100 protein-coding genes, 3 tRNA genes and 3 pseudogenes (2 of these 106 only partly in view) are annotated in these 115343 nt (G+C 70.7%); 34 read left to right on the top strand and 72 right to left on the bottom strand.

Annotated features, from left to right (window positions below):
- The 22 genes from OH807_RS30690 to OH807_RS30585 form a co-directional block, all read right to left on the bottom strand.
- Positions 1 to 787, bottom strand: the beginning of a protein-coding gene (locus tag OH807_RS30690) for a hypothetical protein (RefSeq protein ID WP_406205314.1). It extends 3497 nt beyond the left edge of the window; 787 of the gene's 4284 nt are visible here — the first part of the coding sequence; it begins with the start codon at positions 785 to 787; its stop codon lies beyond the left edge, outside the window.
- A complete protein-coding gene (locus OH807_RS30685; protein ID WP_406205311.1) occupies positions 777 to 1037 on the bottom strand; it encodes a hypothetical protein in 261 nt (86 codons plus the stop codon). The genes OH807_RS30690 and OH807_RS30685 overlap by 11 nt, the downstream gene beginning before the upstream one ends.
- Positions 1038 to 1042: 5 nt before the next feature.
- Positions 1043 to 1636: a hypothetical protein gene (locus OH807_RS30680; RefSeq protein ID WP_406205308.1), complete on the bottom strand. Its 594-nt coding sequence runs from the start codon at positions 1634 to 1636 to the stop codon at positions 1043 to 1045.
- Between the two features lie 804 nt (positions 1637 to 2440).
- Entirely contained in the window at positions 2441 to 3007 is a 567-nt protein-coding gene (locus OH807_RS30675; protein WP_406205305.1) for a hypothetical protein, read from the bottom strand.
- Between the two features lie 134 nt (positions 3008 to 3141).
- Positions 3142 to 3567 carry a hypothetical protein gene (locus tag OH807_RS30670; RefSeq protein WP_406205303.1) on the bottom strand — a complete coding sequence of 142 codons (426 nt, stop codon included), beginning with the start codon at positions 3565 to 3567 and terminating at the stop codon, positions 3142 to 3144.
- Positions 3560 to 3805 (bottom strand): hypothetical protein, encoded by a 246-nt coding sequence (locus tag OH807_RS30665; RefSeq protein ID WP_406205300.1) that lies wholly within the window; start codon positions 3803 to 3805, stop codon positions 3560 to 3562. Before OH807_RS30665 ends, OH807_RS30670 begins: the two co-directional genes overlap by 8 nt.
- A gap of 109 nt (positions 3806 to 3914) precedes the next feature.
- Positions 3915 to 4385 carry a hypothetical protein gene (locus tag OH807_RS30660; protein ID WP_406205297.1) on the bottom strand — a complete coding sequence of 157 codons (471 nt, stop codon included), beginning with the start codon at positions 4383 to 4385 and terminating at the stop codon, positions 3915 to 3917.
- Positions 4385 to 4726 (bottom strand): hypothetical protein, encoded by a 342-nt coding sequence (locus OH807_RS30655; RefSeq protein WP_406205295.1) that lies wholly within the window; start codon positions 4724 to 4726, stop codon positions 4385 to 4387. The genes OH807_RS30660 and OH807_RS30655 overlap by 1 nt, the downstream gene beginning before the upstream one ends.
- Positions 4726 to 5325 carry a hypothetical protein gene (locus OH807_RS30650; RefSeq protein ID WP_406205293.1) on the bottom strand — a complete coding sequence of 200 codons (600 nt, stop codon included), beginning with the start codon at positions 5323 to 5325 and terminating at the stop codon, positions 4726 to 4728. The genes OH807_RS30655 and OH807_RS30650 overlap by 1 nt, the downstream gene beginning before the upstream one ends.
- Before the next feature lie 625 nt (positions 5326 to 5950).
- Positions 5951 to 6024 (bottom strand) — tRNA-Met (locus OH807_RS30645).
- Between the two features lie 91 nt (positions 6025 to 6115).
- Positions 6116 to 7657 (bottom strand): serine/threonine-protein kinase, encoded by a 1542-nt coding sequence (locus OH807_RS30640; RefSeq protein WP_406205290.1) that lies wholly within the window; start codon positions 7655 to 7657, stop codon positions 6116 to 6118.
- A 383-nt stretch (positions 7658 to 8040) separates the two neighbouring features.
- Positions 8041 to 8976, bottom strand: a complete 936-nt coding sequence (locus OH807_RS30635; RefSeq protein ID WP_406205287.1) for a hypothetical protein — start codon at positions 8974 to 8976, stop codon at positions 8041 to 8043.
- Between the two features lie 50 nt (positions 8977 to 9026).
- A complete protein-coding gene (locus OH807_RS30630) occupies positions 9027 to 10469 on the bottom strand; it encodes a hypothetical protein (protein ID WP_406205284.1) in 1443 nt (480 codons plus the stop codon).
- Between the two features lie 176 nt (positions 10470 to 10645).
- The gene (locus OH807_RS30625) at positions 10646 to 11656 is read right to left on the bottom strand and encodes a thiopeptide-type bacteriocin biosynthesis protein (RefSeq protein ID WP_406205282.1); all 1011 of its coding nucleotides are present in this window, start codon (positions 11654 to 11656) and stop codon (positions 10646 to 10648) included.
- 16 nt (positions 11657 to 11672) lie between these two features.
- Positions 11673 to 12893, bottom strand: a complete 1221-nt coding sequence (locus OH807_RS30620) for a lanthionine synthetase C family protein (RefSeq protein WP_406205280.1) — start codon at positions 12891 to 12893, stop codon at positions 11673 to 11675.
- The gene (locus OH807_RS30615; RefSeq protein ID WP_406205277.1) at positions 12890 to 15976 is read right to left on the bottom strand and encodes a lantibiotic dehydratase; all 3087 of its coding nucleotides are present in this window, start codon (positions 15974 to 15976) and stop codon (positions 12890 to 12892) included. Before OH807_RS30615 ends, OH807_RS30620 begins: the two co-directional genes overlap by 4 nt.
- Before the next feature lie 78 nt (positions 15977 to 16054).
- Positions 16055 to 16201 (bottom strand): FxLD family lanthipeptide, encoded by a 147-nt coding sequence (locus tag OH807_RS30610; RefSeq protein WP_406205274.1) that lies wholly within the window; start codon positions 16199 to 16201, stop codon positions 16055 to 16057.
- Between the two features lie 67 nt (positions 16202 to 16268).
- Positions 16269 to 17510 carry a methyltransferase, FxLD system gene (gene fxlM / locus OH807_RS30605; protein WP_406205271.1) on the bottom strand — a complete coding sequence of 414 codons (1242 nt, stop codon included), beginning with the start codon at positions 17508 to 17510 and terminating at the stop codon, positions 16269 to 16271.
- Between the two features lie 466 nt (positions 17511 to 17976).
- Positions 17977 to 18750, bottom strand: a complete 774-nt coding sequence (locus OH807_RS30600) for a glycosyltransferase (RefSeq protein ID WP_406205268.1) — start codon at positions 18748 to 18750, stop codon at positions 17977 to 17979.
- 219 nt (positions 18751 to 18969) lie between these two features.
- Entirely contained in the window at positions 18970 to 19479 is a 510-nt protein-coding gene (locus tag OH807_RS30595) for a hypothetical protein (protein WP_406205266.1), read from the bottom strand.
- Between the two features lie 19 nt (positions 19480 to 19498).
- Positions 19499 to 19813: a hypothetical protein gene (locus tag OH807_RS30590; protein ID WP_406205263.1), complete on the bottom strand. Its 315-nt coding sequence runs from the start codon at positions 19811 to 19813 to the stop codon at positions 19499 to 19501.
- A gap of 164 nt (positions 19814 to 19977) precedes the next feature.
- Positions 19978 to 20418, bottom strand: a complete 441-nt coding sequence (locus tag OH807_RS30585; protein ID WP_406205260.1) for an ATP-binding protein — start codon at positions 20416 to 20418, stop codon at positions 19978 to 19980.
- Positions 20419 to 20674: 256 nt separating this feature from the next.
- Here OH807_RS30585 and OH807_RS30580 point away from each other — a divergent pair, with 256 nt between their 5' ends.
- Entirely contained in the window at positions 20675 to 22018 is a 1344-nt protein-coding gene (locus OH807_RS30580; protein WP_406205257.1) for a hypothetical protein, read from the top strand.
- 27 nt (positions 22019 to 22045) lie between these two features.
- On the opposite strand, the gene OH807_RS30575 is transcribed toward OH807_RS30580, so the two are convergent.
- On the bottom strand, positions 22046 to 24247 hold the full coding sequence (locus OH807_RS30575) for a HEAT repeat domain-containing protein (protein WP_406205255.1): 2202 nt from the start codon (positions 24245 to 24247) through the stop codon (positions 22046 to 22048).
- Positions 24248 to 24483: 236 nt separating this feature from the next.
- On the opposite strand from OH807_RS30575, the gene OH807_RS30570 reads away from it, so the two are divergent.
- Positions 24484 to 24693, top strand: coding sequence for a hypothetical protein (locus OH807_RS30570; RefSeq protein ID WP_406205252.1), 210 nt, complete (start codon positions 24484 to 24486; stop codon positions 24691 to 24693).
- 249 nt (positions 24694 to 24942) lie between these two features.
- Here the strand turns inward: OH807_RS30570 and OH807_RS30565 are convergent, their stop codons facing one another.
- The 4 genes from OH807_RS30565 to OH807_RS30550 all read right to left on the bottom strand — a co-directional run bounded on the left by OH807_RS30565 (position 24943) and on the right by OH807_RS30550 (position 28487).
- Complete coding sequence (locus OH807_RS30565) at positions 24943 to 25971, bottom strand: NAD-dependent epimerase/dehydratase family protein (RefSeq protein ID WP_406205249.1); 1029 nt, start codon at positions 25969 to 25971, stop codon at positions 24943 to 24945.
- Positions 25972 to 26030: 59 nt separating this feature from the next.
- A complete protein-coding gene (locus OH807_RS30560) occupies positions 26031 to 26594 on the bottom strand; it encodes a hypothetical protein (protein WP_406205246.1) in 564 nt (187 codons plus the stop codon).
- Positions 26595 to 26715: 121 nt separating this feature from the next.
- Entirely contained in the window at positions 26716 to 27171 is a 456-nt protein-coding gene (locus OH807_RS30555) for a hypothetical protein (protein WP_406205243.1), read from the bottom strand.
- Entirely contained in the window at positions 27171 to 28487 is a 1317-nt protein-coding gene (locus OH807_RS30550) for a phage major capsid protein (protein WP_406205240.1), read from the bottom strand. The genes OH807_RS30555 and OH807_RS30550 overlap by 1 nt, the downstream gene beginning before the upstream one ends.
- A gap of 348 nt (positions 28488 to 28835) precedes the next feature.
- Between OH807_RS30550 and OH807_RS30545 the strand changes: the two genes are divergently transcribed.
- Positions 28836 to 29510 (top strand): hypothetical protein, encoded by a 675-nt coding sequence (locus tag OH807_RS30545; protein ID WP_406205237.1) that lies wholly within the window; start codon positions 28836 to 28838, stop codon positions 29508 to 29510.
- A 194-nt stretch (positions 29511 to 29704) separates the two neighbouring features.
- Here OH807_RS30545 and OH807_RS30540 read toward each other — a convergent pair whose 3' ends face one another.
- The 3 genes from OH807_RS30540 to OH807_RS30530 form a co-directional block, all read right to left on the bottom strand.
- Entirely contained in the window at positions 29705 to 30865 is a 1161-nt protein-coding gene (locus OH807_RS30540) for an HK97 family phage prohead protease (protein WP_406205234.1), read from the bottom strand.
- Between the two features lie 70 nt (positions 30866 to 30935).
- Positions 30936 to 31958 (bottom strand): hypothetical protein, encoded by a 1023-nt coding sequence (locus OH807_RS30535; protein ID WP_406205232.1) that lies wholly within the window; start codon positions 31956 to 31958, stop codon positions 30936 to 30938.
- A gap of 92 nt (positions 31959 to 32050) precedes the next feature.
- Positions 32051 to 33052, bottom strand: a complete 1002-nt coding sequence (locus tag OH807_RS30530) for a hypothetical protein (RefSeq protein ID WP_406205230.1) — start codon at positions 33050 to 33052, stop codon at positions 32051 to 32053.
- Between the two features lie 142 nt (positions 33053 to 33194).
- Here OH807_RS30530 and OH807_RS30525 point away from each other — a divergent pair, with 142 nt between their 5' ends.
- Complete coding sequence (locus tag OH807_RS30525) at positions 33195 to 34388, top strand: DUF6615 family protein (protein ID WP_406211289.1); 1194 nt, start codon at positions 33195 to 33197, stop codon at positions 34386 to 34388.
- Here OH807_RS30525 and OH807_RS30520 read toward each other — a convergent pair whose 3' ends face one another.
- The 5 genes from OH807_RS30520 to OH807_RS30500 form a co-directional block, all read right to left on the bottom strand.
- Complete coding sequence (locus tag OH807_RS30520) at positions 34389 to 34634, bottom strand: hypothetical protein (protein WP_406205227.1); 246 nt, start codon at positions 34632 to 34634, stop codon at positions 34389 to 34391.
- Between the two features lie 63 nt (positions 34635 to 34697).
- Positions 34698 to 36761 carry a phage portal protein gene (locus tag OH807_RS30515; RefSeq protein ID WP_406205224.1) on the bottom strand — a complete coding sequence of 688 codons (2064 nt, stop codon included), beginning with the start codon at positions 36759 to 36761 and terminating at the stop codon, positions 34698 to 34700.
- A 12-nt stretch (positions 36762 to 36773) separates the two neighbouring features.
- A complete protein-coding gene (locus OH807_RS30510; RefSeq protein ID WP_406205221.1) occupies positions 36774 to 36995 on the bottom strand; it encodes a hypothetical protein in 222 nt (73 codons plus the stop codon).
- A gap of 10 nt (positions 36996 to 37005) precedes the next feature.
- Positions 37006 to 37380, bottom strand: a complete 375-nt coding sequence (locus OH807_RS30505) for a hypothetical protein (protein WP_406205218.1) — start codon at positions 37378 to 37380, stop codon at positions 37006 to 37008.
- A gap of 394 nt (positions 37381 to 37774) precedes the next feature.
- A complete protein-coding gene (locus tag OH807_RS30500) occupies positions 37775 to 39481 on the bottom strand; it encodes a hypothetical protein (RefSeq protein WP_406205215.1) in 1707 nt (568 codons plus the stop codon).
- Between the two features lie 188 nt (positions 39482 to 39669).
- Between OH807_RS30500 and OH807_RS30495 the strand changes: the two genes are divergently transcribed.
- Entirely contained in the window at positions 39670 to 40170 is a 501-nt protein-coding gene (locus tag OH807_RS30495) for a hypothetical protein (RefSeq protein WP_406205212.1), read from the top strand.
- A gap of 45 nt (positions 40171 to 40215) precedes the next feature.
- Here the strand turns inward: OH807_RS30495 and OH807_RS30490 are convergent, their stop codons facing one another.
- The 3 genes from OH807_RS30490 to OH807_RS30480 form a co-directional block, all read right to left on the bottom strand.
- On the bottom strand, positions 40216 to 41400 hold the full coding sequence (locus OH807_RS30490) for a hypothetical protein (protein WP_406205209.1): 1185 nt from the start codon (positions 41398 to 41400) through the stop codon (positions 40216 to 40218).
- Between the two features lie 438 nt (positions 41401 to 41838).
- On the bottom strand, positions 41839 to 42999 hold the full coding sequence (locus OH807_RS30485) for a hypothetical protein (RefSeq protein WP_406205206.1): 1161 nt from the start codon (positions 42997 to 42999) through the stop codon (positions 41839 to 41841).
- 71 nt (positions 43000 to 43070) lie between these two features.
- Positions 43071 to 43337 carry a hypothetical protein gene (locus OH807_RS30480; protein ID WP_406205203.1) on the bottom strand — a complete coding sequence of 89 codons (267 nt, stop codon included), beginning with the start codon at positions 43335 to 43337 and terminating at the stop codon, positions 43071 to 43073.
- Between the two features lie 498 nt (positions 43338 to 43835).
- Between OH807_RS30480 and OH807_RS30475 the strand changes: the two genes are divergently transcribed.
- Entirely contained in the window at positions 43836 to 45815 is a 1980-nt protein-coding gene (locus tag OH807_RS30475; RefSeq protein WP_406205200.1) for a tyrosine-type recombinase/integrase, read from the top strand.
- A 487-nt stretch (positions 45816 to 46302) separates the two neighbouring features.
- Positions 46303 to 47448 carry a hypothetical protein gene (locus tag OH807_RS30470; protein WP_406205197.1) on the top strand — a complete coding sequence of 382 codons (1146 nt, stop codon included), beginning with the start codon at positions 46303 to 46305 and terminating at the stop codon, positions 47446 to 47448.
- 157 nt (positions 47449 to 47605) lie between these two features.
- On the opposite strand, the gene OH807_RS30465 is transcribed toward OH807_RS30470, so the two are convergent.
- On the bottom strand, positions 47606 to 47785 hold the full coding sequence (locus OH807_RS30465; RefSeq protein WP_406205194.1) for a hypothetical protein: 180 nt from the start codon (positions 47783 to 47785) through the stop codon (positions 47606 to 47608).
- A gap of 124 nt (positions 47786 to 47909) precedes the next feature.
- A complete protein-coding gene (locus OH807_RS30460) occupies positions 47910 to 48812 on the bottom strand; it encodes a restriction endonuclease (RefSeq protein WP_406205191.1) in 903 nt (300 codons plus the stop codon).
- 241 nt (positions 48813 to 49053) lie between these two features.
- Here OH807_RS30460 and OH807_RS30455 point away from each other — a divergent pair, with 241 nt between their 5' ends.
- Entirely contained in the window at positions 49054 to 49737 is a 684-nt protein-coding gene (locus tag OH807_RS30455; protein ID WP_406205188.1) for a hypothetical protein, read from the top strand.
- Positions 49738 to 50093: 356 nt separating this feature from the next.
- Here the strand turns inward: OH807_RS30455 and OH807_RS30450 are convergent.
- A tRNA-Lys gene (locus OH807_RS30450) sits at positions 50094 to 50189 on the bottom strand.
- Between the two features lie 395 nt (positions 50190 to 50584).
- Here OH807_RS30450 and OH807_RS30445 point away from each other — a divergent pair.
- Positions 50585 to 50893 carry a helix-turn-helix domain-containing protein gene (locus OH807_RS30445; protein ID WP_406205186.1) on the top strand — a complete coding sequence of 103 codons (309 nt, stop codon included), beginning with the start codon at positions 50585 to 50587 and terminating at the stop codon, positions 50891 to 50893.
- Complete coding sequence (locus OH807_RS30440; RefSeq protein ID WP_406205183.1) at positions 50894 to 52168, top strand: tyrosine-type recombinase/integrase; 1275 nt, start codon at positions 50894 to 50896, stop codon at positions 52166 to 52168.
- Between the two features lie 165 nt (positions 52169 to 52333).
- Here the strand turns inward: OH807_RS30440 and OH807_RS30435 are convergent, their stop codons facing one another.
- The 4 genes from OH807_RS30435 to OH807_RS30420 all read right to left on the bottom strand — a co-directional run bounded on the left by OH807_RS30435 (position 52334) and on the right by OH807_RS30420 (position 57655).
- Positions 52334 to 54409, bottom strand: a complete 2076-nt coding sequence (locus OH807_RS30435) for a hypothetical protein (RefSeq protein WP_406205180.1) — start codon at positions 54407 to 54409, stop codon at positions 52334 to 52336.
- Between the two features lie 37 nt (positions 54410 to 54446).
- Positions 54447 to 56219, bottom strand: a complete 1773-nt coding sequence (locus OH807_RS30430) for a hypothetical protein (protein ID WP_406205177.1) — start codon at positions 56217 to 56219, stop codon at positions 54447 to 54449.
- A 200-nt stretch (positions 56220 to 56419) separates the two neighbouring features.
- On the bottom strand, positions 56420 to 57127 hold the full coding sequence (locus OH807_RS30425) for a hypothetical protein (protein WP_406205174.1): 708 nt from the start codon (positions 57125 to 57127) through the stop codon (positions 56420 to 56422).
- Between the two features lie 418 nt (positions 57128 to 57545).
- Positions 57546 to 57655, bottom strand: a tRNA-Pro gene (locus OH807_RS30420).
- A 552-nt stretch (positions 57656 to 58207) separates the two neighbouring features.
- On the opposite strand from OH807_RS30420, the gene OH807_RS30415 reads away from it, so the two are divergent.
- Positions 58208 to 59368 carry a tyrosine-type recombinase/integrase gene (locus OH807_RS30415; RefSeq protein ID WP_406205171.1) on the top strand — a complete coding sequence of 387 codons (1161 nt, stop codon included), beginning with the start codon at positions 58208 to 58210 and terminating at the stop codon, positions 59366 to 59368.
- Between the two features lie 596 nt (positions 59369 to 59964).
- Entirely contained in the window at positions 59965 to 60807 is an 843-nt protein-coding gene (locus OH807_RS30410; protein ID WP_266313580.1) for a helix-turn-helix domain-containing protein, read from the top strand.
- Between the two features lie 27 nt (positions 60808 to 60834).
- On the opposite strand, the gene OH807_RS30405 is transcribed toward OH807_RS30410, so the two are convergent.
- Together OH807_RS30405 and OH807_RS30400 are read right to left on the bottom strand one after the other, a co-directional pair.
- Positions 60835 to 61932: a Fic family protein gene (locus OH807_RS30405; RefSeq protein ID WP_406205168.1), complete on the bottom strand. Its 1098-nt coding sequence runs from the start codon at positions 61930 to 61932 to the stop codon at positions 60835 to 60837.
- 694 nt (positions 61933 to 62626) lie between these two features.
- A complete protein-coding gene (locus tag OH807_RS30400; RefSeq protein WP_266313578.1) occupies positions 62627 to 63880 on the bottom strand; it encodes a hypothetical protein in 1254 nt (417 codons plus the stop codon).
- A gap of 511 nt (positions 63881 to 64391) precedes the next feature.
- Between OH807_RS30400 and OH807_RS30395 the strand changes: the two genes are divergently transcribed.
- On the top strand, positions 64392 to 65138 hold the full coding sequence (locus OH807_RS30395) for a DUF5131 family protein (protein WP_266313577.1): 747 nt from the start codon (positions 64392 to 64394) through the stop codon (positions 65136 to 65138).
- Here the strand turns inward: OH807_RS30395 and tcmP are convergent.
- The gene (tcmP, locus tag OH807_RS30390) at positions 65128 to 66279 is read right to left on the bottom strand and encodes a three-Cys-motif partner protein TcmP (protein ID WP_406205164.1); all 1152 of its coding nucleotides are present in this window, start codon (positions 66277 to 66279) and stop codon (positions 65128 to 65130) included. The two genes, OH807_RS30395 and tcmP, sit on opposite strands and share 11 nt — an antisense overlap.
- A 187-nt stretch (positions 66280 to 66466) precedes the next feature.
- Between tcmP and OH807_RS30385 the strand changes: the two genes are divergently transcribed.
- On the top strand, positions 66467 to 68416 hold the full coding sequence (locus OH807_RS30385) for a hypothetical protein (RefSeq protein ID WP_266313575.1): 1950 nt from the start codon (positions 66467 to 66469) through the stop codon (positions 68414 to 68416).
- Positions 68417 to 68574: 158 nt separating this feature from the next.
- Here OH807_RS30385 and OH807_RS30380 read toward each other — a convergent pair whose 3' ends face one another.
- Positions 68575 to 68766, bottom strand: a complete 192-nt coding sequence (locus tag OH807_RS30380; protein WP_266315786.1) for a restriction endonuclease — start codon at positions 68764 to 68766, stop codon at positions 68575 to 68577.
- A gap of 73 nt (positions 68767 to 68839) precedes the next feature.
- On the opposite strand from OH807_RS30380, the gene OH807_RS30375 reads away from it, so the two are divergent.
- From OH807_RS30375 to OH807_RS30365, 3 genes are all read left to right on the top strand, one after another.
- Positions 68840 to 69910, top strand: a complete 1071-nt coding sequence (locus tag OH807_RS30375; protein ID WP_266313574.1) for an integrase core domain-containing protein — start codon at positions 68840 to 68842, stop codon at positions 69908 to 69910.
- Between the two features lie 1099 nt (positions 69911 to 71009).
- Positions 71010 to 71420 carry a hypothetical protein gene (locus tag OH807_RS30370; RefSeq protein WP_266313573.1) on the top strand — a complete coding sequence of 137 codons (411 nt, stop codon included), beginning with the start codon at positions 71010 to 71012 and terminating at the stop codon, positions 71418 to 71420.
- A gap of 277 nt (positions 71421 to 71697) precedes the next feature.
- The gene (locus tag OH807_RS30365; protein WP_266313572.1) at positions 71698 to 72024 is read left to right on the top strand and encodes a carboxymuconolactone decarboxylase family protein; all 327 of its coding nucleotides are present in this window, start codon (positions 71698 to 71700) and stop codon (positions 72022 to 72024) included.
- Between the two features lie 633 nt (positions 72025 to 72657).
- Here OH807_RS30365 and OH807_RS30360 read toward each other — a convergent pair.
- A complete protein-coding gene (locus OH807_RS30360; protein WP_406205161.1) occupies positions 72658 to 74115 on the bottom strand; it encodes a hypothetical protein in 1458 nt (485 codons plus the stop codon).
- Positions 74116 to 74614: 499 nt separating this feature from the next.
- Entirely contained in the window at positions 74615 to 75124 is a 510-nt protein-coding gene (locus tag OH807_RS30355; RefSeq protein WP_406205158.1) for a DUF1269 domain-containing protein, read from the bottom strand.
- Between the two features lie 316 nt (positions 75125 to 75440).
- On the opposite strand from OH807_RS30355, the gene OH807_RS30350 reads away from it, so the two are divergent.
- From OH807_RS30350 to OH807_RS30340, 3 genes and pseudogenes are all read left to right on the top strand, one after another.
- Positions 75441 to 76124, top strand: coding sequence for a TMEM175 family protein (locus OH807_RS30350; RefSeq protein WP_266313569.1), 684 nt, complete (start codon positions 75441 to 75443; stop codon positions 76122 to 76124).
- 378 nt (positions 76125 to 76502) lie between these two features.
- Complete coding sequence (locus tag OH807_RS30345) at positions 76503 to 77795, top strand: cation:proton antiporter (protein WP_406205155.1); 1293 nt, start codon at positions 76503 to 76505, stop codon at positions 77793 to 77795.
- A 571-nt stretch (positions 77796 to 78366) separates the two neighbouring features.
- A pseudogene (locus OH807_RS30340) lies at positions 78367 to 78585 on the top strand (IS256 family transposase); the annotation flags it as partial.
- On the opposite strand, the pseudogene OH807_RS30335 reads toward OH807_RS30340, so the two are convergent.
- From OH807_RS30335 to OH807_RS30320, 4 genes and pseudogenes are all read right to left on the bottom strand, one after another.
- A pseudogene (locus tag OH807_RS30335) lies at positions 78586 to 78816 on the bottom strand (aminotransferase class I/II-fold pyridoxal phosphate-dependent enzyme); the annotation flags it as partial.
- A gap of 5 nt (positions 78817 to 78821) precedes the next feature.
- Complete coding sequence (locus OH807_RS30330) at positions 78822 to 79094, bottom strand: hypothetical protein (protein ID WP_266313567.1); 273 nt, start codon at positions 79092 to 79094, stop codon at positions 78822 to 78824.
- A 550-nt stretch (positions 79095 to 79644) separates the two neighbouring features.
- Entirely contained in the window at positions 79645 to 80754 is a 1110-nt protein-coding gene (locus tag OH807_RS30325; RefSeq protein ID WP_406205152.1) for an FUSC family protein, read from the bottom strand.
- A gap of 225 nt (positions 80755 to 80979) precedes the next feature.
- The gene (locus OH807_RS30320; RefSeq protein ID WP_266313565.1) at positions 80980 to 81306 is read right to left on the bottom strand and encodes a carboxymuconolactone decarboxylase; all 327 of its coding nucleotides are present in this window, start codon (positions 81304 to 81306) and stop codon (positions 80980 to 80982) included.
- Positions 81307 to 81539: 233 nt separating this feature from the next.
- On the opposite strand from OH807_RS30320, the gene OH807_RS30315 reads away from it, so the two are divergent.
- The 5 genes from OH807_RS30315 (at position 81540) to xerC (ending at position 87910) form a co-directional block, all read left to right on the top strand.
- Positions 81540 to 81827 carry a hypothetical protein gene (locus tag OH807_RS30315; RefSeq protein WP_266313564.1) on the top strand — a complete coding sequence of 96 codons (288 nt, stop codon included), beginning with the start codon at positions 81540 to 81542 and terminating at the stop codon, positions 81825 to 81827.
- A gap of 827 nt (positions 81828 to 82654) precedes the next feature.
- Positions 82655 to 82855, top strand: coding sequence for a hypothetical protein (locus OH807_RS30310; RefSeq protein ID WP_266313563.1), 201 nt, complete (start codon positions 82655 to 82657; stop codon positions 82853 to 82855).
- A gap of 435 nt (positions 82856 to 83290) precedes the next feature.
- A complete protein-coding gene (locus OH807_RS30305) occupies positions 83291 to 84646 on the top strand; it encodes a PP2C family protein-serine/threonine phosphatase (protein ID WP_266313562.1) in 1356 nt (451 codons plus the stop codon).
- 84 nt (positions 84647 to 84730) lie between these two features.
- Positions 84731 to 86086, top strand: coding sequence for a tyrosine-type recombinase/integrase (locus OH807_RS30300; protein ID WP_406205147.1), 1356 nt, complete (start codon positions 84731 to 84733; stop codon positions 86084 to 86086).
- A gap of 786 nt (positions 86087 to 86872) precedes the next feature.
- On the top strand, positions 86873 to 87910 hold the full coding sequence (gene xerC, locus OH807_RS30295) for a tyrosine recombinase XerC (RefSeq protein ID WP_406205145.1): 1038 nt from the start codon (positions 86873 to 86875) through the stop codon (positions 87908 to 87910).
- Positions 87911 to 87968: 58 nt separating this feature from the next.
- On the opposite strand, the gene trxA is transcribed toward xerC, so the two are convergent.
- The 4 genes from trxA to OH807_RS30275 form a co-directional block, all read right to left on the bottom strand.
- On the bottom strand, positions 87969 to 88295 hold the full coding sequence (gene trxA / locus OH807_RS30290) for a thioredoxin (protein ID WP_406205142.1): 327 nt from the start codon (positions 88293 to 88295) through the stop codon (positions 87969 to 87971).
- 74 nt (positions 88296 to 88369) lie between these two features.
- On the bottom strand, positions 88370 to 89383 hold the full coding sequence (trxB, locus tag OH807_RS30285; protein ID WP_406205139.1) for a thioredoxin-disulfide reductase: 1014 nt from the start codon (positions 89381 to 89383) through the stop codon (positions 88370 to 88372).
- A gap of 7 nt (positions 89384 to 89390) precedes the next feature.
- Entirely contained in the window at positions 89391 to 89822 is a 432-nt protein-coding gene (locus tag OH807_RS30280) for an arsenate reductase ArsC (protein ID WP_406205136.1), read from the bottom strand.
- A 49-nt stretch (positions 89823 to 89871) separates the two neighbouring features.
- Positions 89872 to 90513 carry a low molecular weight phosphatase family protein gene (locus OH807_RS30275; protein ID WP_406205133.1) on the bottom strand — a complete coding sequence of 214 codons (642 nt, stop codon included), beginning with the start codon at positions 90511 to 90513 and terminating at the stop codon, positions 89872 to 89874.
- A 147-nt stretch (positions 90514 to 90660) separates the two neighbouring features.
- On the opposite strand from OH807_RS30275, the gene OH807_RS30270 reads away from it, so the two are divergent.
- Genes OH807_RS30270 through OH807_RS30260 form a run of 3 tightly spaced genes read left to right on the top strand, consistent with a single transcriptional unit; the run spans position 90661 to position 92860 of the window.
- Entirely contained in the window at positions 90661 to 90972 is a 312-nt protein-coding gene (locus tag OH807_RS30270; protein ID WP_360209868.1) for a metalloregulator ArsR/SmtB family transcription factor, read from the top strand.
- Positions 90973 to 91025: 53 nt separating this feature from the next.
- Positions 91026 to 91811: an aquaporin gene (locus OH807_RS30265; RefSeq protein WP_406205129.1), complete on the top strand. Its 786-nt coding sequence runs from the start codon at positions 91026 to 91028 to the stop codon at positions 91809 to 91811.
- Positions 91808 to 92860 (top strand): ArsO family NAD(P)H-dependent flavin-containing monooxygenase, encoded by a 1053-nt coding sequence (locus OH807_RS30260; RefSeq protein WP_406205126.1) that lies wholly within the window; start codon positions 91808 to 91810, stop codon positions 92858 to 92860. Before OH807_RS30265 ends, OH807_RS30260 begins: the two co-directional genes overlap by 4 nt.
- 161 nt (positions 92861 to 93021) lie before the next feature.
- Here OH807_RS30260 and arsA read toward each other — a convergent pair whose 3' ends face one another.
- The 4 genes from arsA to OH807_RS30240 all read right to left on the bottom strand — a co-directional run bounded on the left by arsA (position 93022) and on the right by OH807_RS30240 (position 96215).
- Complete coding sequence (arsA, locus tag OH807_RS30255; RefSeq protein WP_406205123.1) at positions 93022 to 94842, bottom strand: arsenical pump-driving ATPase; 1821 nt, start codon at positions 94840 to 94842, stop codon at positions 93022 to 93024.
- A 117-nt stretch (positions 94843 to 94959) separates the two neighbouring features.
- Positions 94960 to 95433, bottom strand: a complete 474-nt coding sequence (locus tag OH807_RS30250; RefSeq protein ID WP_406211286.1) for a GNAT family N-acetyltransferase — start codon at positions 95431 to 95433, stop codon at positions 94960 to 94962.
- A 16-nt stretch (positions 95434 to 95449) separates the two neighbouring features.
- A complete protein-coding gene (locus tag OH807_RS30245; RefSeq protein WP_406205120.1) occupies positions 95450 to 95791 on the bottom strand; it encodes an ArsR/SmtB family transcription factor in 342 nt (113 codons plus the stop codon).
- Between the two features lie 61 nt (positions 95792 to 95852).
- The gene (locus OH807_RS30240; RefSeq protein ID WP_266273900.1) at positions 95853 to 96215 is read right to left on the bottom strand and encodes a metalloregulator ArsR/SmtB family transcription factor; all 363 of its coding nucleotides are present in this window, start codon (positions 96213 to 96215) and stop codon (positions 95853 to 95855) included.
- 126 nt (positions 96216 to 96341) lie between these two features.
- Here OH807_RS30240 and OH807_RS30235 point away from each other — a divergent pair, with 126 nt between their 5' ends.
- From OH807_RS30235 to OH807_RS30225, 3 genes and pseudogenes are all read left to right on the top strand, one after another.
- Complete coding sequence (locus tag OH807_RS30235) at positions 96342 to 96542, top strand: hypothetical protein (protein WP_406205116.1); 201 nt, start codon at positions 96342 to 96344, stop codon at positions 96540 to 96542.
- 53 nt (positions 96543 to 96595) lie between these two features.
- Positions 96596 to 98002 (top strand): NAD(P)-binding protein, encoded by a 1407-nt coding sequence (locus OH807_RS30230; protein WP_406205114.1) that lies wholly within the window; start codon positions 96596 to 96598, stop codon positions 98000 to 98002.
- 7 nt (positions 98003 to 98009) lie between these two features.
- Positions 98010 to 99197, top strand: a pseudogene (locus OH807_RS30225) (MFS transporter); the annotation flags it as partial.
- 472 nt (positions 99198 to 99669) lie between these two features.
- Here the strand turns inward: OH807_RS30225 and OH807_RS30220 are convergent.
- Positions 99670 to 101169, bottom strand: coding sequence for a SulP family inorganic anion transporter (locus OH807_RS30220; RefSeq protein WP_406205111.1), 1500 nt, complete (start codon positions 101167 to 101169; stop codon positions 99670 to 99672).
- 422 nt (positions 101170 to 101591) lie between these two features.
- Between OH807_RS30220 and OH807_RS30215 the strand changes: the two genes are divergently transcribed.
- Positions 101592 to 102002, top strand: a complete 411-nt coding sequence (locus OH807_RS30215; protein WP_406205108.1) for a MerR family transcriptional regulator — start codon at positions 101592 to 101594, stop codon at positions 102000 to 102002.
- Positions 102003 to 102086: 84 nt separating this feature from the next.
- Here the strand turns inward: OH807_RS30215 and OH807_RS30210 are convergent, their stop codons facing one another.
- The 4 genes from OH807_RS30210 to OH807_RS30195 all read right to left on the bottom strand — a co-directional run bounded on the left by OH807_RS30210 (position 102087) and on the right by OH807_RS30195 (position 109726).
- A complete protein-coding gene (locus OH807_RS30210; protein ID WP_406205105.1) occupies positions 102087 to 104717 on the bottom strand; it encodes a S8 family peptidase in 2631 nt (876 codons plus the stop codon).
- Positions 104710 to 105687 (bottom strand): AAA family ATPase, encoded by a 978-nt coding sequence (locus OH807_RS30205; protein ID WP_360209888.1) that lies wholly within the window; start codon positions 105685 to 105687, stop codon positions 104710 to 104712. The genes OH807_RS30210 and OH807_RS30205 overlap by 8 nt, the downstream gene beginning before the upstream one ends.
- 593 nt (positions 105688 to 106280) lie before the next feature.
- Positions 106281 to 107162, bottom strand: a complete 882-nt coding sequence (locus OH807_RS30200) for a universal stress protein (protein ID WP_406205103.1) — start codon at positions 107160 to 107162, stop codon at positions 106281 to 106283.
- A 305-nt stretch (positions 107163 to 107467) separates the two neighbouring features.
- Complete coding sequence (locus OH807_RS30195) at positions 107468 to 109726, bottom strand: heavy metal translocating P-type ATPase (protein WP_406211284.1); 2259 nt, start codon at positions 109724 to 109726, stop codon at positions 107468 to 107470.
- 376 nt (positions 109727 to 110102) lie between these two features.
- On the opposite strand from OH807_RS30195, the gene OH807_RS30190 reads away from it, so the two are divergent.
- Together OH807_RS30190 and OH807_RS30185 are read left to right on the top strand one after the other, a co-directional pair.
- Entirely contained in the window at positions 110103 to 111065 is a 963-nt protein-coding gene (locus OH807_RS30190; protein ID WP_406205100.1) for an ATP-binding cassette domain-containing protein, read from the top strand.
- Positions 111062 to 112711, top strand: coding sequence for an ABC transporter permease (locus OH807_RS30185; protein WP_406205098.1), 1650 nt, complete (start codon positions 111062 to 111064; stop codon positions 112709 to 112711). The genes OH807_RS30190 and OH807_RS30185 overlap by 4 nt, the downstream gene beginning before the upstream one ends.
- 95 nt (positions 112712 to 112806) lie before the next feature.
- Here the strand turns inward: OH807_RS30185 and OH807_RS30180 are convergent, their stop codons facing one another.
- The 4 genes from OH807_RS30180 to OH807_RS30165 form a co-directional block, all read right to left on the bottom strand.
- Positions 112807 to 113520, bottom strand: a complete 714-nt coding sequence (locus OH807_RS30180; protein ID WP_360209898.1) for a VIT family protein — start codon at positions 113518 to 113520, stop codon at positions 112807 to 112809.
- Positions 113521 to 113630: 110 nt separating this feature from the next.
- Complete coding sequence (locus OH807_RS30175; protein WP_406205095.1) at positions 113631 to 113852, bottom strand: ferredoxin; 222 nt, start codon at positions 113850 to 113852, stop codon at positions 113631 to 113633.
- Positions 113843 to 115135 (bottom strand): NADH-ubiquinone oxidoreductase-F iron-sulfur binding region domain-containing protein, encoded by a 1293-nt coding sequence (locus OH807_RS30170; protein ID WP_406205092.1) that lies wholly within the window; start codon positions 115133 to 115135, stop codon positions 113843 to 113845. Before OH807_RS30170 ends, OH807_RS30175 begins: the two co-directional genes overlap by 10 nt.
- Positions 115132 to 115343: the end of a ferric reductase-like transmembrane domain-containing protein gene (locus OH807_RS30165; protein ID WP_406205089.1), read on the bottom strand. 481 nt of this gene lie beyond the right edge of the window; the window shows 212 of its 693 coding nt (coding positions 482-693); its start codon lies beyond the right edge, outside the window; the stop codon is at positions 115132 to 115134. Before OH807_RS30165 ends, OH807_RS30170 begins: the two co-directional genes overlap by 4 nt.

Below are 115343 nucleotides of genomic sequence, written 5' to 3'. Positions count from 1 at the left end.
CGTCGACCGCAACTCGGATACGGGTGCGTGCCGCTTGGGCGGCGGCTTGCACCCGCTGGCGCAGCCCCGTGCTGTCGGGATCCAGGGGCACCCGCGCCCGAAGGTTGCGTGTCGCCGCCTCGACGGCGGGGCGGGCTCGGCGCCGGAGGTCGTCGGCGTCCGGCCTCAAGCCGATGAGGATGGTGGTGGCAGCGGCCTTGGCTGCCTGCTCCACCTGCGCGCGCAGGTCACCCGCCTCGGCTTCCAACGGCAGTCGGATGCTGGTGCGGGCTTCGCTCGCGGCTGCCTCGACGCGCTGGCGCAGCCCGGCAGCCTCAACCTCCAGCCGTACCGGCGCGGCGCCGGCAGCGGATATCGTGCTCGGGACCGCGGTTTCGGCTGCAGGGGTGACGGACGCGCCCCCACCGGCCGCCTGGCCTACCGCGACCAGCGGAACCTCGACCGGCTGCGCGACACGCTCGCGCCACTGCGCTGCGGCGGCCGACGCGGCGGCGGTGTTGAGCGCGAGGCTCGCGTCCACCCGTGTGGCGGCTGCTCGGGCGGCGGCCTGTGCGCGCCTGCGCAGGTCGCCGCCATCCAGCGTGATGCCGACGATCACCCGAGCGGCGGCCGCGCGGGAGGCAGCCTCGACCCGTTGCCGCAGGCCGCGCGTGTCCGGCTCCAGCCGCACCTGCGCCCGTAGGTTCCGCGTCGCCGCCTCGACCTTGGCGCGGGTCTCCTGCGCGAACCCGGCCAGATCGGTGGCGACCTTGAACACCAGGCGGCCGGAGTCGACCTCATCCGCCACCGCGGGCCGCCCTCCTGGTAGTGCCTCGCAGGACGGCGACCGCGCGGGCCATACCGTCCTCGTTGCTGTGGCCGGCCCGCATATGGGCCGGACGGGGCAGCTCGATCGGCTGCCGCAGGCGGCGCTCCGCCGCCATCACCGAGATCAGCTCAACGGCCTGCGCGAGGAGTTCCTGGGTCAGGCCCCACCGGTCGGAGCCGGCTTCCCCTCCGTCACGGCGCAGCAGCGCCTCCGCAGGCAGCCCCCGCATCAGGGTCAGGAGGCGGCGGGTGCCGAGGAATCCAGGGTCACCGGGCCGTCGCCAGACGCCTCGGGCGTCGAGGTGGTAATACCGCTGGAGGTCGGCCTCGAGGTCGTCCCACCGCTCGTAGGCGTCTCGGACGGCCCGATGAGTTCCCCCAGGCCCGCACCTCCGCCCATGTACTTCGACCAGGCGTAGCGCACCAGCTCCAGCACGTCGGAGTGGCTGGGCCGTTCGGCCATCAGCCGGGTGTAGCCGTCCTCACCCAGCAGCCGGCGGCCCATCTCGCCGGCGGCGGCGATCAGGTCGGAGGGAAGGCCCGGCTCGGAGCCGAGGACGTCCACGATCAGGCCGGCGGCTTCCGCCTGCTGCTCCCCCTGCGACTGCGCGGCCTCCACCAGCTTGCGCAGCAGCAGCGGCAGGTAGGGGATGCCCACGAGCGGCTGCCATACCTCCAGCGGCAGTTCGGCGGGCAGGCTCGCCACCGTACTGCCGCCGAGGGTGACCGGCTCCTCCCCGACGGTGTACTCGGCCTTCGCGACGCGCGCCTTGTCGGCGGCGGCGGCCAGACGGCGCTTGCGCGCGGCGTCCAGATCGATCCCGGGCATTCGGGGCTCCTCGGTCTGTCGGGCGAGTGATCGCCCAGACGCTAGGAGCGGCCCGGGGTTAGCGTCGCGCCGAGGAGAGAGTCTGGGTGGCGCGAAGTCAGTCGCTTTCCGGACGTGGGGGTGCCAGTCGTTGTAGGTTCTCCCTGTCGCCTCACGCGATGCTCTCCCCCGCTCCCGTTGTTCCGGCCTGGGTCACCCGGCCTGGGTCAGTCGAGAGGGAGGAAGCTCGATGGGTGACACTCGACCGAACCGGCAGGTGCGGCTTGCGCGGTGGCTTCGGCGCAACGCCGGGATCATCGCGGCCTTGGCTGCGGTAGCCGGCGTGGTCGTTGCGGCAGTGAAGTAGCTGCCGGGGCTGGGCCTCGCAAGAGGACACCCCACCGTGGAGGAAGTCCTGCGGCGGGGGGATTCCCCAACCAGCCCATCACGGAAACCCCCGACCACTCGTAATGGCCGGGGGCTTTTCCGTCTCCGATGCGCACCTTCAGCGGGGTGCGCACCCGACATCTGCACGGTACCGCTATGGGAAATAATTTACAGCGCGGTGACCGAAGATCACGGGTGCATGGCCGGCCGCCATGAGACTGGCGAACCCATCCGTCAACAGCAGCGACCACCGCGGTACCGGCCCGGCGGTGAGCACAGCGAAGCCCCGGCCAGGGGGCTGAACCGGGGCTTCGCGGGATGCGGCCCGGCCCTCCCCGGGGGGGTAGGGACGGCCGGGCCGACGCGAACCACAGTAGGCGCCGGGGGCCCGTATGGGCACAGCGGCAAGAACGCCAACTTCTGTGCTGGGACAGCAGGTCAGGCCGCCGGGGCGAAGCCCGGGTCGTCCGTGAGGTCGTACCAAGGGTCGCCGACCGCGCCGCCGATGACCTTGAGCTCCAACGGCAGCGTGGACTCCGCGTCGTTGGGGAACTTCTGGTTCACCGAGGCGACCTGCTCGCACAGCGGGATCAGCCGGCGGTAGTGCTTGGCTCCGTCGATCAGCTCGACCAGAGCCGCGAACGTCGTGCGGCCGCCGACCTTCGGCGGCGAGTAGCGGTAGAAGGTCTTCCCGCCCACCGTGTTGCTGGTGACCTCGCCACCGCCGTACACCGCGACGATGTTGGTGGCGTTCCACTCCTGCAGCTCCACCTTGGCCGTCGCCGCGTCCTCGGTCTGGATGGTGCGCGCCGTGTATCGCAGTTGGTGGGACTTGATGTCCTCGAACTTCGGGTCGGTGTTCCACTCCAGCGACCCGGGCTTGAACAGGCCCACGTCCTTCCAGGCGGCCGCCAGGGGTACGACCGGGTCGGCGGGCGCGACGGTACCCGGCACCGCCAGGTACAGCCGCGCCATCTGGGCGACGAACATGCTCTCCGTGGCCACGGTGATCTCTCCTTGGGCGGGCCGGTAGTGGTGCCCGGACCGTAGGCCGGGCCCGGCCGTAGCGTCGCGCCGTCCCGGCCAGGTGAGTCCTCGCGCGCGTGGGGCTGTCGCGGAACTCGCGAAATCCCTGCGGCTCAGCCGGCCGCAGGGTGGGCTGTCAGCGCCACCACTCCGACATACCGCCCCTGCCCGGTCGGCTCGGGAAGCCAGCCGCCTGTGGGCGCCTGCACGGCGGTCACGACGGGCTGCCCCGGCAGCGCCGGCCGGGCGGGCAACTCGTGCAGGGCCTTCACCGCGGTGGCGAACGCCAGGCGCAGCGTCGGCCGGGCAACGGAGCGGTCGAGATCGCCGAGGGCCTCCACCTGGATGTGGAAGGTGCCGAGCCAGCGCCAGCCGGGCGCGGACCCGCCAGGTACCTGGGTGATGCGGATCCGCGGGTAGGGCGGGGCGTTGCGCGCCCCGACCCGACCGGGGCCGCCCAACACGCCCGTCAGCTCGGTGTGATTGGACAGCCAGTCCACCGCGAGCAGTTCGGCGTCGAGGGAGGCGAGATCAGGCACCCGTCTTGCCCTCGGCCTTGTCCGCCGGGGGCTTCGCCGCGAGCTGCTTGCGGGCGGGCTCGGGCGTGAGGGCCTTTGCGACGGCCTCCTGGTCGGACGGGTCGACGCCGGCCGCGTACCCCGAGGCGATGAGCTGCCTGGCCTCCTGGTGCGCGACCTCGATCTCGTCGCCGGGCGCCAGCTCCACGCCGTCGCGGTTCAGGTGGTGGGCCAGGGTGATCCGGACGTTCTCAGCCATGTCGGCTCCTTCGGACGGGGTTGGGTGACCGGGCGAAGGAAAGCAAGTCGACCCGGCTACCGTCCCGCCGTGCCGGATGCGGCAGCGGGCCCCAGCCGCATCCGGGCTGTCAGCGGTGGCGTGTGGCGACCAGCGCGGCGGCCCTGCTCATGAAGTGCGTTCCCTCGCCCTGCGCGAACTCGGCCTCTGCGGCGTGCGGGAAGTCGCAGACGACGTCCACCTCGACGCGCGAGCCGCGAATGGCGGCCTTGCCAGCGGTGATGGATGCGGCGACGGCCGCGGGGTCCTCAGTGACGGTGCACCGGCACCCTGCGGTCTCCTCGATCGGCCCGTTCGGGTCGCGCGGACCGGCGAGCAGCGCGCCACCGACCTGGAACGGCACTGGAGCGGGCCGGGTCTGGCCGTCGGCGTCCCGGTGGCTGGGCCGCGCGTCCCCGTCTTCGCGGGTGCGCCACGTCTTCGCGGCCGGCGCCAGCCGCCGTGCCTCGGCGGCGACCTCTTCGGCCACGCGTTCGGCATGTCGGGCCACGAGCGGGGCCAGCCGGTCCGCGAGGTCGGCGGAAAGTTCGAGCCGTGCCATCAGGGGTGTCCCTCGGGTCGGGTGCCGGCTGCGGCCCGGGGCCGGGCCGTCACGCGCACGTAGCTGACGCCCGGGTCCTGCGCGTTCTGCAGCTGGTCGGCCACCAGCACAGTCCACTCGGCGCCGGTGGCCGGCTCCACCACGATGTCTCCGACGAGCAGCGCGCCGGCTCGGGGGTCTACGGCCAGAAGCCAGGTGCCGTCACTGTGGGGCTGTGCGCGGCCGGGCCAGGGGCCGCGCAGGTCCCCGGGCGGTCCGGTCATCTCGTCCCCGTAGGCGTCGAGGACGGGGACGCCGCGGGTGCGAACGCCGAGCTGCCGATCGGCAAGTAGGACGGCCATCACAGGCCACCCGTGCCGGGGATCCCTCGGATCGTGAGCCCGGACGGGGTGGGCCGTACCGGGGCCTGGTAGACGCGGCGGCCGCGGATCCGCCAGCGATCCGTCGAAGCGATGTCTGGGGGTGCGAGCAGCACGGGCGGCTCGGCGGCCGTGTCGTAGGTGACGGACTGGCCCTCGACGGAGGCGGAGGAGATACGGCGCTGCCGGACGGGTGCGTCCGCCAGCAACGGGTGGTGGCAGGCGGTGGCCCGCAGCCACAGGCGCAGCGGGGCGGTCTCCGGCGCCGAGCGCGCGTCGATGCCAGCCAGGTACTTCACCGTGTAGGTGGGCGTGCCGAACGGGCTGGGGGGAGAGTTGGGGTCCGAGGTCGCGGACAGTACCGTGATGACGGGGGCGTGATGCAGCACCCAGCCCTCGGGTCCTGCATGCACACCGGTCTCGGTGAACTCGGTGGGAAGCAGTGGCCGGCCGAGGTGGGCGACGAGAGCGTCTTGGGCATCCTCGATCGCGGTCTGGATGCGTTGGCGCACATCCTCCGCCGCCGGCAGTGGATATCCCAGGCGCTGGGCCACGTCCTCCGCCGTAACGATCAGCTCCATCGTTGCTGTCCTCCGCTGGGCTGCTCAGGGTTCAGCCGACGGTAGGCAGGAAAGCCGCTTACGTCGCACCCGCAAGGACGCAGAGCGGATCGTTGGGGCTCAGCGGCGGCCCGCTCTGGAAGTCGGCGTCGGCGCAATGGGGCGGGGCGATGACGCCCAGTCACGCCCCCCGCTCTTCTCGGGCCGCGTTTGAGATCTGCGTGTCCCTGGGCTGGTGGGGTCGCTGGGGCTTGTGTGAGCGGCTCTGGGGGCGGATACCCGTCGGACTTGACTGGTAATCAGTGGGATTTGGTGGAGCCGTTGCTGCCGCCGGCGCGGGTAGGGCCGAAGGGTGAGCGGCGGGAGAAGCACCCGCGTTGGCCGCACAGATGTGGTGCTCTGAGCCGGAAGGTCGAGCTGTCGTCGGGAACCGCTCTCGCCCGGGACCCGAGCGGACATGTTCGCCGGGCCATGGCGCATCACCTGACCGGACCAGATCTGCATGCTCCGCTACGCCTGGACCTACGCCACGACCCGCGCCGCTCGGTGCGCCGGCAGCAGGTGCCAGGTGAGGAACGGCCAGTTTGCCGACCGTAAGCGACAAGGCCGACCCGGCGCACACTATGCGCCGGGCCGGCCTTCGTCGTAGCGGGGACAGGATTTGAACCTGCGACCTCTGGGTTATGAGCCCAGCGAGCTACCGAGCTGCTCCACCCCGCGTCGGTGAACACGACAGTACGCCACCGGCCAGTGATCGGGAAATTCGTTTCCGGAGCACGCGCCCGTCCGGGGCCAGCCGAGACCGTCAGCCCTACCGCCAGCTACCGTCCGCGCCCGGCTCGGGCAACTGGCCCGGGAACGTGAGCGTTCCGTCGAACGCCGCAGCGAGCCACGTCGCCCACCGGTCGACGAACGTACCGAGGTCGGTGGCGTCGAGCGGTGTGAACGGGACGGCGACCTGATCGGGGCCCGTGGTGTCCCCAAAGGCAAGGCGGGCCCTGGCGTCCGGAATGAGCGCGTACGGCTCCGTCAACGGATGCTGGAGAATCATTGAGGACGTCATGAAGGCGGTCTCGTACCACCGGTATCGCTCGCCGCGGACGTTGCAGAACCACAGCGAGTGGGCGCGGCCCTTGTATCCGTACATGCCGACACCGCTCGGGTTGGCGAACGCCGGGTGGGGCCCGGGGTGGTAGTCCGGCACCCGCAGCTGGACGGCTGCGTAGGCGACGACGTCGAACGGTGGGGACGAGCCCGCAGCCCAGTCATGGAAGGCTGGACGGGCGAACGTGAAGATGAGCTTGACCAGGCCGAGGGTGAAGATCCACCCACCGCCGTCGGGCCGCTCGACGGTTCCTGCCGGTGCCAGGCTCGTGATCTCCTGCAGGAAGGTCTCCGAGATCCGGGCCAGCGCCGCCTCGCTGGCCGTGAAGAGCTGCTCCCGACGCTGCTGCTCCGTACGGAATGCGGAGGCGCGCTGGCCGGCATCGGCCCGCCGCAGCACCTCGGCCAGGTTCGCCTGTTCGAGCGCAGCCCGACCGCCCGTCGGAGCCGGGCCGCCCGCCCGGGTGAGCCGGTCCAAGACCTCGGCAGGCGTCAGCCGGACCTCGGGCGACTTCTGGAGGCACTCCTCGACGAGTGCGGCCAGAATCGGCGGCACGCCCTGAAGTGCGGGCGGGGCCTCGTAAAGGTGCTGGCGGCGCAGGTCCTCCCAGGTCGGCCCCGGGAACGGAAGGCGCCCGCTGAGCAGTTCGAACGCGATGACGCCGAAGGAGTAGACATCGGTTGCAACCGTCGCGTGGTCCAGCGTCCAGACCTCGGGAGCCTGGTAGAGGGGAGTACCGGCGCCCTTCCACGTGATCGTCGCGGTCGCGGCGGCGGCGTAGCGCGCGAGGCCGAAGTCTGCCAGGCACCAACGGCCTTCCAGACAAAGGACGTTGGCTGGCTTGAGGTCGCGGTGCACCACCTCGCTGCCGAGGTCGGACAGCGCCAGCGCGATGTCCAGCAGGATGGTGACGGCCTCGGCGAGCGGGAGCACGCCCCCGGAGCTCTTGAGGTGAGCCGCGAGCGACTTCTCGGCCAGCGGCATGGCGATCACCCACGCGTCGTCGGTCTGACCCTTGGCGAACGGCCATGCGGCGGTCTCACCCTTGTCGATCACCGGTACGACGTTGCGTGCGTTCACGTTGGTGAACAGCAGCTCACGCTGGGCCGCCCCGTTGCCCTTCGGGATGAACTTCACGGCGGCCGACGTACCGTCCTCGGCGGTGGCCCTGAAGACCTCGGCGAAGCCGCTGTCGTCGCCGATCCGCTCGCCGATCAGCCATTCCCTGTTGTCCAGCTTCAGCCGCACCACTCGCGCGCCTCGCCATCATCACCCGGATGTCCGAAGCGCCCTCACGCCCCGGCACCATGATGCCTGACGCCAACGCCAGAACCACCATGCAGATATGCTCAGCTGACGGCCATTCACCTGCCGCTCTGCCCGGGCCTGATCAACCGACCGGGGTCCTGAGTGGGCGTTTAGAGAGTTCTATTACTGTAAGAGGCTTTCATCCCTGTCCGCGTTCGTGGAGATATGCGCGATAAGAGAACAGTGTCCTTACCTTGACCGTGGACTGGCCATCCGTCTCATCCCCTTCTGGGCTCTGAGCGGGTGCGGGCGCCCACGCTCGGGGCTTGGGCATGCGCTTCCGAATGGCTTGACCGGTGGGCCCTTGAGATGATCCCGGCCACCTAGTGGTGAACCAGCTCGACAGGGAGGTTTGTGATCGCCACAAGGTCCGGGTAGCCGTAGCGCGTGTAGCGCGGCTTGTGGTCAGCGAGTGCGTCCACGTCCGGATCCGTGATGACGTTGGCGTCGATGACCGCGGGGATCAGTTCGGCGGTCGTGTAGGTGCGGTCGATCGCTGACAGTCCTCGTTCCGGCTGGTCTTCTTCGGGGATCAGTTGCCGTTCCTTGTCCGGTCCGTGGTCGGTCGTCGGCGCATCGGCGCCTTCGATTCCGAGGTATTCGGCGGCGTGCCCGTGTACGTAGACGAAGCCGCCGGCGGTCATGAGCCGGTCCGCGATGTCGTCGGCGACCAGGGCTGTGCCGCACAACACGGACCGGTTCTGCGCGAACGCCCTGTCGGCGACGTTGGCCAGCGTCAGCGGGGCGCGGCCGACCGTCCAGGCGTTGAAGTCCCCGTCGACGTGTACAAGACGGCCATCCTTGCCGAGCACGGTGTAGAACCGGGCGGTGGTCTCCCGGTAGCCGGGGTGCCAGTAGCAGGCGTGTTCGCAGGCCAGGTAGAGCTGCCGGGAGCTGAGTGTGCCGTCCGGGTTGCGCAGGTTGACCGGCAGGGTCGCGGGCGGCATCCATGGCCCGGTCCAGTTGGCCACCCACTCCGGGTCCGGTACGAGCGGGCCGTCCGGGTCGATGAAGATCGCGTTCAGGTTCCGGCGCCGGCTGTCGGCCGGGTCGAGGCCATCGTCGACGGGGGCTGGGTAGTGCAGGAGCCCGAGTTCGCCGCCGACGTGTTCACCCTGGCCGGGCTGGAGTTCGTTGAGCATGAGCGCGGCCGGCATCCGGCCAGCGGCCTTGGCGCGCTTGCGCAGCCAGGCGATGGCCGCGTCCAGCTTCCGGCCGTGCTGGGTGTTCCAGTGCAGTATCTCGACGTACTGGTCCATGAACCCGCCTCCATCTTTCGGAAGTTGATGTGCAGCTGGGACAGGGCCGGTCATCTACGGGCCGGTGCGACCGGCGCGGGGATGATGCCGGCGACGATGGCGACGGCGACGGCGTGGGCCCGACGGCGGTGGCTGGGTGAGAGCTTCTTGATCGCTCTGAGCAGCGTGTTGCGTGCCTCGCGCAGGGTGGTGATGCCGACCAGACGAGCGCTGGCCGCGTCCAGCACGCTCGCTGAGACCAGAGCGAGTACCGCCTTCTCCGTCTCCTCCAGCTTCGGCAGTTCGGCGGGCAGAGTGGCCCGAAGCTCGGTGGTGTCGATCAAGCCGGCCCCGATGACGCGGGCGACCACGTGTCCCCGGTCGTGGACCTCGAACCTGCGTCGCAGGACGGCCATGTCGTTGCAGACGATGAACACGCTGACCTTGAGCTCGTCGGCAATCCGCTCATCGGTGAGGCCCAGCGCGCACAGCTCGGCAACGCGCCGTTGCCGCGAGCTCAGCTGGGGGTCGGCCGTTCGCTCCAGGGCCGCGCGGGCCGTGATGGTCAGCACCTTCTGCGGCCCGGCCAGCAGGGCGGTGGGAGCCTCGTCGGCGGGGCACACCACCACGCAGGTCTCGGGCAGTAGTCCGAGCACGGTGGCGGCCCCGCTGTAGGCCGCGCTGCCGTCCGGTCGGTCCTGACGGACGGCCGCCGACCAGGCCGCACAAAGGCCGACGGCCTCGATCGTCTTGGCCGGATCGGTGGCGCCGGGCGGGATGATCAGCGCGCAGGGTATGCCGCGGGCCAGCGCCTGGTGAACCAGCCGCGCCACGACGTGGGCGGGCCCAGGGGCGGTGGCTGCGCCGTTCAGCAGCTGCGCCAGCGTCACCGCTTCGGGCACGCCAGCCAGGGCGTCGAGGTGGATGAGCAGTGCGTTCGCCGTGCGGAGTTGGTTGGCGAGGTGGCCTGTCGGCGCTTCTTCAGCGATGCCGCCGCGCCTCGGTTCGGACCGCGGTGTGCCCGGTTCGCCTTCTTCGCCCTGTGGGCGGGCATGGTTGCGGTCCGCACCGGCTGTGGCGAGAGTCGCGGCGGCTTCGCGAAGGGAGTCGAGGTGTTCGTCTCCGGGGATCAGGCCGTGTTCCAGGGCCCCGCGCACGGCCACGATCCGGCGGTCCGCATGGAAGGCGTGCAGGGCCGAGAGGCCCAGTGCGTAGGCCGCGTCCGGGGAGATTCGCAGCAGGCGCTGGACGTCCACCCGGGTGCCGCCAGCCGCCCAGATCCGCAGCACGAACTGCTGCTGCTCCGTCAGGTGGGGCGCCTCCCCAACCGGCACTGTTCGCGGGAATCCCTCGAACTGCCAGGCCAGCGCGTAAGCCTGGATTCGGTTCTTGGCACCGCCGAGGGCGAACAGGACGCTTCGGAGGTGTCTCCGCACGGTGTGGACCGGCAGCTTGAGGGCCTTGGCGATCTGCTCAGTAGTCCCTCCGTGGCCAGCCTGCTGGAGGACGCCCACTTGCCAGTCGGCGAGCGGCCCGACGTCCGGGACGCTGGGCGCTGCGGCCGTTGTGTCGACGGTGGGCCTGTGCGGGTGAGGTGCGACGTTCATCAGCTCGCTGTGGGTTGAGGGGTGGACGCGTATCCGGCGGGATACCCGGCTCTGGATCTGAGGTGAGATAGCAGTGGCAGCCGTCAGTTGGCGGTGCTCGTTGGAGGGCCGAGGACGTGGTTGCGGGCCGCACGGGCGAGGAATGCCTGGGCCGGTCCGGGGATTCCGGCGCGGTTCCAGTGGAAGATCACCATGTGCGCGAGGACGGCGCGTAGCCCGCGCGTCAGGTCACCGGCCCGGGCGGCGGTCGCGAGGGCGCGCCCGGCGTCGTGGAAGGCGCCTACCCGCGCAACTTCGTGTTCGAGGTTGCCGCCGGGCCGGGTCATCGCGGCCGTGTCGGCGGCCAGGAGCACGCCGACGGTGCCGCTCAGTTGCAGCAGGTCGGCGGCCGGCGCCTCTTCGGGCAGGGGCCGCATCTGCGCCACGCGGTCCCAGACGTCGCCCTGCTCGGTCCATTCCTGGCCGGCGGCGCGCAGCAGGTGGCTGCAGAGCAGGATCGACAGTTCGGTTCCGCCGATGGGTGGTCGGCGGGTGAGGGTGTTGCGCCAGTGGGTGTTGACGAGGACGGCGCGGCTGTCGGCGTGGAAGAGGCGGTGGGCGGCGGCGATGCCGTGGGGGCCGCCGAGGGCGGGGGTCTCGGGCTCGTAGATGCCGGGCCACCAGGCCGTGATGACGCCTTGGTCGCGTAGGGCGTCGAGGAGGCTGCCGGTCGCCTGCTGGAGGTCGTCGGCTGTGGTGGCGGGGCCGCGCTGGAGTCGGATGCGCCAGCAGGGGTGTTTGCGGACGTACCACCAGGCGTGCACGGCGCCGCTGTTCTCGGCTTGGCGCAAGTGGGGGCCGAGGTGGGCGGCGAGGTCCTGTTCGGCCCGGTGCCAGTCGGCCGGCTGTACGTGGACCTGGGTCCAGGTGTCGGTGGCCGCTGCGGCGGCATGGTCGGTGAGGGCGTCCAGTCCGGCGGCCCGGTACAGGTCGAGTGCGTCGGCCAGAGCGTCGGGGCCAAGGCCCGCGAGGGCGGCGGCTTCGGGCAGGGGCATGCCGCCGAGGGCGGCCAGGACGGCCTTCTCGGTCTGCTGCGGGGTGGGTGAGTCGGGCATGGGGTTCCGGTCCGGGTCAGGAGAGCAGGAGGCAGGCGTCCCAGCCGGTGGCGGGTGTGCCGCCCCGGTTGGTGGCGTGCAAGGCGAGTGCGGTCCCTGCAGTGCCGTTGAGGAACCCGGGCTGACGGGCCGGGGCCTGTGCGTGGAGCAGGGAGCGAAGGGCCGGCAGGTGGGCGGTGAACTGCTCGGGCCGGTCGGCGTCCTGGGCGACGCGGTGGACGGTGTGGAGCAGGCCGGCGGCGCCGTGGCACAGGCCGGGCTCACCGATCTGGGCGAGCTGGGCGGGGTCGGTGATGCAGCGCAGCAGGGCAGTCTCGGCGGCGCGCTTGCGACGGTCGTCGCCGAGGGCGATGGCGGCGAGTTGCTGGGCGCGGGCGAGGCCGGGGGTGCCGTAGCACCAGCTCGGGCGCCGGGGGCCTTCGTGAAGCGTGCTGGCGAGGTGGTGTTCGTCGGTGGTGACCCATTGGGGCCACCACGGTCCGGCCGGGGTGGCCTGTCGGAGGCCGTCCAGCCAGGTGAGGATGCGCAGCATGGCGCCGGTGTGGCCGTCGGCGAGGGCTCCGGCGCTCTTGGCGAGGGCGAGGAGGGCGAGGGGGCCGGTGATGCCGTGGGCGATGCCGACGTTGCCGTGGCCGCCGGGGAACGCGGCGGAGGTGCGGCCGGAGGGGTCGTGGCGCACCCACCAGCCGGGCAGGTCGCTGCCGGGCAGGGGTTGGGTGAGGCGTACGAGGTAGGCGAGAACAGCGTGCAGGGCGTCACCGTGCGGGTCGCGCTGCAGGAGGTAGGCGCCGAGTCCGGTCAGCCCGTACAGCAGGTCGTACTCGGAGGCGATGGTCTGCTCGCCGCGGTCGATGCGGGCATGGGCCTGGTCGAGACGGCGCAGCGTCAGCTTGGCGACGGCCGCGTCGAGGATGCGCAGGGTGTCGCGGTGGTGGCCGGTGGTGCCGGCCGCGGTGTGCAGGACGAAGGCGAGGGCGGGGGCGCCGACGAACAGGCCTGCGTCGTCGGAGGCGACGAGCGGGCTGGCCGCGATGCTGGTGAGCCACTCGCGGACGCCGGCCCAGCTGCCGACGCCGGTCTCGGCGCGTTCGATGTGGAGGAGGGTGATGCCGACGGCGCCCGTGGCGAGGGCCTGCGAGTGCTGGATGTCGTCGGGGCCGCACGGCACCACCGGCCGGGGTGAGCGGGTGGCCGAGGAAGCAGGGGTCGGTTGCGGGTGGGCGGTGCGGGCGGTCATCGGGCGGCTCCACGGGTACGGGCGGCTTCGGGGGTGCGGCTGGTCCACGAGAGGGCGGCGGCTCGGGCCAAGCGGCGACAGGCGCGTTCGGCGTCCGGGTCGATGCCGGCGGCGCGGATGTGGTGCATGTGCAGCAGGGATGTCAGAACGGTTTCCGGGGGCGGGCCGTCGAGCACGATGAGACGGCGCCGGTAGGCGGTCAGGGCGGCGCGGCGCCGGGCCCAGGCCTCGGTGATCGCCGTCCCGGTGGCGGCGCGCAAGGCGGCCCAGGTGTCGGTCGGGTCGGCGAGGGCGACGGCCCGGGTGAGCAGCGTCCGGTCCAGGGCGGGTTCGGCGGTGCGGGTGAGGTTGTCGATGAGCCAGCGCATGCCGGCCTCGGTGCCGCCGAGGAAGCCGGCGGCGATGTCGGCCATGCTCGCGGCGGTGAGCGCGGCGGCCGGGAGGCTGCCGGGCCCGGTGTGCTGGAGCTGGGCAAGGACGGCGGCGGAGTCCGCGACGAACACCCACTCCGCGAGGCCGAGGAGCTGGCCGTCGCCGTAGCGGCCGGTCTCGGGCCAGTAGGTGTCCCACTGCACCCGGCCGGTGGCCAGGCCGGCGTCGGCCAAGCTCTGGGCCCAGGCGCCTACGTGGCGGGCGGTCTCGGCGAAGCCCCCGTCCGCGTGGCGGATGCGCAGCCGCAGGTGCGGGTCCGGGTCCCGGTAGCGGATGAACCACCACGGCGCGTCGCCGAAGGCCGCGGTCAGGTCGGGCAGGCGGGCTAGCAGGTCGGCGTGCCGGGCCGGGTGGGCGTACACCTTCGCGTAGGCCCAGCCCGGGCCGGGGGCGCCGGGAGAGCGGCCGGGGGCGGGCGCTGCGGGACGGCGGGGCGTGGGGAGGCGGACGGGGTGCTGGGTGGAGATGAGCGGGATGGTGAGTTCGTGTGCGCGGCCGTCGATCCAGCCGAGAGCGCCGGGCCCGGGTGCCTGGCGCAGGACTGCCCGGCCGTGCTGGTCGAGGTGGGCGCGCAGGAGCTGGCGGTGGTGGCGTTCGGCGAGGTCGAGGCGCAGGCGCTGGTCACCGTCGCCGAGGTCGAGGGTGTCGGCCATCAGCCGGCGTTCGCGCAGGCAGGCCAGTGCGTTGTCCCAGTCCCGCCACGGGGCGGCCGCCAGCGGGAGATCAGCGCCGTTCAGGCGCCACCGGGCCGGGGCGAGGATGCTGCGCCCGTACCGGATGGCGGGCAGGTAGGGCAGTTTCCCGGCGGCCGGTCCCCAGGAGAACGGCGCCATGACGGCGGCCCGGGCCCGGGGCAGCTCGGTCAGGAAGCGGGCCAGCGGGTGGGTGAAGTTGCTGAGCTGGACCGCGTTGAGGACGGCGGGCTCGACCGGGCGGCCGGTGCGGCGGGAGACCAGCCACAGGTGCAGGGCGTCGGCGGTGACCGCGAGGTCCGCCAGCGTGATCGTGCCGTGCTCGTGCTCGGCGACCGTGATCGTCTCGGCGAGGACGGGCAAGGTGCGGGCGACGTTCTCGGTGCGCACCCGCAGCGGTGGGCTGGACAGCTGGGCGCGGACGGCCCCGGCGGTGAGCGCCGGTGCGCGGCGCAGCGCGCCGGCCATGCGGTGGTGGTCGGCGTCGTCAAGCAGGTGCAGGAACCGGCCCGTCGTGGTGCCCGCGCCCTGGGCGAGGCCGGTGACGACGAGCGTGAACTGTCCGTCGTCCAGTTGGGCCCGGGAGTGGCTGTGGAGTTGGGCGCACAGCTCCAGGTGCGCGGGCGTCTGCTCGACCGCGGCGGGAGCCAGGTGCGGGAGCAGGCTCGTCACGTCGACCTGCGCCAGGCCGTCGAGCGCGGCCAGCTGCGCGACCTCCAGCAGGGCGGCGTCGCGCTCCTGCACGCCCGGCGATTCGGAGGTCAGCAGGGATCCTCGGTACCCGGCGGGGTAGCCGAGCCCGGTGTCCGGGTTGACCAGCTCCAGCACGGGGACATGCGCGCCGGGCCCGTACCGCTCCAGGAAGCGGGCGTGGTAGGCCCGCCAGGCGGGCGGGCCCTGCGGGTGGGGGCCGGACAGTGCCAGCGCGGCGGCCGCGCGCTCTGCTTCCCGCGCCACGGCCTCGGGCAGGACCAGGTCGCAGTCCAGCCGAAGGTCCACCGCCAGTAGCGGCGCACTGCCCCCCGGGAGGGCTGCCATCACCTCCAGCGCCTCTGCGCGGGTCCTGCGCTGGTCTTCCGGGCCTTCGCCGCTGTGCCGCTCCAGGCAGGCATGCAGGGTCCTGAGCAGGCGCACCACCGGCGCCGTGGAGCCACCGGCTGTGGCGGCATCGGTGGGGTCGGCTCGTTCGAGCTGGGCCAGGAGGTGGCCGAGCGGGTCGGGCGCGATCATCGTCGGTCGCAAGGACGTGACGAGCACGCGCTGCTGGACGAGCTGCGCGACCATGCGGTCGACGGCCCCGGGCGGAGCCTCCGGGAACTCGGCACACACCTTCTGGATCAGGTCCTCGACCGGCACAGCCTCCCGGGCGGCGGCCAGGATGGCCGCCACGGGCGGGGACCGGCGCACCGACACTTCCGCAGGCCCGTTGCCGCCCGCAGACGGCTGGCGGCAGGGAAGGACCACCTGGTCGCCCCGTACCTGGCAGGTCGCGTCCGCTACGACCAGCAAGCGCCGTAACCGGCTGCCTTCGGCCTCCAGGCGGTCCACGACGCCGGCCAGCCAGGCCGCGTCCGGCCGCGCCACCGCCCGGTGCCCACCGCCCCAGGAGACCGCCGGGCTGCCCCCCAGCCGGGCCGGGGCAACGCCGGCGAAGAGCCCGAAGGGCGTCGCCCGGTGCTGCATCCGCAGCAGGTACCGCACCAGGGACTCCCCGATCCGGCGCACTCGGCGGCCCGACGTGACCTGGCCGGTGCTGGCCGCTCGGACCCGGGCGGCCAGGACCGGGCTCGCCACCTCCACGGCGTCGGCCACACCGGTGCCGGCCCAGGCCTCGGTCAGCCACCGCTGCCACGCCTCACGATTCTGGGCGTCGTCGCCGTCCATGTCCGGCCACGGTCCGGTGACCGTCTGGCTGTTGGCGGCGGCGCGCAGCATCACCGCGTCTACGGCCCGGAACATCCCTACCCCTGTCTTGTCGTCGGATGGTCGAATCACCCGGCGTGCCGGGGCCCGGCTGGGCCCCGGCACGCCGTTCGGTCAGGCGACGCAGGTGCTGTTGGAGCAGGCGCTCGCGCAGGACTCTCCGCAGCCGTCGTCGGTGCTGCTCATCAGCTCCGGGATGACCGGGGCCTGCTCGACGAGCGTGACGTCCAGCTCGAAGTCGATGTTCTGCGTGTTCCTCATGTGCACTTCCTCCTCATGGAGTTGCCGAACTGACAGGTGGTGCCACCTGGCCCTTGGCCTTGCCGGTCTACGGCTGCTGGCCGGGCCAGGAGATCGAGATGCGGGTGTGGGTCTTGTCGACCACACGGCCTGCGGGGAGACGGTCGTCGGGCGTGCCGGCGGGGTAGACCTCGATGCGGGCGCCGGGGCCGCCCCGGTGGTCCTGGTCCCAGGTGCGGATCTCCTTCACCAGTCCGGCGGCGGCTGCGGCGGCGGCCGGGCCGTGACCGAACGCCCCGAGCTCGAAGCGGGTCCGGCTCTCGTCCACGGCCCGAACGGTGCGGTAGGCGAAGGTGCTACCAGCCACGAGCGTGGCGAGACCGAGGGGCGAAGCGGACGCGACAAGGCCCTTGTCGCGCGCGCCGACCGTGGCCGTCAGCCGGGCGTGACCGTCCAGGACGGTGGCCAGCCACAGGTCAAGGTCGTGGATTGACTCCTCACCGCCGACGGTCACCCCCGACCACACCTCCTGCCGGGGCGAGGCGAGCGCCGCGCTCAGGGCCTCGACGTCCACCTGGTCGCCGTCGTCCAGGCGCAGCCCGACCTCCTCCTGCGGCTCCTCGTGCAGCAGCACCAGCCGCTCGCGCCGCTCCCCTGCGCCCTGCATCGGCACGAAGCCGCACAGCTCGTAGCCGCGGCTGACCAGATGGTCGCCCTCCCGGACGAAGGCGAAGGAGCGCATGAGGCCGCGCACGCGCAGCGGGACGACGATCCGACCGCCGGCCGCGAGCTGCTCCAGCCAGGCCGGGGGGATGTCCGGCGCGCCGACGGTGACCTCGATCAGGTCGAAGGGGGCACGGTCCGGGACGCCGAGCTCCCCGTCGGTGGTCGCGACGTCCACCCGCTCGTAGCCGGCCTCGGCCAGGAGCCGCCGGGCCCGGTCGGTCACCTCCGGGTCGATGTCGATGCTGGTCACCGTGCCGTCGGGGCCGACGAGTTCGGCGAGGTAGGCGGCGTTCATGCCGCCCGAGCCGATCTCCAGGACGTTCTCGCCCGGCTGCGGGCTCGCCTGCTCCAGCATGAACGCCTGGACGTTGGCGGCGGAGACGGAACTGATCGCCAGCCCGTCCTTGTCCCGCTTGGTGACCACGGCCCGCTGCGGGTCATAGGCGTCGGCGAGCTGCGCTTCGGGGGCGAACACCTCGCGGGGCACGAGGCCGATGGCGTCGGCGACCCGGTCGGTGCGGATCGCGCCCTGGTCGCGAAGCTGCTTGACGAGGCCGGCGCGCAGGGCCTGCGGGGAGTCCGAGTCGGGCGGGGTGGTATTCAAGAGGGTTCTCCTTCGAGTCGGGTATGCGCCGGGCTGGCAGGCGGGGGCCGCGCCGCCGGACAGGCGGGCGTGGTCGTTGATCCTCGCTCTGCGCCGCTGCCGGGCCGGACTGCTGGGCACGTCGAGGGCGGGAACGTGAGTGGTCATATGGCCAGAAGGACCGGGCCCATCGCGACGCTGAGATGCGCGAGTTCGAGGTCTCTCAGACCCACCGCCATGGAGGCGTGCAGCGGCACCGCCGGCAGTTGGGCGGCCAGCGCTTCGCGCGCCTGCGGCGGCGCGGGCTGCGTTCGGCACGGTGGCCGAACGGGGGCGTGATCTGCAGGCGCCGCCGGTGATTGCGGTTCGGGTTCCGGTACCACTCGCACAGCTCCTTCGCAGTCGCTCCCCGGTAGTAGGAGGGCGACGACCGCCAGAGCGCTCGCGCGCCAGCCCTCTGTGTCCTGCCCCGGTCCCGCATCAGCCCTCACGCGGCGTCCATGGGGAACTGCCGCAGCCAACCGGCCTCCGACGGCTGCTGGTCCTGCGTCCCCGGGTCGGAAGCATCCCTGAGCAGCATCTGATCGGTCTCGGGGCGCCGGGCCAGGTTGCGGACGTGCTCGGCGGCGGCCGTGCCGCGCCGCAGTCGCTCCGGCCGGTACAGGCAGGCCTGGACGATCGCGTTGGCCAGGGCGTCGGCGTCGCCGGGGTCCGCGAGCCACCCGTTCGCGTCGTAGCCTCCGCTGCTGATCTCCTTCCCGAGGCTGCCACCGGTCGTGCCGATGACCGGCAGTGCGGTCGCCATCGCCTGGTAGACCGCTTCGGTGGCCTCGGGCGAGGCGGCGAGAAACAGATCGGCGGCCGCGAGCAGGAAGGGCCGTTCGTCAGGGTCGCGCTCCGGCGCGAACACCACGTCACCACGGGCGTGCCAGTCGGGCTGCGTTCCGCCGCCGGCCGCCCACAGCAGCAGGACGGGGGCGAGGGGCTCGGGAAGGCGCGGCTTGACCTGTGAGAAGGCGTCGAGGAGGTCGGGAAGGATCTGCTGCTCGTCCTCCGTGATGACGGCGACGATGATCGGCCTCAACTGGGCCTCCTTCGTCCACAGCGTCCGCAGTCCGCTGCTGGGTGCGACGTCGTCTCCGCGCCACGCACCGCCCCCGGCCCGCTGGGAAGGGCTCGCCACCGCCCGCGCGATGATGCGGCCCCGCTCGTCGGCGCGCAGCGCTCTCGGCCGGAATGACGCGGTGTCAACGGGGATCATGGTCGTTGTCCTTCGGGCTGTCGGTGAAGTTGAAGGGTTGGGCCGGCACGTCCCCGGGGGGCGCTGCGTGTTCTCCGACGCGCGCCCGCGCCCGGGGACGGCCGACAGCGGGTCGGCCGACGGGGGCTGGCCGAACCGCCCCCGGTCCCCCTGGCTCAGCGGGAGCCGGTGGGACCCCGTCCCGACCGGTGGAGCCGCCAACCGGTCGGGACGGGGAGTTCAGGGCCGGGACGCGGGGGCCCGGCGTAGCTGGATTCGGGCTCGTCTGAGCCCGTTGGCCAGGATGTGGGGGTGGGTGAGGAACTGGCGGCCGTCCGGTGGGATGAGCCAGGTCCTGCCCTCGGTGCGGGGCAGCCCCGGGGCGGGCATCGGCACGGTGATCGCCGGAGACCCGTCCGTGGGCCGTGCGAGCAGCTCGGTGTCTCGGATCTGCCAGTCCTCGCCGTGGCGCATGGTGATCAGGAACTCGACGGCCTGCTGGGGGCGGTTGAGCAGGACGGGCCCGACCACGACGCCGGCCGCCTGCATGTCTTGCAGAGCCGCGATGCCCAGGCGTTGGTCGGTGACGCGCACGACGTTGAATCGGCGGCCGGTCTCGATCGTCGCGAGCTGGCCGGATCGCCACTGCGCGAACACCTGGTCCGACTGCCGGTTGGCGGAGGCGAGCCACCGCGCGCCGAGAATGTGGACGGGTGCTGGGTCGGAACGCTTCGGGTTCGTCGTGATCATCGTGCTGGCCCTTCTCAGGTCAGGCGGGGCAGGGGATTCCGCGCCCGGGAAGGCGCGGTTCGGTCCCGTCGCTGGTGGTTGCCGCGAGCACGTAGGTCACGTCGCGATGGGTGAAGGTGACGGCGTGGCTGCGGCCGGCGGCCAGGTCGTCCACCGTCCGTGCATAGCCGTCGCTGCTGTTGAGCCAGGCGACCGGCTGGCTGGTGTGGGCGAGTTCGAGTTGCGCGGCCAGCCGTTCGACCTGCCGCTGCAGCTCTCGTGCGGCCAGGCGAACGTCGAGGGCTCCGCCGCTCCACATCAGGAGGGGCTGGCCCGAGCTGTAGTAGATGGTCACGGTGCACCAGAACGGCTCTCTGGGGGCCCAGGGGCGTTGGCGAGCGAAGACGTTCGGGCCCGGTCCTGCCGCGTGCGGGGCCCTCGGGCGGGCATGCGGGCGGCTCGTCGGGGCCGTCCGGCGCTGTTGGCCGACGAGCCTGATGACCCGGCTGATCGCGGTCTTCAAGGGGCGCTCCTCGGCGTAGCTTCGTCGGCGAGATGGACTCTCGCCCACACCTTCTTGGTCGTGCCGATCACCGCCACGTCCATGTCGTCCGCGAGTTCTCGGACGAGGAGGAGCCCTCGGCCGCTCTCACCGCAGGGGACACAGGTCCTGGGAAGCGACAGGTCCGGGCGCGAGTCCAGAACTTCGATCCGGCAGTCACCGTCGATCTCCTGGAGCCGCAGGACGACCGTGTCGCCCGGCCGGCTCGCGTGCCGGATCGCGTTTGTCACCAGCTCCGAGCAGATGGTGACAAGGTCATCTGCTCGCTCGCCTTCCCATCCCCACTCGGTGAGTACCGAGCGCACGTCCCGGCGCGCAACGGCAACCATCGTCTGCGTCGCCGCGAAGGTGGTCCCCCAGTGGTGGAGGCCCGATCTTGGCTGCTTGACGGCCACCATGTGCATCGCTCCCGTCATCAGGAGCGTCTGGACGCCCCGTCCTTGGTTCGCTTGCGGGGATCAACAGTGGACTGCCTATCGGGACATAACCACCGCCTAAGCACCGACACTTGGTCCTCGTTCAGGTGACACGAAGGACAAACTGCGGACAGTTCGCAGACACTTCTCCATGGCCTCTGGGATCACCGGCCCGGTGGTGGTAGGCAGGTAGGTGAAGGTAGTTCGCAGGTGGGGCTGCGGCCCCGAAGGGACCGCGATGAGCACACTGTTCGATGCCTTACTCGCCCAGGCGCAGATGGAGTTCCGGGACTTCCTTGCCGACTACAAGCAGGCCGCGGCGGACCTCTACCGGAAGCACGACGACCTGGCCTTCAAGAACGTCACGCTCACGGAGAAGACCTTCGGGCGGTGGCGCGCCGGCAACGTCGCCCGGCCTCACCACCCCACTCCCGCGATCCTCAAGCACATGTTCGACATGCCCGTGCACGAACTCCTCGCACCCTGCACCGACGAGCAGGCCCGAGCGCTGCGCGCAGCGCTTGCTCCTGTGCTCGATGAAAGAGAACTTGCAATGACCGCACGAGACGCCCGGGCCCACGCGGCCGACGCGGCCTCCCAGTTGCTGCCCGACCTCAGCCTCGACCAACTCGAAGACGACCTGGTGCGCCTGGTCCGGGCGAACACCACGACACCACCCCACGTGATCTTCATGCAGGCCAAGGAGCTGCTCGGTCTGGCCACCGTGATGCTGGACCGCACCCAGGTGTTGTCGCAGCGCGGACGCCTCTACCTGGTCGCCGGCCAAGCATCGGCGCTCCTGGGCGCCTGCGCGTTCGACCTCGGTTCCATGCCGACCGCGGTGGAGCTGATGCGAGCCGCTGCCCTGTACGCGCAGGTGGCGGAGCACGGACCTCTCCAGGCATACGCCCACGGCTACCTGGCGTTGCTGTCGTACTGGAACGGCAACCCGGTCCACGCGGTACGTCAGATCGAGCAGGCCCAGTCGTTCCTCGGCGTCGGCGCCACGGGCAAGGCGCGGCTTGCCGCGATCGCTGCCCGTGCCTACGCGCATCTCGGCCGCGCTGACGAGGCCCAAGCCGCGATAGAGCGCAGTCTCGCCGATCGCGGCCCCACGCTGGACGATCTCCACGACGGTGTCGGCGGCGAGTTCGACTTCAGCCTTGAGCGGGTCGCGATGAGTAACAGCGCGACTCTTCTTCTCCTGCGCGACGGGGCGGGCGCCGAGGCCTCGGCTCGACGGTCGCTGGAGCTGATCACCACCCAGTCTTCGGACTCCACGCCGCTGGTGGTCGCCCCTCAGGCAGGTGCCGATCTGGCGACGGCCCTCCTGATGCGGCGGGACCTTGACGGAGCCGCTGATGCGCTGGTCCCGGTCCTCAGCCTGCCGCGGGAGTGGCGCGGAGCCGGTCTCGTGGGGCGGGTCAACGCGGTCCGGACCGAGCTGGCGGCCCCGGCCTTCAGGGACACTCCTGCCGCGCGCAATCTCATGGAACAGATCGACGACTTCACGCTGGTAGCCGCACCGCGGATCCTCGGCCCGGGCGCTGTGCGGCTCGCCATCGACGGGGGGAGCAGCTAGCGGGCGCTCTCTTTGGAAAGAAACGGCCTAGATCAACAGCGGCGGGCCATAATCAGGGAGCTTCGTTGGATCGAAGGAGGCGGTGCGGTGGGCGCTTCGGTCGATCTTGATGACGCGGGCCGTGGGGAGGGCGGTCCAGGTGGTTCGCACCGAGGTGATGATCAGTTGGAAGCCCTGGTCGGCGAGTTCCGAGAGTGCGTCGAAGATCCAGCGTGGCACTGTTGGATCCAGGAATCCGAAGGGCTCGTCGATCAGAACAATCCGGTTCGGAGCACCGTCTGACTCGACCAGGGAACGCAGGTACATCTGCCATTTCCGCAGCCCGGATGCACGTCTGTTGCCGCTAGCCTCGACGCTGCGCTCGGTGACGTGGTGGCAACTGTACGGAGCCCGTCGGTCGTTCCAGGTGATCCGGAGGTGCGCGGCCAGACTCTGGCTCGCCGCGGCCGGCTGACCGACCGGGAGAGCGTAGCGCGCCACGTTCATCGACAAGGCCAGGGCGTCCAGCAGGATGGTCTTCCCGCTGGCGTTGGCTCCCACAAGTACGGTGATCCCCTCGTGGAAGTCGATTCTCTGGCGCAGCGCCGCGGCGACCGGCAGAGTCCCGAGTTTCTGATAGGAAGGCGGCAGTTCGGCAGCCTGGAGGATGGCGTTGGTTGTCACCGGCGAGGTGGCCGTGGTGTAGCCCCGGCGCGCGAGCGCCTGCATGGCGATCCAGCGGATGGACTCCGCGGGATCGTCGCAGAGGGAGCGAAGTGCGTCTAGCGCGGCGCCGTCCTGGGGCCAGCCCTCGGTGAGGAACTCCGCGGAAACCGCCCGGACCAGTACCTCGCTGTCGCGGGCCAGGGTGATCAGGCAGTCGCGGACCACCGAATCATCTGCCCATCCCTGAACCAGTGTCTGCGCCACCGTCTGCCGGACTTCCGGATCCTTGTGTTGGACGAGCCGGGCCAGCGCGTCTCGCGCGGCGTGGTCGTCCGCCCAGCCGTGCACCAGCCCCAGTGCCGCCGTCTGCCGGACGTGGTGCTCGGGGTCGCCGGCCAGCGCCGCGACGGCGTCCCGGGCCTCGGGGTTCCCAGCCCAGGCGGCAGCCAGGCCCCAGGCCGCGTTGTGGCGGATGGCCGATTGGTCGTCATGGACGAGTCGCAGGAGGGTGTCGCGGGTGCTCGGGTGGTGGGCCCAGCTCGCCAAGACGGTCCGCAGGGCGGCGCTGCGGGCGAGCGGGTCGCTCAGGCGGGTGGCGGCCACCAGGATCGCCAGTTCGTCGTCGGGGGCCAGTGGCGCGTTGTCCGCGAGGGCGCGTCGCAGCTCGGCGGTCTTCTGCTCCTCGGCGTCGTTGTACTCCTGGACCCGGCCGAGGGCGGTCGCGATGTCCGCGAGCGCTGGCTCGGCATGGAGGCCGGAGGAGAGGACGCTCCGGGTCGGCAGTGGCGGGAGGTCGGGCAGCGGCAGTAAGTGCCCGTCGTCGGCGTGCGCGGCCAGCCGCCGCAGGTTGCCCTGCGCCTGGTCCCACAGCAGCTCCAGCACCCGCCGCCGGTGGTCGACCCGGTCGAACTCCGCCTCTGCCGCCGCCTTGTACTCGACCGCCTCGGTGCGCTGCCGCTCGGCCAGCTCGCGCGGAACTGTCCGTCCGGCGGTGCGTGATGCGCCCAACAGGTCGAGATCGAGCTCGGTGATGATGTCCCGCAGCGCGTCGATGATCTGCAGCAGCGTGCCCATCAGCGCCTGGGTGTCGCTCAGCTCCCGGCGGAGGCGGTCCCCGGTGCGATGCGCCCGTTCGAGGTCTAGCTGCGCCTGCAGCGTGGCGATGGCCGCCGCCGTGGTGGGCGGCTCCAGGTGCGGCTGTGGCAGCGCAGTTGGGCGGGTCTTCAGCCGCCGGGCCTTGGTCAGCAGCTCCGTCGCCTCCCGGATCAGCGCCTGGTGGCGCTGCGGAGGCAGGCCGGCGGCGGCGCTGGTGATTTCCAGAAAGACCCCGAGGAACCGGCCGGATGGCAGCGCAGTATCGCCCTTGAAGAGGCGGTCGAGGTGCGACTTTGAGAAGTTCATCCCACCCACTGGGGCAGCCGCCCCGCCCGCCCCCGCCGCGATTTGAGCCTGCTCCTGCTCGGCCCGCTGCTGGAAGGCGCGGGCGATCTCACGCGCGCTCAGGCCCGCCTCCTGCGCCCGGGTCCGGAGGAAGGCCCCGAGTGTGTACGCGGCATCGGCGTCGTCTCCCGTTGGTGCGCTCATCGCTGGTTTCCCTCGAACTCCTGCCCCGGGGGCGCCTCAGGCGCGTCCCTGGGACGGGCCCGGGACACCCGCCATTCTCCCAGATCAGGCCCTCAACCAGCGGGCGATTGCCCGGAGCCGTCCCGGGCTGCCCCAGGTTGTCCCAGCTCGGGTTGGGGGCACCGCCCGCGCCCAGCACCCTGGCTGCGCGGTCGACGGCGGCCGTGAGGTGTTCCGAGCAGTGGAGGCGTACTTCGATGTCGACAGAGATCAACGAGGCGGTCCAGGCGATCGGCGAGGGATGCGCCGGCCATCTGGGCGGCGTTCCGGAGCTGCTGGTGGCCGCAGTGCCGGAGTTCCTCGGCGGACTCGCGGTGGCGCTGGTCACCGCGCTGGCGGCCTGGGGCCTGCGCCGGCGACGCGCCCGTCGAGCGGTCCCGGTTGCTGCTGAGAGGGAGTCCGGCTGATGTGTCGCTGCTCGGTGCTGCTGGTGCGGGAGTTGGTTGGCTGCTTCCGCCGCGGTGGCCTAGGGTCTGCGTCGGTAGCGCGCCCGTCGGGAGGTCCCGGCCGCCACCGGCGGGAGGCCCGGCTTACCCCTCACTCCCCGCCGACCCTGCCAGCCCCGCCGACCTAGGGTCTCTCTTTCGGATCTTGCGAGGCGCGCGCCGCCGGGCGCCCAACGGCGCGCGCTGATCCGACACGATGGAAGAGAGGCCCTAGCGGGCGCTCTTCAGGATGGCGAGCTCCTTGTCCGGGGCAATCCCATGTTCGTCCCACCGCTGATGCGGCACGGGCATGTTGCCCTGGATGAGCCAGGACCACGTGTCCGCGACGGTTTCCGCCAGCGGCCGGCTGCGGAAGCCAGCCTCGATCGCCGACGACGAGTCGATGGCCCACACGCCCGGGTGGGTCCGCCAGAGCGGGATTTCTGTCCACTGGCGCAGACCGCTGCGGAGCAGGACATCATCGGTGACCCACTCCAGCTCACCGGTGCTGCCGGTCACGTCCACACAGGCCTGGAGGAAGCCGCCCATCGTCTCGCGGCCCAACGGTGCGGTGATGTTGTGGACCTGGTGCCCGACGCGCTGTGCCTGCTCCAGCGCGAAGGCAGCCACGTCACGCACATCGACCGGTTGGATCGACTTCGCCGGGTCGCCGGGCGCGAGGATGCGGCCTCCTCGTTCGGCCCGGCGCAGCCACCATGGCAGCCTGCCAACGTACTCGCCGGGACCGAGGATGACGCCCGGCCTGAGCAGGCTTGTGCGGGTGAGACTGAACGTGTCGGTCACCGCGCGCTCGGCGCCGGCCTTCTGCCGTCCGTAGTGGGTGTCAGGGCCTGGCCACCCTTCCGGCAGCTGCCCATACTCGGGGCCCGCGTCAGCCGGTGCGTCCAGCACCGGCGAGTCCGCGGTCAATGGCTCGCTCGGCCAGCCCTCGTAGACCGACACCGTGGAGACGTAGACGTACCGGCCGACGACCGGCTCCAGGGCCCGGGTGCCGGCCAGGACGGTGCGCGGCGACAGCTCGGAGGCGGACGTGTCGATCACGGCGTCCCACGGGCCATGACCGGCGAGTCGAGCCAGGTCCTCGGGCCGCTCGCGGTCCCCGTGCACGGCGACCGCTCCGGGCACCGGGATGCCGGACAGGCCGCGCGTGAACGTGGTCACCTCCCACCCTCGTTCGAGCGCGTCGCTCACGACCGCCCGGCCCAGGAACCAGCCACCGCCCAGTACGAGAATCCTCATGCGGGCGATCCTGCCAGTCTGGACGGTGCCCGCGCAGCCCCGCGCGGAACCCGGAGCGCTTACCGGTCCCGCAGCAGGTCGAGGTACCTGTCGACGACCTCCTGCTCCAAGTCGTTCTCGATGGAACGCACTACGGCCAGGGCGTGGGCTTCCACCGTCTCGGGGTCTACCCCCTCGAAGCTGCTTCCGTCTTGCAGCTCGATCCAGAGCTGTTCTCCGGGAAGCCTGCGCAGTGCCTTTCCGGTGACGCGTCCTCCGCCGGCGTCCGGCGGCACCGCGCTGCCGTCCTTGAAGTCCACCTCGTCCAGGTGTTCAAGGGCATCTCGGATGTTCTTCAGCAGTTCGTCTTCTGCCGTCGGGTCTTGACCTCGTTCGCGCCGCAGTCGCCCTTCCCACCGCTCCAGCTGATGGGCGGCCCACACGAGCATGTGCTCCTCGGCCCACTGCGTGCGGAAGTTGGCTGCGAGCTCCGCCGTCGTCGGGCTCCAGTCCTCCATGTACTCGAAGCTCTTGCTGTCGCGAGCGGCCTTCACCCGCGCCGCCCGCGCCCGCTCGGCCTGTCGGATCACTGCCTCCGCCCATGTGCGGACAAACTGCAGTGCCTGCTCCTCTGACTCAGTCATCTCGTGAGGCTAGAGCACCCGGGCAGAGTGGAACCGCGCAGGTCGACCGATTCCAGGCGACCGCTGCCGGGCGAACAGCCGGAAGCCCGCCCCCAGGGGGCGGGCTTCCTTTGGAGACGGACTACTCCCAGCCGAGGGCCTGCCGAAGCTGGTCAACCTCGGCGCGGGGAACCGACTGGGACGGCGTGTAGAGCAGCCGGGTCACGGAGCGCCGGCTGCCGGTGTAGGTGCGGCGCTGGTAGATCCGGACCCGCGGGTACACGACAGTCCACTCTGGGTGTGTCAGGTCGAACAGGTCGGCCAGCACCGGCGGGAGTTCGTTGCCGTCCTCGTCCACCAGGACCACGTCCGCGCTGGCGAGGGGCTGGTGCAGGGTGATTCCGGGGCTGGCCGGGGGATCAACGCTCGGAGGCGGCGGCGGGCTGGCATCTGTCGGTGGTTCGAGCGGGGCTGCGGCGGACAGCTCGACACCGGGCGCGGCGGCCGGGGCTGGGGCGGCCGGCTGTTCCGCGACCGGGCCGCTCGGGGCGTTGGGGGCGGCGGCCGTGGTCTTCGCCGGCGGCTTTCGGGCGGCCATCAGGGGGTCGCCTTGAAGGTGCCGTAGACGAAGCTCTCCGGGCGGGGGACCTCCAGTCCGACCCGCTCGGACCCGCGTACGGTCACCACACCGCGCTCGAAGTTGTCCCGGTTCTCGGTGGAGATCTGAACGGAGACCTGTTCACGGTCGTACAGGCGTGCTCCGAGGCCGAAGCTGCCGATCAGGAACTTGCCCTCGTTGATCGCCATGGAGTCCACGACGGCGAGCCGCCAGGCAACCTTCTGGGCGCCAACGGCGACGTTGACCGCCATCCGGTAGGCGCCGTTGAGGTCGGTCTCCAGCTCCAGGTCCTCGAAGTCGAACGGGTGCAGGACGATCCCGGTGGGCGGGAAGTAGGCGAGGACCGCGCGGGTGGCGGCGCGGCGGATCGCAGCGGACTGCTTGTCCGGGTCCACCTGGGCGTAGGTCTGGACGCCCTGGGTGTTGACGATGCCGGTGATCTTCTCGTCGCCGCCGGCGCCGTAGAGGATCTCGTTGTCCTCGGCCATCTTCACGCCGTCGATCATTTCGATGTCGATCAGGCCTCGCAGCCGTGGCTCGTCCGCCAGGGTGTTCTTGTGGACCGGCATCGTGTGGGCGATCTCGGCGACCGGGTAGGTGACGGTCTTGAATGTCAGGTTGGACTGCCCGGCCCGGGCGTATACCTCGACCGCCGCACCGCCGCCGGGCGGCACCTCCATGGCGCGCTCGGGGACGATGCCGGCCGCGTTGGTGAACCCGGTGACGCGGACGCCGTAGAGCAGGTTGGCGGTGGTGGTCTGCGAGGGGAAGAGGTCTCGGATGCGTCCCGGGCGCACGGCGCGCGGGACGATGTCCAGGTGCTCGGCGGTGCCGAGGCCGAGGACGCTGGCGGTGCCAGCGGATCGCGAGAAGATGTCCTTGCTGGCGAGCTGGTCAAGGGCGTGGCCATCGACGGTGACCATCTCGTCGAAGGAGCCACGGAAGCCGGCGGCGGCGAGGGCCTTGAACTCCTCGCTGTCGAGGAACCGCTGGCCGAGGCTCTTGGCCTGGCCGGCGCCGAGGCGGGCTGCGAGTGCGGCGTCGAGGGGGGCGTAGGGCTGGGTGGTGGGCTCGTTGAGGAAGGTCTCGATGCCGGCGGCACCCTCAAGGTCGGTGATCAGCTGCTTGATCTCCTGAGCCTCACCGAGCGTCTTGCGGAAGGCTGCGGCTTTCTCGGGGGAGACGATGACGCCGCCGTCCTCGATCGTGAAGGCGTTGCTGATGGCGTCCAGGTCGGCGGCCTTGGCGCGCAGCGCGGTGTTGAGCTCCTTGAGCCGGGTCTTGTCGGCGGTCACGAGGTGACGCTCCTTGGGGTTTGTGCCGGGCCGCCCCGCCAGCGCGGAACGAAGGGGTGTCACGTCGTGCGCCCGGTCAACACCGGAGCGCCACGGCGATCGGCACACCGTAGGAGCGGTCTGTCCTTAGTGTCGCGCCGAGCTTCGGGCGAATGGCCGACATCAACGGAAACCTGCGCCTCGCGCCCCAACCCGCCTTCATCCCAGTCAAGTTGGGTGTGCCCACGGCGGTCCTGGGCTGGTGATTGTGGAGTGGTCGGGCAGAGCGCCGGACCTGCCGGGCACGGCCTGGCTGCCACCGATCGGAGTCCCTCCGTGTATCCCTTCCCCCGTCCGGATCTTCCGCTCGTGTCTGAAGGCATCCCCTCAGCCGCGGGGGCGCCGGCCAATCAACCGGGCATCAGCCTGTCCGTGGCGGGTGCCCGGTTCCAGGTGCTCCCCTCGGACGAGGGCTGGGTGCTGCGTGCGAGCGTGCCCGGGCAACCGGCGTCGCTGTACGGGCCGTGCGTCGGGGAAGGACGGGCCGAAGCGTGGCTGCACCAGCTCGCGGCTTGGTGGTTGTGGCCGAGGGCGCAGGTGCGCGGCGTCTGGGGGTGCCTTGCCCGCACGGACGACGGCTGGTTCACGGCCCTCGCTTACACCGCTCTCTCGCCGCAGGTCCAGAGCCACCCTGATGTGCAGGCCGCCGAGGAGTACACCGCCCGCCACCTGATCACCCCGGCTCTGTGGTCCGACGGCGCGGACTCTGACCTGCCAGAGGCGGTCCGCAGCATCGAGACCCAGTTCTGGGTGCGAGAGGGTTACCGGACGCTCGGCACCTGGGCGACCAGCACGCTGGGAGCCCTGACGCGGGAGGCCTACCGGTCGCAGGTACTCGCGCGGGGCAACTTCGCAGCCACCGACCTCGCGGAACGCCTGGGGATCTCCCACGCCTCGATCTCCAGCGCGACGGCGGGGCGAAGCTGGGACCCGCCAATCAACCGAGCGCGCGGGGTTCTCGCGAACCGAGGAGGCCGCACCTGACAGCACCTGGCGTCGCCGCTGTCCGCAGTGCCCCACCGCTCTGGGTGGGGCACTGCGGCGTTGAGCGGGTGCTGGGTCGGTCCCACGAGGCTGCCCTGGCAGGCCGCGCGACTTCATCGTCGCGGGACGGCCGGCCAGCCGTTGACCGTGGAGTCTCGGCAGCCGGGTATGGCCGCAGGGCCGTAGCCCGCTCCTCACACGCCCGGGGAGGCTCCCTCTCGCACATCGGCGAACAGCGCCAGGGCGGCCCCGATCTCGCCGGGCAGGAGGATCGTTGACACCGACTTGCTCGACTTGGCCGGCGCGTCCGGCTGCTGCCAGTCGATGCCAGCCGAGGCGAGCACGGCCGCGAGTTGCTGGACGGCGGTCGCCAGTCGGCTGGCGTTCTCGCCGGACAAGGCCCGGCCTTCCTTGCTCTCCACGGCGGTGAGGGTCTTCAGGTGGGACGCGACCCGCTCCAGATCCGGTACCAGCGGTGCGAGCGCGGCATCCGCGCCCTCGCCGTCGACTTCCAGGATCAGGCGAACAGGGCGGGGCGGGCCCGCGGTCGGCAGTCCTTCTCCGTCCAGGGTGTACGGCACCTCCCAGGTGGTGGCGCCGTAGCCGTCCTCGGTGTACTTCCACAGGGAGGCGATCACTCGGTCCGGGTACGTGCCGATGATCTGGACTGTGCCACCATCGAGCCCTTCGCCGCTGGCGGGTAGGAGTCGCTGTTGCACGGAGGCGGTGATCGCGTCGATGCGCTCCTCCAGTGTCCCGGCCAGCGGAGCGAGTTCGACTTCGGCTTCCCGCAGCAGCCCGCGGGCCTTCGCCCCGGAGCGGCTCTTGAGGTCGAGGGTCGAGGTGTACGGGTTCGCGCCGAACAGGACCGGGCTGTACTCGTACAGGTCGAGGTCGGTGATGCGCCGGGCGCCCTTGCTGCGCCTGGAGGTGCGCACCTTGTAGCCGATCGACCATTGCACTTGGTCCTTGAAGAACTGCAGGTTGGCGTACATGTCCTGGCCGGCCTGTGTGGCGAGGTTGCACCGGCCCTTGACGAGTAGGGCGCCGGCCCCGGCGGGCCACGGTTGCCCGTCCGGTAGGGCCTCGGGCAGTCGGGTGTCGCCGGGGAGCAGTTCCTCGATGTGCTCGGTGCGCGCGGTCCAGGTGTTCCAGTCGTGCGACCACACCCCCTTGGGGGTGAGCTCGGCCAGGGTGCGGGCGTAGGCGCCCGGCTCGATGACGTCGCCGTCGTGGTCCAGGAGGCCGGTCACGCTCACGAGCGTGGTGAAGGCGCCCTGCTCGTCGTCGGTTTCCAGGACGCCGAGGGTCGCCTGCTTGTGGTCCAGCGTGTTGCCGGTTGTGCGTGCTCCCACCGTGTCGCTCCCGTCCGAGGCTGGTGCCGGTCACCGTAGGCGTGGACGGCGGCTTGGGTCGCGCCTACTCCTAGTAGTAGTCGTTGTTCTCGGGCTCGACCTCGTAGACGTGCCAGTCGCCCGGGCCAGCGAGGACGACGATCTCGGTTTCCTCGAGGCAGCCGATCCCTGTGCTGGGAACGGCCAGGATCCGGGAGACCGGGACGTCCCCGCTCATGACGTAGCCGGGCACGTCCCCGCCCCGAGTGGCGAACTCCTCCGCGATGTCCTCGTCGATGGAGAACGACGACACCGGCCGCAGGGGGATATCGGTGACGGTCCCGGAGCCGTTGATCTCCCGTACGTGGGAGTCGTCGTAGCCACCGGTGAATCCCCGGTGCACGGTGAGGTGGTCGATGCCAAGCTCAGCGAAGTGTTCCTGGCTGGCCTCCCACATGGCCGTGAGGAAGGCGTCCAGGATGCTGCCGCGTTCGGCGAGGACCCGGTCCGTTTCGGCGTCCAGGTCAGGGTCGCCATGGTCCCAGGCCATGGTGTCAACGAGGTTGAACCGGCGCCGGGCTGTCTCCTGAAGGGCCAGGGCATTGGGGTCGTGATCGTTGGCGGTGGAGGCCCAGCCGGCCACCAGGTAAGAGACGGCCTCGGCGCGGGCGAAGTCGCGGTACTCGTCGCCGGTCATCCGTACGTAGCCCCACGGTTCCCTGCGCGCTCCGGTGTCCAGATCGGCCTGCTCGACATAGTCCGCATAGCCGGAGCTGCCGTACTCGCTGCGGTAGGCGGCGAGTTGACCGTCGCGGACTCGCGAAAGGCGGTCGCGCTGCTGGTCGGAGAGCAGTTGTTCATCTCCGATGTGCGCCATGCGTTGGGCAAGCGAGCCGCACATGGCGGCCTTGGCTGTCCCGGCCGGGCGGTGGCGGCTGCCGAGTAGTTCCGCGTCAGGGATGTGTCGGCCTGAGGCGCGGGTGTGCGGGAGGGCGGAGGGGCCGGAGCCGGCGTGCTCGGCGAAGCGCCCGTGGTCGTCGCGGCGGTGGTGGCGCTCGTCCCACGGGCGTGTCTTGGCCCGCAGGCGCAAGGTGACCGTGGGTTCGGCGTACACCGTGCTGCTTTCTGCCGGATGGTGTGGGTGCCGGCAGGGTGGCAGTGGAGGGGGCGCAGCGTCGTGCCGAGCGCGGCCGGTGGCGGCGGGTGTCAGTCGGCACGCTGCCAGTGCCAGGTGCCAGGGCCGGCCAGGACGACGACCTCGGCCTCGTCGAGGCAGCCGATCCCGGTGGCGGGGGTGGCGATGATCCGCCCGGCAGGCACGACGGCGCTCATGATGATGCCGGGGCCGTCCTCGGTGGCGAACTGGTGGGCCACCTCGGGGTCGAGGGAGAACGCGGACAACGGGCGCAGAGCGGGATCGCTGAGGGTGTTGCCGTCAGCGGCCCATCCGGCGGGGGGCTGACCGTCGGGGGTGCTCATGCCTCGGAAGACGGTGAGGGAGCCGAGATCGGCTTCGGTGAGGTGAGTTTGGGTGCGGTCCCACATGGCGGTGAGCAACGCTTCGAGCGCGAGCTGGTGGGTGGCTTGGTGGTCAGCGGTGGCCTGTGCGAGGTGACCGACACTCGGCCAGTCGGCGGCTGGTAGAAGGCCAAAGTGGTCGCGGGCCGTCGCCTGGAGGGCAAGGGCTTCGGCGTCTTCGTCGTTGGAGGTCATCGCCCACGTGGCGATCATGCGGTTGACGGCGTCGGTTCGCAGCAGATCACGTGCCTGGTCCGGCGCGGCCGGCTTCCATGAGGGATTCGACGGCGGGCTGCCGGGGTCTGTCGTGCGCAGTTGCCCGGTCGCAGGATCGACGTGCGCGGTCGCGTAGCCGCTCTGCACATCGGCCAGGCGGATGCGGGCGTGCTCGGTCAGGAGTGCATCGTCCGGCACGTCTTGCAGGTCGCGGGCGAGGCCGGCCACGACGTTGGCTTTGTAGGCCTGAGCCACGCGTTCGCCTGTGCCGTCGCGGAAGACCAGACCGTGTTCCTCCTCATCGAACCGCGGTTGCGAACGAGGCGCCCGGGAAGGCCGAGCGGCGGCAACGCGGATGCGCTCCAGTAGCGGGTCCGTGCTGGCACCGGGAACGTGGGAGAAGCGGCCTTGACCGTCCCGGGGGTGCTGGCTGTCCTGGAAGGGCCGGTTCTTCACCCGCAGGCGCAGCCGCACGATCGAGATGGTCTGAGGCGAGAGACGCACAGGTCTCCTCCGGTGCGCGCAGGAGTCGGACGGTGCACCTTGTCAGATCGCCCCCCTTAGCGTCGCTGTCGCGTACTAGCGTTGAATGCGACAGGCAATTCAGGGGGTGAGCATGCCGATATGCGGCAGCTGTGAGCATGAGACGTCTACGTCGGACAACTTCTGCGGGCGCTGTGGTGCGCAGCAGGTCTCGCCGGGAGGTGATGGCCACGGGGCTACGCCGCTGGCGAGTTCGCTGTGCCGGACTCTTCGGGATTGCGCGACAAGGACGTTTGAGCGCCTGGCCAGTGATCACTACGACAGGTTTGTCCCGCGCGAGGAGACGTACACCAGCCTGAACCTCCAGGACCTCAACCGGGCCCACCGCGACCAGGTCGCGATCGTCCCGTTCTACACCCACGAGGAGACCCAAAACGGTGCGGACTGGGAGTGGTGGTTCTACGCGGACGATACGGGATTCGGCATGCGGGTCCAGGCCAAACGGGCACTTCGCGCTGGGGGCTACCGGCTGGAGCATCACACGCGGTCAGGCAAGAGGCAGAGCGAGCTGTTGGTCGAGGATGCGCTGGCCAACGGCTGTGTCCCGGCCTACGTCCTGTACAACCACCGGAATTGGGTGCCGAGGTTCGTTGAGGGAACGACCGCCACGTGTGTCCACGGCGCCGGCGTGACAAGTCACATGGGCTGCACCATTGTGTCCGCCCTGACTGTCCACGCCGTCCTGCGACACCACCCGATTTCTGCTGCCAAAGTCCGGGACGCGAGCATGCCGTGGCATCGGGTCCTGTGCGACGGCGCGCGACGGTCGGCCTTGGATCAGGCATACGGACAGGTGGTAGGGCTTCACAATCGTGGGCTGTCCGAGTTGGAGGCAGCCATTCGGGCTGAGACCCAGCCGCCGGTCTCATACAGCGCGACGCCTGAGCCCGGGCCCTCGCCATGGCCGACGGGGGCCGGGACTGCGTCGTGGCCGACCGGCCGCGACGCAGCGGCCCGTCCGACGCCGAACCGGGGCGAGGTGCCGGCCTATGACGAGCCCCAAGCGCCGACCGACACCTACGACGTAGAGGCTCCGTTCACGTCAGCTGAACGCGAGGAATGGGAGGCGGCCCGCAATGCTCGCGTGCGGGAGGTTTTGGATACTCCGCTGTACCGCGGTGTCGCAACGGTCCGGGACCGGCCGCTGGGCCGCCTGCCGGACCGGGTGCTCGACATGATCCGCCACGGTGACATCTCCAGGGGCCCGGACGAACGTGCCGCAGGCGCCGTTCTGGTGAACCTGAGCCCGGACGCCGCCAGCACGTAGTCAGGAGGCCGGGTCGCCCCCCGGCTCCTGGCGAGCCTCGTCCAACAGCTCCTGCGGGGCGGCCTTTCCAAACGGCTGGGTCAGAATGCGGTGGGCTGCCTCATGCCGGTCGATGCCGAGAACCTCCGCGAGCCCGTCGAGGGTGGTGACGGGGTTGCCGTTGCCGTAGCGGATGTCCCAACGCCGGGTTCGGATCCAGTCCTCGTTGAGATGTTGCCGGTCGCTGGGCGGATTTCCTGCAGTCATGCTTCATCCTCACACGGGGCTGGGCGTGCCCGGGGCGGCCCGGGGACGGACTTGGTGATCCGGTCAGTGCTGAATCCGCCAAGCCAGGCGGCAACGGCAGTTCAGGGCCTGCCCAGGGGGTCCCTGCGGGTCGGCGGGGTGGCGTAGGAGGTCGTGGCCGACGGTGAAGGGCTGGCCGAGGGGCTGTGTCTGGCCGTCCGCCGCTTCGTGGTCGGGGCGGGTGCGGCCGTCGTCGTGGGCGATCCATCGGCGTACAAGGCCGGCGTGCGCGCTGGCGGCGGCGGCCTGGTCGCGGGCGATCTCGATGGTGACGGTGGCGAGGCGCCTCGCGGTGACGGTGGCCCACGCTGTGAAGGAGCGGCCCCAGTCGCGTGTGGCGTCGGTGATGCCGGCCAGGTCCTTTCCGGACCGGTCAGCTTCCTGGACTTCCTCGGCGAGGACTGCGGCGTGGTTGGCGAGCCAGTCACCGAGCAGCGGGGCGAGAACGGGCCAGACGGTGTCCGGGATGGTGTCGGAAGTGCCGAGGGCGGCGCGCAGTTCGCCCGCGGCGGCGACGGCGGCGTGCTCTACGAGAGGCTGGAGGGCCTGAGCTGCTTCCTGCTGCCATGTCGCGAGGTCGATCACCAGCTCGACGGGCAGGTTCTTGCTGCCTGTCCGCGTGTCCTCGGTTCCGCGACCGTCCCAGTGCCGGGTGCCCTTGCGGTATCGGGGGGAGCCGAGGCGGGCGATGGTGCGTTCGGTCCAGCGGATGGCAAGGGCCTGGAGCGCGTCGTTCAGCCGGGTGTGCAGCGCTGTGGCGGCGGTCTCGTCAAGCGGCAGGTCGCGGGCGGTGTCGAGAGCTTTTGCTGTGCGCGGGGGCTGGCCGGCGGGCGGCGCCGTGGCGAGGGCCTGTGCGTCGGCGGCGCGGGCGGGTACAGCGGTTCGGCCGGAGGTCAGCCACAGGGCGCGTGTTGCGGGGGTGTCGTCCACTTCGTCGGCGAAGCCTGCAAGTTCTGCGTAGGAGCGGACGGATCGGACGCCGGCGGCGACCTCTTCTCGGGCCTCGGTCAGGCGCTTGGAGCGGGCGTTGCGAAGCACGTCAATGTCGGAGATGTCGAAGTAGACCTCGTTGCCGTCGCCGGCGTCCTCTTGGAAGCCCGCGGCGAGCAGTGACAGGTGCGGCGGCATGGTGACTTCCCAGAACTGCAGCTTCTCGGCTTGGGCGTTGTCGTAGGTGCGGCCGCTGGCGTTGCCGAGCTGGGATTCGGGAACGCCGAACGCGGCGAGCAGTTCGACCTTGGAGTTGAGGGACACCGTCTCGTAGGCCATGTCCCGGGGGGTGGTGGAGGTGTCGGTGACGGTGATGTTGCCGCCGGTCAGCACGGTCCAGGCGCCTGCGGCGGACGGTCCGCCGCCGAACTTGGCGCGCAGCAGGCGGAGTTCGGTGTCGTCCATGTCGCCGTCGATGCCGATGACGCCGCCGGGGCGGGCGTCGTTGTGGACGAAGCTGAGGTTGTAGTGGCGGGTGAAGAAGTCGAGGTCGGCGGACAGGCCGGCGGCCTCCAGCGGGGTGATGCCGGAGTAGGGGTCGAGGGGGTGGGGGTTGCGGATCCATCGGACCCGCTCCACGTCGAGGGTGCGCAGCTCGCCGGTCGGCGTGACGGTCTCGAAGTGGCTGACCAGGTCGGCCCCCGTACCGGGGACTGGGCGGGTGCGGCCCGGGGGCAGGAGGTCGATGCGCAGGAGGTCGCCGCCGCGGCTGAACGTCGGTTCCAAGAAGACTCCGCGTTTGCTGAGCAGGAGCTGCATGCTGGCCCGCTTCTTGAGGATCCAGGCGACCTCGAGGGGGTTGGCCTTGATGTTCATCGCCTGGTACAGCGGGTGGTCGGCAAGCGGTGGCAGGGGCTCGTCGGAGCTGTCGCTGCGCGGGCGCACACGCAGGAGCCGGTCAGCGGCGTGGTTGGCGATGGTGTCCACGGCCTTGTAGATCCATACGGCCCGTTCCATGCCGTCCTGGACAGCGCGTTCGACGGACCACGGCCGGGCCCGGTCGATGCCGGCGGGCGCCCAGTTGAGGGTGTAGTTGGGCTCGCTCTTGGTGGCCGGCGGCGGTGTGCGGCGCAGGGTGGGGAACCAGCGGCGGGGCATGGGCGGCTCCTCCTACGGCTGCTCGTCGTCGCGGCCGAGGACGGCGGCGGCGGCGAGTGCGGACAGGCTGGTGCAGGCCGTGCCCAGCCGCGGGTCCGTGGTGTAGGCGGCGGCGTTGAGGCCCACCGCGCCGAGGACGAGCAGAGCGACGGAGACGATGTCGCGCGCCCGGCGTGTTGCCGGGTGCGCGACATCGTTCTTCGTACGCGGGCTGGGCCTGCTGGGTGTGTTCACGGCAGGCAGGCTAGGCAGCCTCTGCGCTTAGCGTCCCGGTGTGGCCGGCGGCGCGGCTGCGCCGGGTGCGCGCGGCGTTGGAGTTGCCGGTGATGGTGGGCTTGGCGACCGCCCCCTCGGTGTGCGGCTCGGGGGTGCGGCGCTTACGGGTGCCGACGGGGCCCCCGTGGAGGGTGGGGTCGGAACCGGCGCATTCGGTGTGCAGGGCCTCGTCGTAGGGCCTGCGGCAGTGAATGCACATCACCTCGGCGGAGGAAACCTTGGTGGTTGCCGGGACGCGGTAGACGCCGCGTCGGCGTGCATATGCAGCGCCTTGTTCGTCGACGGGAACGTACGCGGCGATAACCCATTCATGCGCGAGCTTCGGTGCGGCTGCAGATGTCATTCCGAAACTCCTTTCGTCACAGCCTGACGGGGGCAGGCTTCACGGCGCATGAAGTGAATTTTGAACACTGATTCATCCTTTTCTCGCCAGGGGCAGGAGTGCTTCCGACGTGGGGCGGAAGGACTCCTGTCTCGACCTAGTTGTCCGAGTAAGGAGAAATAGAGGGGTGAGGCGCTTACACTCGTCCCGAATTTGACACGCCCCCGCCAACCCTCTTGCATCCCCCGAGACCGTCGGCATATGCCAAGCACGGCTCGTCAACGATTCAATAACTGACAAACCCCATATCGCCACCTCTTTTCGTGTGACTTCTATCACAGAGGAATGAACGCAACCTTCGCCTCCGAAACGCGTCTAACAGACGGGATCTGCCTGCAAGCACGAAATGTGGTCCCTACGCGATCAGCCGGACCTTGCGCCGGCGCGTCTGCGGCTCGTACAGGGTGAGGAGCACGGACTCTCCCCGGTCCGGTGAGCGCACGCCTCTGGCCACCATGGACCGCTTCGACTCGATCATGGTCCGCCCGCTGGCGTTCGTGCCGTACTTCGGCGCAGCCAGCTGGGCGAGGGTCCTCGGGTCCAGGCGGAGCCGGAGCGCCGCGCTGCGCGGGACCAGCAGCGCCCTGGCCGCCAACCACATCTCGTCCCGCTGCGAGGCCGGCCGCAGCGTCGCCGTCTCATCGTCTCGCCCCGGCGCCTCATGGGCGATCACCGGGACGATCTCCGCCGAGTGCAGCCCCTCCCGGCCCCAGGCCGCCAGGAGTCCCGCCACCCCCCAGCCGACCCCGTTCGCGTCGATCTTGACTCGGACCGGCGCGGTGGTGCCGAGCGCCTGGGCGAGTTGCTGCGCGGCCCTGATCTCCCGCAGGACGACACCGGCGACCGCGACCGCGTCCGCGTTCTCCGGGCCCGCCGCGGCGTGGCGCAGCTGCACGAGGTCGCCGACGGCCCGGCTGATGGCGAACTCGTCACCGCCGCCGGCTGCCACGTCCACGCCCAGCCGCACCCAGGCGCCCGGCTTGACTAGGTGCTCGCTGGTCTCGGTCTCCAGACCGAGGCTGTTCAGCGGCAGGTAGCCGTCGCCGTCCGGCTCACCTGCCTCGGAGGCGGCCTCCACCCAGGCGGCCGGGATGGCCCGCGCCTGCCCTCCGCGCGGGAAGTTGGCGTGGACCTTGGCGGTGACGAACGGCGCGTCCTCGCCGTGGTCGCGGATGGTGTCCTCCACCCACTCCGGGTCGACCAGGTGGGAGGCAAGCAGGTGTACCGGAGCCTGCGGCGGGCAGGAGCGGCACCGCCGGGTCCTCTCTCCGGACAGCAGCGGGGTGTCGTAGACGCTGATCGGCAGGACGTGCACCGCCGGGTCCGAGCAGGTCTGCTCGAACCAGCTGCCCTCGTCGTCGGTCGGCGGGTTGCCGATCAGCAGGGCGCGGGTGTGCTCGCCCGTGAGGACACCTCGCATTGCGGCGCCGATGATCCGGCCGATGCCGCCGGCCTCGTCCACGATGAACATCAGCCGGGGCGCGTGGATGCCCTGGACGGCGGATTCGTCGTGGTCCGGAGCAGAGAAGCCGTAGGCGACGACGACATCGGAGCCGTGGTGGTCGGGCATCTTCCATTGTGTGACGCCGACTTCACCCGGCAGGCCGGCGCGGGCCACGATCTGGCGGATGTGGGGCCACATCTGCCGCTGGACCTGGCGGGCCCGGGTGGCGGTGGTGACGGTCAGGGCGGTGCCTGGCGGATGGACGACGGAGGACCAGACCGCGGCGCGGGCGGCGATGTGGGTTTTCCCGGAACCGAAGCACGAGGGAACGGCGACTCGGCGGTGGTCGACCAGTGCCTCCAGGATGTCCCGCTGGCGGCTCCACTGGCTCTCCCCGAGGACGTCCTCAACGAAGCCGACCGGGTCGTCCGCCCACAGGGCGTAGGGGGTGCCGGCCTCCGCCTTGGCGGCGGCGAGGACCTGCGCCCAGTCCTTGGGCGCCAGCCCTTCGTAGAAGCGGCGGCGGACTGCGGGGGGCGTGGCCGCGAGGTCGGCGTACAGGCGCTGGGCCGCCTTGCCCGGGCGGCGCGCAGGCAGGGCCGACAGTGGCTGCTTCACGTGCCTCCCCTCGGACCGGAATCGATCGGCAGGTCACAGTGCACGGTTGTTGCCGGTGTGTCATGTCGAGCCCGACCAGCCAGAAACAGACTCTGGTCTGTTTTATAGACTTGAGTCTATTTCTCTGCGAGGCTGGTAGCGCCAGCCGGGGACCGCGAACCCCCGGCCCACACTCAAGGAGACCAACCATGGCTCTGACCCACCGGATCACCGCCCGCCACGCGGCCGTCGCCTTCGCCGTCGTCGCCGCCTTCACCACCGGTACCACCGTCGCCTCACACTCGGCCTCCTCCCCGGCTGCACCGGCCGCCCCCATCACCCCGAGCACCGTCCTTCTCAGCCCCGCCCCGGCCCAGCCCGCAGCCCTTCCGTCCATCCCCGCCGCGCCGATCGCCCCGGCTGCCCCGGTCTGCTCGCCGTCCACTGCAGAGCTCGCCAGCCCGGCCGCCCTCAGCCCGGCCCCGCCCGTCCCCACGATCACGGCCCCGGCCGCCACCGTGACCGCGACCGAACCCGCCCCGACCGTCACCGTGACCGTCACCGCCACGCAGGTGATCACCGCCCCGACCCCGCCCGCGCCCACCACCGGGGCCCCGGCCACGATCCTGCCGACCGCCTCCCCGTCCCCGAGCCCGAGCGTCACCCGCAGCCCGGCGCAGCCGAGCACCAGCCCTCAGCCGACCCGCTGACCGCCCGGCTGGGCCTCTCCCCGCGCGGGGAGAGGCCCAGCCCGTTCACCGGCCTACGTGTTTCGGCGGCAGGGACAGCACCCACCCACGGGCCGTCTTCGTCGCCACGACTCCAAGCTGCGTGCGAGCCCGCTGCACGGTGCGCGACGACAGCCCGACCGCCGCCGCTGCCGCCAGCACCTCCCTGGCAGGCGCCGGCCCCCCGGCCAGCAACTGCTCCAGGAACCTGTATGCCCCGCTGCTGGCCGGGCGGCGGCGGCAGAGGTCGGCGTCCTCGATCGCGTGATACGTCCCGCGCGGGAAGCGGCTGCGCCACACCACCGGCCGGTGGCGACCTGCCTGATGGAACTGCAGGCCGCCCATCACCTTCCACGACTCACTGGCCACCGGCACCAACGCCATCGACGGCTCCGACCCGTGCACAGCCATGTGCACCGCCGCCGTGCTCGCCAGTATCGCGGCCGCCTGCGCCCGGCGGGAGGCCAGCCAGCCCGCCCGCTTGGAGGCCTCACGCACGGCCAGCACCGCGGTTCCGAGCCGATTCGACAGCTCCGCGAGCGCCCGCAGAGCCCGCTCCGCCGGTACCCGGTAGGGACACACGAGCATGACGTCCACAACCAGCAGCTCAGCACCACAGCCGCGCAGCAGTTCCTCCGCCTGCGCCAGGTCCCCGGGCAGCCTCAGCCCCTTCTGGCCGCCGCGCCCACCTAGGGCCTCGACCACCTCGACCTGCTCCAGGTTGGCACCCGACGCCGTCAGCAGCTGTTTGGCACCCGCCGTCGTGTGCGGAGCCGTCAGCACCACCACGTTCCGCCCGCTCCGGGGCTGCTGGCCGTCCGGTAGCGCCGCCCCGGCAGAGACTCGGGCGGCTACGTCCAACGCCACCGCGAGGGTGTGTATGCCGTCCTCGCCGTCGATCAGCGTCAGACCGACGGACGGTACGTAGCCCGGCCAGATCCAGCCCGGGCCGTCGGTGAACGCCGGCGGCGGCACCACGACGAACTGCGCGCAGAGCCGCAAGGCCGCCGCCACGTCCTGCGGGTCGCATCCAGCGCTCAGACAGTCCAGCTCGACCCGCTCATCCCCGGCCGCGAGCACCAGCAGCGAGTTCTGCCGGTCATCGTGCGCGGGGCACCTCGCCAACCATCCGCCTTCGGTCAGCTTTACGTTCCCCCAGCGACGCAGAGCTTCCTGCACCACGGCGTAAGAGCTATCCGGCAAATCGACCACTCCTCCTTCGTCCCTCCGCAAGGACCGCGTCGCTTCTCAGCGATGCGCCTCACCCAGCTGCAGCAGCCCCCACCCGATCACTTGCCGCTGACGGACAGGCAAGCCAATTAACTGCGCGTAACCGTCCGGTGGACGAGTGGTGCCCTCGCCCGCCCGGCGCTTCGCCGCCGACTCTGACTCACAGCGCACTCAACTCCTCGGCCGCGCCCCACATGTCGCCATGTGCGGGACGTACAGGCGTTCGTACGACAGCACCGGCAGCTCCCGGGTCGGCCGACGCGACCGGGCCGTACCCGCGCCGTCCCGGTAGACCGCCGTGTTGCCCTGCTCCGACGGCTCCGGATCAACGGCCAGGCGGGCCCCGGACGCGGTGACCGTCCAGTGGACCGGCCGACAACACCGCCGGCACCTGGCCAGCCCCCGACGCGGCAGCATCGATCACCCCTCGCCGGACGCCGGATCCGGGATCGCGAGCAACGCGGCCACCTGACGCCAGCCGTACATCGCAACCGCGGTCGCCTGGCCGTGCTCGGCGATCGCCTCCAGCACGTCCACCAGCTCCACCGCCTCCTCGCGCCCACCAGGGAGCGCGGCCATCAGGGGACGCGGGCCGGGCATCACGTCCGCCTGCTTTCGCCGCCCGGCAACGGGCAGCGCACCAACGAGCGCCAACGTTCTGGCCCCCGCAGATCCGGCCGGTCCGGGCCGGACCTCCTCCATCGCGATCTCCTTCTCGATGTCAGCGAACCGCTGTGCCACCGACACCCGAGCAGCATCGGCAGCCCCGCGATGCTGCGCCGAACGGCCACGACGTCGAGGTGCGGCCCCCGGTGGCACCCCCGGCTGCGCCCGCTGCTCCCGGACCCACTTGCGCCACAGCGCCGGCCAGTCCGCGCCCTGCGTAGCCCGGCCGCGGTGCCAGTCCGTGAACACGGCCGTCGTGGCCTCCAGCCCCGCCTGGCCGCCGAGGCGATCGGTGTGACCCTCGGCAGCGGCCCACAGCAGGGCGGCCTCATCCGGCGCGAAGCCGTCCGGCAGCGGGTGCCGGCGCGCCGCCCCCCACCCACCTTCAGACCTCGCACCCACACCAGCCCCCTCCCTTCGGGAGGGGCTGGAAGGGGCCGGGCGCGCACGAGGGCCGCCGCCGTCCCCCGGGGACTCGGGCCGCTGGCCAGCACCGTTTCCCCGGGCGGCATCACGATCCGGTCCCCGATCGTGCGGAGAATCGTCCTCGTCCAGCGACGAACGGCCACCGCCGCGCTGCTGCCGCTTCTTCTCCGCCGCGCGCCGACGCCGCTCCTGGACCTGCTGACGACTGGGGTTCGCATCCAGGTAGTCATGCATCACGTAGTCGCCCTCCCGAACCTGCGGGCACCTCGGGCAGTTGTGGCGGGCGGCGTGCCACAGGCCGGCATCCAGCAGCTTGCGGACCTGCGTCCCGGTGCCGCTCTTCGATGCCACCGCGCCGGGGATCACCCCATCGGTCAGATGGGCACTCGCGTAGGCGCCGCAGCGCAGCCAGAGCCCTATCGCGGCGTTGCCCGCCGCAAGAGCCTTGGGGTGGTCGTACGTGCTGTCGCCGACGGCGAACCAGGGCATGACGGTTGCCTCCTACCAGGGTTGTGTGCCGGGGCCGCAGTCCGGCAGATGGGTGGCGGGCCCGGGACCGGTCAGGCCGCCGCATTCGTGGTGGCCGCCGCATCGAGGCCGAGGAGAACGCGCAGCTTCGCCGTGGGCACCAGAAGGCGCCGACCGACCGTGATCGTCGGGATCTCCCCGCGCCGGGCCGCGTTGTAGCTCGCCGCCTTCTGAAGGCCGAAGTACCGGCCAGCCTCCGGCACGGTCATGGTCGGCTGCACCTGCGGGTCTGGCAGCGCCTGCGGGGTCTCGGTCACCTGCGGGTCCAGCTCGGAAGAAGTCGTCTCGGTTGTCGTCATGACCGAACCCTGGCCCGGAGACGGCTCTTCCGTCCCGCCGTCCACCTGTGGCCTCACCTGTCTCAGCCCGGGTCTCTTGGACACCATGTGGTACATCCCCGCCCACATTCATGCAGGTCAGCAGCCATGCGAACCGCAAATGGCGGCCTTGACGGGATTCAGCAGCGCCTCGGCCGAGGGCCTGCATCTGGCCTCCACCAGCGGAAATACGAACGGCTCCTGGCCAGTTGAGACCACGCCTGTCTAGTCCGGTCCAACCCCGTCCACACGGGCCCCGGCCGAGGCCAGTCCCGTCCAGGCACAACGCGACTCAACATCATCCGGGCCGTACGGTCGCCAACTCACCCAGCTCACACGGGCTGTTCCCTCACCGGCCCAGCCCGGGTGACTGTGGGCGCCGAACCGACGCCAGGCCCCGCGCGGGCCACGATCCGGATGAGAGGCCATGACTCCGCGACCGCACCACCTGTCCGATCAGATCAGCCCGGAGGTGACACGGTGAGCCGCAACACCAACAAGGTCGGCTCCGTGTTCCGCCGATGCACCTGCCGCGAGCCTGTCCGCGATGACGTCGGCAACCTCGTCCTGGACGCCCGCGGGAAGCCGAAGACTCGCGAACTCGGCTCCCGCTGCCCGAAACTCAAGGGGAAGAAGGCCCAGGGGAGTTGGGGCTACTACCTGCCACTCAAACCCGGCCCGGACGGCAAGCCTCGCCGGGACCGCCGCCTCGGATACGAAGACAAGGACGCAGCCGAGGCCGCGCTGGCGGAGGTCATCGGCAAGTCCACCCGGGCCGAGGTGATCGACCACCGTACGACCGTCGCCCAGTTCCTCACGAAGTGGCTGAAGGGGAAGAAGACGCTGGAGGCGACGACGGTCAGCTCCTACTCCAGCCACATCAGGAACTACCTGATCCCCGCGCTCGGCGACATCAAGCTCGAAGACCTGACGGCCCAACCGATCCGGGACATGTTCGACGCGATCGCGGCCCGCAACCTGGTCATCGCGTACGAGTTGGCGCTGATCTCCAAGGCGCGTGCAGAGTACGCGGAGTGGAAGGCCCAGTACGGCCGCAAGCCGGGCCGGCCGAAGGCCGGCGCTCAGCCGCCCGCCGTGCCGCCGCCGGAGATCCCCAAGCGCGAGCAGCACCCGCAGATGCGGATCGTCGAGCCCGCGACGATGCACCGCATCCGCGCCACCCTGCGGTCCGCCCTGACCCAGGCGGTCAAGGAGCTGCGAATACCAACGAACTGGGCGGGTCTGGTCGACCTGCCCTCCGGCAAACGGCCGAAGGCCCTGCTGTGGACGCCGGAACGCGTCGATGAGTGGAAGCGCACCGGTGAGAAGCCGTCCAAAGTGATGGTGTGGACCCCCGAGCAGGCCGGCGCCTTCTTGGACGCCGTGGAGGGCGACTGGCTGCGCGCGTTCTGGCACCTGTGCATCTTCCGGGGCCTGCGGCGGGGCGAGGGCGCCGGGCTGAAGTGGGCGAAGACCAGTCTCGAAACCGCCGTGATCACCATCGACTGGCAGGTCGTCACCGTCGACGGCAAGCCGCTGGGCAAGGACCCCAAGGCGGACAGCGTCCGCACGATCGCCCTCGACAGCCACACCCTCCAGGAGCTGCGGGACCACCGCGACCGCATGGCGGAAGCGCGGCAGGAGGCGGCGGAGGCCGGGCTGCCGTGGCCGGCGATCGATTCCGTATTCGTCCGCGAGGACGGCGAGGAGATCAACCCGGACTACCTGACCGACCGGTTCGAGCTGCTGTGCACCCGGCTGGGCCTGCCCCCGGTCCGACTGCACGACCTGCGGCACCTCGCCGCCACCCTGCTCCTCGGCGCCGGAGCGGACCTGAAGGTCGTCCAGGAGGTCCTCGGGCACGCCACGATCGTCCTGACCGCCGACACCTACACCTCCGTACTGCCCTCCTTGGACCGCGAGAACGCGGAGAAGGCGGCCGCCCTGGTGCCGGTCAAGAACCGGCGGGCTGCCGTCCCCCTCGCCTTCGTCCTCGACCTCGGCGGCCTCGAGGTGGCCTCGACAACCAGGGAGATCGCTCAGGCGATCGTCGCGGGCTGGAACGCGAGCGTGCACGAGATCAGCCGCTCCGCCCAGCTGCGCCCGGCCGAGGTACCTGCCGAACCCGTCCCGTGGACCGGAGGCGGGCGGCTCTGGGAGCGGCCCCCGCACTGCGAGGTCGTCCACCTCGTCGTGGCGGGGATCGACCGGCACACCGGCACCGTGCTGTACGAGTTGCCGATCAGCAGCCGCGCGACCTGGGAGTTCGAGCGGGACCTGTTCACCGACCTGGCCGCCCTGGTCACCGTCGAGCTACGGGTCGGCCTGCGCGGCCCGATCGAGGTCGTCGCCCGAGGTACTGACCAGGATGCGGTGAAGGGCGCGTTCGACCAGGGCCTGCGCGAGGCCGAGGAGCTGTGCGCCCGCCTCCGGGTTGCCGACGACGCCGAGGCAGCCTGACGGCCCGCACCGGGGCCTTCTCGTCCCGCCGTGGGAGAGGGACGGGAAGGCCTGGACCGGGGCCACGCCAGGGCGCCAGCAGCGCGCCCTTCACCGGTGGTCCAGCCACCACAGCACGCCGCTGACCACCGCCGCGCCCGCGGCCGACGCCGCACCCCGCAATGCGCTGACGCCGGCCAGCCGTGCATATCGCCGGCGCCGAGCCCTGGCTGCTGTTCGCCTGCGCGCCTCGTGCCCTCCACCCGCTCCGGGCAGCCCGATCGAGTCTCCTGCCATCTCTACCCCTCCGTAAGCGCGTTGGCGCTGTACCAGCCGGTCCCTCCGGCTTCGTGCTCCCATCAGAGCAAGGGGCAGGTCACCCAAAGCGGGGGCACCTCGGGGGGTTCTACGACGGGCGAAGCGGCGGACCCTACACCTGACCCCGAAACCGCCGGGCATCTTCACTGCAACACCTCCGGGTGACGGGACTTGGCGCTACGTTCAGCCCATGGTCAGGACCTCTCCCAGCCCCGCCGATCGCCGGCTGATCGACCTCGCGGGGCAGCGCGGCATCCAGGTATCGGCGCGCCACCTCGAACGCTGGCGCAGCCGCCCGAACCCGCTGCTGCCCTCCCACCATCGGGAGTACCCCGGACAGCCCTCCGGCGGCAGTTCCTCGACGGCCGATGACCGCCTGGTCGACCTGGTCATCTGGCTGGCCCGCCACCGGCGCCCGGGCGCTGACCGCGGTCACCTCGCCCTGCGAGCCTTCGGCGCTGGCCTGCCGGTACCGGAGGAGACCGTCCGCGCCGCCTTCATCCGCGCCCCGCACGAGGTGGCGGACCAGTTGCACCGGGGGTTCGGACCGCTACCCGAGGACGGCGACCTTGAAGACTGGGTACACGACGGCGCCGATGCGATGGCTGGAAGTCGGGAGCGCCGTCCCACGGCAGTCGACCGGCGCCTTGGGAAGATCGATCGGCAGGTGGGAGCCCTTCTGAAGCCTGCCGCGGCCGAGTTCGCCGCCAAGTTCGACCCCGGAGCCTCCCAGGCGGAGGCGCTGGACCGCACAGGCCGGCATTACCACGCGGCTGTCGCGGTGATGGCCGGTCCCGGGGAGCTGGCGCCGGACACACTCGCCGGCTACGCGCGCGGGCTGGTCGATGGCGGTATGCCGCAGTGGCCGGCTCACCTGCTGGAGACCGACCCGGGCGATCCACTCGCGGCCGTCACTGCCGACCCCCCACACCAGCTCCCGGACCTCCCCTCCAACAACGCCGCCAACCACCTGTTCAGCATCGCGCGAGATGCCACGACGGCCCGGCTGCGAGCCGCTTGGACGGCCGCAGGGCAGATACCGGGCTGGGCGGAGGAGATCTGCGCCGCCACCGAGAGCGAGCTGACCGCTGGACAGCCCGCCAAGGCCGTGGAGCGCTGGGCGATGGGCATGGTGTTCCCGGTCGACAGGGTCTTTCTGGCCATCGGCCTGGCGGAGCCCGCCCCGACTCCGGGGCAGCAGGCCTCGACCGCCCTGAACCTGCTGTTCATGACCGACGCGACCAACGCGACGCTGCGCATCACCGACGACGACGGCCGCGCGACGATGCGTCGACTGGCACCGCCGTTCCTCCTCGGGCTACTGGAGATGGGCTGAGCGGTGGACGGCCCGCCCAGGACAGGGCAGTGGACGAGTCGGGCCACGCCGGCTCGCCGCTCGCCTGCTGGTCGACGTCGGCTGCGCCCGACTCGGGCAGCGACCCGCGGGGCCGATCCTTCGCGCTCCGGCGAATGGACGGCCCCGCAGGAGCAGATCACCGCTGCTGCAGCCACCAGATGGGCACGGTGACGATCGCTGTCCCCGCAGCCGTCGCCGCGCCTCTCAACGCGTAGAGGCCAGCCAGCCTCACGTAGCGGCGCAGCCGGCGCTTGGAAACCAGCGGCTTGAGCTCGGAGGGGGCAGGGGTGTTCCGCTGATCCTGGGATTCAGCCATATCCTGGAAGGGCTCCTGTTCACGCGATGGCAGGGCAATTCCGTCGCCCGCAGCGCCTAGACAACTCTGCGCGCGACGTTCTACGACGAGGTCGGGGCATGGCCCTGGACGGCCGGCCCCGGCCTCAGTCGAAGCTCGATGTGAAGGTGTCGTCGTCGTTGGGCCAGATCGCCTCGATCATGAGCGACCCGCACAAGTCGATCAGGTCCTTGCGCGGTTTGGTCGGTGTGAGGACGGCCAGCCGGGGTGTCGGCGTGACGAACCTGCGGTAGTCAATGAGCTCGCCGACGGCGAGGCGGACGGCTTCCCGAGTGGGGCTTGCCTTGCACTCGAAGATCACGTTGTCGGTCTCGTCGTAGAGATCAACTTGGAAGGGGACTCGCTCGCCTTCCGGCTGAATCTGGAGGCGTCCAACCTTGTGCCCGAGGCCGCTGAGGTGGTCGGCGTAACGGGCAAGGAGGACACGTTCGGATTGCTTGGCGGGCACGCGGTTCGCACGGCGGCGTAGCTGCGTCATCGGGTCCGCAAGTCTCTCGGTCTCGATGACCTGGGCCTCGTCCGCTGGCGCGGAAGGGAGCATGGGGGCGCCGGGCGCGACGGTTCCGACGGGCCTCAGCCGGAACACGATCACAGTTCGCATCTCGCCATCGACGTCAAGGGCGTCCGCAGAGTAGTACGGCGCCTCCGCGTCGACCTCGAACTGCCCGAGACAGCGGTACACCCGATCGTGGTCCCGCCGCCACACATAGAGGCTGCGGCCGACATCCTTGTGGGTCAGCAGGGCCCGATTGGCCTGCGTCATCGTCTGGTTTCCCCGCAGACCAGCACCGGTGTAGTGGAATACGCCGCCCTCCCCCCAACCGTCGGTGAGGGACGCCCCAAACCTCCCGGACACCGTCGGGTCGGAGAACAAGTGGATCATTTCGGCGCTGTTGGAGATAGAGATCCCGCTCTGCCGGTTGCCACCGAAGGTGTCGTGAAGTTCGGCCCGCGTCATGGTGACACCAGGCTCCGGCCGCTTGCTCAACAGGTCCCCCTTTCGATGACAGGAACACTCTGCCACAAGCGTGACGCTTTCACGGCACGCTTTCGAGACCCATGGGCCAGGCCCACACTCGACTGAAGTTCTCTGACCTGCACTTATTAACCATCCGCCCATTTCCGCACCCTCGTGGCGAGATTAAATCGTTATCAATCAGGGCGCCCAAAACGCTTGCCAAGAGCACTGACTGTTGGTCACTCGAACATTCGATCGAATAATGGAATACGTGACCGCCTCCGTCCCCTTCTCCCGTCCCGTCCGCCCTTCCGAGCACCCGGGCGACGCCGAACGCGCACCGCGCGAGTTGATGACGCTGCCCGGCGCCTCCCGGGACGTGCGTCGGTGGCGGCTGGTCGAGATCCGGCTCGGGGGCCAGTGGCGGCCCGGCATGCTGACGGTGTGGCGGCGCCCGCCCGGCAGCGCCGTGTGGGTGGTCCATGTGCAGTGGGGGGAGGGCGACAACGGGCCCGGCACCGAGAGGTGGGGGTGGTTCCTCTACAACCAGCAGACCATCCGGCCCGCGCCTGAGCCCAACGGCGCGCCCCCGTCCGGCGCGCCGCATTTCGGCCGGTGGCGGGATGCCGTCGTTGTGCCCTCCGAGCTGGCCGGCGAACCCGCCCCGGACGACGCAGACCGCTGCTGGCGCCTCGCGTGGGTTCGTGCCGGCGGCCAGTGGCGCTCTGGCCTGGTCACCGTACGACGCCAGCCTGGGCCGGGACTGCCCTGGATCGCCCGTGTCCGCCTGGGGGAGGACACGCAGTGGGCCTGGGTGGTGGCGGACGGCACCACCCTGCGCCCGGTCGACGCTCCGGGGCTGGACACCGGCCCCACGGCCGACACCGGCAGGCCGGCCAGGCCCAGCCAGGGGCCCACTCTGCCACCCGGCAGGGCGATGGAGGCCAACCCTTGATCTGGCCCGCCGGCTTCACCTACGTCCCACCCCGCCCCGCCCGTCACTGGCGCAGCCAGCGCACCAGCTCGGCCGTCGTCCCAACGATCCTGATGGTTTCGCGTGCCCGTCGGCGCTGGGACACGCCCACGTTCGGTGACTATCCGGCCTGATCGTGGACGCCGGTGGATGTTGCTGTAGGTGGGTGGAAGGGGGCCCGAAGGGGGCAACTCGGCGGCTGTATCCCCGCTCAGTCCCCGCAGGAGAACAAAGTAGGGCAAAACAAAGACCCATCGAAGGCCAGCGGCGCACCTCGAAAAGGCATCAAAAACAGAAAGAGCCAGGTCAGTTGGTGTCGGACCTGGCTCTCGGTGCTGTGGGCCGCCAGGGGCTCGAACCCTGAACCTACGGATTAAAAGTCCGCAGCTCTTGAGTTAGCCTCGACTCGACGTAGGGTGCCGACTGGCCAGCACTCCTTACGTTCGTCACGGAACGTAGCCGCGACTCCTCGCCTGCCATCGCTTTCAGGGTACTCCCGGGCCTTCGCCCGGCGCCCTGGCCGCGACCCACCAGGCAAGAGCGCCAGCTGCGGCATGCATCGCAGCCAGCACCGAGAAGCACCCCCCTCAACCCGGGGTGACCTGCGCAGACTCCCGGTGGCAGTGGGCCGTCCGCGGCGGTCACAGACATCCCGTCGCCTTCCACCCGGTGTGCCCGCCGGGTCTCGACGCGCCTCGAAGAACCTCACGTACGTACGGTCTGCCCCGTTCAGCACGCCGACCCCTGTTCCGCTCGTCCAGGCGGACAAGTGACTGTGGGCGTGCCCGGCCGAGCCCAAGCGGCTCCACCACCCCGCCAGAGGGAGACCATGTACGCCCGACCCCGCGTTCCCGCCGTAAGCCGGCTCTCGGTTCCGACCCCGACCGTCGCCGCCGACCCCGCGCACCAGCCCGATCCGGCAGCGGAGTTCGACCTCCTGCACAGCGGCTGGTACTCGACCGAGGAACTCGCCGCACTGTTGAAGGTCGACCCCTCGACCCTGCGGCGCTGGCGTTCTGCCACTCCCCCGCAGGGACCGCCCTTCGTGCAGATCGCGCCCCGGCTCTACCTGTACAGCATCCCCGACACCCAGGTGTGGCTCACCCAGAAGCGCACCGACCCATCCGAGGCAGCCTGAATGTCCGACCACACCCGGCTCGTCCCCATGGGTGTCGACCTCACCACCGACATCGAGCACCGCCCCGACCGCCGCCCACAGTTCCGCTACCGCGCCCGCGTGCGCTGGACAGACCCCAACGGCGGCGGCCGCAAGTCGGCTTCCTCCTCCGTCCCCACGGAGGAGGAAGCCGAGGCCTGGATCGCCCGCATGGAACGGGCCGCAGCACGCGGCATCACCCCCAAGACCCTCACCATGACCCTCACCGAGTACGGCGACGAGAACTGGGACCTGGCAATGCGCGGCCTGGAGACCACCACCCTCGACCCCTACACCGCCGGCTGGAAGCTGCGCGTCACCCCGGCCATCGGCCACATACCCGTCACCAGCATCACCAACGGCATCACCGACCGGGCCCTCCACTCATGGATCGCCGACGGGCTCAGCGTGTCGTCCGTCAAGAACAGTCTCGCCCCGCTCGTCCGCATCATGGAGCAGGCCGTCCGTGACGGCCTCATCGACTTCAACCCCTCACGGATGAGCGGCTGGCAGCGCCTCTACAAGAAAGCCGAGGACGAACTCGACGATCCCCGCTCCCTCGCCCTCGCCGACTGGGACGCCCTCGACGAACTCGCCAACGCCCTTGTCGAGCGCTCCCACAATCACTACCGCGGCTGGGGCGACATCGTCCGCTTCGCCGCCTGCACCGCCGCCCGCATCGGCGAGGTCTCGGGCGTGCGCGTCAAGGACATCAACCGCTTCGACTGGACCTGGGACCTGTGCCGCCAGACCACCACCGGCCCCGGCGGCCTCATCGACAAGGGCACCAAGGGCAAGCGGCGGCGCACCGTCCCCATCATCGAAGAGATCCGCGACCTCGTGAACTGGCGCATGAACGTGGTCGGCAACGACCCCATGGCCCGCCTCTTCACCGGGCCGCGCGGCGGCCGGATCACCACCGCCATCCTCCGCGACGCCACCCACTGGGACGAAGTCGTCGTCAGCCTCGGCTACGAGTACCTACGCCGGCACGACCTCCGGCACACCGGCCTCACCTGGTTCGCCGACGCCGGCGTCCCCATCCACGTCCTTCAGAAGATCGCAGGCCACGGCCACATCACCACGACCCAGCGCTACTTGCATCCGGACAAAAGCGCTATCGAGAACGCTGGCCGGACCCTCAGCAAGCACCTGGCAGCAGACCGGCAGCCGGCTCCTGATCTGCGCCAAGCAACCAACGCAGGCGCTTCGACCATGGCCGAGGCCCCCGTGCGCCACCTACGGCTGGTCCAGTAGGCCAGCCTGCTTGCGGGTCCTCCCAACTAGCCAGTAGGTCACCGCGCGCCACGGTAGTGGGCGGTGGCCGATCGCACCCGCGGTTTTCGGGCAACCAGTGGCACGAGGCCGGACCAGGTTGCGTCGGGCAGTGCGCTGGGCCGCTGCTGACCAGCCGATTGATCGTCAGTGGGTGTACGCGGAGGGCGTGATGCGGTTTCCGGTTACGATCCCGGCCACAACGGCCCTGTCAGTAATGGCTCCGGCGGGGAGGTGCTTAGTCGTCCAGACCAGCTCGTCGATCCGTCGGGTGCCGCTCGTGCTGGTTTTGGGTGTGAGGTCGAGGACCAAGAGCTGGCCGAAGGGCGCGTTGGTGTTGGAGTACTCCGCCGCTTGTGTCAGGTAGGCGTCCTCGATGTGCTCGCGGCTGTTGTCGTCGGGATCCTGCTTGATCTCGGTGAGGTACCGGAGGGAGCCGAATTGGACCAGGACGTCGGCGCGTCCCATCGCCACGTTCACGGGTTCGACGCTGACGGAGGCGTGCAGCTTCCCGTGTTCCAGCCAGTGGTGGAAGTCGCGTTGCAGGTCTCCTTCGACTGCCTTTCGTTGCCCTCGCTCGGGCTTGCGCCGGTAGTCGTACGGCGGATCGTCCTTCTTGCCAGGGCCGAAGAGCCCACTGCGACTGAGGTCAGCCCTACTCTTCAGAAACAGCAGGGTCTCCTCGACCAGGGCGCTGAACGTGTGTCGAACGTCGCCGATGAAGGCAGGGAAGGCGCTTAGCTCCCTGAGGATCTTGGTCAGGAGCGGGACGATCAGCGGGTCGGAGGCCTTGAGCCGCCCAACGTCGCTGTTGTACGCAAGGCCTTCGGCGGTGGCGAGTGCGGTGTCACTCAGCCCGGCGGAGAACTCCGACGCTCCGTCGAAGCCGAGGGTCTGCACGAGGGTAGGGGCGATTCGGTACAGACGCTCGGCCCCTCCAGGGTCCTCATCGCTGTCATCCTCAGTAGTCGATGAGCGAGGCACGCCAGGCTCGCTCGACGGCACGCGCGCGTCCACCCTGGCGAGGATGATCGACGCTGTCGCCTCGTCGAAGCCGCCTCCGGGATGCTCTTCCGGGCGTTCGGCAGCGCGGCGCAGCGCAGCGAGGAAAGACTGCTGACGCAAGAACCCGTCCTCGATGGCGGGCTCAACCAGTGCAGCGAGCCCTTCCATTCCCTCATTGTCACCGCCCACAGGGCGTACAGTGCGGGCCGCGCTGTACACGGAGAGAACCGTGTCCAGCGCCTCCCAGGAGTTCATCCAAACCGGCTGCTGGAGGTGTTCGGCCGCGGCACGCAACTGAAGCAGTAGTTTGGCCCAGCCGACCTCGGCGGCCAATCGCGGCTGAAGCCAAGCGGGCTGATGGGTGCCGAGCAGCCACGCGGTCCGCTGTTCCAGGGCGCGCTCGATCCGGTCAGCCGCCGAGCTGACCTTTCCCGCGTCGGCGGCAGTGAACCCAAGGACGGCGTCGCACACTGCGGTGTACGCCTCAGCGTCGTGCCGGGCCTCCTCGGCGGCGGCTGCGGTGGCGAAGTAGGTGCGTGCGCTGGTGAGCTCCGCGATGACGTTCGCAAGATCCCGAGAGGTCAGAGCGCTGCGGAGCCGGTCGCATCCGAGTTCGAAGAGCGCGTCGACGTCCGCGGCCTCGTCGTGGGAGAGCCGTTCCAGGATTGTGCGCAGAGTCGAGGCCACGGTGGTATCGGCGGACCAGCAGTCGAGCGCGACTCCGAGGATCCTCGGCAAGCGGTCGAGGAAGTCCTCGGGGCTGTCGGTCGGCAGCTCCTCAATTGTGTCCATCACCTTGTGGGGGGACACGGCCTTGGAGACCGCGAGGCGGACCGCGCCTTCCAGACGGGCAGCGGCGAGCAAAGGAGCGGTTTGCACGGCCTGCGGGAAGTCGTCAAGCAGGACTCTGTTCAGCGGCTTCGCCATGGCCTGGGTGGTGGCTGAGCTGGCCAGCAGAGTTTCCACGACGGACGTGAGTTGGAGCAGGCTTCGCTGACTGGCCAGTCCGGCCGGGAAGTTGCCAGCTGCGGCTTCCCAGCGGCCGTCGTTCAGGTCGTAGGCATGCACAATCGCTTCCGCCAGAAACGGCGCGAACGGGCCGGCGGCAACCTCGGCAACTTCGTCAACGACGGTCTCAAGTGGTAGCGCCACGGCGGAGAAGCTGATCGGCTGCCCGCTGCCCGCCAGGGCGCTCAGACGTTCGGCGAGCTGCACCATGGCGGCTGGTCCCCTCCCTGTGCGGCTGCGGTGGCCCTCACCATAGAGGCTTACCGTCTGTCGCCTCGAGTACGCTCCCCTTCACCTTCTCGTCCTTAAACAGGTCCGGGTCGGCTGTCGTCACCAGGATCTGCAGGTTCTCAGCCACGGCCAGAGCCGAGAGCTCTCGGACGAGCGTGTGCGCGTCGAGGTCCTGGACCTCTTCGGCTTTAGGGCTGTCGATCAGGAGCAGGCCAGGGTGCGTCGACAGCTTCTTTGCCGCACCGACGCGGAGGAGTGCGATAGCCACCGCGATGCGCAAGCGAAGCCTCGCACCGGCGCTCTGATCCCCGAATCCATCGGTGACGCCGCCGTCCTGGGTGACCTTGAGATGTGCGGCCCGATCGATCTCGACCCGCTCCAGCGAGGTCATCCCGAACCGGCGGCCTAGCTCGGCGATCTCCTTGTTCAGGTCGACAAAGACCTCGGCGGCAGCGTTCTTACTCTCCTCTTCTAGGATCTTGTCCGCAGCTTTGAGGACCTTGATCGCCGTCTCCTCGACCGGGTCGACCTTGGCCGGCGCCAGCTCGGGGTAAACGCTCAGAGCGCCCTCGAGGCGGAGCACTCGTTCCTGGGCGGCCACCCATTCCGGCAGATTGGCCGCAGAGCGGGCAAGCCGTAGCCGGTCTTCCATCGCCGCCAGCTCAATGATCAACCGTCCCCGTTCAGCCTCCGCTCGGTCGAGCTCCTGCCGCACCAGCCTCTCGGCTTCCGTGCTGGCTTCCAGCCGGGCCTCTGCCTCAGCCTTGACCTCCTCCGGGGCATCATCCGGACCATCAACGCGCCGGGAGCAGACTGCGCACGCGTGAGCTTCCCGTTCCCCGCGACGACGTTCCTCCTCGATCTCCTGATCACAGCGTGGGCACGCCTTGGGGTCGAGGCCGTGGAACAACAGGCGGGCGGTGGCGCTCTCCGTTACATCGTTTAGTTGCCGCTCATTTCGCTGCCGTTCGCTTCGCGCGCGCCTGTACCTCTGCAGCAGGTCAGTGCATTCCTGCTGGGCATCTGCCACAAGGCCAGCAAGGTTGACAGCCCGGCTCGCGAGATCGGCCAGGCTCTCATCTCCGCCCGGGCTGACGGGGGCCACCGTCTGGAGATGCGCGATCGCCTGGTCCAGCTCCTGCTGAAGCTCCTCCCGTTTGCCCTTCTGCTGAGCGGCAGCCGACGCCTCCGCGGTCAGGCGGGTCTTGCGAGTTGCAACGCGAACGCCAAGGGCGGTCTTTACGCGGGTGAGTGCGGCCGCCGCAGGAAGGTCAAGGAACACCTGCAGCAATCGGCCGGGCAGTCCGGCGGCCGCATGATCCCCAAGAAGCGCCTTGTCTCCACCTGCTGGCAGGTACAGCGCCCCGAAATAAGCGGGCCATCCGTGAGTCTGGGTTCCGGTCTCCTTGTACGTGCTGACCAGCGGGTGCAGATCGAGGCGGTCCATCATGAAGGCTTGGATCTGTTCGGCAAAGCTTTCGGTACTCTGGGCCCGCAGCACGGCCGAGATCTCGCGTGCGGGGTCGGCCTCCCGCGTGGACGCCAGTGCGGCTACGTTGGGGCCAGCCAGCACGACGGCCGACACGATCTCTCCGGCGACAATATCGAGTCGAAACCCCAGAGGTTGTCCTGCGATCTCCGCATCGAGGTCGAGGGTGCTGAGCCAGTCCCGGACGCTGGTTCGCAGATTGCGAGGGGCGCCTCGCAAGCACCAGGTCACCAGCTCTAGAACGCTGGTCTTGCCGCGGAAATTGGACGCCACCAGTCCCGTCAGCCCGGGGGAGAACACCAGTGGAGTGTCGAACGGGCCGGGTTCCACGGATCCAGCTCGCACGCCTGCCACCCTAAGACGGTGGACCCGAAGGCCCCTTGGTCGCGCTGGCGTCGAGACGAGCGGAAGCCCATGAGTGGCGAACACATCTCGCACGTCTTCAACGGGTACGCTCGCGCTCGCTGCGATTCGCGATTCCAGCAGTCCGTCTGACCCGTTCATGCTTCCACCGCCGCTGAATCGTCCGCTTCCAATGCCCGAAGCCTTGCAAGTCGAGCTCGGGCCCGACCACTCACTGAGCCGATCCTTGAGCCCATCTCTGCCTCGGCATACTCCCTCTGCAGGTATTGGCGGGCCTTGAGTTCACTACCGCCGGATTCGCCGGCCAGGGCCAGCACCAACTTCACCCGATCGACGTAGTACTGGAACACCGGGTACGTGCTGGTGATCTCAGCCGCAACGGCACGACCACTCGGCATCAGGAAGTAGTCGTGCTGGCGAACCCGCTGAACGGTGCCACGTCGCCGCCGTATGACTAAGCCGGCACTCCGTAGCACCGCCAAGGCGTCCTCCAGGGGCTCGTAGGCTCCGAAGTGATGGCGCAGCATGGGGTAACAGCGGACTTCAGGCTCCTCGGAGTTGAGAATTTCCTCGGCTCTCGTCAGCAGCTGCAGTTCACCGCTGCTCTCATAGTCAGTGAGCAGTTCATCAGCAAGGTAATCCGGGTTGCGAAGCCAGAAGTCCAACTTCTGCAGCTTCACTTGAGCGCGCACCACGCCGACAGCACCCGCCAGCCCAGGATCGGCCAGATCGACCTGACTGGGTGGATCGCACGCACCGTCAATCAGCAGCAGGATGCGCACAGCGTCCTGTTCGCGACTCGTCACGGGAACAGGAAGCTCCACTGGAGGCTGGTCGTGATCCACCGCGCCAGAGTAGCTTCTAGTGGCCGCATCCGACCCCAGCGTAATGAGATCGAACTAGACCGCAAGCCAAACCGCAGCCTGGCCCTGGGGTGACTAGCTTGTATCGGCGTACGACGCGGCGCACGACGTGCCGCGCCTCAGCCCCAGCAACGGGCGGCAGGACTCGCCCACTATCGAGAGAGGCGGGCGGGGCGACGCATACCGCTGAGATACCGGCGAGGCCGCTACGGCATCGGCCCTTGCACCCGTCGCCTGGTAGCGGAGCATGCCCTCGAAGCCCTGAATCGCTGGTCCCTGCATGGTCCCCAGCAAGATCATCTAGCCGTCCACTCGTGGCGGCCTCCGGCCCTGACGATGCATAAGCAAAAAGGCCGCTGACCTGGGCATCAACCCGGCCAACGGCCTTCCGACATCACTGTCGGGACGACAGGATTTGAACCTGCGACCCCTTGACCCCCAGTCAAGGGGTTCAATTATTGTCGGCAGCCGAGACCTCAAGGTCTCGGCTTCCTTGTTGCTCAACCACCGTGAGGAACACGTGCGTTGGCGGTTTTCGACGAGCGCGAAACGGCAAAGAGCTGACAGTTTGCCAATGTTTACTTTGTGCACGAGCGTCCGTTTTCGCCCATCAGCGTTCATGAGCGCTCATCGGGTGTGGTCCCAAAATGGTCCCCGAGCTGACCACCCCGCCGCGGCTACTGCCGGTGACCGAGATCTGTCGGGCCTTCAGCAAATACCGCCGTGCGATACCGACAGCCGTTGCGTCGACGGCGCTGGCCGGCTCGCAGGTCCGGCTCCAGCGAGCAGATCATGGTCCCCTACCCAACGACTACGGACCGTGATCTTCCGGGCGGTGTGTCGTCTTGAGCGTGTCTTCGCCGTCTGGTTCTGAGTGCTTCGCGCACCGCCCCGCACGCTCTGCCGCCACACCCGACACAGCAGCCACTCTTGCCCCAGAGGCACCACCCAGTCCGAGAGAAGGGGAAGCTCATGGGACAGCGTGCGCAGCGTGGTCGGGTGTACCGGCGGTGTGGTTGTTCGGACGGGCACGGGAGGCAGTTGGGTCCGTGGTGTGTGCGGTTGTTGGAGGATGCGGGTCACGGGTCGTGGACGTACTGCGTCGACCTGGCCCCGCAGGACGGGAAGCGAAAGACCCGCCGGCGCGGCGGGTTCGCCACCCGCGCCGAGGCGGCCCGCGAGATGAAGGCGGTGCTGAACGGTGAGCTGCGTGGGGTGTACGAGGACCGGCGGGTCACGGTGGCGAGCTTCCTGCGGCAGTGGCTGGCCGCGAAGAAGGAGGAGCTCGCGCCGAACACCTACGCCGGCTACGAGGCGTGCGTGGAGCGGGACCTCATCCCCGCCTTCGGCCACTACCGACTGCCCGACCTTCGCCCCAAGCACATCGAGCGCTGGATCACCGCCCAGCGCAAGACCAAGCGCGGCAAGGTCACCGTCTACCGGATCGTCTCTACCCTGCGCAACGCCCTCAACCACGCGGTGCGCGCCTGGGGGCTGCGCTACAACCCCGCCAAGCACTCCGTCCCCGCCCGGCCCCGCGCCGCCGAGCGCACCTGCTGGACCCCCGACGAGGCCGCGACGTTCCTGCGTCACGGCGCGGAGTACTACGCCGATCAACTGACCGACCTTTTCGAGGTGATGCTCGGCACCGGCATGCGCCGCGGCGAGGTCCTCGCCCTGCACTGGTCGGACGTCCACCTCATGGACCGCAAGCTCTACGTCCGCTGGACCCTCGCCGCCATCGACAACGGGACGATCCACCTCCGCGAACCGAAAACCGAGGCCAGCCGCGCCTGGATCAGCCTCTCCCCCAGAGTCATGGCCACCCTCCACCGCCAGGCCGCCCTCCAGATGAACGCCAACCCCACCGGCCGGCTGGAGGGCCTGGTCTTCGCCCGACCGGGCGGTACACCGCTGCGCCCCCAGTGGGTCCTCGACCAGCTCCGCAAGCGCACCGCCGAACTCGAACTCCCCCGGATCGGCCTCCACGACCTGCGGCACACCGCCGCCAGCATCATGATCGCCGAAAGCATCCCCATCGCGATCGTGTCCAAGACCCTGCGCCACGCCACCCTCGCCACCACCATCAACCTCTACGGCCACCTCCTCAAGGACTCCGCCGACCAGGCCGTCAACGCCCTCGCCCGAGCCCTCGACCGGGCCCAATCAGGCCAGCTCCAGGAACTCCCCCGGGGCGGCGATGACATGCCACTGGCGGCGTAGCCGCGGTGGCACCCACCGGCTCTTGAGCAGGTGCGTCGGAGCGGCCCACTGCCACACGGGATGACCGTCTTGCGGGCCGGAGGGGATCGAGCTGCCCTCCGGCCCCGCCGGCGGTAGTGACCGTCGGTCAGCGGCGGAAGCCGCAGTGGGAAGCACGGGTGTTGACGTTTCCGAACGACTCGACCCAAGCCTGCGCTGCGCAGGTCACCCACGCCGCACCAGGCCATCCCGAGGCCCGCGAACTCCAGCGAATATCCGACGCCCCTTCGGAATTCGCTCGACTTCCGCACCTGGCGGTCGCGCCTACGACCCCGCTGGCTGGCCCGGTCCGCTGAGTGCGGGGCGGGGCGACTCCTGCTGACCACGGGAGGTGATCGCTCGGAACGGCGTGCCACCAGAAGCGCTCGTCTGCCTGCGTCGACGTACCGGACGCGGGCGGTCCTCGCCGGAGGATGGACCAAAACAGAGCACCTGTGAGCACGCTTAGTTAGATGTCGGTCGAGATCAGCCGACTCCGAACGCAGACGCCACGAGGCAGTGACGATGAGGCCGTTGAGAACTACGCAGGAGGCCCTATGGACGGCGCAGGAACCCCGATGGAGCGCATGCGCGCGCTGGATCACCTCAGTCCCTTGGACGCTGCGAAGGCGTGGGGTGTCCCCAAGCCGGCGCTGAAGAACGCCGCGGAGCAGATCCGCCAGATCCGAGCGGGAACGGACCGTTCGCTGGCCCGTGACAGGCCGCGCTGTCCCGAGCCGGTCGCTTCGTTCTACGGCTTCCCCTGCAAGGTCCCGGTCGAGGCCGGGATGGAGGTCTGCTACCAGCACCGGCGGGTGAAGGCCAACCCTGGCGCGGACGTTGCCTCCTATGCTTTGGCGGCCGTGCAGGCGCACGCGAGTTGGGAAGAACTGCGCGAGAGCATCCGGAGCCTGGACAAGCGCGCGCTGCAGAGCGAACGTCTGCGGCTCTTCCGCGCCTTCGAGGCCAAGGCCCCGATGACCGAAGAGGACTACCGGCTCGCTTCCCTGCTCCTGCCCTCCGAGGATCCGGCTACGCAGGCTCGGCGCGCCCTGGGCTTGCCCGGGCCCAACGACGGAATCGGTGACGGGGCCCGCCTGCGCGGACTCGGCGTACTCCTCGCGGCCGCGGAGGCTGCCGCGCTCGATCTGCCCACCGGACTATCCGAGTCCAAGAACAAGCCCAAGGCTCCCCCGGCCAACGACAAAGCCAAGAGCGGCGGACCCCTCCTGTACTCGATCACGGAGGCCGCGAAGCGCCTGGGCGTGGGCGTGGCATGGCTGCGCTCCGAGTCGGCCGCCGGCCGGGTGCCGTACCGGGAGATCGGCAGCCACCGCATGTTCAGCGAGGACGACCTTGCTCAGATCGTGAAGGACGCCTACCGGCCCAGCAACGGAAGGACCCGCGGCCGGCGCTGGTGAGGATCCATCTTCTCCGCGCCTGCCCCGTCACGCGTAAGGGTCGCGCAGCGGCCGAGGCTCACGGACACCGCGTGTGATCTCCTCCGGGAGGTCTGGGCCTGCGAGGTAGTAGCGGCCCTGGGCCTCACCCTTCGCGGCGAGCCAGCCGACGCGGACGAGCTCGCGAATGTCACGCTGAGCCTGCTGCTCACTCAGTTCGGCGTCGGCCTGGTACGTGGCCCGGCGCAGGCGGTTGCCCATGGCCGCGGGGTAGAGGGCGTAGAGCATACGGTCGGGCCAGCCACGCTGCTCGATGGCGGCGTCGAGGGCGGTCCAGACCTCGCGGGTACTGTTCACCTGCCGCTCGACACTCTGGGCCTGCTGGTGGTGGGCGCGCAGGCAGAACCGGACCCACCGGAGGGTGCCCCGCTCGGGGGTCCATGCGGGGCCGCCGACCTCACCGAGGACGTCGTAGTAGCGGTAGGTGTTGCGGGCCCGGCCGAGCCATTCCTCGATGCTGGAGAACTCCGGCGCCATGATCCCTTCCCTCGCGAGGACCAGGGTGTGCAGCGCGCGGGACATCCGCCCGTTGCCGTCCGACCAGGGGTGGATCGCGACCAGGTTGAGGTGCGCCATCGACGCCCGTACCAGTCCGGGCGCGTCGAGGTCGCCCTCGTCCAGCCACTCCACCAGCTCTCCGGTGAGCACCGGTACCAGGTCGGCATCCGGCGCGGTATAGGCCGCGATGGTGGGATCCTCGGCGGACGTGACGTACACCGGTCCGGCTCGCCACCAGCCCGGGCGCTTGGCCAGATGGTGGCCCTGCATCATGAAGTGCAGCGCGTTGAGCAGCCCCTTGCTGTACGCGAAGTCCTCACCGGCCTCCGCCAGGCGCTGGATGTACGTCATCGCCTGCCGATAGCCCTCGATCTCGACCGCGACGGTGTCGCTCGCCTCGATCGGGGCCTCGCCGACCATGATGTCCTCGACATCCGACACACTCGCCGCGTAGCCCTCGATCGTGTTCGACCCGGCGATCGCCCGCGCCGTCAGGTTGCGCCGCAGTTGCCCCTCCCATCGCCGGGGCGTGCGCAGATGCAGGCGCAGCCGATCCCGCATGTCCTCGATCTCCGCGAGGACAGTCAAGTCGGCGTCTTCGAGTTCAGGCAACGAGTACAGCACGACCCAATGACACCATCATGGGATCATCGCGTCAAGCAGTGGCAGCGATCGCTGGCCCACGTTCCCGCCGTGCTCGGCGAAGAGCTGACCGTCCTGCCCGAAGCCAGCAGATCAGCAGCCCTACCCGCCGGCCACAGAACCTGATCTTCGAGACGGCGTGTCGTCTTGAGCGTGTCCGTCCCTGACCAGCACCTTCGCGCTTTCGTGCCCCGCCTCGCGCGCTCTTCCGCCACGCCAGACGGGACGGCGCCTCTTGATCCCGGGACCACCAGTCCGAGAGAAAGGGAAAGCCCATGGGACAGCGTGCGCAGTGGGGTCGGGTGTACCGGCGGTGTGGTTGTACGGACGGGAACAGGAAGCAGTTGGGGCCTTGGTGTCCGCGGCTGGCCGAAGACACCAAGCACGGGACGTGGACGTACGCCGTCGATCTCGCGCGGGAGGAGGGCCGGCGCCGCGTCCGGCGCCGGGGCGGGTTCGCCAGCCGTGCCGAGGCGGCGTGGGAGATGGCGACGGTGCCGGACAGTGAGCTGCGCGCGCCGAGACCAGCTCTTGAGCAGGTTCGGCAGGGGTGCAGCATCACGCGATCACAGAAATGTGACCATCTGCGGGCCGGTGGGGCTCAGGTTGCCCTCCGGCCCGCAGGTTGCCGTGCCGTCAGTCAGCGGCGGAAGCCGCGGTGGGGATCGCGGGCTTCGACGTTGTCGAACGGCTCGAACCAGACCGCCGGTCGCAGGTCACCGATGCCGAACTGGCGATTGACGTCGCCGTCGGGGTCCTCGATGCCGTCGAACCGGGGGCTGTAGAGCATCAGGACGTCGGAGTCCTGGAAGAGCAGGTCCTTGCAGGCGTCGAAGTCGTAGTCGTCGTCATGGACGGGGAGCTTGCGGTGCGGGCTGCCCTCGTTGTCATCGACGTCGTCGAGGTAGCCGGGTGCTTCGCCGAGTGCCAGGTGCAGGGCGAGTTCTTCGGCGGTGCACGTCGGTTCGGGCCAGTGGCCGTGTTCGAGGTCGTCGGCCAGGTCGTCGAGGGCCCTGGCCATGCGGCGGCGCCACTGGAAGTCGCAGCCGCGGGTGAGCTTGGGCAGGCGGGCGAAGAACTCCCAGTCGCCGTTCTCCTCGGCTGCGACGGGCCGGTCCCCCAGGGCTTCGGCTTCGTCGTAGGCCTGGCCCGCCAGCACGGTCAGCGCCGTGTGCAGGAGGTCGGCCGTGCGCGGGGTCAGCTGCCAGCCGCAGTCCCCGCACTCCTCGCCGCCGCAGTCGTGCTCGGTCACCGAGAACAGAGTGGCGAAGTCCGGGATGTCCCCCCACGCCGTGCCGATCGACCGCTTGTCGGTCTCCTGGGCGGAAAGGCGCCATCCGGTGCCGAACTCGGCGATCACGGGCTCGGCACTCCAGTCGGCGACCTCGTCCCCGTCCTCGATCCGCAACTGATAGCCGGCGCTCTGGTCGGTGACATTGTCGGCGCCGTCGATCACTTCGTCGTAGCGGCTGAGATGCATGACCGCGCCGACGATGTCGTCCGGGTCGTCCCCGTCCAGCTCCGTCGCGGGAAGGGGTGTCCACCCCTGCGTCGTGGCGGTCTTCACCAGCAGCTCGCGGTCGTGGACGTGGTACTCGCGCAGGGTGGTGATCTGCACGACCGGACCGGGAAGGTCCCGGAGGCGCGCGTCATGCGGGGTTCGGGACTCCCGGGGTCCGAGGTCGCCGTCCTCGTCCTCCTCCTCCCGCGCGGCCTCCTCCGGCTGCCGAGGCCAGTCGATGAGCGTTCCGGCACCTGCGGGCCAGGTCCGGGCGAGCGCGTGCGTGACGGCCTGGCGGAGGGAAGCGGCCGGCGCGTCGGGAAGCTGCGCACACAACTCCTCCACCGGCGCCGCCCGCCACACCTTCGTGGTGGAGGCAAGCGCACTCTGCAACAACTGTGCTACCTGGTAGGCAAGTTCGCTGCCACGACAGGTCAGTACGGCCTGGAGCGAAGCGGGCCCAGCGCTATGACTCACGAGTGCCACGACCCGGCTCTTGCTGGGCGTGTGCTCACAGAGGAAGTTCTGCGGAACGGCGGTGGCCGTCGGGACAGGCATGCGGAAAGCTCCGATGTGAAATGGGCGCACGGCCGGGCGTGCGCTCGGTGACGATGGAGTTCCGCTGGTGGGCGCGCTACGAACGCTCCCCCGGACGGTGGCGAAGTGGGTGAGCCCGTGGCTGGTTCCGCCGGTGCTGCCGGCGGTCCGGACCAGGTGCTGCCCGCCACTGTACCGGAGCTCCCGTCAGGGCACCCGGCACAGGGGCGTACCGTTCCCGATCGTGCGGGCGCGAGAGTGAAATGCCTGGGCTCGGTCGCTCAAGTCGGCGTTGGTTCCGCTAGGTTGAGAGGCCGTAGTCGAAGGGGCCCTCGATCAGGTGTGGTGGCCCGGCAGGAGGCCACTGGTGAGCGATCGCAGCGCCATCGAATGGACCGAGGCGACCTGGAATCCCACCACCGGGTGCGACCGGGTCTCGTCCGGATGTGACAACTGCTATGCCCTCGCGCTCGCGAAGCGGCTGAAGGCCATGGGGGCGGCGAAGTACCAGGCAGACGGCGATCCCCGCACGTCTGGGCCGGGGTTCGCTCTTACGCTCCACCGGGACGCCCTGTCGGTGCCGTACGGGTGGAAGAGCCCGCGGACGGTGTTCGTGAACTCGATGTCGGACCTGTTCCACGCAAAGGTGCCGCTCGACTTCGTGCGCCGGGTCTTCGCGGTGATGGCGGACACACCGCAGCACACCTACCAGGTGCTGACCAAGCGGGCGAGGCGGCTTCGACGCGTCGCCGAGCGGCTGGAGTGGCCGGAGAACGTGTGGATGGGTGTGTCCGTGGAGAGCTCGGCCGAGCTCGACCGGATCGACGACCTTCGCGACGTCCCGGCGGCCGTGCGGTTCCTGTCGTGCGAGCCGCTGCTCGGCCCGCTGGAGGGGCTCGGCCTGGACGGCATCCACTGGGTGATCGCCGGCGGTGAGTCGGGCCCCGGCCACCGGCCGATGGAGGCGTCCTGGGTCAGGCAGGTGCGCGACGCCTGCCAGGAGGAGAACGTGGCGTTCTTCTTCAAGCAGTGGGGCGGCCGCACTCCCAAGGCCGGCGGGCGGCTGCTGGACGGGCGGACCTGGGACCAGATGCCCTTGCCCGTCACGGTCTGACCGGCGGGCGCACCTCCAACTTGTGGATCGGGGATCCCTTGCCGTCACTGGGTGTCCCCCCTGTTCCGTGCAGGTGCTTGACCGCCTGGCGGGCGACGGTCTCGGGAACCTGGCCATAGTGCTCCCCGAACACCTGCAGCGTGTGGTCGACCAGCTTGAAGGGGCGCCCCGCCCGCAGCAGTTCGGCAAGATTTGCGGCCATGACCGGTACGGCCCGAGCCCGGACCTGGTCAGGATCGGGACGCTGCAGGGTCGCCATCGCGAACAGCGCGTTGTCCTCGGCCTCCTCGGTCAGTTCCAACCCCTCCCACCAGGTGTCGCGGGCTCGGGCGTGCGCATCGCCGAAGGCCCACAGGCCGTGGTTGCTGCGCGTCCCGAAGACCAGGTTGTAGACGGCCTTCCGGCCCGGTGCCTTGGTGACGGGCACCGAGACCGTACTCATGCCCGTCCGCTCTCCGAGGAGCCTGCTGTACTCGGCGGCGACCTTGTCGTCGGCGTCCCTGGTGTAGCCGTCGGCGAAGAGGTCCCGCCACCAGCGCCCGCCGCACACCTCGTCCAGGCGCTCGTTGGTCCGCTCGTTCCCCTTCGCAGAGTGGGAGTTCCCTCCGATCCGGCGCACCGCCATCATGCTGAAGTTCAGCAGCAGCTCGGTCGGCGGCCAGGTCTCCTTGCGGCGCGTGGCGAGGACGTCGACGAGGGTGTCGAACGGCAGGGCGAGCCCGCACGGGTCCAGGAACAGGAACAGCGGACGCCCCTCGGCAGCCGTCAGCACCTCGTCCATCAGCCCGGTCACGTCACCGTGGAAGGCGCGGGCGTCGACACCCTGTCTGCGGTACTCGGCGACGACGGACTCCAGGTGGGAGAAGGACGGCGCGGACCTCTCCGCGAAGAAGCAGGTCCAGCGGACCAGATTCTTCGCCTGATGGTCGGCTGCGATCCTGAGGACGCGTTCGGCTGACCCTGCCGTTCCGTTCCCGTAGCGGCCCTCGCCGGCGTACCCGTCCAGATAGACGACCTCGCCACCGCTCTTCGAACCGGTCATCCCTCCGAACCGGGGTATGTAGCGGCTGAGCAGGGTGTGTTTGAAGACGCTGGGCAGCGCAGGTGCCGACCAGTACTCCCCCGACGTGCCCTTCGACATCCGTCCCCCTCCGCGCCCGGCACAACCCGACCACTGATCGCTCCAGGGTGGATGAAGCGCGTGCATCGCGTAAAGACCACGTGCCAGCCAACCCGCCTCTCCTTAGAGTCCTGTCCCTGGGCCTCGGGTGTCAGAACCATGGAGCAGGATGGGCGTGATACTCATCTTTGGGGAGGGAGGGCACGCCATGGCCACCGACGGCTCCCGGCTGCCTGTGGAGTTCCTACTCGCCGTCGCGGCCGACGCCGAGCCCGAGTCCGCTGCGGCAACGATGGCCGCTGAACAGGCACACGGCATGGCCGAGACCAACAGTCGGCAGTACGGGCAACTCCTCGAAGCACTTCTCAGGACGCCGTACCGGGAGAGGGCCCCTGCCTGGCTCCTGGAGACCGCGGTGACGAACGGCCTGCGGCAGGCAGCCGAGTCCGAATATCTCCTCGGGACGACGATCGAGCTCCTGGCCCTCGCCCTCGCCCACCCCGAATGCGACGAGAGCATGCGGGCCGACGCCCTGCTGCGCTGCCCGGACAGTCTGCTCGGCGCCCTCGGCACCGCCGACCGACCAGCTGCTCTGTGCGCAGCCGTCGCCGCCGAGTTGCGCAGAAGGGTACCGCAACGGTCGCGCATGACACCCGACCTGCTCAAGGTGCCGACGCCGGCGCAGCTGGCCCTGCGAACAGAACGACTTCACGACGACGTGTTCGACGTGGCCGTCGCCCTCCTCCCCGGGGAACCCGACTTCGACCAGCCGGACGATGAGAGTTCCGATGCCTGGTCGGAGCGGATCAAGGAAGCGGTCGCCGCCTGGGAAACCATGTGGTCGATCGTGCTGCAACGCCACCCCGGCCGGCACACCCAGCTGGTGGACTGGGGCGAGGGCACCGCCGCACATCACGTCATCAGGGGCCAACTGCTCGGCAGCCTGCCCTGGGCGGTCGAACCGGCTCTGCTCAAGCGGATCGCCCTGAAAGATCTCGGCGACTTCACCCAGGCCATGACCGTGACCCGGTTCTGCCGGCACATCCTGGAAGGATCCTCACCAGAGGAAGCCCGGGAGCGCTTCGCCGATGTCATCGGCGCCCTCGGTGAGGAAGACCGCGAGCGCCTCGACTTCTACGTCGACGGCGGCGAACGCCGGGCCGCGTGGGGCGCTCGCGCCGCCGTCTCCTGGGTTGCCGACGCAGCGAGCAGCAGGTGGCGTCTCCTGCTCAACCCCGCCGAGGCCAAGCCGTCGTACGGCGACCCATATACCTGGCTGACGCCCGCAGGTGAACTCGCCGAGCTCGGGCGCCATTTCGCCGATGTGGCCGTGCAAGCGCTCCAGACCTGGCAGCCGAACCACTTGCTCGGCATCAGCCAGGCAGCTGAGCTCCGCTGGGTCCACGCCATGCTGATCCACCTGCCCGAGGTGACACCTGCCGTCAGGAAGACGGTGCAGCTCATGGTCCGCGACGCCCAACGAAGCCATGCCCGGACCCGGTCCTACGGCTACCGGGCGCAGGAAGACCACCGGCAGTTCAACGAACTCCTCACCGCGATCACCCGGATCGTCGCCGACCCGCTCCCCCAGGCACCCGCCACCCGGCGCGCGGCCCTCGGCGATCCCGCGCAGGTGACGCCCCGGAGCCTGTCCGCCGTCACCCCGGAGGTCCTCGACGAGTACCTGGACCGGCACACCGGCGACGACCAGCTCGTGGAGAAGGCCCTGTTGTCCTTCGCCTGGCGCAGCAGCTACCGGCACGACCCGTCCTTCGCCGATGTCCTCGCGCGCCACTCGGACCCGCAGCAGGCCGTCCACACCCTCACCCGTGACCTGCGCAGCAGACTCGGTGGCAACCCCGCCAACCGGGAAGCCTGGGCACAGCACATCCTTGCCCTGCCCGACTGCCGCAGCGAGACCGTCCTCGCGCTGCCCGCCTGGACGGCGCTCAAGTCGCGGGGAAGCCACTACGACCGCACGCACCCCACCGTGCTCGCTCTCGTGGCCGACATCCTCGGTGACGACCGCCAGGCCTGGCACCGGCTCACCGACAGCCCGATCAGCAACTCCGGCCCCAACGCCTGGCTCCGCCTCGGAGACATCCTCAACGCCGCTGCAGACGGCACTGGTTGGCCGAAGCCACCCGTCTCGCGATAGCGGCCTTGCGCAGCCCGCCTCCCGGAGGCGGGCGCCCACCCGTAGCGCCCTGAGCAGGGCGAAGAGCCACGCGTTCCTTCGCCCTGCTCAAACGATTACGTAGGCCGCCCCGGGCCGCGGTCGATGTCGAGGACGCCGTAGAGATGCCGGCCGGCACCTCAGCGGGCGAGGCGCTCGTGGTCGACGAGGTGCAGGCGCTGCCGGGTGGCGAAGGCCGCCGCGGGGTCGGCGAAGCCGTTGAGCGCCACCACGACCGGGACCGCAGCCCCGTGCACCGGCCGGGCGGTCCCGTTGAACCTCTGCACGGCCTGCGACGTCACCGGGGTCGCGTACCGCTTGCACGGCAGCACCACCCTGTCGGGCTCGGAAAGTCATCGCCGCAGGTGGCAGCGATAGAGCGACCTCGGCTGGCACCCTGTCCGCGTGATCGTTTCGCTGCTTTACAAGGTGGCCCACAAGCTGTTGTCCGCACCCGGGGTGCTGCTGCGCCGCGACACCGCCAAAGACGCGGAGCTACTCGTGCTCCGGCACGAGAACGCTGTGCTGCGCCGCCAGATATCCGGCCCGCTCCGCTATGAGCCCGCGGATCGGTTCTGGCTGGCAGCGCTCTCCAGCCTGATACCCCGTCACCGTTGGCGGGCAGTCTTCCCGATCGCTCCCGGCACGCTGCTGGCTTGGCACCGCCGACTCATCGCGGCGAAGTGGGACTACGGCACACGGCGGCGACCGCCGACCAGAGCGGCGCTCAAGAACCTTGTGCTACGCCTGGCTCGGGAGAACGCGAGGTGGGGCCACAAACGGATCCAGGGCGAGCTGGCCCGTCTCGGGCACCCGATCGCCGCCTCCACGGTGTGGGAGATCCTCCATGCCGCCGGCATCGACCCAGCCCCACGCCGCACCGGCCCGACGTGGCGCGAGTTCCTCACGAACCAGGCCGAGGGCATCCTCGCGGCGGACTTCCTCCATCTGGACACCGTGCTTGGCCAGCGGCTGTACGCACTGGCGTTCATCGAACACGGCACCCGACGCCTGCACATCACCGGCGCCACCGCCCACCCAACCCGAGACTGGGCAGCACAGCAGGCCCGGAACGTGGCAGCCGACCTCGGCTCCCACGCGGAGTCCCTACGCTTCCTGCTGCGCGACCGGGATAGCAAGTACGACCAGTCCTTCGACGCCGTCTTCGAGGCCGAGGAAATGCAGATCCTCAAGAGTGCGCCGCGAACTCCCCGGATGAACGCCCATTGCGAGCGAGTGATCGGGAGCATCCGACGTGAGGCCCTGGACCATGTCCTCATCATGAACGAGGCCCACGCCCGGCAGGTCCTGACCGCCTACCAGCAGCACTACAACGCACACCGCCCCCATCGGGCACGCAACCAGCTACCGCCCGGCGCCCACGAGCAGCCCACCACACACGACCTCGAGGGCCGAAAACTCCTGCGCACCCGCGTCCTCGGCGGCGTCATCAACGAGTACCGATACGCGGCTTGACCAGCAGCGATGACTTTCCGAGCCCCACAGGGCAGCACCAGGTTCGCCCCACGGGTTTCCACGCCTGCACGACATGCACCGGCAAGTGGCGACGATTCGCCTCATCGGCGGCCCAGGCGAGCACCACGTCCGCATCCAATCAGCTGGTCCCCGACGCCCGCACGGTCGCCGGGTGGGGAAACCGAGAGCTTCGACGGTATTCCCGAGCCACTCGGACATCTGCCAGATTGCGCGGCCAGGAAACGACCAGAGCGTTTATGGCAGTTTGATGGGATCGCACTGCAACTGTCACTTGGCGGGAACAGCAAAAAGGCCGCCCCCGCATCTCTGCGGAAACGGCCCACGCCCTGCATAAACGCTGATCCGAACAACAGGATTTGTACCTGCGCCCCCGACACCTAAGTGATCCCGCTATCTCCCGCCCGAAAGGCCGGGTTGGGATTTCGTGATCACGAGCCGCAGAATCAGGGCTCCTGCTTCTCTGATCTGCATATGTACCTCCTCGTGATCGTCCTGCCGGTAAGTTCTCCGGCAATCTCCAGGTTACTCCGGTAAAGCGCGAATTCAGGCACGTCAGGTGCACGAATACCGTCGCGTCAGTTCACCAGCGCAGCTGCCGGGCCGCCCAGGACAGGCGCTGGCCGTGCGGCCGACCGCCCCACGGGGCCCAGGCGAACCGGCTCCCGGAGCGAGCCCGTCGTCGCTCCGCGTTGTACGTTGCCCGCAGGTCGGCCGCGAGAACCGCCAGAACACCTCACCCGTTCTCGGGCGGTACGCGGCTGCGAAGGCAGGCCGGGGGCCGCAGTCGATGCTTACAAGATCCATCTGGCTCGGGTGTCGCCGCTGCACAGGTCGCGGTTGACGTCGCCGTCCGAGTCCTCGTTGCCGTCGAAGCGAGGCCGTACAGCTTCAAGATCTGTCGGATAGGTCGGATCCTGCTCGGGCGCCGCGCCGAACGGATTGAGCGGTCCGTCGACATCGAGAAGCAGCAGCGGACGCGGCACAGGGCCGCGAACACGAACGGGACTCCCTGCTGAACAGATGCGGGAGCCCCCGCTCTGGCAGACCCTGGCAGGGGAGCCGACCCCGGAGGAGAGCGATGACCGGTACCAGTGGCTCACGGGAACCGAGCGCCATGGTCCACATGTCGATCTCCGGTGCACCACCCATGGCCAACATCGTCGCCGACACGGTAGGACAGTCGTACCGACTGATCACCGTCCCCGGCGCGAGCACAGCAGGGGACTACGTCTCACCCGCAGATCAGGTGGTCCGCAGCCGCTGGCAGGTGGACACGTCGGCGCCGGTAGAAGGCGCCGCCACCCAGCCGATCGCCCTCGCCGATGCCGACGCCGACCCGGTGAAAGTGGAGCTCAGCGGTCGACCCGATGCCGCCGTCAAGGTCGATGCCCTGATCCGCGCCCGATTCCGCGCGGGACCGCCTGCGGGCATTTCACAGGCCTTCGAAGTGTGGCCGGGGAGCCCGCCGCCCGCCGCAGACCGGCCATGACCGAAGTCGCATGCGGATGGCAGAGTTGTCACGCCCCGCCGGGAGCACGCTGCCAAGCCCTCCGCACGGCCCGAAAGCGCCCGGTCGCCGTGGTAGTGGCGGCGGCCCGGTGTGGAAGGGCTTTGTGGCACACCGGTCGACGGCCCGACCAAGGCCACGCCGCGCATGGAGATGCACCTCGGTGGGAGTGTCCGTAGGGTCGAAGAAGGGGTTCGGCGCAGGGGTATCCTTCCCCGCCACTGACGCGTCGGCGCCCACACCCAGGAGATGACCCGCTGTGACGACATCATCCGAGACCCCCGTCCTCGACACCCTGGCCGCCATGACCCTCGACTCGATCGAGCGGTGCGGGCTGCCCGCGGACATGCTCGTCCTCACTCGAATCGCCGCCCTCGCCGCCATGGACGCACCTGCGGTGTCCTACCTCGCCCACATCGATCCGGCCATGAAGACCAATCTGACCCCCGCCCAGGTGCAGGACGTCCTGGTCGCGATCGCCCCCATCGTGGGCACTGCCCGCGTCATGTCCGCGGCCACCCACATCACGGAGGCCCTCGGGTTCGTCATCGCCGTGGCCGAAGCCGAAGCCGAACTCGAAGCGTAGCCACTTCTCCGGAATCCGGTTGCGACCCTCACGGACCACAGTCAGGGACCGCACACCGGGTCGGCGACCGTGCTGCGGACCTGCCGAACCGGCAGAGCCGGTGCCACGCCTGTGGGTCTCCGTGCCCGGCCTCCTGGAGGAATCGTCGTGGCGAACCACCGGCGGCGTCCTGCTGTGGGCATGATCCGGTCAGCCTGCTGAGCGCGCCGTAGCGGGCGTCGACGAGGCCCATGGCGGTGGTGATCACGCGCCGGAGCATCACCGGGAGCTCCGGTTCCGGCCCACCGCCATGACCGCGTCCAGCAGATCCTGGAAACGGTTTTGGGCATGGGCCAGATCCCGTAGCCGCCCGACGATCTGATCCATCTCGTTGTCGAGGCGATGGCCGGCGTCCGGATTGTCCGGCCGCGCGGCCCCGTACCCGGATCCATCGGACTCGCGTCCCCTCGACCAGCTGAGCAACCGCCACCACACTCACGTCGGCGCGTCCTGCCTCGCCCGCTAGGCGCGACGACCGCCCGACCGCGTTCGGAGGGCGGTCGCGCAGGCAGCCTGTCCGGGCCCCGAGTGCCGCTGGAGTTGCACGGCGTCCGACCTGCCCCGGAGGGCAGATCATGCCGATGGAATGCGCCTTCAAGCACCCGGGGGTGGAGCGCTCGCGCGACCGGCGCCGGTCGGCGAGGTACTGGAGGTCGCCGGCCCCGTGTCGAGGAACTCCCGGACGGCGAAACCGACCAGCACCACCACGACGATCCACCACACCACGGCCGCCGTCGGGTAGCTCCAGGTGGCGAGAACGATCGCCGCCACAACGAGAATCCCGGCTCCGAGCCACCGCTTGAACCGGTGCACGAACCGGCCGACCGGCCCGAGCCGCATGCCGTGCGACGTCGACACCCCGCGCAGAGCGCCGATCGACGAGCTGCAGGCGGTACGGATCGCCACGGCAGGCCTGGACGGACCGATCAGAACGGCGCCGACGGCCGTCACCAGCGCGGTCACGCCCACGGCGCGGACGCTCGCCCGCAGGAAGCGGATCAGTGCGTCGTAGATCGCGCCGGCGGCGGCCTGGGACGCTCCGGGCGGCAGATGGTCGAGGTAGAAGGACCGGAAGACGGTCAGCACGACGCCCAGCAGGAGCATGGCGATCGCCACCCCGAGCGCTGCGCCGATCAGGCCGTGCCGCCGGTTCACGGCGGTGTACACACCGGCGGCGGCGACCAGCACGGCGATGATCGGCAGCCAGCTGCCCATGATCTGCAGCAGCCGGAAGTAGCTCTTGACCTTGCCGATGTCCTTCGACTGGTAGACCACGAAGCTGGTGTGCACCTCCGGGATCCTCGCGGCGGGGCCGAAGCCCGAGGCCACCAGCTGGTCCTTGACCTTGGCGACGAACGGCCCGATGTCGATGGCGACCTGGTTGTTCTCCAGCGAGACCGCGCCACCGCCCTTGCCCGTCAGCGCCTTGTCGAGCGAGGAGTGCACCGCCCGGTTCGCGTCGACCCACAGGGTCTCGAACTGGTCGCTGGTCACCACCTTGTTCACGGTGGTGCTGACCAGCTGGGTGAGGCCGCTGGTGATCGGCCCGCTCAGGCCGCCGATCAGCTTGCCGAGCTCCGGCGGCGCCCCCTGTTGGACGGCTGCCGCGGAGAGCTGGTCCACCACGGCCTTGACGTCGATCTGGGCCAGGACCTCCGTGGTGACCCGGTTGGTGAGCGCGGCCTGGACGTCGGGGTTGCTCGCCAGCGGCGCCACCGTGGCGACGTACCGGTCGGTGTCGCCGATGATCGAGTTCGTCCACACCGCGATGACCGCGAGCAGCGCCAGCAGGGAGGAGATGACGATCAGGACGACCGAGCCGAAGGTGCGGAGGCGATGGTGACGCGCCCTGGGCGCTGGTCTTGATGCCTCGAGTGCGGTGAGCCGGTGCCGCAGCTCAGCGAGCTCGGCGCGGTCGCCCGCAGTGAGCTGGGGTTCGGGCGCGGCGTCCGGAGGCCGGGCGGGGCCGGGCGGTTCGCCGCCGGCCGGGCCCTGCCGCGGGCTGTTGTCGCCCGCCGGATCGGACGCCGGCTCGGGTTCACCGCTCGGCATGGCATGCTCCTTGAGTCGGGTCCTCTGGCAGAGGCGGGGACGGCCGGACTGACGGCACTCCTTCCTCAGGAGATACCTTGAGTGACGCATCTGCCACCGAGTGTGACCGATCGGGTGACTCCGATTCCGTCTGCGCCATGTCCCCCGGAGTCATCCGGAACGCGTGAGGGCTGGACGCGCCGTTCACTCGCGCAGTTCGTAGCGCGCCATGGAGGCAGCCCGGCCGCCGGTCCGGAATCGGGCTGGAAGCGGCGGCCGGGCGCGTGCGGAAGACTGCTGTGCCATAGCCGCCGCCTCGGGCCGGTTCGATCACGGCCGGGACAGGTCCGCCCAGGCGATCGGGCGGCAGTGCCAAGGCCTGTGCGCGGCCTCCAGCTCCGATATCGGCTTCGCGCGAACCGCATGGTGTACGGCTGGCCGCGGACCTGGTGGGCCCCTGGATGACGGCATCCGCGCACGCGGGCCGCGCCGACCTGCTCCGGGCCCGGGAAGCGGCAGGTCAGCCGAGTTCGCTCGCCGCTTCCCGGACCGCCGTGTCGAGGTCCTTGGAGCTGACGTCGAGCTCCTTCGCGACCTCCTTCTCCGCCCTCAGCCCAGCCTTCTCCACGGCCTGCGCGAGGGTGCTCTCGCCGACGATGACCAGGGCAGCCTGCCCGGCATCGATGAGCTCCCCGAATTCCTTGACGTCCGCTCGCGACATCCCGTGCCACAGGTGACCGCTCACCCCGCCCACCGCCGCACCGACTGCGGCGGTTCCGATGATCGCGGGCGGGAACAGCAGCCCGATGAACCCACCGACGGCCGCGCCGCCCCACGCCCCGTGCCGAGTAGACGTCTCGTCCTTGTTGACGTGCACCTTGCCCTTGTCGTCCTTGGTGACCACAGAGGCGTCGTAGGTGCCGACCGCGCCGACCGCGTGGAGGTCCTTGACGATGTCGTAGTCGGCCCTGGCCGCGGCCTCGTTGGGGTAGGTGCCGATGTAGATGAACACTGCGTCGGGCTTCGCCATGTCGTCCGTCCTGTCTGTTCGCACCGCGTCCCGAAGAACGCGGCGACCGAGGCTGAGGCCACGCCACGAAACCGTCGGCAGCGCTGCCGACGGCGGCCCGGGTCGTACACCTCACTTGTGAGGCCAGCATGCGCGAGGACAACCGGCCCGGCATCCCGCGCGGAGCGAGGCACAGGGATGCACCAAACGATGGAATGGGCTGCCGGACCGGGCCCGGGTGCCGCCCGCGGCACGACATTCGGGAAGAGGGGGACACGTACTCCGCACCACCGTTCACCTGCGCCATCCCCCACGTCACGGCTGCCACACTGCAGCCATGACAGACGAACAGCCAGGGGAGGAACGGACCCGGCGTCAACTGCGCACCGCGCGGATGGAGGCGTTCAGCGACGGCATCTTCACCATCGCCAGCACCCTGCTGGTCATCGAACTCGCCGTCCCGCCCGGCTCCACACACCTGTGGCATGCAGTCGTCGAGCAGTGGCCCTCCTACCTGGGCTACCTCGTCAGCTTCGCCACCATCGGCGCGATCTGGCTGGCCCACTCGATCATCACCGAATACCTCGACCACGCGAACCTCTGGCTGATGCGCCTGAACCTCATCCTCATGCTCGCCGTCGCGTTCCTGCCCTTCCCGACGAAGCTGCTGGCCGAGTACATCCGGGAAGGTGAAGCGGAACGGGTCGCCGCCACCGTCTACGGCGTCTCCCTCCTGCTGACCTCCCTCCTGCTGTACCTCCTCTGGCGCTACGCCGTCCGCCGCGGTCTGGTACGGGACGACACGGAGGAATCAGACGTACAGATCCTCACCAGACGTCTCACCCCCGGACTCGTCGCATACGTCGCGCTGATCGTCCTCGGCCTCTTCGTCCCGGTCGCCGCCGTCATGGGCTACCTCGCGATCGCCCTCTACTACCTCGTGCCCCTCGGACGGGCCAGACGACAACGCCGCCTCAACCAGACGAGGTCCACCCGCGGGAACCAAAGCGGCACGAGGTGACCGCGCGATGAGCATCACCTCACCAGCCGAAAAGGTCGTTCCGAGGACCAGGAAGGCACGGCACGTCCACCGCGGGAACTGTCCGCCCGCAGCGCGCCCTGCGGCACTGCAGCCCTGAAAGGGGACGGAACGGCCACGCCGCAGTCATGGGATACCTGACGGTCGCCCTCTACTACCTCGTGCCCCTCGGACGGGCCTGGAAAGAGGCATCTCACCGATGACGACACAACCCGAACTCGGCGGGCGCGACACCACCCCCAGGCACGCCTCGGAACACCACCGGCCGTCCCCGCTCGTACACCACCGTCCCACCGGCCACACCGACCGCGCCCCCGGTCCGGCCTGCCGTCGCGGAAGCAGCCGTCCCGAGGTGACACGGTGACCGCCTCGGACCTGGCGATCGTCGCCGGGCTGGTCTTCGTCTGGGGGATGCTGTCGGCGCGGCTGGAACGCTTCGACATGACCGCGCCCATCGTGTTCACCACCGCCGGCGTTCTGCTGACCCACGGCCCGCTGACGTCGCTCGGGATCACCCCCAGCCCGGAACTGGTGAAGCTCCTGGCCGAGGCCACCCTGGCGCTGGTGCTGTTCTCCGACGCCTCCCGGGTCGGGCTGCGCCAACTGCGCCCCGACCTGGGACTGTGCCTGCGACTGCTGGGCATCGGTCTGCCGCTGTCCATCGCCTTCGGCACACTGCTCGCCTTCATCCTGCCCGGCGTGGGAACCATCTGGCTCGCCCTGCTCGTCGGCGCGGCGCTCGCGCCCACCGACGCGGCACTGGGATCCGCTGTCATGGTCAACCCGGCCGTCCCGGCCAGGATCAGACGGGTCCTCAACATCGAGAGCGGCCTCAACGACGGAATCGCGACCCCCGTCGTGCTGGTCGCCATCGCGGGGGCGTCCACCGCCGAGCACGTGGGCGACACCGGGCCCGGGAAGGCCGTGGCCGAACTCGCGATCGGCCTTCTGGTCGGCGCCGTCGTCGGCGGTGGCGGCGGCCGGCTCATCAAGCTGGGCCGCGACCGCGACTGGGTCGCCGACGGATTCGCCGGCGCCGCCGTCCTGGGCCTGGCCCTGTGCTGCTACGCCACCTCCGTCGCACTGGACGGCAACGGCTTCATCGCGGCGTTCACCGGCGGCCTGGCCTTCACCGCAGCCGGCGGCCCCGCCGCCAAGCTCGTCCCCTACCTCGAGGAGACCGGCGCCCTGCTCTCCCTGCTCGTCTGGCTGCTCTTCGGAGTGATCGCCGTGGTACCGGCCATGGAGGCACTCAGCTGGCAGACAGCGCTGTACGCGGTGCTCAGTCTCACGGCCGTCCGGATACTGCCGGTCGCCCTCGCCCTCGCCGGCACCCACCTCGGCCGGCCCGCCGTACTGTTCATCGGCTGGTTCGGGCCACGCGGCCTGGCCTCCGTCGTCTTCGCACTCCTCGCCCTCGAAGACCTCGACGGGCCAGCCGCCCGAGCCACCACCGCCGTCATCGCCTTCACCGTGCTGCTCAGCGTCCTCGCCCACGGCCTCAGCGCGGACCCGCTGGCCAAACGCTACGGCGCCCGCCTCGCTGCACCGCAGGGACAAACCGCCGCACCAGCAACGACGGCCGTGGCGGCCGAAATCCCCGCACGACGCCTCATCCGCCGAACCCCGAACGACGACCGACCGAGGCAGTAGAAAGCCCACCGACGCACTACCACGGCTCGGCCCACCGAGACGACGGCATCAGGAGTGCCGCTGGAGCTGCCTGATCCGGCCCCACCCGCACCGTCGGCGGCCGCCCCAACCAGCAAGTGCCGACGGGCCTTCGAGGTGGGAGCCTGGCAACAGGGGGTCTCCCGCCAGGTCGCCCGAGTCGGCGACAAGGCCACCCACCCCGAGGAGCCCACACATGGCCAGCAACGCCGGCAAAGCGCCACCCGAAGCCGGGGTGTCCCGGTGGCCGTTGGTGACCGGCTGGACCATCTTCGAAGCAGTACTGATGATCTTCGGCGGCGCCATGGCGATATTCGAGGGAATTGCCGCCGTCGCCAAGTCAGTGTTTCGCGCAATTCGGGGGCCCTGGAATCCCACCCGGGATGAAGGTACAGGTCAGCGGGTTGGACGCTGGTGACGCCAGCGGATTCGCCTCGGGACGCGAATTCAAGAACAAGTCCGGCACGGTCCGGTACCTGCACCTGGCCCACATCGCCCTGTTCAGCGGCGCCGCCTGGACACGCGTCGTCGGAGTCGCCCCCGCAGGCATCGGCTGGCGTTCCACGACTTCCCGGCCGCGTACTGGATCCACCAACGGACCACCAACCCGATCGAGTCGACGTTCTCCAGGGTCGAGCTCCGCACCAGGGTCACCCGTGGCGCGGGCAGCCCAGCCGCGGCCCTCGCGATGGCATTCAAGCTCGTCGAGTCCGCCCAGGCACGCCGGCGCGCGATCACCGGCGCCCAGCCGGTTCCGCTGGTCCGTACCGGGCAGCCGGGTGCGCGGAGTGATCAGCGACCGAAGCCGGTCGAGGTCGGGGCGGAAGTCCGGGGCACGCAGGGTGAGCGGGACGCGGGTGGCGCCGGCCATGGCGATGCCGGCGGCGTACGAGTCGTAGAACGGCTCGAAAGCGACCACCTCGTCGCCGGGCTCCAGCAGCGCCAGCAGCGCGGCGGCGATCGCCTCGGTGGCGCCGGCGGTGACCAGCACCTCAGCGTCGGGGGGTGTCAGTGACGTAGTGCGGTGGCGATCTGGACGGAGACGGTGCCTGTCAGGGAGCGGTTGCTGTGGACGGTCACGGTCTTCGCCTGGCCGGGACCGACCTGGTTGATGGTCGCCACGGTGGCGTCGAGGAGGTTGCCTGCCGGGTCTCGGAACTCGACGGCGACCGTGTAGTCGGCGGTGCTGCTGGCGTGGTTGGTGGCGGTGATGTCGGCGGGGATCCGGCCGTTGGAGTCGGCGGCGCCTGCTGTCGCGGTGACGTCGTTCTTGGCGTCCACGCCGTTGGTGATGCTGGCCAGGGCCGAGGCGGCTGACGCGCTGGCGGAGGATGCCGCACTGCTGAGCGCCGATGCTGCGGAGGATGCGGCGCTGCTGAGCGCTGACCCTGCGGAGGAGGTGACGGAGGCTGCGGCGGACGATGCGGCGGAGCGTGCCGCGGAGCCCACCGGCCCGGGCGTGCCACTGGTACCGCCTGAGCCGCCGCTGCTCGAACAGGCCGCCAGCCCGGTCGCGATCAGAGTGACGGCCGTCAGGGCCGCCGCGTGTCGCAGGCGCCGGTATGCGGTTGGCGTACTGGCCAGCGGGCGTGACGGACGGTGCGGTCGTCGGCGGGTGGGGGCCGGTGCCTCCACTGCCGTGGTCTCGGAAGCTCTACGGCCTTGGGGCGTTGCCTCGACCACGATGGTCCCTCCGTCATCGGACGTTTCGTCCCACTCTCCGATCCGCTGGAGAGCCCGGCAACTCCGGTCGTCCACTCCGCGTACGGGAGTCCCTCGCGTGGCCGAACCGGCGTCGATCCGGCCCTGGCTGCTCAGCGGCGGCCCGTGGTCACGTGCTCGTTGCGGGGACGGGTTGGAGGTCGTCGTCGGGCTTGTCGTGGGGCCACAGCAGGTAGGTGGCGGCCAGTGCGAGTGCGCATCCGATGACGGTGTCGAGGAGACGGTGGCCGGCCCAGTGCCCGATGGCTCCGGTCGGGGTGCCGGCGAGCAGGATGGCGCCCATGGCGGTCAGCGCGCCGGCGGGTACGGGGTAGGTCTTGGTGTAGGTGATGCCGAGGAACAGCAGGACGAAGGCGGCGGTGAACAGCACCTGGTGCGGTACGACCAGTGACAGCAGCCCGAGCAGGACGACGCCCAGGACCGTGCTGGCGACGCGGGCCAGGGCGACGGTGTATGGGGTCTTGCCGGTGGGCAGCAGGACGACGAAGGCTGCCAGGAACACCCACAGGGCATCCCGGCTGGCCGACCGCTCGAACAGGTAGGTGCCGATCGCGAGCGGGACGGCCCGTCGCACGCCGTCCCTGGCGTACTCGTCGAAGGATCGCAGCGAGCGGAGCATGCCCGGCCCGAGCGCCGTGGTCCGCGGTGCGGCAGTGGTGTTCGCGGTGTCGGCGGTGCCGTGACGTTTCCTGACGGTGGCGGAGACCGCGGAAACGGCGAGACCGGCCACGGCGCCGATCGCGATGCGGGCCACACCCGAGCCGAGCGACACCGACGGGACGAGGTCGTCCACGACACCGAGTGTGGCGACCAACACATACACCAGTGTGCCGATGGTGCCGACGGCCGCGCCGACCGGTCCGGTACCTGCGGCCAGCGAGGTCGCCATGGCCGCGGCCGCCATTGCGGCGGCGGCCCACCACGGATGGGTCGTCGTCGCGAAGGCGACAGAGGCGGCGACCACGGTGACGAGCACCGCCGCCGCCGAGGCCCGTACCGTCAGTGCCGCCGGGACCGCGGCGCCGACGGCGGCCACCGCGCCGGCGGCCAACCCCGCGAGGATCGCCCCGCGCTCCGGTGCCAGCCACAGCCCGCACACCGCTCCCACGCAGAGCCCGATCGCCAGATGACTGGCCAGCATCCACTGCGGCGGCCGCCCGGTCGACCTGAACAGGCGCCGCCAGTCGCGGCCCGATGCCGTGCCGTTGCTCGTGTCCACCACAAGACGCCCTTGCCTTCTCGCCCGGCGTCCTGGGTCATGGCACGCCGCCTCGGTTGGTCATGTCGCCGCGGCGGCGCGGATCGGTCGCGGCCGACCATCAGAACGCCGTACCCGCAGGCCCGCGTGCCTGACCCTCGATATTCCGCCGGTACCGCTTGCGGGCCGACCGCGCCTGATCGATCACCGGCGCGGTCGGAGGTGGGACTGGAGGCGGCAGCGGCTCTAGCCCCTCAGCTGATCCTCGGCGTCGGCCACCGCGATGGCGATGCCGAGTGCCTCGGCGATGTTGCCGGCGGCCGACATGACGCGGGCGGTGCCCACGATGGGTGCGATGGCGACCAGGACATCCTGCAGTTGGCCGGCGGTCAGGTGGGCCTTGAGGCCGGGCTCGATGTGGGCGAGGTAGGACACGGGGGGCGCATCCATGGAGACGAGCGCGGCGATGCGGGTGAGGATGAGCATGTCCGGGGAGAGCCCGCACCGCTCGATCGAGTCGACCGTCATGGCGGCGAGAGTGTCGAGGACAGGGGTTTCGGATGCAATGGTCACGTGTTCCTCCTGGCGGCGTTGGGCGATGCCGACGCGCTTCAAGGCGTGACGGGAAGTCCGCGGACGTCGAGCGGCATCGGTTCGACCCTAGGAGCCCTCACCGCGAACCGCCTGGGAAGCGGGCGTGCGGGTGAACGGGATGGAGGCCCGCTGGCGCGGGACCTCGGTACTGGCCGGCGGGGGCTGGTCCTCCTTCTCCCGCTCAGGTCGAGCCCAGGCCTCGAAGGAGAGCGATGACCAGTTCCGTTGGGTCGCAGGAACCGAGCGTCATGGTGCACATGTCGATCTCCGGTGCGCCGCCCCTGGCGAACGTGGTCGCCGACACGGTGGGGCAGTCGTTCAGGCTGATCGCTGTCCCTGGTCCTGGCACGGCGGGGGACTATGTCTCACCCGGCGATCCGGTGGTTCTCACCCGCTGGCAGGTGGACACGTCGGCGCCGATCGAAGAAGCCACCGCACGGCCGGTTGCCCTCGCAGATGCCGGTGCCGGCCCGATGCCGTCGTCACGGTCGATGCGCTGATCCGCGCCCGTTTCCGCGCGGGACCGCCGGCGGGGATTTCACGGGCGTTCGAAGTATGGCCGGGGAGTCCGCCGCACGCCACAGGCCGGCCATGATCGAAGTGGAATGCGCCTGGCGAAGCGCCTGGTCCTGCCGCACCGCATGGGCCGACCGGACCCGGTCAGATGGTCGCACCGAGCGGGTTCGGCATGACGCTGCGGCCACGACCTCACGACTGGACGACGCCCTGCACGCCAGGTCGTGCGAGCCGCCACCCTGTTCGGGTGATGGCCACCGCGGCAGTGTCTTAAGCCGCGGCCCCTCGTCACTGATCGCGCCTCGAAGCATCGCCGTACGGGCAGACGGAGACCCACAAGGTGGGCTCCCTTCGCCGGCATTGTCCGGATCAGGTGATGGAGGTCGCCTTCCGGTCTCACAGACCTTCCAGCCTCTCAGCCCGACCGTCGAAAACCGCCCCGCGCGGAGCCTCCGCCCATCGCCCGAGGCCGTCCGGTCGAACTCCCTCGCTCGCCCCGCAGGCCGTCTTCCACGGTACTCCCGCCCCCGCCCGCCACCAGGGCCGGACGGCCCCACCGCTGCCCGGGTGACCAGGCTGGCCGACCGAGCCGAACATCGCCTCGATGAATCCACCGCGCCTCCGATCGGCCACCGCCGGGAGCGTCGTGCCGTTGGCTGCGTCCAGCGGCGCGGCGGCCGCGTCCTGCGGGCGGGGCTTCGCGCCCGGACAGCCCGGCACCGCCGGGAGTCACGATGGCCACCCTGGCGCCGCTCGCGGATGAGGGGCAGGACATCGCCGACGAACTGCGCACGATCGGCACGGTCCGGGAGTGCGAGCTGATCCGCTCCGCGCGCAACCACGCGGATCCTCCGGCTTCGTTCAGCCGATCGTCGTCCTCGGCTACGGAATGTCCTCGCTGATCGGTACGCCCTGCGGCTTCGACCGCGGAGCGCTGGTGATCGGCAACACCTCCGGCGGGACCAGTGTCGTCACCGTCCAGGGGACGATCACGCCGGCGCTCGCCCCCTGACCGGCATGCGGCTCACTCCGCTGCTGGTCGGCCAGGTCGTCGGCATCGGGCTGCTGATAGCGCTCGCCCTCACCGCCTCGGTGTCTTCATGGCCAGCCGGATCGAGCGCATGGAGGACTTCTCGGTCGTCAAGCATGCTGTCCGCGGTAGACGTGCGCCGTCTTCGGATGGCCGACGAATTCGTCGTCTTCGAAAGGCGGACGTCCAGGGATCTGTCCTGCCATCTGCCCCTGCCATCTGCCGGGGTTGTGGTTACGGTGGGAGTCAGAACGCGCCGATGTCCTCCCCTCCGGTCGGGCGCGTTCGCGGCTACCCGTCGCATCGCATGCGACGGTGGGGCGTTCCACAGGATGACCGAAGGTGGGCTCGATGGATCCGGAGGATGGATCTGCGCGGCCGTATTCTCCCGACCTCAGCCATCGCCTCGACGACGAGATGGATCGGATCGTCGGGCGTCTGCGGGACTTGGCCCAGGCCCAGAGCCGCTTCCAGGACCTGCTGGACGCGGTCATGGCGGTCGGCCGGGAGCTGGAGCTGCCGATCGTGCTCCGACGCCTAATCACCACGGCGATGGGCCTGGTCGACGCCCGCTACGGCGCCCTCGGCGTCCTGAGCGAGGACGGCGAACACCTGGAGGAGTTCATCCCCGTCGGCCTGAGCGAGCAGGAGACGGCGGACCTGGCCGGGGTCGCCCTCCCGCACGGTCGCGGACTCCTGGGCCACCTCATCGACCACCCCGAACCGCTACGTGTCGCCGACATCGGCGCCCACCCGGACTCGGTCGGATTCCCACCCGGCCACCCGCCGATGCACACGCTGCTCGGAGTCGCGGTCAGCTCCCGCGGACGCGTCTACGGCAACCTCTACCTGTCCCAGCGCCGCGACGGGCAGCCCTTCGACCGTCACGACCAGGACATCGTCGTGGCGCTCGCCGGAGCCGCCGGCCTCGCGATCGAGAACGCCCGCCTCTACCGGCAGGTCCGCGCCGGCGCCGAGTACTTCCAGCGCCTCCTGCTCCCGCAACTACCGGACCTCGACCCGTTCGAGACCGCCGCCGTGTACCGGCCCGCCGCCAGTCCGGACCACGTCGGCGGCGACTGGTACGACGCCCTGATGCTCCCCGACGGCGCCTGCGCCCTGGTCATCGGCGACGTCGTCGGCCACGACCTCAAGGCCGCCGCCAGCATGGCCCAGACCCGCAACATGCTGCGCGCGCTGCTGTACGACCGCCGAACCCCGCCCAGCGCGGTCCTCACCCAACTCGACCGCACCCTCGACGCGATCACCGACAACCCGATCACCACCGCCTGCCTCGCCCGCATCGAGCCCGCCGACAACGGCTGGACACTGCACTGGAGCACCGCCGGCCACCCCCCACCGCTCCTGATCGGCCCCGACGGCACCGCCCGCTACCTGCACGCCGAACCGGGCCTGCCGCTTGGCGTGGACACCAACGTGCCCCGCCCCGACCACAAGCACCCCCTCCCAGCGGACGCCACGCTGATCCTCTTCACCGACGGACTGGTCGAACACCCCGGCCGTCCGCTGGACGCCGGCCTCACCTCACTCGCCCGAATCGCCGCCGCACACGCGGACCTGTCCCTGGACGACCTCTGCCGGACCCTGGCCGACGCCCACCTCGGCGACGGCCGCGATGACCTCGCCGTCCTCGCCCTCCGCACCCCATTTGACCGGCAGCCCGACGACGTGACACACGGCCGAGCCCGGCCGGCCGGGTCTCCCTTTGCCACTGACCAAGGGAGACCTGCAGGTCAGCTGGCATTTTCGTAGCCCTGTGGTCGCAGCGCGGTCTCCGAATTGGCGCAGAATGGGAGGAGGACAACCCGGCGCGCTCGACCCTCCGAGGCGATCACCATGCGCTGCTCACCCAACCCGGGCAAAGACCGAGGACGCGTCTACCGACGCTGCGGCTGCCGCGACGACCACCGCCACCAACTCGGCACCACCTGCCCCCGCCTCGCCGCCGAACCGCACCACGGCACCTGGGCGTTCGCCGTCGACACCCCGCCCATCGACGGCCACCGCCGCACCGTCCGCCGCGCCGGCTTCCCCGACGAACTTCAGGCCCGCATCGCACTGCGGCGCTTCAACGAAGGCCTGGCCCTCTGTGTCATCACCGACCCCCGGCAGCGCACCGCCGAGTACCTGCGGGACTGGCTGGACGAGAAGGAGCTGCGCCTCAAGCCGACCACGATGGCCCGGTACCGTGCCTACGTCGAGCAGGACCTGATCCCCGCTCTCGGCACCATCCCCCTGATCGACCTCACCCGCCAGCACCTGAGCGCCTACGTCACCACCCAACTGCGCAAGGGCCGCGGCAAGGTCACCGTCTACCGGATCATGGCCACCCTCTCCAGCGCCCTCAGCAGCGCCGTCTACGACGGCCGCCTGGCTCGCAACCCCGCCAAGCCCCCACTCCTCCCCCGCCCCGCCTCCGCCCCCAGGCGCCTGTGGACCGAGGAACAGACCGCCCGCTTCCTGCGCTTCACCCACGTCACCGACCCCCTCTACGCCGACCTCGCCGAACTCATGATCGGCTCCGGCATCCGCAAAGGCGAAGCACTCGCCCTGCGCTGGGACGACGTCCACCTGCCCGACCGCGTCTTCTTCGTCCGCGCCACCCTCTCAGTCATCGACAACAACCAACTCCTGCTCACCACACCGAAAACCAAAGGCAGCAGGATGTGGGTCGCCCTATCCGACCGCGTCGCCTCAGCCCTCGACGACCGCGCCGGCACCCGCGCCTTCGGCAACATCACCGACAGCGGCGGCTACGTCTTCCACCGTCACGGCCGCCCCCTCCACCCCAAGAACGTCCTCGACCACTTCCACCTGCTCTGCGACAAAGCAGGCGTCCCCCGCATCGCCCTCCACGACCTGCGCCACCTCATGACCAGCTTCGCCCTGGCCGCCGGAGTCCCCCTGCCCGTCATCTCCAAGACCCTGCGCCACCGCACCCTGTCGACCAGCGCGAACATCTACGCCGAGCTCACCCGACTCGCCGCCCGCGCGGCCGTCGACGCCGTAGCCTGGACCCTCGACAACGCAGACCGCTCCGTGCTCGGACGCACCGTCTGCCGCGCCCGGCGCCCCTGGCGCCAGCACCCACGCCCCCACCGGCAACTGCCCGCATATCAGCAGGCTCGAACAGAAGAACCATCGACGCCATGGCCGATGTGGCCCGGCGACCACCATGCGACCACCAGCTGACGCAGCAACAGAAAGAGCCGGCACCTGGATTCCCAAGTACCGGCTCTCACAACCGACTTCACAGTCGGGACGACAGGATTTGAACCTGCGACCCCTTGACCCCCAGCTCAACCACCCTGGGGCACAAGTGAGTTGGGACTTCCCGACGGAATCCAATGCACAGAGAGCTGACAGTTGCTCAATGTTTACTTCGTCAGAAGTGTCCGTTTCGGACCATCGGCGCCCATAGGCGCTCATCAGGTGTGGTCCCAAAGTGGTCCCCAGGTCGAGCGCCCCGCCACAGCTACTGCCTGTGATCGAGACCTGTCGGCCCTTCAGCAAGCGGCGTCGTACCTGCCCGACCGCCCCTGCGTCGATGCCGTCAGTCGGCCCACGGAGCCAGCACCTGCGGGCGGATCATGGTCGATTACCCACCGGTTGCGGACAGTGATCTTCCGGGCGGTGTGTCGTCTTGAGCGTGTCTTCGCCGTGTGGCTCTGACGTGCCTCGCGCACCGCCCCCTCACGCTCTGCCGCCACGCCCGGCCAGCCAGCGACTCTTGGTCCCAGGATCACCCGATCGGAGAAGGGGAAGCTCATGGGACAGCGTGCGCGGCGGGGCCGGGTCTACCGGCGGTGCGGATGTACGGACGGGAGCGGGAAGCAGTTGGGTCCGTGGTGTGTGCGATTGCTGGAGGAGGCGGGTCACGGGTCGTGGACGTACTGCGTCGACCTGGCCCCGGAGGACGGGAGGCGCCGAACTCGCCGTCGGGGCGGTTTCGCCTCCCGGGCCAAGGCGGCCCGGGAGATGAAGGCGGTGCTGAACGGTGAGCTGCGCGGGGTCTACGAGGACCGCCGCACCACCGTCGCGAGCTTCCTGCGGGAGTGGCTGGCAGCGAAGAAGGAGGTACTCGCGCCGAACACCTACGCCGGCTACGAGGACTGCGTCGAGCGGGACCTCGTCCCCGCCTTCGGCCACTACCGGCTACCCGACCTGTGTCCGAAGCAGATCGACGACTGGGTGAGCGCCCAGCAGAAGAACGGCCGCGGCCGGGTCACGATCTACCGGGTCGTCTCCACACTGCGCAACGCCCTGAACCACGCGGTGCGCTCGTGGCGGCTGCGCTACAACCCGGCCAAGCACTCCGTCCCGCCCAAGCCGCGCGCCGCCGAGCGCACCTGCTGGACCCCCGACGAGGCGGCCGCGTTCCTGCGCCACAACGCCGAGCACTACGCCGACCGGCTGACCGACCTGTTCGAGGTCATGCTCGGCACCGGCATGCGCCGCGGCGAAGTCCTCGCCCTGCACTGGTCCGACGTCCACCTCATGGACCGCAAGCTCTACGTCCGCTGGACCCTCGCCGCCGTCAACAACAACGACATCCTCTTCCGCGAGCCCAAGACCGAGGCCAGCCGCGCCTGGATCAGCCTCTCCCCCCGAGTCATGACCGCCCTCCACCGCCAGGCCGCCCTCCAGATGGCCACCCACCCGGAAGGTCGGCTGGAAGGGCTGGTCTTCGCCCGTCCCGACGGCCTGCCCTTGCGCCCGCAGTGGGTCCTCGACCAGCTCCGCAAGCGCACCGCCGAGCTCGACCTACCCAGGATCGGGTTGCACGACCTGCGCCACACTGCGGCCAGCATCATGATCGCCGAAGACATCCCCGTCGCCGTCGTCTCCAAGACCATGCGCCACTCCACCATCGCCACCACGATCAACCTCTACGGACACCTCCTCAAGGACTCCGCAGACCAGGCCGTGCTCGCCTTGGCCCAGGCTCTCGACCGGGCCGCCGCCAGGCAGAGTCCGGTCCTGGGGCCTGGCGAGGTCCTCCGGCGGGCGGCGTAACACGCGTCGAACGGCTTCGGTACTGCGGACGACGACACCTTCGCCGGATCACCGAGGCCTACAGGTAGTCGGCGAGTTCGGCGAGCAGGGCGGCCTTTGGCCTGGCGCCGGTGATGGTCTTCACAATCTGACCGTCCTGGAAGAGGTGCAGGGTGGGCAGGGACAGCACGTTGTACTGCACGGTGGTCTCGGGGTTGGCGTCGGCGTCGAGCTTGGCGATGGTGATCTTGTCGCTGTGCTCGGCGGCGATCTGCTCCAGGACGGGCGCGATCTGTCGGCACGGTCCGCACCAGTCGGCCCAGAAGTCGACCAGGACCGGATTGTTGCTCCGCAGGACGTCGGCGGCGAAGGTCTCGTCGGTGACGGTGATGGTGGCGCCTGCCACAGTGGCTCCGGTTTCGAGAGGGCCCGGGTGGTGGTCCACCCGGGCCGTGCTGAGGGATGTTGGTGCCGGGTCGGTCAGCCGACCGGCACAGGTTCCGAAGTGTCCTCGTCGAGGTCGTCGCTGCGGACATCCGCGAGGGCGGCGAGGTAGCGCTCGGCGTCGAGCGCGGCCGAGCAGCCGGAGCCGGCGGCGGTGATGGCCTGGCGGTAGGTGTGGTCGACGACATCGCCCGCACCGAAAACGCCGGGCAGGTTGGTGCGGGTCGACGGCGAGTCGACCTTGAGGTACCCGGCGTCGTCCAGGTCCAGCTGACCGGCGAACAGTTCGGTGCGCGGGTCGTGGCCGATCGCGATGAACAGGCCGGAGGCGGCCAGGTCGCGTTCCTCGCCGGTGACGGTGTCGCGCAAGGTGACACCGGAGACCAGCTTCTCGCCGTGGATGGCGGTGATCTCGCTGCTCCACACGAAGGTGATCTTCGGGTCGGTGAACGCTCGGTTCTGCATCGCCTTCGACGCGCGCAGACTGTCGCGGCGATGGACGACGGTCACCGAGTTGGCGAACCGGGTGAGGAAGGTGGCCTCTTCAAGGGCGGTGTCGCCGCCGCCGACCACGATGACGTCCTTGCCGCGGAAGAAGAAGCCGTCGCAGGTCGCGCACCAGGAGACCCCGCGGCCGGAGAGCTCGTCCTCGCGGTCGATGCCGAGCTTGCGGTAGCCGGAGCCGGTGGCCACGATCACCGTCTTCGCGCGGTGGACGGTGCCGGCGGAGTCGGTGAGGAGCTTGATGTCGCCGGTGAGGTCGACCTCGATGATGTCGTCGTCGACCATCTCGGCGCCGAACTTCTCGGCCTGGGCCCGCATGCTGGTCATCAGGTCGGGGCCGTCGACGCCGTTCGGGAAGCCGGGGAAGTTCTCGACCTCGGTCGTGGTGGTCAGGGATCCGCCGACGAAGATCGAGCTGCCGAACAGCAGCGGCTTGAGCTGGGCGCGGGCGGTGTAGAGGGCGGCGGTGTATCCGGCGGGGCCGGAGCCGATGATGACGACCTCGCGGACGTCGCTGTCGCCGGTGATCGATGCGTTCGCGCTCATGAAGGGCTCAGCTCTCCTTGCCCTGGACGGCCTTGGCGTCGATCTCGGCGATCAGGTTCTCGATGAGGCCCTTGATCTCGTCGCGGATCGGACGGACGGCCTCGACGCCCTGGCCGGCCGGGTCGTCCAGCTTCCAGTCGAGGTACTTCTTGCCGGGGAAGTACGGGCAGGCGTCGCCGCAGCCCATGGTGATCACGTAGTCGGACGCCTGGACGGCCTCGGTGGTCAGCACCTTCGGCTTCTGGTCCGAGATGTCGATTCCCAGCTCGGCCATCGCGGCCACGGCCGAGGGGTTGATCTGGTCGCCCGGGACGGAGCCGGCGGAACGGACCTCGACGCGGTCGCCGGCGAGGTGGCGCAGGAAGCCCGCGGCCATCTGCGAACGGCCGGCATTGTGGATGCAGACGAACAGCACGGAGGCGATCGGCGCGGTGGTCATGGTGAGGTGTCCTTCGGTTGTGCGGTGCCCGCTGTGGGACGGGTGGGGGTTACTTCGGCTGGTCGGTGAGTTCGGCGAGGAGGGCCTCGACGCGGGAGCCGATCTGGTCACGGATGGCGCGCACACGCTCGATCGGGGCGCCGTCCGGGTCGGGGACGGGCCAGTCCAGGTAGCGGCGGCCTGCGGGCAGGGGGCAGGCGTCGCCGCAGCCCATGGTGACCACCACGTCGGCGGCGGCCACGACCTCCTCGGTCAGCGGCTTCGGGAAGAGGTCGCGCGGAAGTTCGACGCCGACCTCTCGCAGGACCTCGGCGATGTGCAGGTCCAGGTCGTTCGCCGGGTCGGTGCCGGCTGACGTTACGTGGACCCTGCCCTGGGCGAGGTGGGTGAGGATGGCGGCGGCGAGCTGGGAGCGACCGGCGTTGCCGGTGCAGACGAACAGCACCCTGGGAACGGGGACCGTGGAGCGGCCCTGGGCATGGGCGAGGGCGTCCAGACGCTCGTCGGCGAGGCGCTCGGCGAGGACGATCAGATGCGTGCGGACGGCGGCGCCTTCGGCGAGGAGACGGTAGGAATCGTCCAGCAGCCGCTGGACGGCCTCCGGCGCGAAAGCGCCGTCGTAGCGCGGGGCCAGGCGGGCGGCACCCGCCGAGAGTCTCGGGTCCGGCACCGACGGCGGGGATTCGATCATCAGGGGTTCCAGCCCTTCAGGGGATGGGGGCACCGCCCGGCCGAAGGCTGGGGGAGGGTCATGAGGCGAAGACGCGCAGGTGTCCCCGGTGGCGGCCGGGAGGAGGGGGCTCGCTTCGGGGCCCCGACACGGGTAACGTATCAGCCCATGGTGACATCAGTCGACAGTGACGTCTTGAAGGCTCTGGCCGACCCCCTCCGGATGCAGATCATCGCGCTCCTCGCCGAGGAGGCGCTGTGCACGACGCATCTGGTCGAGGAGACCGGTGCCCGGCAGACCAACCTGTCGAACCACCTGAAGATCCTGCGCGAGGCCGGGCTGGTCGACACCGAGCCCTGCGGGCGCTTCACGTACTACAAGCTCCGCGCCGAGGCCCTGGAGGCCGTCGCCGGGGAGTTCGCCGGGCTGGCCGCCACCGCCCGCGAAGCCGCCGCGGTCAACCGCAAGCGGTCCTGCTGAACCGTCCAGCCCCATCCCGGCGGCCCCACTCCGCCCTGCACGAGGAGTACCTGTTGAGCGCCATAGACGAGGCGAGACCCGAAGTCACCGAGGCCGAGCCTCTCGCTGCCGAGCCTCCCCCAGCCTCCGGCCGGGGGTACCCCCACGCCGTTCCGCTGCTGAACCGCGTCGCGGCCGAGTTGGTCGGCACCGCCGCCCTGGTCGCCGTCGTGGTCGGTTCCGGTATCCAGGCCACCGAGCTCACCAAGGATGTCGGCCTGCAGCTGCTGGCCAACTCCCTGGCCACCGTCTTCGGCCTCGGCGTTCTCATCCTGCTGCTCGGTCCCGTCTCCGGTGCGCATTTCAACCCGGTCGTGACGCTGGCCGAGTGGTGGTCCGGCCGCAAGGATCCCCAGGGTCTCGGGGGCCGGGAGGTCGCCGCGTACGTCCCGGCGCAGATCGCGGGGGCGATCGGCGGCGCGATCCTCGCGGACGCCATGTTCGGCGAACAGCTGGTGAAGTGGTCCACCCACGACCGCTCGGCCGGGCACCTGCTGCTGGGCGAGGTCGTGGCCACCGCCGGACTGGTGCTGCTGATCTTCGGCCTGGCGAAGACCGACCACCTGCGTTTCGCACCGGTCGCGGTCGCTTCCTACATCGGCTCCGCGTACTGGTTCACGTCCTCGACCTCGTTCGCCAATCCCGCGGTCTCCATCGGCCGGGCGTTCACCGACACCTTCGCTGGCATCGCCCCGAGTTCGCTGCCCGGGTTCATCGGGATGCAGCTCGTCGGCGGCATCGTCGGCCTGGCCCTCGTCGTGCTGATCTTCACCCACCGCACCAAGGCCACCGCCAAGTGAGCCCGGTCCGGCGCGTCCAGGTCCTCGTCGTCGGGGCCGGCCAGGCCGGCCTCGCCGCCGGATACTACCTGCGGCGCGCCGGACTCGACTTCGCGATCCTCGATGCATCCGACGCGCCGGGTGGCGCATGGCAGCACTACTGGGAGAGCCTGCGGCTGTTCTCTCCTGCCGCGTACTCGTCGCTGCCCGGGCGTCCGATGCCGGGTCAGGCCGGGCAGACCTATCCGGACACGGAGCACGTCGCAGCGTACTTGGCTGAGTACGAGAAACGGTACGAGCTGCCCGTCCACCGACCGGTTCAGCTGCGGGCGGTCGAGAACGCCGGTGACGGCGGCCTACTGGCCCGCACCGAGGAGGGCGACTGGCGCGCCCGGGCGCTGATCAGCGCCACCGGCTCCTGGTCGCGGCCATTCATTCCCGCTGTTTCCGGCCGAGAGCTGTTCGCCGGTCGGCAACTGCACACCCGTGACTACCACCGCGCCGAGGACTTCACCGGCCAGCGGGTCGTCGTCGTGGGCGGCGGCAACTCCGGCGCACAGATCGCCGCTGACCTCACCGGCCGTGCCGACGCCGTCCGGTGGGTGACCCGCCGCTCCGCCCGGCTCCTGCCCGACGAGATCGACGGCCGCGCCCTGTTCGAGATCGCGACCCGCCGCGTCCAGGACGGCGGCCCGCGCATCAGCGACCTCGGCGACATCGTCGCCGTCCCGCCCGTCCGCCAGGCCCGTGCGGCCGGACTCCTCGATGATCACCGCATGTTCGACGCCCTCACCGCCGAAGGGCCGCGCTTCGCCGACGGAACCGTGTGGCCGGCCGACGCGGTCATCTGGTGCACCGGCTTCCGCCCCGCCCTCACCCACCTCGCCCCGCTCGGCCTGCGGACCGGCGAACGCGGCCGGATCGACACCATCGGCACCCGGGCGACGGCCGACCCGCGCATCCACCTGATCGGCTACGGCGACTGGACCGGACCCGCCTCCGCGACCCTCATCGGCGTGGGCCGCACCGCCCGGCAGGCCGTCACCGAGATCGCCGATCTCCTGCACTGACATCCGCTGCCCGGTACTGCGACGGAGAGACGCAACCTGTCACCCGGTGCAGACCTGCCTTCGAACACGTCCCCACCCGGCGAACTCGGACGCCCCACAACGGGTAGCGGGGCCGGTCATGGTGCAGGTCGGACCACCACGGCGGCGGCATCCGACTGGCCTCAACGAACGTCCAAACTGCGCCAGGGTGCCAGCCAGGTCCGGGCTGCCAACTCGTCGCGGACGCGGTGCAGATGGGGGTGTTCGAGGGCGGCTCGGACCCGCAGGAGCGGATCACGGGTACCGCTGCCGGTCAGGGCGGCGTTGACCACCCACCCGTACGGCTCGATGCCCGCCCGGCGCAGGTCGTCCTGGAGCGCGGCGGCCTCCGAGACCGGGGTCGGTTCGGGAAGCGTCACGATGAGCACCCTGGTGGAGGCCGGGTCCTGGAGACGCATCAGCGGTGTGGTGATCCGCCCGGCGATGCGGTCGGCGTCGGCCATGGCCTGCCGGTGGTAGGAGCCCGTGAGGTCAAGCAGTCGCAGGGTGTGGCCGCTGGGGGCGGTGTCGACGACCACGTACCGCCGGCGGGCCTCGGTGAGCAGCCCGGCGAATGCGCGGAAGACTGCCAGCTCCTGGGTGCACGGTGATCGCAGGTCCTCTGCCAGCAGTGCGCGGCGCTGCGCGTCGAGGTGTGCGGCCGCGTGCAGGCGTCCGGCGGTGTAGCGGGCGAGTTCGGCGCGGGGGTCGATGCGGTCGACCGTGAGGTGGTCGGGGGCGTCGCCTTCCAGGACGTCGGTGAAGCGGCCGGCGGGGTCGGTCGTGGACAGGTGCACCTCGTGGCCCCGGTCGGCGAGGCCCTCGGCGATTGCGGCGGCGATGGTCGTCTTGCCCACTCCGCCCTTGCCCATCACGAGGACTGCTCCGGGCGGGCCGGCCGCGAGCTCGTCGACGAGTGCGTCCAGGCCAGGCAGCGCGGGCTCCTCCTCGCCCTGTCCTCGTTGCGGCTCGGCGTCCCCCGGCGGGGTGTCGGCCCCGGGCACGGCGCGGGGCCTGTTCGCGGCCAGTTCCCGCAGTGCGCCGATGCCGGTCAGCTCCAGTGCGACGAGCGGCACCGCCGCGGCGGGCATCCCACGCAGCGACGGCGGCATGGCGTCCAGGGCCGCCGCCTGCCGCGCCGCGAACGCCTCGGCGACCACGTCACCGGCGAGCGGCCCGGTGAACAGGCCGTTGACGACCAGGCGCTGGTTGCGGATCCCCTGCTCGGCCAGCTCGGTCCCGGCCCGGCCAGCCTCGCGCAGCGCGGACGCGTCCGGTCGGCTCACCAGCACCACTGTCGTCCGCGCGGGATCGCCCAACTGCTGCACGGCCTCGGCGTACTGAGCGTGCTGGCTCTCCAACCCCGACTGCGGGCCCAGGCAGCTGGCGCCCTCAGCACCGCTGTCGAGGTAGCGGGACCACGCCGCGGGCAGGCTCAGCAGCCGCAGCGTGTGACCGGTCGGCGCGGTGTCGAAGACGACGTGGTCGTAGGCGCCCACCTGCTCGGGATGGACGATCAGCTGGGTGAAGCGGTCGAAAGCGGCGACCTCGACAGTGCACTCGCCCGCCAACTGCTCCTCGATGCCCCGCAGCTCCTCCTCCGGGACCGTCCCCCGGTAGGGGGCGATCACACGCTCGCGGTACGCGTCGGCCGCCGCGTCCGGATCGAGGTCGAGCACCTCCAGGCCAGGAACTCCCTCAACAGTCCGGCGCTGAGCTCCCACGGTCGTGCCGAAGAGCTCCGCGAGGTTCGATGCCGGGTCGGTTCCGACCACGAGCACCCGCCGTCCGGCGTCCGCCAGTGCGACGGCCACCGCACCGGCCACCGTCGTCTTACCCACTCCGCCCTTGCCGGTGAACAACACGAACGGCGTCCGCCACGAACCCCAGTCCAGGGCCGGCAGCCGATGCGCCCGAGCGGCAGGGACGGCGCCCGGCATCTGCCGGTCACGGAGTCCGTCCATGCGTCCAGCCTGCACCCGCGCGGCCCGGCCCGCCGCCCGGACCTGCGCCGAGGTCCGGCCCGGCTTGGATAGGTCGCGCGGACTCCTGTCACCAGTGTCTCGGCGGTCGGCGGGTCGTCACACGACGGCAGAGCTCCGCCGCTCGATCAGGACGGTGTCCCGCCAGACCCCACGGTGGCGGCCGATGCGCTCACGGGTGCCGATGATCCGAAAGCCCGCCTTGGCGTGGACGGCGAGGCTGGCGGTGTTCTCCGGGAAGACACCGGACTGGATCGTCCAGATCCCTGCCGTCTCGGTCGAGACGATCAGCGCTCCGAGCAACCGGCTGGCGACGCCCCGGCCCCGGGCGTCGGGATGGACGTAGACGGAGTGCTCCACGACGCCCGCGTACGCGCACCGGTCGGACACCCGGCTCGCCGCCACCCAGCCCAGGACCCGGCCGGCCTCGTCGAGGGCGACGTACCGATGTCCTGGCAGCCTGGCGGCGTCGAACGACTCCCACGTCGGCGCGGTGGTCTCGAAGGTGGCGTTGCCCTCGTCGATCCCCGCCCGGTAGATCGCCAGGACCTGCGCGGCGTGCTCGGGCGTCATCGGGGCGATCACGGGTTCAGCAGCCACTGGCCCGCTCCTCGTCCTCGCCGAGGATCGCCCGCACGGCGGCCGGGAAGACCGTCAGGCAGGCCCGGTTGACCTCGTACCGGGTGGAGGTGCCCTGCCGTTCGGGCAGGACGAATCGCACCGCGGCGAGGATCTTCAGGTGGTGCGAGACGGTCGACTGGCCGACGCTCGCCAGCTCGACGATCTCGCCGACGCTCATCGGTCGGCCTTCAGCGGCCAGCAGGTTCAGCAGCCGGATGCGGGTCGGGTCGGCCAATGCCTTGAACCACGCCGCATACCGCTCGGCGGCCTCCGCCTCGACCCCGGGGCTGGTGGAATAGGTCTCATTCATCGATAATCGACGATAGTCGATGAAAGGCGGGCCCGGAAGCCCTGGCGCACTCCAAGGGGCTTCAGCGGGCCGCCGACAGCAGGCCGGCCATGGCGGCGAGGACCTCGGGCGCGACCCGGTAGTAGACCCAGGTGCCGCGCCGCTCGCTGGTGAGCAGGCCGGCCTCGCGGAGCTTCTTGAGGTGGTGGGAGACGGTGGGCTGGGAGACGCCGACGTCCTGGATGTCGCAGACGCACGCCTCGCCGCCCTCGTGCGAGGCGACCCGGGAGAACAGCCGCAGCCGGACCGGGTCGGCGAGCGCCTTGAACATCGCCGCCATCTTCACCGAGTCCGCCTCCGACAGTGCTGCCGACGTCACCGGCGGGCAGCACGGCACGGCCTCCGGCTCGATGACCGGCAGCTCCACCAATTCCAGATTCGACATATGTCTATGTTGACATCCGTCGATGCGAGCGGCAAGCTCGAAGCACATCGACAAACGTCGAATCAGCGAAGCGGGATGGTCTTCCCGGTCCGCCGACCAGCACGTGTCCTCGCCGAGGAGATCACCATGAGTGACAACGCCACCCCCGCCCCGGACTCCGCCACTCAGTCCGCCGGTTGCTGCGGCCCGACCGCCACCGAGCGCGCCGTTGAGGCGCCCGCCGCAACGGCTCCCTGTTGCGGGACCGTCGAGGACGCCGCCGCCGACACCTGCTGCGACCCGGCCGCCAAGCACGAGGCCGTCGCCGCTGGTACCGGCTGCTGCTGACCCACCCTCAACCCCACCTCCCACCTGCCGCATCACCGTTCCGGAGACCTGAGATGAGCAAGAACACCCCTGCCCGCCGGCTGCCCGTCGTCGTGGTCGGCGCCGGCCCGATCGGACTGGCCGCCGCCGCCCACCTGATCGAGCAGGACATCGAGCCCCTGGTCCTGGAGGCCGGCCCCACTGCCGGCACCGCAGTGCGCGAGTGGGCCCACGTCCGACTGTTCTCGCCCTGGGCCGAGGTCGTCGACCCGGCCGCCGAGAAGCTGCTCGCCCCCACCGGCTGGGTCCGCCCCGACGGCGCGGCCTACCCCTCCGGCGGCGACTGGGCCGAGCTCTACCTGCAGCCCCTCGCCGACGTCCTCGGCATGGGGGCACCCCCGGCCGAAGGCTGGGGGAGGGTCCGCTACGGAGCGAAGGTGACCGGGGTGGCCCGTGCGGGCCGGGACCGCATCGTCGATTCCGGCCGCGACGAGCAGCCCTTCACCGTCCACGTCGAGCACACCGACGGCCGCGAGGAACGCGTCCTCGCCCGCGCCGTCATCGACGCCTCCGGCACCTGGTCCACCCCCAACCCGCTCGGCGCCAACGGCCTGCCCGCCCTCGGCGAGCGGGCCGCGAACGGCCGGATCTCCTGCCGCATCCCCGACCTGAAGGACCCGGCCGTCCGCGCCCGGTACGCCGGCAAGCGCACCGCCGTGGTCGGCACCGGCGCCTCGGCGTTCACCGCTCTCGCCTACCTCGCCGACCTGGCGACGGACGAGCCCGGCACTCACGCGGTGTGGGTGCTGCGGCGCGGCATCACCGGCTCGACCTACGGCGGCGGCGAGGCCGACGAGCTCCCCGCCCGCGGCGCGCTGGGCCTGCGCGCCAAGAAGGCCGTCCAGGACGGCCATGCCTCCGCGCTGACCGGCTTCCGCACCGCCGCCGTCGAGACCGACGGCGAGCAGCTGGTCCTGGTGGATGAGGGCGGGCACCGCAGCGAACCGGTCGACCAGGTCGTCGTCCTCACCGGCCTGCGCCCCGACCTCTCCTTCCTGTCCGAGGTCCGCCTCGGCCTCGACGAGCGCCTCCAGGCGCCGGTCGCGCTCGCTCCGCTGATCGACCCCAACCAGCACTCCTGTGGGACCGTCTACCCGCACGGCGCGAACGAGCTCGCCCACCCCGAGAAGGACGTCTACCTCGTCGGCATGAAGTCCTACGGCCGCGCGCCGACGTTCCTCGCCATGACCGGCTACGAGCAGGTCCGCTCGGTGGCCGCCGCCCTCGCCGGCGACCACGAGGCCGCCGCCCGCGTCGAACTCACCCTCCCTGAGACCGGAGTCTGCGGCGGAGCCGGACTCTTCGACCAGCCCGATGCCGACCAGGCGGACGGCGGCGGCTGCTGCTCGGTCCCCGCCGCGCCGCAGGTCCTCAGCATCGGTCTCGGCACCCCGACCGCGGCCCCGTCCGGCTGCTGCTGACCAGGCCGTGACGACCCTTCAAACCAGTGGGGCCGTGACCGGACCGGGGGATCGGTCACGGCCCCGCGCCGCCCTGCCCGCCCTCTGCGCCACCCAGATCACCGGCTGGGGCATCCTCTACTACGCCTTCCCCGTCCTTCTCCCGCACATCACCGCCGACACCGGCTGGTCCACCCCGGCGACCACGGCCGCGTTCTCCGCGGCCCTGCTCGTCTCCGCCCTCGCGGGCATCCCCATCGGCCGTATCCTCGACCGGATCGGCCCGCACATCGTCATGACCACCGGCTCGTTGATCGGGGTCGCCGCCCTGATCGCGGCCGCGCTGGCCCCGAACCTTCCCGTCTTCTTCGCGGCCTGGCTGCTGGCCGGCACAGCGATGGCCGCCACCTTCTACCAGCCGGCCTTCGCCGCCCTCACCCGCTGGCACCAACCCGACCACGTCCGGGCGTTGACCACCCTCACCCTCGCCGGCGGCCTCGCCAGTACCGTCTTCGCACCCATCACCGCAGCCCTCGCCGAGCACCTCAGCTGGCGCGGCACCTACCTGGCACTCGCCGCGATCCTCGCGGTCACGGCGCTCCCGCTCCACGCCGTCGCCCTGCGCCACCCCTGGCCGCCGCCGCCCCGAGCCGCCGGCAGTGCGGCACCCGGGGAAGCCTCCACCGCCCGGAGTCGGCCGTTCATCCTGCTCGCCACGGCGTTCACGCTCTCCGGGTTCGCGATGTACGCCGTCGTCTTCAACATCGTCCCCCTCCTCACCGAACGCGGCAGCAGCCCGACAACCGCGGCCTGGGCGCTCGGGCTCGGCGGCCTCGGCCAGACCCTCGGCCGCACTCTCTACGCAGCCCTCGCCCGCCGCACCACTGTCACCATCAGAACCACGGCAATCATCGCCGCAGGCGGCGCCACCACCGCCCTCCTCGCCGCCGTACCCGGACCCGCCGCCCTGCTCATCGCCATCGCCGTCCTGGCCGGCACCGTCCGGGGCAACCTCACCCTTCTCCAGGCCACTGCCGTCACCGACCGTTGGGGCACCACCGCCTACGGCCGCCTCACCGCCCTCTTGACCGCGCCGGCCACCGTGGCCGGCGCGCTCGCGCCGTGGGCCACCGCCGCCCTCGGTCCGCGTCCAGGTGGTATCCCGGTGATGTTCGCGTTCCTGGCGGTGGCTTCCGGTGCGGCAGCGGTCCTCGCGCTGGCCTCTGCGGGCACGAACGTCGCCAACTCCGATCGGCGACCGATGACAGCCCGGCTGCTTCAGTTCAGGCGTGGCGGCCGGAGATCGGACCCGACCCGGACCGCCACCACGGGCACCGGCGTGTCGGCTGCCAGGTGGCAGCCGAAGGCGAGGACCAGGCGCCGCGCACCGGGGACGACCCGTCAAGTGGCTGGGCTGACCTCCCGGGGAGCCCCGGCGCAGCCGAGCAGCAGCGGGGAGGGGCCACGCAGGACTTCTGCTGCCTCGCCCGCCGTGAGCAGGAGCTGTCGATGACCCGGTGTGGCAACGCCGTCTGCCCCGGCCGGCCGACTGCCATTGGCACGCCGTCAGGTGAGGAGGATGTAGCGCAGCCAGAGGTAGAGGGCGGAGACGGCAACGGGGGCGCTGGGGGCGCCGAACGACGGCGCCGGCCCTCCGGGAGTTCGGAGAGCCGGCGCGGTGTGGCGCGTCAGTGGCTGGCGAGTTCGCCGCTGAGTGTCTGGTGGATCTCGGCGCTGGGCTGGTTGAGGCCGATGATCTCCACCGTCTTGCCGCGCTGGGCGTACTTCGTCTCGATCGCATCGAGGGCAGCCACCGAGGAGGCGTCCCAGATGTGGGCGGCGGTGAGGTCGATGACGACCTTGTCGGGGTCGGTGGCGTAGTCGAACCGGCCGACCAGGTCGTTGGAGGAGGCGAAGAACAGCTCGCCGGTCACCGAGTACACCACGCTGGTGCCGTCGGGGTCGGTGACGGCGGTGACGTTCGCGAGGTGGGCGACGCGCTTGGCGAAGATGACCATCGCGGTGATCGACCCGACGACGACGCCGATGGCGAGGTTGGACGTGGCGACGACCACGGCGACGGTGATCACCATGACGGCGATCTCCCCGGCAGGCATCCGCTTCAGCGTCTTGGGGGCGATGGAGTGCCAGTCGAAGGTCGCGAAGGACACCATCACCATGACGGCGACCAGCGCGGCCATCGGGATGTCGGAGACGACGGGGCCGAAGACGATGCACAGCACCATCAGGAACGCGCCGGCGAAGAAGGTCGACAGGCGGGTACGGGCGCCGGACACCTTCACGTTGATCATGGTCTGGCCGATCATCGCGCAGCCGCCCATGCCGCCGAAGAAGCCGGTGACGATGTTGGCCACGCCCTGGCCGATCGACTCGCGGGTCTTGGAGGAGTGGGTGTCGGTGATGTCGTCGACGAGCTTGGCGGTCATCAGCGACTCCATCAGCCCGACCAGCGCCATCGCGAGCGCGTACGGGGCGATGACCGTCAGGGTGTGCAGGGTGAACGGTACGTCCGGCAGGCCCGGCACCGGGAGGGAGGAGGGCAGGTCGCCCTTGTCGCCGACGGTCGGCACCGCGATCCCGGCTGCGACCGTGATCACGGTGAGGATGACGATCGAGACCAGCGGCGCCGGGACGACCTTGGTGATCTTCGGGAAGAACACCATCAGCGCCAGGCCGCCGATGATCAGCGGGTACACGGCCCAGGGGACGTCGTGCATCTCGGGGACCTGGGCCATGAAGATCAGGATCGCGAGGGCGTTGACGAAGCCGACCATCACGCTGCGCGGCACGAACCGCATCAGCTTCGCCACCCCCAGTACGCCCAGTACGATCTGGATGGCGCCGCCGAGGATGACCGCGGCGACCAGGTAGCCCAGGCCGTGCTCGCGGTTGAGGGGGCCGATGACCAGGGCGACGGCACCGGTGGCAGCGGAGATCATCGCCGCCCGGCCGCCGACGACCGAGATGACCACGGCCATGGTGAAGGAGGCGAACAGGCCGATCTTCGGGTCGACGCCGGCGATGATCGAGAACGAGATCGCCTCGGGGATCAGCGCGAGCGCGACCACCAGGCCGGCCAGCACTTCGGTGCGGAAGACCTTCGGCGACAGCCAGGACGGGCGGGAGCCGCGCAGGCGCGAGGCAGCGGCGAGCGGGGAAGTCTGCAAGAGGGGGTGGACCTGTCGTGCTCGGGCGCGACCGGCGGTACGCGCGGGGACGGGAACGCGGGAGGGCGAGGGCGGCAACCCCGCGGATCGCCCGAGGTGGCGGGCGTAAGACGGAAGGGGCGGAGCGAGGCGGGCCCGAAGGCAGCCGATCAGCTCACGGCACGTGCTGCATCACGGTGGACAGTCGGCGGCGCCGGGCACCTGGGGCATGCGCACGCTTCGTCTCCTGCCGGCGGATGTTCGCGGGGGCGGCTTCGGCCCCGACACAGCGGTGGGCCCGCACCACGCGCACAGACCGTAGGGTCGGGGAAGGCACAAGGCCACCCCACACCGCCAACTCTACCCTGACGTTAGAGTAGGGAGGGTTGGAGACGTCGGCCGCCGACAGGCCAGGAGACGAGAGCGACACGGGGATGGCGGGCGTGGAATCCGAGCACATGCAGATCGGCGAGGTCGCCGCCCGCACCGAACTGTCCCTGCGCACCATCCGGCACTACGAGGAGACCGGCCTCGTCATCCCCTCCGCCCGCTCCCAGGGCGGCTTCCGCCTGTACACGGAGGCCGACGTCGCCCGCCTCATGGTCATCCGCCGCATGAAGCCCCTCGGCTTCAGCCTCGACCAGATGCGCGACCTCCTCGACGCCACCGACCGCCTCGACGCCGGCAGCCGGCTCGACCTCGGCGAGCGGGAGAAGCTGCTCGACCGCGTCCGCGACTACGAGCAGGCCGCCCAGGACCGCATCGCCGATCTGCGCGTCCAGCTGTCCCGCGCCGAGGACTTCGCCACCACCCTCCGCCGACGGATCAAGGGAGCCGACCCGGCCGACCGCTGAGCAGGTCCAGCGCCGTTCCGTCCGTGTTCACTGCGCCGGCTCCGGGGGCGTCGTGCGCGACGGCCGCTGCCCGCCCGATGCCAGCTACCAGCTGATCGGCAGTTGGACCGGCACTCCCGAGGACGTCTCGACTCGGGCGGCGAGGTCGGCAGGGATCGGCACGTCGAGCTTTACGGCCGTTGGCGTGTAGAGGTCGGTCTCGACCTCTGGTGTCGCCAGCGACACCAGCAGGGCGTAGGAGACGGGAAGGCCGACCCGGTCGGAGCGGTCGTGGTCCTTCCACCAGCCGCCGGCGGGGTAGACGGCGAGCATGCCGCTGCCGGCCAGCGCTGTCGCGTCGCCCCTCCAGACGTCGGAGTGGAGTGAGCCGCGTTTGCGGTTGGTCGGGCCGACGACCCACGCGTCGTCGCTGTCGAACTTCTTGACCCTGGTGATTCCGTCGTCCTCCGCCTCCGCGGTCTCCGCGATGCGGCGCTCGAAGGCGGCCCGGGACTCGAGGGAGCCCTTCATGGCGAACCTGAGCCGATGGGAGGGGTAGGTGCGCTGGCCTCTGACACCGCGCCGACCGGGATTGGGTTCGACGAAGTACGACAGGGTGACCCGCAGCTCGACGTCCGTGCCGCCCAGGTCGTCCAGCTGCTCACGGGGCCAGGGAAGCTCGTGGAGCTTGAGCTCACCCAGGCGGACACCCCCCGGGTAGCGGCGGTACGGGATGAGCGAGCCCTGGATCATGAGGGTGACGGCGTTCGCCGCGCTCGACAAGACCCTCTCCTCGGTCGGTACGCCCCAGCCGTAGCGGCGCAGTACCTTTCTCGCGAAGTCACCCGGCCCCATTTTGGGCCGGCCGTTCCTGGTGTAGACACCCTGGAGCATGGGCGTGGTCCAGCGGGCCTCGTGGACCAGCAGGCCGCGGATCGCTTCGGGGCCAAGGGCTGGGTAGGCGGCGTGGGCCATCGCTGCCAGGCGGGCGGCCTGGGCGGTGGCTGCACTGGTGGCATTCGCCGTGGTGAGGGGCCGGTCGATATGGATGCCGGTGGTGGTGAGGCCGACGATGTCGTGCTCGTGCCACCGGGTGTTGGCGTCGTCGACGAGGAGGTTGCCGCCCTCGAGGACGATGTCCGGCTTGATGGGAGTGGACTCGCCCATCGCCACGGAGGTACGGCTGAAGGGCGAGAGTTCACCGGCCGACGCGAGAGCGCGGTAGCCCTTGAAGTCGGGGTGGTCGGGAACGTCGGTGAGGTTGGTGTGGGCCCCGACGGCGAGAATGTTCCAGGCCTGTGCGGGGTCCTCGACGCGGGAGGTGTCGCACAGGTACAGGTGCGAGGGGCTGCCGTCGGCGGCTCGCATCTCGTGCGGCAGGCGGTCGCGGATGTTGCCGACCGAGACGACGATCAGCCGGGAGGCTGCCGGATCGGGAGCGCCGTGCAGTTCGATGCGGTCGTCGCGGACGGTGACGGACGTGCCGGCCGCGAGCGCGTCGACGGTGGCGGACCACAGGGTCGCCGTTCCGTCGGTCCCGTTCTCCGGGCGGACGGAATGCTTGGTGACGGCCATCGAGAACACCCGGGCACGGGGCTGCTCGACGGATCCGGTCTCAGCGACGGCCACGGCGTCGGCCGTGACCTCGCCGAAGGTGCGGGGAGTGCCGGGGGTCTTCGCCGGCAGGAGCTTGACCGCTTCGATGCCGTGGGTGAGGCGCACGGGATCGTTGGTCGCCAGTGCGGCGTCGAGGTCACCGTAGAGCGCCAGGCCGGCCATCCAGGTGCCGTGCCCGTTGCGGTCCTCCGGGCCTTCCGTGGGGAAGGCGCTCTGCGCTCGGCCGGCGAGCGCATCCTTCAGCAGAACGTGTTCCTGGCGGATTCCGGTGTCCAGGATGCACACCGTGGGTGATCCGGGCGGTGCCTGCTCGAGACGGGTGGCGAGGTCGGCCACGAGCGGCACCTGCAGGGCGCGCTCGGTCGTGTGGATCTCTTCGGCGAAATTGGGCCGTCTGATCTCGGCGGGGCAGTTGGTGGTCAGCAGGAGCCTCAGCTGGTCGCCGGGTGCTTCGACCTGGGCGACGTGGTAGTCCCCGAGGGTGATCGACCGGGGTGCGATCCGCCAGCCGTGCTCGGCGGCGGTACGACGGAGATCCTGGATCTGGTCCATCCCGGTGATGGAGGGATCGAACCACAGTTCCCACCATCGGGGAGCCTGCAGCTCCGGGAGCGGTGCCTCCTCCTGCCAGAAGTGTTCGAGCAGTGCACGCTGAATTCGCTCCATGTTGGCGACGGTCGCGGCCTGCTTCGGGTTGTGGTCCCGGGTGTCCTGGGTGAACTGGCTGATCTTGTCGGCGAAGGTCGGCACGTGTCCGTCCGGAATCCAGACCACCGCGTCCTGCGGGTGGCCAGGAGTCGCCGGGTGGGCGCTCAGCAGGGTCAGGCCGGAGCTGTCGAGGGCGCCCAGGTTCAGCCCGTGACCGTCCGCCGCTTCGACGCGGATGGCGAACCCGTCGGGCCGATTCTCTGCGGGGATGTCCCGCCGGTCCTCGACGGCTTCCTGCTGGGCCTGGCGCAGTCCTTCGAGCAGGCGCGTGACGTGGCCGTACCGGTCGGCGGACCTGTCGACCAGGTCGTCCCCGCCACCACGCGCGGTCTGCTTCTTCGGCACCAGGGTGGCGGCGCTCCACGGGACGAGCAGGTGCGGGGTGAACCTCGGCGGGGCCGGGTCAGGCATGGCGCAGCGCGTGCCGCTCGTCCAGGGCGTCGATGAGTTGGCGTTCGTCGATCATGTCGTCCCCTCCGAGGATGGCGCGTTTGGCCGCCGACTCCGCTGCCTTGACCAGCTCTGCGTGGCTGAGCTGGTCGACCTTGCCGGTCAGGTCGGACCACCGTACTGCTGCGGTGTTCATACCGGTGAGCCTTCGCTGCAAAACCTCGATCGCCTGCTCCGCGGAGGGGGGTGCGTAGCGGACGACGAGGTCGAAGCGGCGGAACAGGGCTCGGTCGAGGAGTTGGCGGTGGTTGGTGGCGGCGATGACGAGGCTTTCGGAGGGGGCTTCGTCGAGGAAGAGGAGGAAGGAGTTGAGGATGCGGCGGGCTTCGCCGACGTCGTTGCCGGCGGTGCGCTCGGCGCCGAGCGCGTCGAATTCGTCGAAGAGGTACACGGCCCGGGTCTCGGCTGCCGCTTCGAAGACCAGGCGGAGTTTGGAGGCGGTCTCGCCCATGAAGCGGCTGATCAGTCCGTCGAGGCGGATGGTGAACAGCGGCAGGGAGAGTTCCTTGGCCAGGGCGGCGGCGGTCATGCTCTTGCCGGTGCCTGGCGGGCCGGACAGCAGGATCCGGTGGACGGGCGTGAAGCCGAAGCGTTCCAGGCGGGCGCGCTGGCGCTGCTCGTGGAGGACCTTGTCGAGGGAGGCTCGTAGGTCTTCGGCGAGGGTCATGTCGTCCAGGCGGACATCGGAGTAGCCGGCGGTGAGCAGGCTGGCCAGCTCGCCCCTGGGCTGCACCACGGGGGTGGGGCCGGTGCGGGGGATCTTCTGGGCACGTGCGGCATCGATGAGCTCGCGGATCTCGACGGCGAGCTTGCCGTGCCCCTGGCGGGCGGACTTCGCGGCGACCTGGAGAGCGACGCTGTAGAAGAGATCCTCGTCGCCTTCGGCATGCGCGGTGAGGAGCGCCTTGAGGTGGTCAGCTGTCGCAGCCACGCACCCCACACCCCTTCTCCGGAAACCGGGCCCGCCCTATGAACGAGCGTTGATGACAGTCGACACTCGCACGGTAGACGAGCCAGCGCTTTCCGCCATCGTACGGGGACGGTAGGAGCTGGGTAGGCCCGGCGCATAAACGGACAGGGCGCGAGGGCGGTCGGCCGGGGCCCTGCCGCGCTCGGGGGTCCGCGGCGGGGCGCTGGAGCACCAGCCTGCGGCCGGGCCCGGGGCGCGCCAGCGCTCCGCACCCTGGCGGGGCACCAGTCCCCCCACCAGCCGCACGGCGAGCGGACGGCCATTCCATGGGCTGGCAGGTGGGCGGTGCGGAAGCGCCTGGGCGGGGCGGCCGGGCAGGAACGGGACGTTCGGGCGAAGAAGCCCGGGCAGCCCGTCGGCGCAGAACTCCGATCAGGAACTGCTTCAGCAGGCGCAGCCCCTCCGGTCGGCGCACGCCGCAGAGCGCCCGTGGCCCGGGCTACGCCGAAGGGCGGCCACCGCCTCGGCACGTTGGCGGCGGGCCCCTCAACAACGGTTGCGCCTTCTGCGCGGGCAGGGTGTCGGGCCCAGCCGTGATCCGGGTGACGTGGACTTCACTCGTTGCCTCGGACGACGGTGACGGGACAGTGGGCATGGTGCAGCAGAGCCTGGCTGACCGAGCCGAGCAGCAGGCCGGTGAAGCCGCCCCGACCCCGAGCGCCGACGACGACCAGCTGGGCTTCGCGGCTGACGTCGATCAGTGCGGGGCGGATCCGGGAGCGCACCAGGCGCCGCTCCAGCACGACCTGCGGAAAGGCCTCCTGCCAGGAGGCCACCGTCTCGTCCAGTAGGCGTTGCTCCGTCTCACGTAGATGGTCGCGGTCCACCACGACGGCGGTCAGGGGGTCGCCGGGCCCTTCGTAGGCCCGCTCGCTCCAGGTGTTCCACACGTGCAGAGCCAGGAGCGGCGCCTTGCGCAGGGCGGCCTCGGCGAACGCGAACCCGATCGCTGCCGTACCAGCGGCCGAGCCGTCGATGCCCAGCACGATCGGGCTTTCGGTACGGGGCTGTTCACGCACCACCAGGACCGGACACCGGCCGTGCGCCGCCAGGTGCACGGCCGTCGACCCCACCAGCAGTCCGACGAAGGCGCCCATGCCCCGGGATCCGACCACCACCAGGTCGGCGGATCGCGACTGCGCCTCCAGGACCGTCAACGGCTCACCGGTCACCACGGCATGACTGACATCAACCTCCGGTGCCGCCGCCCGCGCCTGCTCCACCGCCTCGGCCACCAGGCGTTCCGCCGCGTTGCGCAGCCCGCCCTCGGGCGGGCCCAGGGGTGACGGTCCCAGGGGCACATGCATCGTCGGCCAGATGAACGCGTGCACGACCCGCAATCGCGCCCCTCGCAACCGCGCCTCCCACGCCGCCACCTCCACGGCGGCGAGACTCGACTCCGACCCGTCCACACCGACAATCACCAGACCGCTCATCATGTCTCCCGCGTCCGGACTTCGTGGCTTCTCTGCTCCAGGTTCGCCCCGTCCACGCCCGACACCCCTTTCGCCACGCACGCACACACCCAAGGAGGACGCTCACGAACGAGTTGAGGAACGCCGTCGTCTCCCCTGCGGTACCGGGCAGCGGGCCGCGAGGGATAGCCCCGCCTGCGGTGCCGCGTCCTCGTCCTCGCCCGGGCGGACACGAGGCAGCGGTGGTCGGCAGGGCGGCGGCACTTTGCCACCGGTCCACGGGAGAAGTGCCCCAGCTGGTGGCCTCCGGTCTCGGCGGACGGTGTTCAGGGGACGAGGGAGAAGTAGCTCTCCTCCTCCTGCTGGAAGTGCAGGCGCAGGACGGCGTGGAGGCCGTAGAGGCAGGCGGTGAGGTCGTCGATCTGCTCGGGCCGCAAGTGGCCTTCCTCGTCGGCGAGGCGGAGGTGGGTGGTGATGCGGCGGGCGAGGCGGTCGATCTCGGTGTGGGCGCGGCTCATGGTCTCGGTGGCTTCGGAGCCGCCGAGGCGGCGGGTCAGGGCGGGATAGAGCTGGTGTTCCTCGGCGTGTTCGTGCGGGAGGACCCGCTCGGTCAGGAGGCGGTCGATCTCCCGGACGGCAGCGAGGGCACGGGGGCCGTGTTCGGTGGTGAGCAGGCCGGCTGCTTCGCGGATGGCGTCGAGGGTGTCGCGCAGATCGTCGTGTTCGTCGGCGAAGCGGTGGATGAGGTCTTCGGTGTCGGGTTCGAGCGGCGGGCGGGCGCCGCGGGCGGGCAGCAGGGCCCGCAGGGCGTTGAGGATGACCAGGACGTCGATGGCCTCCTGAAGGAGCGCGCCTGCGGCCGGGGGCAGCAGGCCGAACAGGGCGGCGACCATCGCGAGCAGTGACAGTGCCATGCCGCCGGCGGCGCTCTGGACGGCGATGCGGCGGGCGCGGACGGCGATCTCCATGGCGTCGGAGAGGCGGTCCACTCGGTCGGTGGTGAGGACGATGTCGGCGGCTTCGGAGGAGGCGCTGGAGCCGCGTGCGCCCATCGCCGCGCCGATGTCGGCGGCGGCCAGCGCGGGGGCGTCGTTGACGCCGTCGCCGACCATGAGGGTGACGGCACGGGCGGATTCGGCGCGGACCGCGGCGACCTTGTCGGCGGGTGACTGCCCCGAGCGGACCTCGTCGAGTCCCAGGACGGCGCCTACCTCGCGGGCGGGCTCGGGGCGGTCGCCGGTGAGCATGACCAGCCGGGTCAGTCCGGCTTCGCGCAGCCGTTGCACGGTGTGCGGGGCGTCGTGGCGCAGCGGGTCGCGCAGCAGGACGGCGCCGGCCAGGGTGTCGTCGACGGTGAGCCAGGCGATGGCGGCCCCGTCGAGGACGGCGCGGTTGTCGACCGCCCGCGCCCACGCGGGGAGGGCTGACGGCGCGAGGTCGCTCTTGCCGACGGTGAGGTGGTGGCCGTCGACGGTCCCGGCGGGGCCGCGTCCGGGCACTTCGGTGCTGTCCTGCGGGAGGGAGAGGGTGAGGTCGCGGGTGCGGGCCTCGTGGACGATGGCCTGGGCCAGGACGTGGGTGGACACCTGGTCGAGTGAGGCCGCCAGGCGCAGTACCTCGGTCGGGGTGCGGCCGGGGGCGGCGGCGACTTCGAGGACGCGGGGGCGGCCGGCGGTGAGGGTGCCGGTCTTGTCGATCACCAGGGTGCGGGCCCGGCCGAGGTTCTCCAGTGCCACGCCGTCGCGGACGATGACACCCCGCCGTGCGGCGCGTGAGAGCCCCGAGACGATGGCGACCGGCGCGGCCAGCAGCAGCGGGCAGGGGGTCGCCACCACCAGGACGGCCACGGCCCGCGTGGCGGAGCCGCTCAGCAGCCAGGCCAGGCCGGCGAGCGCGAGGGAGAGCGGAAGGAACCAGGCGGCGTAGCGCTCGGCGAGGCGCACGGTGGGTGCCCGCTGTGCGCCGGACTGCTCGGCGAGGCGGACGATCTCCGCATAGGTGCTGTCCTCGGCGGTGGCGGTCGCCGTGATCTCGAAGACGCCGCCGGCGTTGACGACACCGCTGCGCACGGTGTCCTCGACTGCGCGCTCCACCTGTTCGGACTCGCCGGTGAGCACGGACTCATCGAGCACGGCCGTGCCGTCGCTGACCCGGCCGTCCACCGGGACCACGTCACCGGGCCCGACGACGAGCACGTCGCCGACCGCGACGTCGGCCAGGGGAACGACGGCCACCTCCCGGCCTGTGCGGCGACGGGCCGAGCGCGGCGCGTGCTCGAGCAGGGCGCGCAGGTCGTGGGAGGCACGGCGTTCGGCGGCAGCGTCGAGGGCCCGTCCGGTGGCCAGCATCAGGGCGATCAGGGCGCCCGCCAGGTACTCGCCCACCGCCAGGGTGCCGACCAGGGCCAGCACCGCGATCAGATCGACGCCGGCGCGTCCCTTGCGCAGCGCGACCACGACCCAGGCCACCGCCGGAACGATGGCCAGCACGGTGCCGACCGCCCAGCAGAGGTCGGCGGCGGTCTGGCTGCCGGCAAGCCAGGCGATCCCGCCGGCCGCCAGCGCCGCGGCGGTTGCCACGAGCAGACCCGGCTCCAGCCATCGGCGCGCACGTGCAGCCACTGGCCGGGCCTGGTCACGGCCGGTCGTCAGGCTCTCTGCATCCGGCACGACATCCTCCGGTCTCCCCGGGTATCGCCGACAGCAGCCGCAACGGCGGCCCGGACCTTCACCTCATCGCGGTACCGCGTCCCGGTACAGGGCCCACCGGCCCACATCGCCTCCCCTCAATGGTCCACTCCGACGGAGGACGCGGCCACCAAGTGGCCGGCTCTGTGGCCGAACGCCATGGCGGACGGCCGCAGTAGCCGAACGCCGCACTCGAGGGGTCCTTCGCCCGCTGCCCGGTGCCCGCGTCGCGCCGTAGCGTGGAAACGGACCCGCCGAGCCACGGAGGTGCGGGATGGGGAACACCGCGATACGTACCGAGGGGCTGACCAAGCGCTTCGGCCGGGTGGTCGCCCTGGACGGACTGGACCTGTCGGTCGAGCAGGGAGAGATCTTCGGTTTCCTGGGCCCCAACGGGGCGGGGAAGTCGACCACGATCCGGCTGCTGCTCCACCTCATCCGGCCGACCGCCGGCTCCGCGTGGATCATGGGTGCTCCCGTCGCCGACGTGGAGCGGGCCCACGGCCACCTCTCCTACGTCCCGGGCGATGTCTCGCTGTGGCCGCAGCTGACCGGTCTGGAGATCCTCACGTACCTGGGCAACCTGTCCGGCGCCGTCGACCTCGCCTTCCAGGACGAGCTCGTCGAGCGGCTGCGCCTCGATCCGGGCCTGCGGGCGCGCTCGTACTCCAAGGGCAACCGGCAGAAGATCGCGCTGGTCGCGGCGTTCATGACCCTGCCGGACGTCCTGCTGCTGGACGAGCCGACGGCCGGCCTGGACCCGTTGATGGAGGCCGAGTTCCAGGCTCTGGCCCGCGAGGCCGCCGCTCGGGGACAGACCGTCTTCCTGTCGTCGCACATCCTGGACGAGGTCGAGGACCTCTGCCATCGCGTGGCGATCCTGCGCGAGGGCAGGCTGGTCGAGATCGCGGCCCTGGCGGACCTGCGCCGACTGAACAGCACGGTCTTCGAAGCCGTGCTGGAAGGCCCGGTACCCGAACTGGCCTCCTTGGCGGGCGTGACCGCCGTGGAGCCGATCGACAGCGGCGTCCGGGTGTCGGTGACCGGGCCGCCGACGGCCGTGCTCTCCCGGCTCGCCGGCGCGGGACTGGTGCGCCTGCGCAGCCGCGAGCCGACCTTGGAGGAGATCTTCCTGACCTACTACGAGGCCACCCCCGCACAGCGCGAAGCCGTCGCCGCCGCTCACGGCTCCCGGCCCGCGACCGCCGGCGAGAGCGGGAAGGAGGCGGACCGGTGACGGGACCCGCCACCGTATCCGCGGCTTCCGGCGGCCGGACTCCGCATGACCGCGGACGGCGTCCGCAGGTAGCGCTCGCGCGACTGTCGGCCCGACTGGTCCGGCGCGGCACGGTCCTGCTGGCCCTGGCGGTCGCCGCCTACAGCGCGGTCGAGGTCTTTTCCTACCTCGGCACCTATCCAGACACGGCCTCCCGCTCCAGGCTCGCCACGCTCCAGGACAACCCGGCGCTGCGGATGCTGCAGGGCATCCCGCACGCGATCGACACTCCGGGCGGCTTCGTGGCCTGGGACGGCGGCTGGGTCCTGGTGTCCATCGTGGGGATCTGGGCGCTGCTCACCACCGGGCGGCTGCTGCGCGGCGAGGAGGAGTCCGGACGGGCCGAACTCGTCCTGGCGGGCCCGTTGCGGGCCGGCCGGGCCGTCCTCGTGCAGCTCACGGTCCTGGCGTGCGCCATCGCCGTGATCGGTGCCGCGATCGCGATGGTCCTGACCACGGCCGGCACGGGCGCGGGCGGCTCGGTCCTTTTCGGGCTCGCCGTCGCGGGCTTCGCGGCGACCTTCGCGGGCGTCGCCGCGATCACCGCCCAGGCGTTCGAGGTCCGACGGCGGGCGACCGGCGCCGCGGCGGCGGTGTTCGGGCTGATGTTCCTCGTGCGGATGCTCGCCAACAGCAGCGACTCACGTGGCTGGGCGCGCTGGCTCACCCCGTTCGGCTGGATGGACGAACTTCACCCCTACCGGGACCCGCGGTGGCAGGCCCTGGCGGCACTGCTGGCGGTGCCCGTCCTGCTGGGTGCGGTGGCCGTCCGGCTGCGCCGGGCCCGCGACACCGGCGGGGCCCTGCTGGCCGAACCGGACCGCCGGACATCCCGGGCCCGACTGCTGGGCGGTCCGGCCGCGTTCGCCTGGCGCAGCACCCGGGGTGCGCTGATCGGCTGGGTGATCGGTGTCGCGGCCTACGCGTTCGTGATCGGCTCGACGCTCAGGACCGTCACTGATCTCATCGCCGACGACCCGGCCTACCGCAAGGTGCTCCAGGCCCTCGGCTGGGACGCGGCGCAGGCCACGAAGGCCTACCTCGGCATCATGGCCGTACTGATCGGCCTGTTCCTGGCCCTGTACGCGTGCTGGCGGATCGGCGCCGCCCGTACGGAGGAGGCCGCCGGACGCCTCGACAACACCCTCGCCCGCCCGGTCTCCCGCCGCCGCTGGCTCGCCGGCCACCTCCTGCTGACGGTGGCCGCAACCATGCTGATCGCCGTGGCCGCCTCTCTGGCGCTGTGGACCGGCACCGCGATCGGCGGAGCGGACGTCGGTATCACCGACACGCTCGGGTCGGTGCTGAACACCCTGCCCGTCGCCGTCCTCCTCACCGGCGTGGCCGTCCTCCTGTACGGCGCGCGGCCGCGCCTGACCGTCGCGGCTTCGGTCGCGGTCGCGGTCACCGTGTACCTCGTCCAGCTGATCGGGCCCGCTCTGCACTGGCCCCGCTGGGTCCTGGACGCGTCCCCGTTCCACCACCTCGCCACCGTCCCGGCCGAGTCCTTCGCCCCGGTCTCCACCGTGGTCATGACCGGGATCGGCCTCGCCCTGATGACGGTCGGCGCCGCCGCCTTCGAGCGGCGCGACCTCACGGGCGCATAGGACCGCCGGAGGCGGTGCCGAGCCGGCAACACGGCGGCCCGACTGGGCCGCGTCGCCGGGACGCTCGGCCGGTGGGACCTCGTCCACCGCTCCGGTCAGACTCCGGAGACGTTGGCGATCTGCCCGACCGCGGCGGTGATGGCCATGGCCAGCCCGCCGCCGAGGACGACACGCAGGGTCGGACGCAGGACGCCGGTCCCGGCGGCGCGGGCAGCCAGAACGCCCGCAACGGCGAGGCCGAGGAGAGTGACGGCGACGATCAGCCACAGCCGGGCGGTGGTGGTGCCGGCGAAGAGGCCGAGGAAGGGGAGGAGTCCCCCGATCAGGAAGCTCGCGGCGGAGGCCAGGGCGGCCTGCAGCGGCCTGGCGGCGGTGTGCTCGCTCTGGCCGAGTTCGTCACGCAGGTGGGCCTGGAGCGGATCGGCCTCGTGGAGGGCGACCGCGACCTGCCGCGCGAGGTCGCCGGGGACGCCGCGGGCCTGGTAGATGGCGGTGAGTTCGGCGAGCTCGGCCTCAGGGTTCTCGGCGAGTTCGCGCTGCTCCCTGGCCCGGTCTGCGGTCTCGACGTCGACCTGCGAGCTGACGGACACGTACTCACCGGCGGCCATCGACAACGCGCCCGCCGACAGCCCCGCGAGGCCGCCGGTGACCACTGTCGAGGTGCTCGCCCCGCTCGCCGCGATGCCCACCATCAGGCTCGCGATGGACACCAGCCCGTCGTTGGCGCCGAGCACGGCGGCGCGCAGCCAACCGGCCCGGCCCGCGCTGTGGCTCTCCTGGTGCGGGTTGAGCATGTCGAAGAAGGTCATGAGTCGGGCGCTCCCGTCGGATCGTCAAGGTCATTCTCGGCGTGCCGGCCGGTGGGCGCATCCGGCTGTCCAGCCTTGGGTGGTGACCGGGGCGGCACGCGGCACGGCGGTCAGGTCTGGGCCCGGTCGGTGTGGAGGGCGAGTCGGGGGCAGGCACGGACGGCGCGCCGGGCGTGGGCGTGGAGGTCGGGTGGGACGGCGGTGTCGTGGAGGACGGGGTAGCCCCATTCGTCGAGGCTGATGAGTTCGGGCAGCAGTTCGGCGCACTGGCCGTGGCCGGTGCAGGCGATGCGGTCGACCCGCAGCAGGGCGAGGGCGGGGGTCATCGCCATTCCCTGATCCGGGCGGTGGGTGGCGCGGGCAGGACCGCCGGGCGGCGGCAGGGGCCGCGGTGGAGGTGGTGATCGACGTCGTCGGCGAAGGCGGTCAGGGCACTGGCGGCCAGGCGGGCGGCGCCGTCGGGGTGGCGGCAGGCGCCCCGGCCGGGTAGCAGGCCGACGCGGTGGCGCAGCCGTTCCACCTGGTCGGGGGTGGCGTGGCCGTCGGCGAGGGCGGTGAAGTCGGCGGCGACGGCCGGCAGGCCGAGGCGGCAGGGCCCGCACTGCTGGGCTCCGTTCGCGGCCAGGTAGGTGAGCATGCGGGCGGTCTCGGTCAGCGGGCAGGCGTCCTGCGGCAGGGCGGTGATGACGCCTGCTCCGGGCGCTGCTCCGGCGGGTGCGAGGCTGGCGCGGGTGAAGGGCAGGGCGAGTGCCTGGCCGGCGGGCAGCCAGGTGCCGGCGTAGCCGCCGACCAGGATGGCCTGGAGTGGTTCGGTGGGGCCGCCGGCCTGCTGGAGGAGCGCACCGATCGTGGTACCGGACTCGACTTCGAGGACACCGGGGTCGCGGACGGCCCCGCCGACGGTGATCAGGACGGTGCCCGGGGTTTCGGCGGTTCCGGCTTGGCGGAACCAGTGGGGGCCGTGGCGGGCGATGAGTGCGAGGTGGGCGAGGGTCTCGACGTTCTGGACCAGGGTGGGCAGCCCGTGCACGCCTTTCTCGTGGGTGCGGGGTGGGGATCCGAGCGGGCGGGCCGGGCCGCCGTTCAGCCAGTGGACCAGTGCGGTGGACTCGCTGGTGACGTAGCCGTGCGGCAGCTCCTGGAGGACCATCGGAACGGTGTCGAGGCCGGCCGCACGGCGTTCGTCGATCGCGGCGGTCAGTTCGCGCAGCTGGTGCGTGCGGGTGCGCGGCACGCACAGGTGGACGCGGTCGGCGCCGACGGCCTCGGCGGCGAGTACCGCCCCGTCGAGGACGAGGTGCGGGGCGACGGCCAGGAGGGTCTGGTCCTTGCGGCTGGCCGGTTCGCTCTCCATGCCGTTGGCGACGACGACAGCACGGCGGCGCTGGGCGGCGACGACGCGCATCTTGCGGCCGGTCGGGAACCCGGCTCCGCCCCGTCCGGTCAGCCCGGCCTCCTCGACGGCCGCGATCAGCGCGGCACCCGGGCGGGGTGCCGCACCGTGGCGTTCCAGGTGATCGGCGAGGTCCGCCGGGCGGCCGGTGGTGTGCCAGGCGTCGAGGAGCCTGGCTGTGCCGGTCGCCTGCTGGAGCGTGCGGGCGGGTGCCTGGTTCATCGGATGCCTCCCAGGGCGGTCAGGGACAGGGCGGCGGCGCGGTGGGACCAGCCGGGCTGCAGCGGCCCGGTGGCCAGGAACGCGGCGACCAGAACGGGCACGACCGCAGCCGCGAGGGCGGCGGTTAGCCGGGGGACGGTACGGCCGGGCCCGGCGCGGTACAGCCGCCACCACACGGCGACGACGACGGTGGCCAGGCAGCCGGCGT

This window comes from Kitasatospora sp. NBC_01560 (assembly GCF_045208415.1).
Taxonomy (GTDB): domain Bacteria; phylum Actinomycetota; class Actinomycetes; order Streptomycetales; family Streptomycetaceae; genus Kitasatospora.
The sequence above is the reverse complement of the archived record's forward strand: the minus strand, read 5'-3'. Positions and strand labels throughout refer to the sequence as shown.

Coding starts and splice junctions, on each gene's coding strand:
- OH807_RS30685 (WP_406205311.1), bottom strand. CDS start 1,037: ATGCGGGGGCTGCCTGCGGAGGCGCTGCTGCGCCGTGACGGAGGGGAA.
- OH807_RS30680 (WP_406205308.1), bottom strand. CDS start 1,636: ATGCCCGGGATCGATCTGGACGCCGCGCGCAAGCGCCGTCTGGCCGCC.
- OH807_RS30665 (WP_406205300.1), bottom strand. CDS start 3,805: ATGGCTGAGAACGTCCGGATCACCCTGGCCCACCACCTGAACCGCGAC.
- OH807_RS30660 (WP_406205297.1), bottom strand. CDS start 4,385: ATGGCACGGCTCGAACTTTCCGCCGACCTCGCGGACCGGCTGGCCCCG.
- OH807_RS30655 (WP_406205295.1), bottom strand. CDS start 4,726: ATGGCCGTCCTACTTGCCGATCGGCAGCTCGGCGTTCGCACCCGCGGC.
- OH807_RS30650 (WP_406205293.1), bottom strand. CDS start 5,325: ATGGAGCTGATCGTTACGGCGGAGGACGTGGCCCAGCGCCTGGGATAT.
- OH807_RS30635 (WP_406205287.1), bottom strand. CDS start 8,976: ATGGACCAGTACGTCGAGATACTGCACTGGAACACCCAGCACGGCCGG.
- OH807_RS30625 (WP_406205282.1), bottom strand. CDS start 11,656: ATGCCCGACTCACCCACCCCGCAGCAGACCGAGAAGGCCGTCCTGGCC.
- OH807_RS30620 (WP_406205280.1), bottom strand. CDS start 12,893: ATGACCGCCCGCACCGCCCACCCGCAACCGACCCCTGCTTCCTCGGCC.
- OH807_RS30615 (WP_406205277.1), bottom strand. CDS start 15,976: ATGTTCCGGGCCGTAGACGCGGTGATGCTGCGCGCCGCCGCCAACAGC.
- OH807_RS30610 (WP_406205274.1), bottom strand. CDS start 16,201: ATGAGGAACACGCAGAACATCGACTTCGAGCTGGACGTCACGCTCGTC.
- OH807_RS30600 (WP_406205268.1), bottom strand. CDS start 18,750: ATGATCCCCGTTGACACCGCGTCATTCCGGCCGAGAGCGCTGCGCGCC.
- OH807_RS30595 (WP_406205266.1), bottom strand. CDS start 19,479: ATGATCACGACGAACCCGAAGCGTTCCGACCCAGCACCCGTCCACATT.
- OH807_RS30585 (WP_406205260.1), bottom strand. CDS start 20,418: ATGGTGGCCGTCAAGCAGCCAAGATCGGGCCTCCACCACTGGGGGACC.
- OH807_RS30580 (WP_406205257.1), top strand. CDS start 20,675: ATGAGCACACTGTTCGATGCCTTACTCGCCCAGGCGCAGATGGAGTTC.
- OH807_RS30575 (WP_406205255.1), bottom strand. CDS start 24,247: ATGAGCGCACCAACGGGAGACGACGCCGATGCCGCGTACACACTCGGG.
- OH807_RS30570 (WP_406205252.1), top strand. CDS start 24,484: ATGTCGACAGAGATCAACGAGGCGGTCCAGGCGATCGGCGAGGGATGC.
- OH807_RS30565 (WP_406205249.1), bottom strand. CDS start 25,971: ATGAGGATTCTCGTACTGGGCGGTGGCTGGTTCCTGGGCCGGGCGGTC.
- OH807_RS30560 (WP_406205246.1), bottom strand. CDS start 26,594: ATGACTGAGTCAGAGGAGCAGGCACTGCAGTTTGTCCGCACATGGGCG.
- OH807_RS30555 (WP_406205243.1), bottom strand. CDS start 27,171: ATGGCCGCCCGAAAGCCGCCGGCGAAGACCACGGCCGCCGCCCCCAAC.
- OH807_RS30525 (WP_406211289.1), top strand. CDS start 33,195: ATGCCGATATGCGGCAGCTGTGAGCATGAGACGTCTACGTCGGACAAC.
- OH807_RS30520 (WP_406205227.1), bottom strand. CDS start 34,634: ATGACTGCAGGAAATCCGCCCAGCGACCGGCAACATCTCAACGAGGAC.
- OH807_RS30515 (WP_406205224.1), bottom strand. CDS start 36,761: ATGCCCCGCCGCTGGTTCCCCACCCTGCGCCGCACACCGCCGCCGGCC.
- OH807_RS30505 (WP_406205218.1), bottom strand. CDS start 37,380: ATGACATCTGCAGCCGCACCGAAGCTCGCGCATGAATGGGTTATCGCC.
- OH807_RS30495 (WP_406205212.1), top strand. CDS start 39,670: ATGGCTCTGACCCACCGGATCACCGCCCGCCACGCGGCCGTCGCCTTC.
- OH807_RS30485 (WP_406205206.1), bottom strand. CDS start 42,999: ATGCCCTGGTTCGCCGTCGGCGACAGCACGTACGACCACCCCAAGGCT.
- OH807_RS30480 (WP_406205203.1), bottom strand. CDS start 43,337: ATGACGACAACCGAGACGACTTCTTCCGAGCTGGACCCGCAGGTGACC.
- OH807_RS30470 (WP_406205197.1), top strand. CDS start 46,303: ATGGTCAGGACCTCTCCCAGCCCCGCCGATCGCCGGCTGATCGACCTC.
- OH807_RS30465 (WP_406205194.1), bottom strand. CDS start 47,785: ATGGCTGAATCCCAGGATCAGCGGAACACCCCTGCCCCCTCCGAGCTC.
- OH807_RS30445 (WP_406205186.1), top strand. CDS start 50,585: ATGTACGCCCGACCCCGCGTTCCCGCCGTAAGCCGGCTCTCGGTTCCG.
- OH807_RS30440 (WP_406205183.1), top strand. CDS start 50,894: ATGTCCGACCACACCCGGCTCGTCCCCATGGGTGTCGACCTCACCACC.
- OH807_RS30435 (WP_406205180.1), bottom strand. CDS start 54,409: ATGGTGCAGCTCGCCGAACGTCTGAGCGCCCTGGCGGGCAGCGGGCAG.
- OH807_RS30410 (WP_266313580.1), top strand. CDS start 59,965: ATGGAGCGCATGCGCGCGCTGGATCACCTCAGTCCCTTGGACGCTGCG.
- tcmP (WP_406205164.1), bottom strand. CDS start 66,279: ATGTCGAAGGGCACGTCGGGGGAGTACTGGTCGGCACCTGCGCTGCCC.
- OH807_RS30385 (WP_266313575.1), top strand. CDS start 66,467: ATGGCCACCGACGGCTCCCGGCTGCCTGTGGAGTTCCTACTCGCCGTC.
- OH807_RS30370 (WP_266313573.1), top strand. CDS start 71,010: ATGACCGGTACCAGTGGCTCACGGGAACCGAGCGCCATGGTCCACATG.
- OH807_RS30360 (WP_406205161.1), bottom strand. CDS start 74,115: ATGCCGAGCGGTGAACCCGAGCCGGCGTCCGATCCGGCGGGCGACAAC.
- OH807_RS30355 (WP_406205158.1), bottom strand. CDS start 75,124: ATGGCGAAGCCCGACGCAGTGTTCATCTACATCGGCACCTACCCCAAC.
- OH807_RS30350 (WP_266313569.1), top strand. CDS start 75,441: ATGACAGACGAACAGCCAGGGGAGGAACGGACCCGGCGTCAACTGCGC.
- OH807_RS30315 (WP_266313564.1), top strand. CDS start 81,540: ATGACCAGTTCCGTTGGGTCGCAGGAACCGAGCGTCATGGTGCACATG.
- OH807_RS30305 (WP_266313562.1), top strand. CDS start 83,291: ATGGATCGGATCGTCGGGCGTCTGCGGGACTTGGCCCAGGCCCAGAGC.
- OH807_RS30300 (WP_406205147.1), top strand. CDS start 84,731: ATGCGCTGCTCACCCAACCCGGGCAAAGACCGAGGACGCGTCTACCGA.
- xerC (WP_406205145.1), top strand. CDS start 86,873: ATGAAGGCGGTGCTGAACGGTGAGCTGCGCGGGGTCTACGAGGACCGC.
- trxB (WP_406205139.1), bottom strand. CDS start 89,383: ATGAGCGCGAACGCATCGATCACCGGCGACAGCGACGTCCGCGAGGTC.
- OH807_RS30280 (WP_406205136.1), bottom strand. CDS start 89,822: ATGACCACCGCGCCGATCGCCTCCGTGCTGTTCGTCTGCATCCACAAT.
- OH807_RS30275 (WP_406205133.1), bottom strand. CDS start 90,513: ATGATCGAATCCCCGCCGTCGGTGCCGGACCCGAGACTCTCGGCGGGT.
- OH807_RS30270 (WP_360209868.1), top strand. CDS start 90,661: ATGGTGACATCAGTCGACAGTGACGTCTTGAAGGCTCTGGCCGACCCC.
- arsA (WP_406205123.1), bottom strand. CDS start 94,842: ATGGACGGACTCCGTGACCGGCAGATGCCGGGCGCCGTCCCTGCCGCT.
- OH807_RS30250 (WP_406211286.1), bottom strand. CDS start 95,433: ATGACGCCCGAGCACGCCGCGCAGGTCCTGGCGATCTACCGGGCGGGG.
- OH807_RS30245 (WP_406205120.1), bottom strand. CDS start 95,791: ATGAATGAGACCTATTCCACCAGCCCCGGGGTCGAGGCGGAGGCCGCC.
- OH807_RS30240 (WP_266273900.1), bottom strand. CDS start 96,215: ATGTCGAATCTGGAATTGGTGGAGCTGCCGGTCATCGAGCCGGAGGCC.
- OH807_RS30235 (WP_406205116.1), top strand. CDS start 96,342: ATGAGTGACAACGCCACCCCCGCCCCGGACTCCGCCACTCAGTCCGCC.
- OH807_RS30230 (WP_406205114.1), top strand. CDS start 96,596: ATGAGCAAGAACACCCCTGCCCGCCGGCTGCCCGTCGTCGTGGTCGGC.
- OH807_RS30210 (WP_406205105.1), bottom strand. CDS start 104,717: ATGCCTGACCCGGCCCCGCCGAGGTTCACCCCGCACCTGCTCGTCCCG.
- OH807_RS30200 (WP_406205103.1), bottom strand. CDS start 107,162: ATGAGCGGTCTGGTGATTGTCGGTGTGGACGGGTCGGAGTCGAGTCTC.
- OH807_RS30190 (WP_406205100.1), top strand. CDS start 110,103: ATGGGGAACACCGCGATACGTACCGAGGGGCTGACCAAGCGCTTCGGC.
- OH807_RS30180 (WP_360209898.1), bottom strand. CDS start 113,520: ATGACCTTCTTCGACATGCTCAACCCGCACCAGGAGAGCCACAGCGCG.
- OH807_RS30175 (WP_406205095.1), bottom strand. CDS start 113,852: ATGGCGATGACCCCCGCCCTCGCCCTGCTGCGGGTCGACCGCATCGCC.
- OH807_RS30170 (WP_406205092.1), bottom strand. CDS start 115,135: ATGAACCAGGCACCCGCCCGCACGCTCCAGCAGGCGACCGGCACAGCC.